Annotated in this window: 91 protein-coding genes and 4 tRNA genes (1 of these 95 running past the window's edge); 51 read left to right on the forward strand and 44 right to left on the reverse strand. The window is 60.2% G+C overall.

Annotated features, from left to right (window positions below; genetic code table 11):
* Window positions 1-122: 122 nt before the first annotated feature.
* A complete protein-coding gene (locus TX23_RS00005; protein ID WP_057700466.1) occupies window positions 123-854 on the reverse strand; it encodes a TetR/AcrR family transcriptional regulator in 732 nt (243 codons plus the stop codon).
* 354 nt (window positions 855-1,208) lie between these two features.
* Here TX23_RS00005 and TX23_RS00010 point away from each other — a divergent pair, with 354 nt between their 5' ends.
* From TX23_RS00010 to TX23_RS00025, 4 genes are read left to right on the forward strand one after another with little or no spacing between them, the layout of a single operon-like run.
* Window positions 1,209-1,916 (forward strand): ABC transporter ATP-binding protein, encoded by a 708-nt coding sequence (locus tag TX23_RS00010; RefSeq protein WP_057700467.1) that lies wholly within the window; start codon window positions 1,209-1,211, stop codon window positions 1,914-1,916.
* The gene (locus tag TX23_RS00015) at window positions 1,913-3,112 is read left to right on the forward strand and encodes an ABC transporter permease (protein WP_057700468.1); all 1,200 of its coding nucleotides are present in this window, start codon (window positions 1,913-1,915) and stop codon (window positions 3,110-3,112) included. Before TX23_RS00010 ends, TX23_RS00015 begins: the two co-directional genes overlap by 4 nt.
* A complete protein-coding gene (locus tag TX23_RS00020) occupies window positions 3,105-4,583 on the forward strand; it encodes a TolC family protein (RefSeq protein ID WP_057700469.1) in 1,479 nt (492 codons plus the stop codon). The genes TX23_RS00015 and TX23_RS00020 overlap by 8 nt, the downstream gene beginning before the upstream one ends.
* A complete protein-coding gene (locus tag TX23_RS00025; protein ID WP_057700470.1) occupies window positions 4,573-5,826 on the forward strand; it encodes an efflux RND transporter periplasmic adaptor subunit in 1,254 nt (417 codons plus the stop codon). The genes TX23_RS00020 and TX23_RS00025 overlap by 11 nt, the downstream gene beginning before the upstream one ends.
* A gap of 517 nt (window positions 5,827-6,343) precedes the next feature.
* Here TX23_RS00025 and TX23_RS00030 read toward each other — a convergent pair.
* Both TX23_RS00030 and TX23_RS00035 read right to left on the reverse strand, forming a co-directional pair.
* Entirely contained in the window at window positions 6,344-7,738 is a 1,395-nt protein-coding gene (locus TX23_RS00030) for an FAD/NAD(P)-binding protein (RefSeq protein WP_057700471.1), read from the reverse strand.
* A 22-nt stretch (window positions 7,739-7,760) separates the two neighbouring features.
* A complete protein-coding gene (locus TX23_RS00035) occupies window positions 7,761-8,324 on the reverse strand; it encodes a helix-turn-helix domain-containing protein (RefSeq protein ID WP_032880600.1) in 564 nt (187 codons plus the stop codon).
* Between the two features lie 92 nt (window positions 8,325-8,416).
* Between TX23_RS00035 and TX23_RS00040 the strand changes: the two genes are divergently transcribed.
* The 11 genes from TX23_RS00040 to TX23_RS00080 all read left to right on the forward strand — a co-directional run bounded on the left by TX23_RS00040 (window position 8,417) and on the right by TX23_RS00080 (window position 17,917).
* Window positions 8,417-9,346: a DMT family transporter gene (locus TX23_RS00040; RefSeq protein ID WP_057700472.1), complete on the forward strand. Its 930-nt coding sequence runs from the start codon at window positions 8,417-8,419 to the stop codon at window positions 9,344-9,346.
* A 204-nt stretch (window positions 9,347-9,550) separates the two neighbouring features.
* The gene (locus tag TX23_RS00045) at window positions 9,551-12,472 is read left to right on the forward strand and encodes a monovalent cation/H+ antiporter subunit A (protein ID WP_057700473.1); all 2,922 of its coding nucleotides are present in this window, start codon (window positions 9,551-9,553) and stop codon (window positions 12,470-12,472) included.
* Window positions 12,472-12,816: a Na+/H+ antiporter subunit C gene (locus TX23_RS00050; RefSeq protein ID WP_005789164.1), complete on the forward strand. Its 345-nt coding sequence runs from the start codon at window positions 12,472-12,474 to the stop codon at window positions 12,814-12,816. Before TX23_RS00045 ends, TX23_RS00050 begins: the two co-directional genes overlap by 1 nt.
* A complete protein-coding gene (locus TX23_RS00055; RefSeq protein ID WP_057700474.1) occupies window positions 12,813-14,495 on the forward strand; it encodes a monovalent cation/H+ antiporter subunit D in 1,683 nt (560 codons plus the stop codon). The genes TX23_RS00050 and TX23_RS00055 overlap by 4 nt, the downstream gene beginning before the upstream one ends.
* Window positions 14,492-14,980 carry a Na+/H+ antiporter subunit E gene (locus TX23_RS00060; protein WP_057700475.1) on the forward strand — a complete coding sequence of 163 codons (489 nt, stop codon included), beginning with the start codon at window positions 14,492-14,494 and terminating at the stop codon, window positions 14,978-14,980. The genes TX23_RS00055 and TX23_RS00060 overlap by 4 nt, the downstream gene beginning before the upstream one ends.
* Window positions 14,977-15,255, forward strand: coding sequence for a K+/H+ antiporter subunit F (locus TX23_RS00065; RefSeq protein ID WP_005789171.1), 279 nt, complete (start codon window positions 14,977-14,979; stop codon window positions 15,253-15,255). Before TX23_RS00060 ends, TX23_RS00065 begins: the two co-directional genes overlap by 4 nt.
* Window positions 15,252-15,590, forward strand: a complete 339-nt coding sequence (locus TX23_RS00070) for a Na+/H+ antiporter subunit G (RefSeq protein WP_057700476.1) — start codon at window positions 15,252-15,254, stop codon at window positions 15,588-15,590. The genes TX23_RS00065 and TX23_RS00070 overlap by 4 nt, the downstream gene beginning before the upstream one ends.
* A 307-nt stretch (window positions 15,591-15,897) precedes the next feature.
* Window positions 15,898-16,233, forward strand: coding sequence for a DUF6124 family protein (locus tag TX23_RS26665; RefSeq protein WP_082629530.1), 336 nt, complete (start codon window positions 15,898-15,900; stop codon window positions 16,231-16,233).
* A 189-nt stretch (window positions 16,234-16,422) separates the two neighbouring features.
* The gene (locus TX23_RS00075) at window positions 16,423-16,908 is read left to right on the forward strand and encodes an Hcp family type VI secretion system effector (protein WP_057700477.1); all 486 of its coding nucleotides are present in this window, start codon (window positions 16,423-16,425) and stop codon (window positions 16,906-16,908) included.
* Window positions 16,905-17,618 (forward strand): DUF4225 domain-containing protein, encoded by a 714-nt coding sequence (locus TX23_RS26670; RefSeq protein ID WP_082629531.1) that lies wholly within the window; start codon window positions 16,905-16,907, stop codon window positions 17,616-17,618. Before TX23_RS00075 ends, TX23_RS26670 begins: the two co-directional genes overlap by 4 nt.
* Window positions 17,615-17,917 (forward strand): hypothetical protein, encoded by a 303-nt coding sequence (locus tag TX23_RS00080; RefSeq protein ID WP_057700478.1) that lies wholly within the window; start codon window positions 17,615-17,617, stop codon window positions 17,915-17,917. Before TX23_RS26670 ends, TX23_RS00080 begins: the two co-directional genes overlap by 4 nt.
* A gap of 244 nt (window positions 17,918-18,161) precedes the next feature.
* Here the strand turns inward: TX23_RS00080 and cysS are convergent, their stop codons facing one another.
* Together cysS and TX23_RS00090 are read right to left on the reverse strand one after the other, a co-directional pair.
* A complete protein-coding gene (cysS, locus tag TX23_RS00085; protein ID WP_057700479.1) occupies window positions 18,162-19,544 on the reverse strand; it encodes a cysteine--tRNA ligase in 1,383 nt (460 codons plus the stop codon).
* Window positions 19,545-19,559: 15 nt separating this feature from the next.
* A complete protein-coding gene (locus tag TX23_RS00090) occupies window positions 19,560-21,260 on the reverse strand; it encodes a glutamine--tRNA ligase/YqeY domain fusion protein (protein WP_057700480.1) in 1,701 nt (566 codons plus the stop codon).
* Window positions 21,261-21,520: 260 nt separating this feature from the next.
* Here TX23_RS00090 and TX23_RS00095 point away from each other — a divergent pair, with 260 nt between their 5' ends.
* Window positions 21,521-22,027: a peptidylprolyl isomerase gene (locus TX23_RS00095; protein WP_014718940.1), complete on the forward strand. Its 507-nt coding sequence runs from the start codon at window positions 21,521-21,523 to the stop codon at window positions 22,025-22,027.
* The gene (gene lpxH, locus TX23_RS00100; protein WP_057700481.1) at window positions 22,024-22,773 is read left to right on the forward strand and encodes a UDP-2,3-diacylglucosamine diphosphatase; all 750 of its coding nucleotides are present in this window, start codon (window positions 22,024-22,026) and stop codon (window positions 22,771-22,773) included. Before TX23_RS00095 ends, lpxH begins: the two co-directional genes overlap by 4 nt.
* A 657-nt stretch (window positions 22,774-23,430) precedes the next feature.
* Here the strand turns inward: lpxH and TX23_RS00105 are convergent.
* The 4 genes from TX23_RS00105 to TX23_RS00120 are packed head-to-tail and all read right to left on the reverse strand — an operon-like array spanning window position 23,431 to window position 28,096.
* Window positions 23,431-24,960 (reverse strand): DHA2 family efflux MFS transporter permease subunit, encoded by a 1,530-nt coding sequence (locus TX23_RS00105; RefSeq protein ID WP_057700482.1) that lies wholly within the window; start codon window positions 24,958-24,960, stop codon window positions 23,431-23,433.
* The gene (locus tag TX23_RS00110; RefSeq protein WP_057700483.1) at window positions 24,960-26,159 is read right to left on the reverse strand and encodes an HlyD family secretion protein; all 1,200 of its coding nucleotides are present in this window, start codon (window positions 26,157-26,159) and stop codon (window positions 24,960-24,962) included. Before TX23_RS00110 ends, TX23_RS00105 begins: the two co-directional genes overlap by 1 nt.
* 15 nt (window positions 26,160-26,174) lie before the next feature.
* Window positions 26,175-27,626, reverse strand: coding sequence for an efflux transporter outer membrane subunit (locus TX23_RS00115; protein WP_057700484.1), 1,452 nt, complete (start codon window positions 27,624-27,626; stop codon window positions 26,175-26,177).
* A complete protein-coding gene (locus TX23_RS00120) occupies window positions 27,626-28,096 on the reverse strand; it encodes a MarR family winged helix-turn-helix transcriptional regulator (protein ID WP_057700485.1) in 471 nt (156 codons plus the stop codon). The genes TX23_RS00115 and TX23_RS00120 overlap by 1 nt, the downstream gene beginning before the upstream one ends.
* A gap of 373 nt (window positions 28,097-28,469) precedes the next feature.
* On the opposite strand from TX23_RS00120, the gene TX23_RS00125 reads away from it, so the two are divergent.
* The 7 genes from TX23_RS00125 (at window position 28,470) to TX23_RS00155 (ending at window position 40,441) form a co-directional block, all read left to right on the forward strand.
* Window positions 28,470-31,292 carry an ATP-binding protein gene (locus tag TX23_RS00125; RefSeq protein WP_057700486.1) on the forward strand — a complete coding sequence of 941 codons (2,823 nt, stop codon included), beginning with the start codon at window positions 28,470-28,472 and terminating at the stop codon, window positions 31,290-31,292.
* Window positions 31,279-32,466 carry an EAL domain-containing response regulator gene (locus TX23_RS00130; RefSeq protein ID WP_057700487.1) on the forward strand — a complete coding sequence of 396 codons (1,188 nt, stop codon included), beginning with the start codon at window positions 31,279-31,281 and terminating at the stop codon, window positions 32,464-32,466. The genes TX23_RS00125 and TX23_RS00130 overlap by 14 nt, the downstream gene beginning before the upstream one ends.
* A gap of 61 nt (window positions 32,467-32,527) precedes the next feature.
* The gene (locus TX23_RS00135; RefSeq protein WP_057700488.1) at window positions 32,528-35,683 is read left to right on the forward strand and encodes a hybrid sensor histidine kinase/response regulator; all 3,156 of its coding nucleotides are present in this window, start codon (window positions 32,528-32,530) and stop codon (window positions 35,681-35,683) included.
* Window positions 35,684-35,705: 22 nt separating this feature from the next.
* Complete coding sequence (locus tag TX23_RS00140; RefSeq protein ID WP_057700489.1) at window positions 35,706-36,353, forward strand: response regulator; 648 nt, start codon at window positions 35,706-35,708, stop codon at window positions 36,351-36,353.
* Window positions 36,354-36,463: 110 nt separating this feature from the next.
* The gene (locus tag TX23_RS00145; RefSeq protein WP_057700490.1) at window positions 36,464-37,051 is read left to right on the forward strand and encodes a fimbrial protein; all 588 of its coding nucleotides are present in this window, start codon (window positions 36,464-36,466) and stop codon (window positions 37,049-37,051) included.
* Window positions 37,052-37,125: 74 nt separating this feature from the next.
* Window positions 37,126-37,875: a fimbrial biogenesis chaperone gene (locus TX23_RS00150; RefSeq protein WP_057700491.1), complete on the forward strand. Its 750-nt coding sequence runs from the start codon at window positions 37,126-37,128 to the stop codon at window positions 37,873-37,875.
* Window positions 37,876-37,960: 85 nt separating this feature from the next.
* Window positions 37,961-40,441 (forward strand): fimbria/pilus outer membrane usher protein, encoded by a 2,481-nt coding sequence (locus TX23_RS00155; protein ID WP_057700492.1) that lies wholly within the window; start codon window positions 37,961-37,963, stop codon window positions 40,439-40,441.
* A 135-nt stretch (window positions 40,442-40,576) separates the two neighbouring features.
* On the opposite strand, the gene TX23_RS00160 is transcribed toward TX23_RS00155, so the two are convergent.
* The 3 genes from TX23_RS00160 to TX23_RS00170 all read right to left on the reverse strand — a co-directional run bounded on the left by TX23_RS00160 (window position 40,577) and on the right by TX23_RS00170 (window position 46,704).
* On the reverse strand, window positions 40,577-44,263 hold the full coding sequence (locus TX23_RS00160) for a translocation/assembly module TamB domain-containing protein (protein WP_057700493.1): 3,687 nt from the start codon (window positions 44,261-44,263) through the stop codon (window positions 40,577-40,579).
* The gene (locus tag TX23_RS00165; RefSeq protein ID WP_057700494.1) at window positions 44,263-45,990 is read right to left on the reverse strand and encodes an autotransporter assembly complex protein TamA; all 1,728 of its coding nucleotides are present in this window, start codon (window positions 45,988-45,990) and stop codon (window positions 44,263-44,265) included. The genes TX23_RS00160 and TX23_RS00165 overlap by 1 nt, the downstream gene beginning before the upstream one ends.
* A 63-nt stretch (window positions 45,991-46,053) precedes the next feature.
* The gene (locus tag TX23_RS00170; RefSeq protein WP_057700495.1) at window positions 46,054-46,704 is read right to left on the reverse strand and encodes a GNAT family N-acetyltransferase; all 651 of its coding nucleotides are present in this window, start codon (window positions 46,702-46,704) and stop codon (window positions 46,054-46,056) included.
* Window positions 46,705-46,872: 168 nt separating this feature from the next.
* Here TX23_RS00170 and xthA point away from each other — a divergent pair, with 168 nt between their 5' ends.
* Both xthA and TX23_RS00180 read left to right on the forward strand, forming a co-directional pair.
* Window positions 46,873-47,685: an exodeoxyribonuclease III gene (gene xthA / locus TX23_RS00175; RefSeq protein ID WP_057700496.1), complete on the forward strand. Its 813-nt coding sequence runs from the start codon at window positions 46,873-46,875 to the stop codon at window positions 47,683-47,685.
* A gap of 210 nt (window positions 47,686-47,895) precedes the next feature.
* The gene (locus TX23_RS00180) at window positions 47,896-49,227 is read left to right on the forward strand and encodes a substrate-binding domain-containing protein (protein ID WP_057700497.1); all 1,332 of its coding nucleotides are present in this window, start codon (window positions 47,896-47,898) and stop codon (window positions 49,225-49,227) included.
* 112 nt (window positions 49,228-49,339) lie between these two features.
* Here the strand turns inward: TX23_RS00180 and TX23_RS00185 are convergent, their stop codons facing one another.
* Window positions 49,340-50,569, reverse strand: coding sequence for an acyl-CoA dehydrogenase (locus TX23_RS00185; RefSeq protein WP_057700498.1), 1,230 nt, complete (start codon window positions 50,567-50,569; stop codon window positions 49,340-49,342).
* Window positions 50,570-50,719: 150 nt separating this feature from the next.
* Here TX23_RS00185 and TX23_RS00190 point away from each other — a divergent pair, with 150 nt between their 5' ends.
* From TX23_RS00190 to TX23_RS00200, 3 genes are all read left to right on the forward strand, one after another.
* The gene (locus tag TX23_RS00190) at window positions 50,720-51,649 is read left to right on the forward strand and encodes a LysR family transcriptional regulator (RefSeq protein WP_057700499.1); all 930 of its coding nucleotides are present in this window, start codon (window positions 50,720-50,722) and stop codon (window positions 51,647-51,649) included.
* A gap of 181 nt (window positions 51,650-51,830) precedes the next feature.
* Window positions 51,831-52,223 carry a MerR family transcriptional regulator gene (locus TX23_RS00195; protein ID WP_057700500.1) on the forward strand — a complete coding sequence of 131 codons (393 nt, stop codon included), beginning with the start codon at window positions 51,831-51,833 and terminating at the stop codon, window positions 52,221-52,223.
* A gap of 16 nt (window positions 52,224-52,239) precedes the next feature.
* Complete coding sequence (locus TX23_RS00200) at window positions 52,240-53,139, forward strand: hydroxymethylglutaryl-CoA lyase (RefSeq protein ID WP_057700501.1); 900 nt, start codon at window positions 52,240-52,242, stop codon at window positions 53,137-53,139.
* A 552-nt stretch (window positions 53,140-53,691) separates the two neighbouring features.
* Here the strand turns inward: TX23_RS00200 and TX23_RS00205 are convergent.
* Together TX23_RS00205 and TX23_RS00210 are read right to left on the reverse strand one after the other, a co-directional pair.
* The gene (locus TX23_RS00205; RefSeq protein WP_057700502.1) at window positions 53,692-58,839 is read right to left on the reverse strand and encodes an NEL-type E3 ubiquitin ligase domain-containing protein; all 5,148 of its coding nucleotides are present in this window, start codon (window positions 58,837-58,839) and stop codon (window positions 53,692-53,694) included.
* Window positions 58,840-58,938: 99 nt separating this feature from the next.
* Window positions 58,939-60,570 carry an AMP-binding protein gene (locus TX23_RS00210; RefSeq protein WP_057700503.1) on the reverse strand — a complete coding sequence of 544 codons (1,632 nt, stop codon included), beginning with the start codon at window positions 60,568-60,570 and terminating at the stop codon, window positions 58,939-58,941.
* A gap of 151 nt (window positions 60,571-60,721) precedes the next feature.
* Between TX23_RS00210 and TX23_RS00215 the strand changes: the two genes are divergently transcribed.
* From TX23_RS00215 to TX23_RS00230, 4 genes are all read left to right on the forward strand, one after another.
* Window positions 60,722-61,885 (forward strand): isovaleryl-CoA dehydrogenase, encoded by a 1,164-nt coding sequence (locus TX23_RS00215; protein ID WP_057700504.1) that lies wholly within the window; start codon window positions 60,722-60,724, stop codon window positions 61,883-61,885.
* Between the two features lie 11 nt (window positions 61,886-61,896).
* Window positions 61,897-63,504 (forward strand): carboxyl transferase domain-containing protein, encoded by a 1,608-nt coding sequence (locus TX23_RS00220; RefSeq protein WP_057700505.1) that lies wholly within the window; start codon window positions 61,897-61,899, stop codon window positions 63,502-63,504.
* Window positions 63,505-63,637: 133 nt separating this feature from the next.
* On the forward strand, window positions 63,638-64,444 hold the full coding sequence (locus TX23_RS00225) for a gamma-carboxygeranoyl-CoA hydratase (RefSeq protein WP_057700506.1): 807 nt from the start codon (window positions 63,638-63,640) through the stop codon (window positions 64,442-64,444).
* Window positions 64,441-66,366, forward strand: a complete 1,926-nt coding sequence (locus tag TX23_RS00230) for an acetyl/propionyl/methylcrotonyl-CoA carboxylase subunit alpha (RefSeq protein ID WP_057700507.1) — start codon at window positions 64,441-64,443, stop codon at window positions 66,364-66,366. Before TX23_RS00225 ends, TX23_RS00230 begins: the two co-directional genes overlap by 4 nt.
* On the opposite strand, the gene TX23_RS00235 is transcribed toward TX23_RS00230, so the two are convergent.
* Window positions 66,363-66,998: a LexA family protein gene (locus TX23_RS00235; RefSeq protein WP_057700508.1), complete on the reverse strand. Its 636-nt coding sequence runs from the start codon at window positions 66,996-66,998 to the stop codon at window positions 66,363-66,365. The two genes, TX23_RS00230 and TX23_RS00235, sit on opposite strands and share 4 nt — an antisense overlap.
* Window positions 66,999-67,128: 130 nt before the next feature.
* On the opposite strand from TX23_RS00235, the gene TX23_RS00240 reads away from it, so the two are divergent.
* Both TX23_RS00240 and TX23_RS00245 read left to right on the forward strand, forming a co-directional pair.
* Complete coding sequence (locus TX23_RS00240; protein ID WP_186561673.1) at window positions 67,129-67,479, forward strand: DUF6124 family protein; 351 nt, start codon at window positions 67,129-67,131, stop codon at window positions 67,477-67,479.
* Window positions 67,480-67,943: 464 nt separating this feature from the next.
* Window positions 67,944-69,095: a M14 family metallopeptidase gene (locus TX23_RS00245; RefSeq protein ID WP_057700510.1), complete on the forward strand. Its 1,152-nt coding sequence runs from the start codon at window positions 67,944-67,946 to the stop codon at window positions 69,093-69,095.
* Window positions 69,096-69,148: 53 nt separating this feature from the next.
* Here TX23_RS00245 and TX23_RS00250 read toward each other — a convergent pair whose 3' ends face one another.
* Window positions 69,149-69,688 carry a cytochrome b gene (locus tag TX23_RS00250; protein WP_057700511.1) on the reverse strand — a complete coding sequence of 180 codons (540 nt, stop codon included), beginning with the start codon at window positions 69,686-69,688 and terminating at the stop codon, window positions 69,149-69,151.
* Complete coding sequence (locus TX23_RS00255; RefSeq protein ID WP_057700512.1) at window positions 69,685-70,767, reverse strand: catalase family peroxidase; 1,083 nt, start codon at window positions 70,765-70,767, stop codon at window positions 69,685-69,687. The genes TX23_RS00250 and TX23_RS00255 overlap by 4 nt, the downstream gene beginning before the upstream one ends.
* Window positions 70,768-70,934: 167 nt before the next feature.
* Between TX23_RS00255 and TX23_RS00260 the strand changes: the two genes are divergently transcribed.
* Window positions 70,935-71,441 carry a sigma-70 family RNA polymerase sigma factor gene (locus TX23_RS00260; RefSeq protein WP_057700513.1) on the forward strand — a complete coding sequence of 169 codons (507 nt, stop codon included), beginning with the start codon at window positions 70,935-70,937 and terminating at the stop codon, window positions 71,439-71,441.
* Window positions 71,438-72,175: an anti-sigma factor family protein gene (locus tag TX23_RS00265; RefSeq protein WP_057700514.1), complete on the forward strand. Its 738-nt coding sequence runs from the start codon at window positions 71,438-71,440 to the stop codon at window positions 72,173-72,175. The genes TX23_RS00260 and TX23_RS00265 overlap by 4 nt, the downstream gene beginning before the upstream one ends.
* Here TX23_RS00265 and TX23_RS00270 read toward each other — a convergent pair.
* From TX23_RS00270 to TX23_RS00300, 7 genes are all read right to left on the reverse strand, one after another.
* Window positions 72,172-73,092, reverse strand: coding sequence for a Csu type fimbrial protein (locus TX23_RS00270; protein WP_057701120.1), 921 nt, complete (start codon window positions 73,090-73,092; stop codon window positions 72,172-72,174). The genes TX23_RS00265 and TX23_RS00270 overlap by 4 nt on opposite strands.
* Before the next feature lie 77 nt (window positions 73,093-73,169).
* Entirely contained in the window at window positions 73,170-75,518 is a 2,349-nt protein-coding gene (locus TX23_RS00275; RefSeq protein ID WP_057701121.1) for a fimbria/pilus outer membrane usher protein, read from the reverse strand.
* 72 nt (window positions 75,519-75,590) lie between these two features.
* On the reverse strand, window positions 75,591-76,379 hold the full coding sequence (locus tag TX23_RS00280) for a fimbrial biogenesis chaperone (RefSeq protein WP_057700515.1): 789 nt from the start codon (window positions 76,377-76,379) through the stop codon (window positions 75,591-75,593).
* A 26-nt stretch (window positions 76,380-76,405) separates the two neighbouring features.
* Window positions 76,406-76,894: a Csu type fimbrial protein gene (locus tag TX23_RS00285; RefSeq protein WP_057700516.1), complete on the reverse strand. Its 489-nt coding sequence runs from the start codon at window positions 76,892-76,894 to the stop codon at window positions 76,406-76,408.
* Window positions 76,895-76,896: 2 nt separating this feature from the next.
* The gene (locus TX23_RS00290; RefSeq protein ID WP_057701122.1) at window positions 76,897-77,439 is read right to left on the reverse strand and encodes a Csu type fimbrial protein; all 543 of its coding nucleotides are present in this window, start codon (window positions 77,437-77,439) and stop codon (window positions 76,897-76,899) included.
* Between the two features lie 18 nt (window positions 77,440-77,457).
* The gene (locus tag TX23_RS00295) at window positions 77,458-78,003 is read right to left on the reverse strand and encodes a Csu type fimbrial protein (protein WP_057700517.1); all 546 of its coding nucleotides are present in this window, start codon (window positions 78,001-78,003) and stop codon (window positions 77,458-77,460) included.
* Window positions 77,997-78,497: a Csu type fimbrial protein gene (locus TX23_RS00300; protein ID WP_057701123.1), complete on the reverse strand. Its 501-nt coding sequence runs from the start codon at window positions 78,495-78,497 to the stop codon at window positions 77,997-77,999. The genes TX23_RS00295 and TX23_RS00300 overlap by 7 nt, the downstream gene beginning before the upstream one ends.
* Window positions 78,498-78,678: 181 nt before the next feature.
* Here TX23_RS00300 and zapE point away from each other — a divergent pair, with 181 nt between their 5' ends.
* A complete protein-coding gene (gene zapE / locus TX23_RS00305) occupies window positions 78,679-79,773 on the forward strand; it encodes a cell division protein ZapE (RefSeq protein ID WP_057700518.1) in 1,095 nt (364 codons plus the stop codon).
* 37 nt (window positions 79,774-79,810) lie between these two features.
* The gene (locus tag TX23_RS00310) at window positions 79,811-81,100 is read left to right on the forward strand and encodes a protein kinase (RefSeq protein WP_057700519.1); all 1,290 of its coding nucleotides are present in this window, start codon (window positions 79,811-79,813) and stop codon (window positions 81,098-81,100) included.
* A gap of 133 nt (window positions 81,101-81,233) precedes the next feature.
* On the opposite strand, the gene TX23_RS00315 is transcribed toward TX23_RS00310, so the two are convergent.
* Together TX23_RS00315 and TX23_RS00320 are read right to left on the reverse strand one after the other, a co-directional pair.
* Window positions 81,234-81,941 carry a YebC/PmpR family DNA-binding transcriptional regulator gene (locus tag TX23_RS00315; RefSeq protein ID WP_057700520.1) on the reverse strand — a complete coding sequence of 236 codons (708 nt, stop codon included), beginning with the start codon at window positions 81,939-81,941 and terminating at the stop codon, window positions 81,234-81,236.
* Between the two features lie 109 nt (window positions 81,942-82,050).
* Window positions 82,051-83,376: an MFS transporter gene (locus TX23_RS00320; RefSeq protein WP_057700521.1), complete on the reverse strand. Its 1,326-nt coding sequence runs from the start codon at window positions 83,374-83,376 to the stop codon at window positions 82,051-82,053.
* Between the two features lie 258 nt (window positions 83,377-83,634).
* Here TX23_RS00320 and TX23_RS00325 point away from each other — a divergent pair, with 258 nt between their 5' ends.
* Window positions 83,635-84,525, forward strand: a complete 891-nt coding sequence (locus tag TX23_RS00325) for a LysR substrate-binding domain-containing protein (protein WP_057700522.1) — start codon at window positions 83,635-83,637, stop codon at window positions 84,523-84,525.
* Here TX23_RS00325 and TX23_RS00330 read toward each other — a convergent pair.
* Window positions 84,501-85,355, reverse strand: coding sequence for a LysR substrate-binding domain-containing protein (locus tag TX23_RS00330; RefSeq protein ID WP_057700523.1), 855 nt, complete (start codon window positions 85,353-85,355; stop codon window positions 84,501-84,503). The two genes, TX23_RS00325 and TX23_RS00330, sit on opposite strands and share 25 nt — an antisense overlap.
* A 111-nt stretch (window positions 85,356-85,466) precedes the next feature.
* Here TX23_RS00330 and TX23_RS00335 point away from each other — a divergent pair, with 111 nt between their 5' ends.
* From TX23_RS00335 to TX23_RS00345, 3 genes are all read left to right on the forward strand, one after another.
* On the forward strand, window positions 85,467-86,591 hold the full coding sequence (locus tag TX23_RS00335) for a 2-aminoethylphosphonate--pyruvate transaminase (protein WP_057700524.1): 1,125 nt from the start codon (window positions 85,467-85,469) through the stop codon (window positions 86,589-86,591).
* 96 nt (window positions 86,592-86,687) lie between these two features.
* Entirely contained in the window at window positions 86,688-87,515 is an 828-nt protein-coding gene (gene phnX, locus TX23_RS00340; protein WP_057700525.1) for a phosphonoacetaldehyde hydrolase, read from the forward strand.
* A 114-nt stretch (window positions 87,516-87,629) separates the two neighbouring features.
* Window positions 87,630-88,190, forward strand: a complete 561-nt coding sequence (locus tag TX23_RS00345; RefSeq protein ID WP_057700526.1) for a cytochrome b — start codon at window positions 87,630-87,632, stop codon at window positions 88,188-88,190.
* A 106-nt stretch (window positions 88,191-88,296) separates the two neighbouring features.
* On the opposite strand, the gene TX23_RS00350 is transcribed toward TX23_RS00345, so the two are convergent.
* Together TX23_RS00350 and TX23_RS00355 are read right to left on the reverse strand one after the other, a co-directional pair.
* The gene (locus tag TX23_RS00350; protein ID WP_057700527.1) at window positions 88,297-89,184 is read right to left on the reverse strand and encodes a 1-aminocyclopropane-1-carboxylate deaminase/D-cysteine desulfhydrase; all 888 of its coding nucleotides are present in this window, start codon (window positions 89,182-89,184) and stop codon (window positions 88,297-88,299) included.
* A 57-nt stretch (window positions 89,185-89,241) separates the two neighbouring features.
* Complete coding sequence (locus TX23_RS00355; RefSeq protein WP_057700528.1) at window positions 89,242-91,281, reverse strand: NADPH-dependent 2,4-dienoyl-CoA reductase; 2,040 nt, start codon at window positions 91,279-91,281, stop codon at window positions 89,242-89,244.
* Between the two features lie 211 nt (window positions 91,282-91,492).
* On the opposite strand from TX23_RS00355, the gene TX23_RS00360 reads away from it, so the two are divergent.
* Both TX23_RS00360 and TX23_RS00365 read left to right on the forward strand, forming a co-directional pair.
* Complete coding sequence (locus TX23_RS00360) at window positions 91,493-92,623, forward strand: carbon-nitrogen hydrolase family protein (RefSeq protein WP_057700529.1); 1,131 nt, start codon at window positions 91,493-91,495, stop codon at window positions 92,621-92,623.
* A 3-nt stretch (window positions 92,624-92,626) separates the two neighbouring features.
* Window positions 92,627-93,661 (forward strand): AraC family transcriptional regulator, encoded by a 1,035-nt coding sequence (locus TX23_RS00365; protein ID WP_057700530.1) that lies wholly within the window; start codon window positions 92,627-92,629, stop codon window positions 93,659-93,661.
* A 368-nt stretch (window positions 93,662-94,029) separates the two neighbouring features.
* On the opposite strand, the gene TX23_RS00370 is transcribed toward TX23_RS00365, so the two are convergent.
* Together TX23_RS00370 and TX23_RS00375 are read right to left on the reverse strand one after the other, a co-directional pair.
* On the reverse strand, window positions 94,030-94,821 hold the full coding sequence (locus TX23_RS00370) for a DUF2242 domain-containing protein (RefSeq protein WP_057700531.1): 792 nt from the start codon (window positions 94,819-94,821) through the stop codon (window positions 94,030-94,032).
* 83 nt (window positions 94,822-94,904) lie between these two features.
* Window positions 94,905-95,810: a LysR family transcriptional regulator gene (locus TX23_RS00375; protein ID WP_057700532.1), complete on the reverse strand. Its 906-nt coding sequence runs from the start codon at window positions 95,808-95,810 to the stop codon at window positions 94,905-94,907.
* 114 nt (window positions 95,811-95,924) lie between these two features.
* On the opposite strand from TX23_RS00375, the gene TX23_RS00380 reads away from it, so the two are divergent.
* Window positions 95,925-97,106, forward strand: a complete 1,182-nt coding sequence (locus TX23_RS00380; RefSeq protein WP_057700533.1) for an MFS transporter — start codon at window positions 95,925-95,927, stop codon at window positions 97,104-97,106.
* Between the two features lie 118 nt (window positions 97,107-97,224).
* Window positions 97,225-98,568 carry a Na+/H+ antiporter NhaA gene (nhaA, locus tag TX23_RS00385; protein WP_057700534.1) on the forward strand — a complete coding sequence of 448 codons (1,344 nt, stop codon included), beginning with the start codon at window positions 97,225-97,227 and terminating at the stop codon, window positions 98,566-98,568.
* Between the two features lie 90 nt (window positions 98,569-98,658).
* On the opposite strand, the gene TX23_RS00390 is transcribed toward nhaA, so the two are convergent.
* From TX23_RS00390 to TX23_RS00435, 10 genes are all read right to left on the reverse strand, one after another.
* The gene (locus tag TX23_RS00390) at window positions 98,659-100,533 is read right to left on the reverse strand and encodes a SurA N-terminal domain-containing protein (protein WP_057700535.1); all 1,875 of its coding nucleotides are present in this window, start codon (window positions 100,531-100,533) and stop codon (window positions 98,659-98,661) included.
* Window positions 100,534-100,764: 231 nt separating this feature from the next.
* Window positions 100,765-101,037, reverse strand: a complete 273-nt coding sequence (locus tag TX23_RS00395) for an HU family DNA-binding protein (protein WP_057700536.1) — start codon at window positions 101,035-101,037, stop codon at window positions 100,765-100,767.
* Between the two features lie 148 nt (window positions 101,038-101,185).
* The gene (gene lon / locus TX23_RS00400) at window positions 101,186-103,582 is read right to left on the reverse strand and encodes an endopeptidase La (protein WP_057700537.1); all 2,397 of its coding nucleotides are present in this window, start codon (window positions 103,580-103,582) and stop codon (window positions 101,186-101,188) included.
* Window positions 103,583-103,770: 188 nt separating this feature from the next.
* A complete protein-coding gene (clpX, locus tag TX23_RS00405) occupies window positions 103,771-105,054 on the reverse strand; it encodes an ATP-dependent Clp protease ATP-binding subunit ClpX (RefSeq protein WP_003238279.1) in 1,284 nt (427 codons plus the stop codon).
* Between the two features lie 112 nt (window positions 105,055-105,166).
* Complete coding sequence (gene clpP / locus TX23_RS00410) at window positions 105,167-105,802, reverse strand: ATP-dependent Clp endopeptidase proteolytic subunit ClpP (RefSeq protein ID WP_005789297.1); 636 nt, start codon at window positions 105,800-105,802, stop codon at window positions 105,167-105,169.
* 91 nt (window positions 105,803-105,893) lie between these two features.
* Window positions 105,894-107,204 carry a trigger factor gene (tig, locus tag TX23_RS00415; RefSeq protein ID WP_057700538.1) on the reverse strand — a complete coding sequence of 437 codons (1,311 nt, stop codon included), beginning with the start codon at window positions 107,202-107,204 and terminating at the stop codon, window positions 105,894-105,896.
* Between the two features lie 393 nt (window positions 107,205-107,597).
* Window positions 107,598-107,673 (reverse strand) — tRNA-His (locus TX23_RS00420).
* 77 nt (window positions 107,674-107,750) lie between these two features.
* Window positions 107,751-107,835 (reverse strand) — tRNA-Leu (locus TX23_RS00425).
* Window positions 107,836-107,891: 56 nt separating this feature from the next.
* Window positions 107,892-107,967 (reverse strand) — tRNA-His (locus TX23_RS00430).
* Between the two features lie 32 nt (window positions 107,968-107,999).
* Window positions 108,000-108,076, reverse strand: a tRNA-Arg gene (locus tag TX23_RS00435).
* A 275-nt stretch (window positions 108,077-108,351) separates the two neighbouring features.
* Here TX23_RS00435 and folD point away from each other — a divergent pair.
* A complete protein-coding gene (folD, locus tag TX23_RS00440; RefSeq protein ID WP_057700539.1) occupies window positions 108,352-109,206 on the forward strand; it encodes a bifunctional methylenetetrahydrofolate dehydrogenase/methenyltetrahydrofolate cyclohydrolase FolD in 855 nt (284 codons plus the stop codon).
* A gap of 208 nt (window positions 109,207-109,414) precedes the next feature.
* The gene (pbpG, locus tag TX23_RS00445; RefSeq protein WP_057700540.1) at window positions 109,415-110,335 is read left to right on the forward strand and encodes a D-alanyl-D-alanine endopeptidase; all 921 of its coding nucleotides are present in this window, start codon (window positions 109,415-109,417) and stop codon (window positions 110,333-110,335) included.
* Between the two features lie 62 nt (window positions 110,336-110,397).
* On the opposite strand, the gene TX23_RS00450 is transcribed toward pbpG, so the two are convergent.
* A complete protein-coding gene (locus TX23_RS00450) occupies window positions 110,398-111,060 on the reverse strand; it encodes a peptidase C39 family protein (protein ID WP_057700541.1) in 663 nt (220 codons plus the stop codon).
* A gap of 326 nt (window positions 111,061-111,386) precedes the next feature.
* Between TX23_RS00450 and TX23_RS28125 the strand changes: the two genes are divergently transcribed.
* The gene (locus TX23_RS28125; protein WP_167346914.1) at window positions 111,387-111,548 is read left to right on the forward strand and encodes a hypothetical protein; all 162 of its coding nucleotides are present in this window, start codon (window positions 111,387-111,389) and stop codon (window positions 111,546-111,548) included.
* Here the strand turns inward: TX23_RS28125 and TX23_RS00460 are convergent.
* Entirely contained in the window at window positions 111,545-111,955 is a 411-nt protein-coding gene (locus tag TX23_RS00460; RefSeq protein ID WP_057700543.1) for a PA0061/PA0062 family lipoprotein, read from the reverse strand. The genes TX23_RS28125 and TX23_RS00460 overlap by 4 nt on opposite strands.
* Before the next feature lie 203 nt (window positions 111,956-112,158).
* On the opposite strand from TX23_RS00460, the gene TX23_RS00465 reads away from it, so the two are divergent.
* Window positions 112,159-115,343: the 5' portion of an efflux RND transporter permease subunit gene (locus tag TX23_RS00465; RefSeq protein ID WP_057700544.1), read on the forward strand. It continues 37 nt past the right edge of the window; 3,185 of the gene's 3,222 nt are visible here — the first part of the coding sequence; it begins with the start codon at window positions 112,159-112,161; its stop codon lies off the right edge, out of view.

Here is a 115,343-nt window from a genome sequence, read left to right on the forward strand (position 1 = left end):
TCGGCTGACAAAGACTGATTGATCGTCGTATGCTTTTTCATGGGCTCGCCCTCGCTGTCGTTGGCTTCTATAAGAATGCCACCGTGGCGCATAGACGCCTCGGCTTGGGCGAGTCCATCTAATTACAGGGAGTGGTGTTCGCGTAGGGCGCGCTGGGTATCCAGCACCTTGGCCAGCGCCGTTTCGGCTTCCTGGCTTTGCTGCGGCACCCGAATCGCTGCCGACACCAGCGTGATCAACTTGGCCATCACCTCCGCATCCGTGGCCGGTCGGCCCAGGCTCATGGAGTTCATCAGCAGGCGCAGTTCGGTGCCGGCCATTACCCCGGAAATGGCCTTGAGGGCAAATTGCAGGCGCACCCCCAGTTCATTGCGCGGCAAATCCGGCAGGGCCAGGGCGAAGGCTTCGAAGAAACGCTGGAACACCGGCTGGTAATGCACCTTGAGGTATTCCTGGATGAACGGCGAGGTGTCGCTGTAGACCCGGCCAAGGAATCGAATGAACGAGCGCCCTTCCCCGCTGGCCGGGTCGCTGCGCTCCAGGCCCATGGCTGGGGCAAACAGCACGCCCAGCAGCGTGTCACAGTCCAGCGGGCCGTCGGACTCGGCTTCACAGCGTGCGAGCAATTCCAGGCGCTGCTCGTTGAGCGGCTCCAGGCGTTGCATCAGCAGGGTTTTCATCAGGGAGTCCTTGTCCCCGAAGTGGTAGTTGACGGCCGCCAGGTTGACCTGGGCACGTTCGGTGATCTGGCGTAGCAACACGGCGTCGTAGCCGTACTTGATGAAGAGGGCCTCTGTCGCATCCAGCAATCGAGTCTTGGTAACGTTTGGAGCGCTGAGTTTCTTCGCGACCATAAGGGTTCCACGGCGGAAATATTGTTTTAAAAAATAATTTGATTTTTTATACCGGGGCGGCCCGGCGAAAGCAAGTAGTGACACTCCGCCATTTCGTGCAAACCCTGTATAGCCGGGCTTTTGAGACGAGGCGAGAGTTATTTATCCGCCTTTGGCATGTGACGCAGAAATTGTTTCCAAGGGTAAAACCGCTCTACTTCCATGGCTGGCGAAGCGTCCGGAAGGCGGTTACTATTCAAACAATATTTTAAAAACAAGAAATAAAACCAGTCCGTGACGCGTACAGGCAGCTCCCGAACTTGTTACAAGAATTTTCCGGGGCATGGCGGTACCGTTGTGACTGCAGGCGTAGTCATGATGACAGACACCCCCACGCAACCCGGTTTGATCTCCCTGCAAGGCATCGGCAAGCGCTATCAGCTCGCCGGGCAAGAGCTGAGCATTCTTAATGACGTATGCCTGTCCATTGCCAGCGGTGACAGCTGCGGCATTCTCGGCGCCTCCGGTTCCGGCAAAAGCACCCTGCTCAATATCCTCGGCCTGCTGGACCTGCCCAACTGCGGCCAGTACCACTTTGCCGGTCACGATATTTTCAATGCTACCCCCGACGAACTGGCCGCGATCCGCAATCAGCAGATCGGTTTCGTGTTCCAGAGCTTCAACCTGCTGCCACGCCTCAGTGCCCTGGACAACGTCGCGCTGCCCCTGAGTTATCGCGGCGTATCGCGGCATGAGTCGGTGGAGCAGGCCCAACACATGCTCGATCAAGTCGGCCTGGCCGAGCGCGCCCATCATCGCCCCGCCGACCTCTCCGGCGGCCAGCGCCAGCGCGTCGCCATTGCCCGCGCCCTGGTGGGCAAACCCTCGGTGATCCTCGCCGACGAACCCACCGGCAACCTCGACAGCACTACCGCGCAGGAGATCATGGACCTGCTACTGGCCCTCAACCGCGAGCAACAGGTCACGCTGATTATCGTCACCCACGACGCCCATATTGCCGAGCGCCTCGAACGCAAGATCCTGGTGCGCAACGGCGTGGTGCACGAGGCCGGGCGCCTATGAGCCTGCGGGTCGAGCAGAGCCTCAGCCAACTTCTGCATGAAGCCTTGATCAGCCTGCGGACCCTGGGCAAACGTTCGATCCTGGCGCTGCTGGGCATTGTGATCGGCAGTTCGTCGGTGGTGGCGTTGATCAACATCGGCCACAACGCAGCGGTGGATGCGGCGATGATCTTCAAGGACATGGGCACCGATACCCTCATCGCCCAGTTCCCGCCCAAGGGCAGCAGCAATGTGCCGATGCGCGCCCAACTCGACCTCAACGCCGTGCGCCGGGCCGTACCGGGTATTGCCCATATCGGCGCGCTCAGCCTGTTCAGCGGGCCCATCGTGTTTCATGGGCGCACCACCAATGCCAACCTGGTTGGCAGTACGCCGGGGATACAGGCCGCCATGCGCCTGGCCATACGCGAAGGGCGCTTCCTGTCGTCCTTCGATGCCAACGAAACCTTCGGCGTGATCGGTGACCAACTCGCCCAGGCCCTCAGCGCACCGGGCGACCCACTGCAACTGGGCGACCGCGTGCGTATCAACGACTACCTGTTTCTGATCGTGGGCATTCTGCACGACCAACCCCGTGCCATGCTGATGCCGGTGCAGGCCAACGAGTCGTTGTTCATCCCCGCCGAAGGTATGCGCCGCATCTATGCCAGCCCGCAGATCAGCAATGTGATCATCCGCGCGGTACAAGGACAGGACATGGAACGTATCGCGAAGGACGCCGCCGCTGCGCTGCAAGCCCAACTCAGCGACCACGACGTCAATATCACGGTACCGCAGCAGATGATCGATGGCATGACGCGCCAAAGTCGCACCTTCGCCTACCTGCTGCTGGCCCTCGGCGCGATTTCCCTGGTGGGCGGCGGTGTCGGGGTGATGAACGTGATGCTGATGAACGTCTCGGAACGCCGCCGCGAGATCGGCATCCGCATGGCCCTGGGCGCACGCCAGCGGGATATCCGCAACCTGTTCCTGCTCGAAGCCGTGACCCTCACCGCCGTGGGTGCGCTATGCGGCGCAGTACTGGGCATGACCGCCGCGTGGCTGTATGCATGGCTGTCAGGCTGGGCGTTTGCCCTGGCGGCGGCCGCCCTGCCCCTGGGGGTGGGCAGTACCTTGCTGGTGGGCTTGTTCTTCGGCATTTACCCAGCGGTCTCGGCCTCGCGGTTACAGCCGGTGGAGGCCCTGCGGGATGAATAAGTGGCTAGGGCTGCTGGCCCTGATCAGCCTGCCCGGTATGGCTGCCGACGTGGTGATCAATCCGTCGGCGCCCAGCAGCACCCGCAGCGGCTATGAGCGCGGTGTCTCGCTCAATGCCCAGGCCACCACCATGACCCTGGGTGATGCAGTGTACCTGGGCTTGCGAAACAACCCGGCGATCCGCAGCGCCTACCTGCAACGGGTGGCGCAGAAGTTTGACTTGCGTGTTGCCGAAGACGTGTTCAACCCCAAGCTCACCCTCAACAGTCACTACCGTACCTCCCGCGGCTCACAGGACAACACCCGCAACGCCAACCTGGCGCCGACCAGCAGCCTGCTCGGCGAATACGGTACGCGCTTGAGCATGGCGTGGACCCAGCAGCTGAACAATGCCAACCGCGCCGGCCGCTACCGCAGCGACGGGCTCGACCTGGCAATCATCCAACCGCTTATGCGCGGCGCCGGCCGGGACGCCACCACCGCGCCGCTGCGCCTGTCACGCCTGGCCGAGCAGGCCAACCGCCTGAACCTCAAGGCCACCGTGGCGCAAACTATCAGCCAGATCATCGCCACCTACCGCGAACTGCTGCGGGCCCAGGAACAACTGGTGATCGTGCAGGAAGCGCTCAAACGCTCCAACACCTTGCTGGACGTGAACAAGGCACTGATCAGCGCCGGGCGCATGGCCGAGTTCGAGATCGTACAAACCGAAGCCGATATCGCCACCCAGCAACTGGGCGTGGAAGAAGCCCGCAACCAACTGGACACCAGCCGCCTGGCCCTGCTGCGCCTGCTGGCGCTGGACCTGTCGACACCGGTGCGCGCCACCGAAGCCCTGGAGGCCAACCCCATGCAGATCGACCAACGCCAAGCCTTCAACCTGGCGCAAAACCAGCAACCGGAATACCTCGCCGCCCTGCTCGGCAGCCAGCAGGCCGACCTCAACCTGGTGATCGCCAAGGATTCCGGACGCTGGCAAGTGGACTTGGTCGCCGGCGCCAACCAGGTACGCGCCGCCACCGACACCGACAACGGCCATAACAATAACCGTACCTGGGACAGCTACGCCGGGGTGCAGGTGCAGATCCCTATCGGCGACATCAGCACACGCCAGGCCGAGGTGCGTGCGCGGGTGAACGTCGAGGACCAGGAGATCCGCATTACCGACGCCCGCCAGGAGCTGGAGCGCAACGTCAACAACGTGGTACGTGACCTCGGCACCCGCTGGCGCCAATATGAAATTTCCAGGCGTGCCGTGGAGTTGTCGCGGCGCAAGATCGAGATCGAGCGGGAGAAACTCAGTGCCGGGCGCTCCACCAACTTCCAGGTGCTGAGCTTTGAAACCGACCTGCGCAACGCCGAAAACGCCCAGCTCAATGCGCTGATCGCTTATTTGAACGCCCAGACCCAGCTCGACCTGACCCTGGGCATGACGCTGGAAAGTTGGGAAATCGCCCTCAATGACTACTAAGAAAAAAACGCTGCTGATCGTTGTTTCGATCCTGCTGCTGGCGGTGGCGGCAATCAGCCTGATCAGCCAGCACAACGGCGCCGAGCAGGCCGGTACGGCCGAGCAGTGGCTGGCGGTTAAACCCGACCCGCTGGTGCACCAGATCGGCCTGGTGGGCAAGATCGAGCCCGACACCACCGTCACCCTGACCGCCCCGTTCGACGGTAACGTGCAGGCCAATCTGGTCGAGCAAGGCCAACGCGTCGAGGCCGGCCAGGTGCTGTTGCGCATGGACCCGGCGACGCTGGAAGTGCAACTGCGCGATGCCCTCTCCGCCCAACTCAAGGCCAGGCGCTCCGTGCAGGACATGCAGGACTGGAACAGCAGCCCCACCGTCAGCCGCGCTCGTCGCAGTTTGCGCACCGCCGAAATGACCGCCGGTAACACCCAACGCAAACTCACCGAGAGCGAAAACCTGTTCAAGCGCGGCATCATCCCCCGCAACGAGCTGGACGACCTCAAGCAGCAGACTCAACAGCAGCAACTAGACCTGGCGGCGGCGCGCAGTGAGTTGCAACAGGCACTGGACCAAGGCCAGGGCGAATACCGACAGATCGCCGAGATGGAGCTGACCAATGCCACGGTGAAGTACCAGGCCTTGCAAAAGCTGCTTGAAGGCAAGGAGGTCAAGGCGCCCTTCTCCGGCATCGTGGTGCCCGCGCCTGGCAGCACCAACACCGCCCAGGGCGGCGGCAACAGTAACGCGCCGGTGCAGGCCGGCAGCAAGGTCAGCCAGGGCCAGGTGCTGTTCGGCCTGGCCAATATCGAACGCTTGAAAATCGTCGCGAAAGTCTCCGAACTGGATATCAACCAGTTGCACCAGGGCCAGGCGGTGGAAGTGATGGGCGACGGGTTTGATGGCGAACGGTTGACGGGTTCGGTCAGCGTGGTCAGTGGTTTGGCCGTCGCCAGTGACAGCCAGGGCAGCGCGCAGTTTCCAGTGACCTTGTCGATCCCCAAGCTGACGCCGCAGCAGTTGCAACGGGTGCGCCTGGGCATGAGTGCACGGTTGACCATCGTGACCTACAACAATGCTCAGGCGATGGTCATCCCCAGCCAGGCGATTGCCGCGGATATGACGGTGGAATATCGAGAGGCGATGGATAAACCAGTAGAACGAGTGAAGGTCACCACCGGCCAATCGACACCTCAGGGCGTTGAGGTATTCGGGCTAAAACCAGGCTTCGTGAAAACCTCAAGCTAACCGCCGAACCAGTGTGGGAGGGGGCTTGCCCCCGATGGCCATGGGTATCTACACAACTTTTGTAGCCACTGCCGCCGGTAACCACGATGCGAAGCGAGCCGCTCTTGATCTTGATCTGCTTTTGATCTTAGGCGCCCCGTTAAACCACGCTGGCCGAACGCAGGCTTGAATCCGTGGGTAACCCGGCAGGACGCCGGGTTAGCCGTCCTGGGCCAAGGATGGCCCATGACGGCGGCCCACGGATTCAAGCCGGAGTGAGGGCACACCGAGCCCAAGCGAGGTGCCGAGTGGTGGGGCAAGAGCGTTTTGCTTACTTTTGCGCTTTTCAAAAGTGAGCCGCCGTAAGGGCGGAACCAATAGCAGCCGCGACCTAAATAACGGATATGTACTCGATCAAAGTCCAGCATCCTGGTCGGCCCTGAGGCCGCCATCGGGGGCAAGCCCCCTCCCACAGGTCCAGCGTCGTGCCAAAATTGTGTAGATACCTATGACCATCGGGGGCAAGCCCCTCCCACATTTAGAGCTGTGTGAGCTTGGTTGCCAGTGCCTTGGCCTGAAACGCCACATCCGTCACCGCGGTGCTCTCCCACCACAGGCCCCGCAACGGCGGCCCCATGGCAAACAAGCGCTGGCTGACCTTGCCCTGGGCATCCCGCACCGCGCCGGACGCATCCGCCGCAATCCCCAACGCCAACGGCCCGGGCTGGACCAGCCCGCGCTTGAGCAGTTGCTGCGGCAAAGGCCGGGCCACACGGCGCCAGTCGTATTCGATACCGCTGGAATTGATCAACGCCGCTCCCGAAACCTGGGTGACCACTTGCTCGCCACGATAGCGCACCGCAATGGCAATCCCCTCATCCGACGGCACCAGGCCCTTGAACGAGGCAGCGCGAATCCGCAACCGCCCTTCTCCCAACAAGCGCTCCACCAATTGCGCACTCAACGGTGGCGAGCGGTGGTGATGGCTTTCCCACCATGGTCGCACATGCCGCACGAACTGGCGTTTCTGAGCCTCACTGGCCTGGCTCCACAAGCGCGCTATGTGCACGCGCACCGTGTCCAGCGGTGCCTGCCAGTCAATGCCTTGCGCGAGCGCGAGCTGGCACTGGCGTCGCACCTCACGCAGCAATTGTCGGGGGCTGCTCAGGCTGTGGTCGGCGGCGAGGAAGTCGTCCCAACTCGGCGGCTGTCGACGCACATGGGGCAACAAACCGTGGCGCGAAAAAATTTCGATGGGCCCACAATGCCCGGCCTGCTCCAGGGAAACCACGGCGTCAACCATGGTCAGCCCGGAACCAATGATCAGCACCGTCGAGTGCGGGTCAAGCCGGGTCATCGCGGGTACATCCCAAGGGTCCAACGCGGCGGCATTCAATCCTGTGGACTCGGTCTGCGGAGTGCGCGCCGCCGGGAACATGCCGGTGGCCAGTACCGCGAAGGTACCCTGCAGTTGCTCGCCAGTATCGAGGGTCAACAACGCCGAGGTGGCATCGACTTGCAGGTCTACCCCTTCGGCGCGGATGTGCTCGACGCTTGAGGTAGACAGCGCCTTGGCTTGGGCCAGACGCTGCTGCGCGTACAGACCAAAAATCCCCCGTGGCGGGAACAGTTCGCTGATAGGTACATGCTGTTGGTACGACTCGGGCCATCCACCGGTGCTGATGTAGTCGGTGAGCCATTGGGTCAGGTCGTCGGCATTGTCCGGGTCAACGCTCATGCGTGCGGCATTGCCGTTCAACGTGTGGCCCAGCTCGACCGCGCTGTAGGCTTCGCCTCGTCCCAGCTCAGCACGGGGTTCGACTATCAGGATGCGCCGCGTGCCCGGCAGGCGCAGCAGTTGCGCGGCCAACATCGTTCCGCTCAGGCCACCACCGATGATCAGTACATCTGCAACGCGAATTGATTGACCCATACCGGTTCACCCTGACTGTTGTTCAAATCACCACATTTCGAACAAACCGCACCGCCGCGTTCCCATCATTGCGATAAGCATGGGGCTGGTGGCTGGCGAACATAAAGAACTCTCCAGCTTCGATGACATTTTCCTGATCACCTATCACGAGCGTCAGGCTGCCCTCGAACACAAACAGTTGTTCGCTCCACCCTTCCAAGTCAGGGTCCGGGCAATAACGGTCACCGGGCTCAAGCCGCCACTCCCATAATTCGACCTCACGCCGTGCCGTAGCCTTGGCCAGCAACACCGCCTTGCTGCCGACAATCTCGCCCGCCCAGGCCAGCTCATTGATACGGCTGTGGTCGCGCACATCCGGCGCCTGAATCAGATCACTGAACGCCACGTCCAACGCTTCGGCGACACGGTCGAGGGTCGACAGGCTGACGTTCTTCTCCCCTGCTTCTATCGCCACCAACATGCGCCGGCTGACACCGGATTTTTCCGAGAGCGCGGTCTGGCTCAGGTCGGCGGCATGGCGCAGGCGACGGACGTTCTGGCTGACGTGCTGCAGGACCGAGGCCCGTTGCGGATTTTCTTTGTGCACTATATTGCTCAATAGGTGGGTGTGCGCAGTATACTGCCCAGCGTGCGGCGCATTGTGCGGTCCGTGCCTTTCCCTTGCAAGACCGAGCCGCCATGACCGCCCCGACCTCCCCTTCGCGTTTCAACCGCTTCAGCAAAGCCGAGTGCATCCTGGTGGTGATCACCATGATCTGGGGCGGCACCTTCTTGCTGGTGCAACATGCCATGACCGTCAGCGGGCCGATGTTCTTTGTGGGCTTGCGGTTTGCCGCCGCCGCGATCGTGGTGGGCTTCTTTTCCCTGCGCACCTTGCGCGACCTGACACTGTTCGAGTTGAAGGCTGGTATGTTTATCGGCGTCGCGATCATGTTTGGCTACGGTTTGCAGACGATTGGCTTGCAGACCATCCTGAGCAGCCAGTCGGCGTTCATTACTGCGCTCTATGTGCCGTTTGTGCCCTTGTTGCAATGGCTGGTGCTGGGCCGACGCCCGGGGTTGATGCCCAGCATCGGCATCATGCTGGCATTTGCCGGATTGATGTTGTTGACCGGCCCGGCGGGTGCTTCATTGAATTTCAGCCCTGGAGAAATCGCCACGCTGATCGGTGCCGTGGCCATTGCCGCCGAGATCATTTTGATCAGCGCCTTCGCTGGGCAGGTGGATGTGCGCCGCGTGACCGTGGTGCAACTGGCGACGGCATCCTTGTTGTCGTTCCTGATGGTGGTGCCGATGGGTGAGGCGTTGCCGGGCTTCTCGTGGTTGCTGCTGTTCAGCGCGGTGGGCCTGGGCTTGACCAGCGCAGTGATCCAGGTCGCGATGAACTGGGCGCAGCAGAGTGTGTCGCCCACCCGGGCTACCTTGATCTATGCCGGTGAGCCGGTGTGGGCAGGCGTAGTTGGGCGGATTGCCGGGGAGCGGTTCCCGCCGGTTGCGATGGTTGGGGCGGTGTTGATTGTGGTGGCGGTGATTGTGAGTGAGATGAAGACGAAGGGGCAGAAGGCAGTTGAACTCGCAGATGCCTTGGAACAGGAGCGTCAGGGATAATCTGCAAATGCTGTGGCGCCTGCTCTATCGTCATCGCGGGCAAGCCCGGCTCCCACAGGGGTCGGCGTTTCAATTCAAGGGTTTTGAACCAATGCCAAACGAGAGGTTTCGGCCTACCTTGTAGGATCCTGCCACATCTTGGCGTTTGGTGATCGTCAAAGCGGCACGTATGATGCATCCCAAACTCCCGCAGATTAGAAGCCTATGTCCCTGATAGTTCTACTGCTTCTGCCATTCATTGGCAGCTGTCTGGCGGCCTTGCTGCCGCACAACGCACGTAATACCGAATCCCTGCTGGCCGGCCTTGTGGCATTGGTCGGCACCATTCAAGTCGCACTGCTCTACCCCCAGATCGCCCATGGCGGCGTGATACGCGAAGAATTCATGTGGTTGCCCAGCCTTGGGCTGAACTTCGTGCTGCGCATGGACGGGTTTGCCTGGCTGTTCTCAATGTTGGTGCTCGGCATCGGCACGCTGGTGTCGCTGTATGCGCGCTACTACATGTCACCGGACGACCCGGTGCCGCGTTTCTTTGCGTTTTTCCTGGCGTTCATGGGCGCCATGCTTGGCCTGGTGATCTCCGGCAACCTGATCCAGATCGTGTTTTTCTGGGAACTGACCAGCCTGTTCTCATTCCTGCTGATCGGCTATTGGCACCACCGCGCCGATGCGCGCCGGGGTGCGTACATGGCGCTGATGGTCACCGGCGCAGGTGGCTTGTGCCTGTTGGCGGGTGTAATGCTGCTGGGGCATATCGTCGGCAGCTATGACCTGGACCAGGTGCTGGCGGCGGGCGATCAGATTCGCGCGCACTCGCTGTACCCGGTCATGCTGGCCCTGGTGCTGATCGGCGCCTTGAGCAAAAGCGCGCAGTTCCCGTTCCATTTCTGGCTGCCCCACGCCATGGCGGCGCCGACGCCGGTTTCGGCCTACCTGCACTCGGCGACGATGGTGAAGGCCGGCGTGTTCCTGCTGGCCCGCCTGTGGCCGTCGCTGTCCGGCAGCGAAGAATGGTTCTGGATCGTCGGCGGTGCCGGCGCCCTCACTCTCCTCCTCGGCGCTTACTGCGCCATGTTCCAAAACGATCTCAAGGGCCTGCTGGCCTACTCCACCATCAGCCACCTCGGGCTGATCACCCTGCTGCTGGGTCTCAACAGCCCGCTGGCGGCGGTCGCCGCAGTGTTCCATATCCTTAACCACGCCACCTTCAAGGCCTCGCTGTTCATGGCGGCGGGCATCATCGACCACGAAAGCGGCACGCGGGATATCCGCAAGCTCAGTGGCCTGGTGCGCCTGATCCCGTTTACCGCGACCCTGGCCATGGTAGCCAGTGCCTCCATGGCTGGCGTGCCGCTGCTCAATGGCTTCCTGTCCAAAGAGATGTTCTTTGCCGAAACCGTGTTTATCTCGTCGACCCAATGGGTGGAAATCGCCCTGCCGGTGATTGCGACCATCGCCGGCACCTTCAGCGTGGCCTATGCCCTGCGCTTTACGGTGGATGTGTTCTTCGGCCCACCGGCTACCGACTTGCCGCACACGCCTCACGAGCCCCCGCGCTGGATGCGAGCGCCGGTCGAGCTGCTGGTGTTCACCTGCCTGCTGGTGGGGATTTTCCCGGCCCAGGTGGTTGGATCGATCCTTGCCGCGGCCGCGTTGCCCGTGGTCGGCGGCGTACTGCCCGAATACAGCCTGGCGATCTGGCACGGTTGGAACGCGCCGATGATCATGAGCCTGGTGGCAATGACCGGCGGCGTGGTGCTGTATTTGATGCTGGGCAAGCAACTCAAGCGTGGCCGCTTCGAATACCCGCCGCTGATCGGCTATTTCAACGGCAAGCGCGGCTTCGAACGCTGCCTGGTGGTGATGATGCGCGGTGTGCGCAAAATCGAAAAACGCATCAGCACCAAGCGCCTGCAAACCCAATTGTTCCTGCTGGTGATCGTCGCGGTGATCGGGGCCATGATCCCCATGTTCAACAGCGGCCTCACATGGGGCGACCGGCCGAAGATCCCGGGCTCCATCGTGTTCGTCACCCTGTGGTTGCTGGCGATCGCCTGCGCGCTGGGCGCCGCCTGGCAAGCCAAATATCACCGGCTGGCAGCACTGACCATGGTCAGCGTGTGCGGCCTGATGACGTGCGTCACCTTTGTGTGGTTCTCGGCACCGGACCTGGCTCTGACCCAATTGGTGGTGGAAGTGGTGACCACGGTGCTGATCCTGCTCGGCCTGCGCTGGCTGCCACGGCGTATCGAGGAGGTGTGGCCCTTGCCCAACACCTTGCGCAAGGCGCGAATTCGCCGGGTGCGTGACTTGCTGCTGTCCACCGTAGTGGGCGGCGGCATGGCGCTGTTGTCCTATGCGATGCTGACCCGCCAGACACCCAACGATATCTCCTCGTTCTACCTGAGCCGCGCCCTGCCCGAAGGTGGCGGCAGCAATGTGGTGAACGTGATGCTCGTGGACTTCCGGGGCTTCGACACTCTGGGCGAAATCACCGTACTGGGCGCCGTGGCTCTGACCGTATATGCGTTGCTGCGACGCTTCCGCCCGTCGAAGGAAAGCATGCAGTTGCCGGCGCAACAGCGCCAATTGGCACCGGACGTGGCCACCGACCTGGTCAACCCGCGTCAGGCCAGTGACACCGCTCTGGGCTTTATGATGGTGCCCGCGGTGCTGGTGCGCCTGCTGCTGCCGATTGCGCTGGTGGTGTCGTTCTACCTGTTCCTGCGCGGGCACAACCAACCGGGCGGCGGGTTTGTCGCCGGGCTGGTGATGTCGGTGGCGTTTATCCTGCAATACATGGTGGCCGGCACCCAATGGGTCGAGGCACAGATGAGCCTGCGGCCGATGCGCTGGATGGGCTTCGGCCTGCTGTCGGCGACCCTGACCGGCCTTGGCGCGCTGTTTGCCGGGTACCCGTTCCTGACCACCCATACCTGGCATATCGACGTGCCGCTGCTGGGCGATATCCATATCGCCAGTGCGCTGTTCTTCGACATTGGCGTATACGCCATGGTCGTGGGCTCCACGCTGCTGATGCTGACCGCGCTGGGTCACCAGTCCGTGCGAGCGCATAAACCGAGCAACCAGCCCAAAGTCGTTGCCGCAACCGAAGGAGCCGCCTGATGGAAGAAGTCATTGCAATCGCCATTGGGGTCCTGGCGGCCTCCGGCGTCTGGCTGGTGTTGCGGCCACGGACATTCCAGGTGGTGATGGGCCTGTGCCTGTTATCGTACGGGGTCAATCTGTTCATTTTCAGCATGGGCAGCCTGTTTATCGGCAAGGAGCCGATCATCAAGGACGGCGTGCCGCAAGACCTGCTCAACTACACCGACCCCCTGCCCCAGGCCCTGGTGCTTACGGCCATCGTGATCAGCTTCGCCATGACCGCATTGTTTCTGGTAGTGCTGCTGGCATCCCGGGGCCTGACCGGCACCGACCATGTGGATGGCCGGGAGCCTAAGGAATGAACTGGGTCAATCAACTGATCGTTGCGCCGATTCTGCTGCCGTTGTTTACGGCGGCGCTGATGCTGATGCTCGGCGAGAAACGCCGGCCGCTGAAGGCCAAAATCAACCTGGTCTCCAGCATGATCGGCCTGGGCGTGGCCATCCTGTTGCTGTACTGGACACAACAAGGCGGGCCCGGCTCCATCGGTGTGTACCTGCCGGGTAACTGGCAAGTGCCGTTCGGCATCGTGCTGGTGGTGGATCAGCTCTCGGCGCTGATGCTGGTGCTCACCGGGATTATCGGCGTGAGCGCATTGCTGTTCGCCATGGCCCGCTGGGACCGTGCCGGCACCAGCTTCCATGCACTGTTCCAGATCCAGCTGATGGGTTTGTATGGCGCATTCCTCACCGCCGACTTGTTCAACCTGTTCGTGTTCTTCGAGGTGCTGCTGGCCGCCTCTTACGGTTTGATGCTGCACGGTTCCGGCCGTGCGCGAGTGTCGTCGGGGCTGCATTACATTGCGATCAACCTGCTGGCGTCGTCGCTGTTCCTGATTGGTGCGGCGATGATCTACGGCGTCACCGGCACGCTGAATTTCGCTGACCTGGCGCTGAAAATCCCGCTGGTGCCGGAGGCCGATCGCGGCCTGCTGCACGCTGGCGCAGCAATCCTGGCCACGGCGTTTCTGGCCAAGGCCGGCATGTGGCCGCTGAACTTTTGGCTGGCCCCTGCCTACTCCTCGGCCAGCGCGCCGGTGGCAGCGATGTTTGCGATCATGACCAAGGTGGGCGTGTACACCGTGCTGCGCCTGTGGACCCTGCTGTTTTCCGGCCAGGCCGGCGCTTCGGCGCTGTTTGGCGGCGACTGGCTGGTGTATGGCGGCATGGCAACCATCGTCTGCGCGGCGTTGGCAATGATAGCGGCGCAACGCCTGGAACGCATGGCGAGCCTGAGTATTCTGGTTTCGGCGGGGATTCTGTTGTCGGCGGTGGGCTTTGCCCAGCCGAGCCTGACCGCTGGGGCGCTCTTCTATCTGGTCAGCTCCACCCTGGCACTGAGTGCACTGTTCCTGCTGGCTGAATTGATCGAACGCTCGCGCTCGGCCAATGACCTGCCGCTGGATGAAGAGATCGATGCGCTGCCCAAGGCCATGGAATCTCTGCATCCGCGCCCCGGCGTCAACCTCGACGACGAACAAAAAGCCGTGGTCGGCCAGGTGATCCCCTGGACCATGGCGTTTCTCGGCCTGAGCTTTGTGGCCTGTGCGTTGCTGATCATCGGTATGCCGCCCCTGTCCGGGTTTATCGGCAAGCTCAGTTTGCTGAGTGCACTGATCAACCCGTTGGGCCTTGGCAACGCGGTGGACACCCCCATCCGTCCGGCGGCCTGGGGTCTGGTGGCTCTGCTGATTCTGTCGGGCCTGGCCTCGTTGATCGCCTTTGCCCGGCTCGGCATCCAGCGCTTCTGGACCCCGGAAGAACGCCCATCACCGCTGCTGCGACGCTACGAATGCGTGCCGATCTTCGTGCTGCTGGGCTTGAGCATCGCCTTGACGTTCAAAGCCGAACCCCTGATGCGCTACACCCTGGCCACCGCCAAAAGCCTGAACAACCCGGAAAGCTATGTGATGGCGGTGATGGCCACACGGCCCGTGCCGAGCCCTGAAGCCAAGGCCGCCGCGCTGGAGGTGCAACCATGAAGCGTCTGTTTCCTGCCCCCTGGTTGTCGCTGGCGCTGTGGGTGTTGTGGCTGCTGCTCAACCTGTCGATCAGCCCCGGCAACCTGCTGCTGGGCGCGCTGCTGGGCTTTCTTGCGCCTTTGCTGATGGCGCCTTTGCGCCCGCAGCCGATCAGCCTGCGCCGCCCTGGCGTGATCCTGCGCCTGTTCCTGTTGGTGGGCCGCGATGTGATCGTTTCCAACCTGCAAGTGGCCTGGGGCGTACTGACCTGCGGCTCACGCCCGCCGCGCTCGCGCTTTATCAAGATCCCCCTGGACCTGCACAGCCCTAACGGCCTCGCCGCGCTGTCGATGATCACCACCGTGATCCCCGGCACCATCTGGTCGGAACTGGCGCTGGACCGCAGTATCTTGCTGCTGCACGTGTTCGACCTCGACGATGAAGCGCTGTTTATCCAGCACTTCAAAGCCACCTACGAGCGGCCCCTGATGGAGATCTTCGAATGAGCGCCCTGCTCTCCAATGCGATCCTGTTCAGCCTGTTCCTGTTTTCGCTGGCGATGGTGCTGACCCTGATCCGCCTGTTCAAAGGCCCCTCCGCCCAGGACCGAGTTCTGGCGCTGGACTACCTGTACATCCTGGCGATGTTGATGATGCTGGTGCTGGGCATTCGCTATGCCAGTGATACTTATTTTGAAGCGGCGCTGCTGATTGCACTGTTCGGCTTCGTCGGCTCGTTTGCCCTGGCCAAATTCCTGCTGCGCGGGGAGGTGATTGAATGATGCCGTTATGGGTTGAAGTAATAGTGGCGGCGTTGTTGGTACTCAGCAGCCTGTTTGCCTTGATTGGCGCGATAGGCTTGCTGCGGATGAAAGAGTTTTTCCAACGCATGCACCCGCCGGCACTCGCCTCGACGTTGGGCGCATGGTGCGTGGCACTGGCGTCGATTATCTATTTTTCGGTGCTCAAGTCCGGGCCGGTATTGCACGGGTGGCTGATCCCGATTCTGCTGTCGATCACCGTACCGGTGACCACCCTGCTGCTGGCGCGCACGGCGTTGTTCCGCAAGCGCATGGCCGGTGACGATGTACCCGCCGAAGTCAGCAGCCGCCGCTGACTCATCAAACGAACGCATTAAAAATTTGGTCTGGCGCTAAGCAAAAGATCGGATACGCGCCGCCCATTGCGCAAACTCAGCATCATCTCGGCGACCGGGTTTCGCAGCCCGGTTAAACTCTAGACGCACAGCGTCCACCTCAAGATAGCGGGCGTTTTTTTATGCCTGATGTTATGGCGGCTGTGCGCGGGATACCTTCGGGTATGCCGGGTGCCTAGAGTCCCGGTCTGCGAACCTGCGTACAGCCGCCACCCCAATATCGTTTCACAGCGATGGGTAGTGACTCCAATACTCTGGGAGCTTCGCCATGATTAAAGACAGTCAGAATCCGCCGCTGGATTCATCTTCGCTTCACGCTTGTGCTGATCAAGCGATTAACCATCATTTGAATCCATCTTCAACGCCTGCGTCATCGGATGACGGCCAAGGTCTTTTTGCTGTACGTAAAGGATTGGATGCCGAGACATTACTAGTCAATGCTTCAGAGGTCCTCGCATCCGTTCAAGCACTGGCAAGTCATTTAGCTTTTGAGATTGATGGAACCGCGCGCAGCGTGGCTCTAAGGATCTGCCGAATGGTGGAAGCTATTCAGCTTCTGGTGAGTGAAGCGCTTAATGCACATTGCGGAAAAGCTGGAAGGTAGCAGGCAATTACCATCGCTCTATTCATACGTACCAACACTGCAAAACGCCCCGACATACCGGGGCGTTTTTTATCCCATACAGAAACGAATAATCCTACATCCCGCTCGCACGATAAAAGGCGAAACATCCGATATTTCCTATTTACATTTTTTTATATGTTTATGGCGAATACATCAGGATCTACGTCCATGGCTAACCACGGTTACATGTCCATTAACGGAAAATCTCAAGGCCTGATCTCGGCTGGTTGCTCAACTCAAGACTCCATCGGCAACAAGTGCCAGGAGGGGCACCGAGACGAAATCATGGTGATGTCCTTCAACCACAATATGCTCAACACCGGCAACATCAGAGCCTCCACGCACGGCCCGGTGGTTATCACAAAAAGCATTGATAAATCCTCGCCCTTGCTGGCGGTAGCGTTATTCAACCGAGAAGAACTGAACTGCGTGATCAACTTTTATCGCATTTCACAGTTCGGCCAGCACCAAAAATACTACACCGTCGATATCAGGGGCTGCATCATTGCCAGCCTGACCGTCGATGTACCCCACTCCGTCCTGCTGAACGATGTAGACGCACAGGAACATCTGTCGATTCGGTATCGGGAAATCATCTGGACACATCATCTAGCGGGCACCAGCGGCTATGGCTCATGGGAAACCGGACGATGAAATCAAAGAAAGAAAATCAAACGTCGAACTTTTATGACTTATGGGTCGTCAGCCAAGCCGCTGCAAAACTGACCAATCATGCATGTGCAATAAGTGCCCGGCATCTACAGGATGGCGTTAATCGTTCGATATTCAACCGAGAGGTTGCCTACTACGCTCGTAGTATTGTCAGAGATGTAGAGCAAGGAAAAAAGACAGTTGCAGAGGGGCTGGTTGAGATTAAAAAAGAACAGCGTAGTTTGCTGGATCAATCAATAGCGATTGGGAGAAATGGAGTCGGAGCCGTTGCGGGCGCGCTGCAAATAGCCACGGGTGCCGGAATTTGCTATGCGTCAATGGGCACCCTGTGCCTCGTCGCAGGAGTGCCATTAATGGCACATGGCGCTAATAATTTATATGAAGGTGGACACAACCTGGTAACAGGGAGATCTGATACCGTCGGTCCGGTTCGTACAGCATATCAATCAGTTGCATCCGCCGTCGGTCACGGAGAGCGGGAAGCAAACATGGCCTACGGCGCCGTTGATATTAGCCTATCCATCTACAGCACTGTAAGGCATATATACAAACCCGATGCTTGGCGTTTATTTAGGTATTTGGATTCAGACCGGATACGAGCCTATAAAACCATGACACCAACTTCGCTGGCAGCGGAGGCCGCAATAGATGCAATCACATTAAAGCAACTACATGAAGAGTCTAAAAAATGATTATTATGGCTTTTCTAATACTCTCGCCACTGGGATTGTTATTCGCATACGGCCTTAGAGTTATCTTCTCCGGCAAGGGACTTGGATATACCAAAATCTATATCAGCTTAGCAGTCAATATTTTCTTTATGATGACACATATGGAAATCGCTCAATTTGACAAATACTTATGCTTCGGCACTCATCCAGAAGTCATTGAAAACTATCCAATCATTGGCTGGATCGCACTAGCATTCTTCATACTGCATGCACTCGCACTCCCAGTTAAACGCGACTTGAACTGGTGGTGGAAACGCTAAGTGACAGCGTTATTTTTTTGTAAAAAAAGCCCCGAACCAGTCGTAATGCCGTTCAGTTAAGCGTATGTCGCCCTCTGTAGGAGCGAGCTTGCTCGCGAAAAACGTTAACGATAACGCAGCGTTCCTGATTTAACGCGGCGCTCTCAGGTTTTTCGCGAGCAAGCTCGCTCCTACAAAAAGCCTTAACTGAACGGCATTACGAACCAGTCGGGGCGTTTTTTTATTCAGCGTGCAGCTTTAACGGTCAGTCAGCCAACCGCCACGTCGTCCCACCCTTGCCGTCTTCCAACACCACACCCATCGCGGTGAGTTGGTCGCGGATACGGTCGGATTCAGCCCAGTCCTTGTCCGCACGCGCAGCCAGACGCGCCTGGATCAGTGCATCTACCTCAGCGGCATCCACCCGCCCTTCAGCGCCGGCTTGCAGGAAGTCATCGGCCTCCATCTGCAACACGCCCAGCACGCTTGCCAGTTCTTTCAGGCGCGCCGCCAGACCCGCTGCCGCGTCGAGATCAGTCTCACGCAAGCGGTTGATCTCCCGCACCATCTCAAACAGCACCGCGCAGGCTTCGGGGGTGCCGAAGTCGTCGTTCATGACTTCGGTAAACCGCGCCACGAACGACTCGCCGCCGGCCGGAGCCACGCAAGGCAAGCCTTTCAACGCGTGATAGAAACGCTCCAGGGCGCCCTTGGCGTCCTTGAGGTTGTCTTCGGAGTAGTTGATGGCGCTGCGGTAGTGGCTGGACACCAGCAGGTAGCGCACCACTTCCGGGTGGTACTTTTCCAGCACGTCGCGGATGGTGAAGAAGTTGTTCAAGGACTTGGACATCTTCTCGCCATTGATGCGGATCATGCCGCAGTGCATCCAGGCGTTGGCGTAGGTCTTGCCGGTGGCGGCTTCGCTCTGGGCGATTTCGTTTTCGTGGTGCGGGAACTCAAGGTCGCTGCCGCCGCCATGAATGTCGAAGGTCTCGCCCAGGCAGCAGGTGGACATCACCGAGCATTCGATGTGCCAGCCCGGACGTCCAGGGCCCCAAGGCGACTCCCAGCTTGGCTCGCCGGGCTTGGTGCCTTTCCACAGTACGAAGTCGAGCGGGTCTTGCTTGGCTTCGTCGACTTCGATACGCGCGCCGATGCGCAGGTCTTCGATCTTCTTGCGCGACAGCTTGCCGTAGCCCATGAACTTGGCGACGCGGTAGTACACGTCGCCATTGCCTGGGGCGTAGGCATAGCCCTTGTCGATCAAGGTCTGAATCATCGCGTGCATGCCCGGGATGTGGTCCGTGGCACGCGGCTCCATGTCCGGCTTGAGAATGTTGAGGCGTGCCTCGTCCTCGTGCATGGCGGCGATCATGCGCTCGGTCAGCGCGTCGAACGACTCGCCGTTTTCGTTGGCACGGTTGATGATCTTGTCGTCGATGTCGGTGATGTTGCGCACGTACGTCAAGTCATAGCCGCTGAAACGCAACCAGCGGGTCACCAGGTCGAAGGCAACCATGCTGCGGCCGTGGCCGATGTGGCAGTAGTCGTACACGGTCATGCCGCACACGTACATGCGCACCTTGTTGCCATCCAGCGGCTTGAAGACTTCTTTGGTCTTGCTGAGTGTGTTGTAGATCGTTAACACGACAACTCCCTTAAATCACTGGCCCCACGAATCACGCAAGGTCACGGTACGGTTGAATACCGGAGCGCCTGGTTTCGAGTCCTTGATATCTGCGCAGAAGTAACCTTCGCGCTCGAACTGGAAACGGTCTTCCGGCTGTGCGTCGCCAAGCGATGGCTCGGCACGACAACCTGTGAGAACTTGCAGGGAATCAGGGTTGATGTTGTCGAGGAAACTCGCGCTGTCTTCAGCCTTTTCAGGGTTTGGCGAGCGGAACAGACGATCGTACAGGCGCACTTCGCACTCGATGCTGGCAGCGGCCGGCACCCAGTGGACCACACCCTTGACCTTGCGGCCTTCAGGGTTCTTGCCCAGGGTGTCCGGATCGTACGAGCAACGCAGTTCAACGATGTTGCCATCGGCGTCCTTGATCGCTTCGTCCGCACGGATCACGTAGCTGCCGCGCAGGCGCACTTCGCCGTTCGGCTCCAGGCGCTTGTAGCCTTTTGGCGGCTCTTCCATGAAGTCGTCACGGTCGATGTAGATCTCGCGGGCGAACGGCAACTTGCGCACGCCCAGCTCTTCTTTCTGCGGGTGACGCGGCAGTTCGAGGTTCTCGACCTGGCCTTCCGGGTAGTTGGTGATCACGACTTTCAACGGGCGCAGCACGCACATGGCACGCGGGGCGTTGGCGTCGAGGTCCTGACGGATGCTGAATTCCAGCATACCGAAATCGACCACACCGTCGGAACGGTTGGTACCGACCATGTCGCAGAAGTTGCGGATCGACGCCGGGGTGTAGCCACGGCGACGGAAGCCCGACAGCGTGGACATGCGCGGGTCATCCCAGCCATGTACGTGCTTTTCATCCACCAGTTGCTTGAGCTTGCGCTTGCTGGTGATGGTGTAGTTCAGGTTCAGGCGGCTGAATTCGTACTGACGCGGGTGCGCCGGGACCGGCAGGCTGTCCAGGAACCATTCGTACAGTGGGCGATGGCTCTCGAACTCCAGGGTGCAGATGGAGTGGGTGATGCCTTCGATGGCGTCCGACTGACCGTGGGTGAAGTCGTAGTTGGGGTAGATGCACCACTTGTCACCGGTCTGGTGGTGGTGGGCATGGCGGATGCGGTACATGATCGGGTCGCGCAGGTTCATGTTCGGCGAGGCCATGTCGATCTTGGCGCGCAGCACGCGGGCGCCGTCCGGGAATTCGCCGGCGCGCATACGGTTGAACCAGTCCAGGTTCTCTTCTACCGAACGGTCGCGGAACGGGCTGTTCTTGCCCGGCTCAGTCAGCGTGCCACGGTACTCCTTGGCCTGCTCCGGGGTCAGGTCGTCCACATAGGCCTTGCCGGCCTTGATCAGCTCGACGGCCCAGTCGAACAACTGGTCGAAATACTTGGAGGCATAGCGCACTTCACCGGACCATTCAAAACCCAGCCACTTGATGTCGCTTTCGATGGCGTCGATGTATTCCTGGTCTTCCTTGGCCGGGTTGGTGTCGTCGAAACGCAGGTGCGTGACGCCACCGAACTCCTGGGCCAGGCCGAAGTTCACACAGATCGACTTGGCGTGGCCGATGTGCAGGTAGCCGTTGGGCTCTGGCGGGAAGCGGGTGACGATCTGCGTATGCTTGCCCGAATCCAGGTCCGCCTGGATGATCGGGCGCAGGAAATTGACCGGGACAGCAGGTCCGGCCTTGGCATTCGAGGTAGGTTCGACAGTGGGCTTGCTCATAGGATCCTTGAACAGACAGGTTCGTGGCCAGGTGGGGCCAGATAAAACAAAGGGCTCATAATAGCCGAAGCAGTCAAGACACTGACAGCACACGCTTGAAAACTGCGGCTTTAATTGCTGCTTTAATGACAAGCGCGATAAAAAACCACCTCGAAATTCCCGCAAGGCACGCTAAACTGCGCGCCTTGGCCGTCGTTTAGCCAGACAGGTAAGGTGCCCAGGCGCCCACACCCACGAATTCCCTGAAAAGAGTAGTGAACATGACTCAAGTCAAACTGACCACCAACCACGGTGACATCGTCATCGAGCTGAACGCCGAGAAAGCGCCGATCACCGTCGCCAACTTCATCGAATACGTGAAAGCCGGCCACTACGAAAACACCGTTTTCCACCGTGTCATCGGCAACTTCATGATCCAGGGCGGCGGTTTCGAGCCTGGCATGAAAGAGAAGAAAGACAAGCGTCCAAGCATCCAGAACGAAGCGGACAACGGCCTTTCCAACGACAAGTACACCGTCGCCATGGCCCGTACCATGGAGCCGCATTCGGCCTCCGCGCAGTTCTTCATCAACGTTGCCGACAACGCCTTCCTGAACCACAGCGGCAAGAACGTGCAGGGTTGGGGCTACGCCGTGTTCGGTAAAGTCACCCAAGGCACCGACGTTGTCGACAAGATCAAAGGCGTATCCACCACCTCCAAGGCCGGTCACCAGGACGTTCCAGCCGAAGACGTGATCGTCGAGAAAGCCGAGATCATCGAAGCGTGATATTGCTGATTTCAGACTTGCATCTGGAAGAGGAGCGCCCGGACATCACCCGGGCGTTTCTGGATCTGCTCCACGGCCGCGCCCGTGGTGCCCAGGCGTTGTACATTCTGGGGGACTTCTTCGAAGCCTGGATTGGCGACGATGGCATGACCCCCTTCCAGCGTTCCATCTGCGAGGCTCTGCGTGAGCTGAGCGACAGCGGCACCCCGATTTTCATCATGCATGGCAACCGCGATTTCCTGATCGGCAAGGCGTTCTGTAAAGCGGCAGGCGCTACCTTGCTCAAGGACCCGAGTGTCGTGCAGTTTTATGGCGAACCCGTGCTGTTGATGCACGGCGACAGCCTGTGCACCCGCGACCTTGGCTATATGAAGCTGCGGCGCATCCTGCGTAACCCCATTGTGCTGTTTATCCTGCGCCACCTGCCCTTGGGCACCCGCCACAAACTGGCGCGCAAGCTGCGCAGTGAGAGCAGCGCGCAGGTGCGTATGAAGGCCAATGACATTGTCGATGTCACGCCTGAAGAAGTGCCACGGGTGATGCAGCAGTTCGGCGTGCGCACCCTGGTCCACGGCCATACGCACCGCCCGGCGATCCATAAGTTGCAGATCGGCGACCAGGCGGCCAAGCGCATTGTGCTGGGTGACTGGGACAAGCAAGGGTGGGCGCTGCAGGTGGATGAGCAGGGCTTTCAACTGGCGGCGTTTGACTTCGTCAACCCGCAGTTGGCGCTGCCTGGCGCCTAACCTGCGACACAACACCGATCAACCTGTGGGAGCTGGCTTGCCTGTGATAGCCATAGGTGTCTACACAACTTCGGTACGGCGCTGACCCTGTGGCGAGGGAGCTTGCTCCCGTGACGGACTGACAACCGACGCTGATCTAGCTGACGCACGCGATCCAATTGTGGGAGCTGGCTTGCCTGCGATAGCGGCCTGACAGCCAACACAGCTGGACTGTGTACATATCCATTCCTGCGGTAACGGCTACTTAAGGTTCCGCCCTGACGGCGGGTCACTTTCGAAAAGCGCGAAAGTAACCAAAGCGCTCTTGCCCCACCACTCGGCACCTCGCTTAGGCTCGGTGTGCCCGAACGCAGGCTTGAATCCGTGGGCCGCCGCCACGCGCCATCCATGGCGCGGGGCGGCTAACCCGGCGTCCTGCCGGGTTACCCACGAATTCAAGCCTGCGTTCGGCCAGCGTGGTTTAACGGGGCGCCTGAGATCAAGATCAAAAGCAGATCAAGATCAAGAGCGGCTCGCTTCGCATCGTGGTTACCGTCCACCGTTACAGCGTTATGTAGATACCTATGCTGCGATAGCATCACCTCGGTGCATCTGATACACCGAGGTGTCTGCATCGCAGGCAAGCCAGCTCCCACTGGGACCGCGCTGACCTTACAATCAGTGCCCCGAAGCCGCAGGCCCGGCCTTCGCCGTGAACGGTGGCTTGGCCAGCCACACCAGCAACATCAAGCCCATGAACATCCACCCCAGCAACGTGAAGTAATCCACGGTGGACATCATGTACGCCTGGCTGGTGAGGATCTGGTCCAGTTGCGTGTAGGCCTTCTGCCCTGCCCCGCCCAGCGCCTGCAACGCATCACGGGTAGCCGAGTCGTAGGTGGTCATGTTCTCGCTCATGTAGGCATGGTGCTGGTCCGCCCGGCGAATCCAGATCCAGGTGGTCAGCGAAGCCGCAAAGCTGCCGCCCAAGGTGCGCAGGAAGGTCGCAAGCCCAGCGCCGTCGGCAATCTGGTGCGGCGGCAGGTCGGACATCAGAATGCTCAAGGTCGGCATGAAGAACAGCGCCACGCCAATGCCCATGAACAGCTGCACCAGGGCGATGTGGGTGAAGTCCACCTCGTTGGTGAAACCAGCGCGCATGAAGCAGCTCAAGCCGATCGCCAGAAAGGCCAGGCCCGCCAGCAGCCGCAGGTCGAACTTGTGTGCGTACTTGCCCACAAACGGCGACATCAACACCGGCAGGATCCCGATTGGTGCCACGGCGAGTCCGGCCCAGGTGGCGGTGTAGCCCATCTGGGTCTGCAACCATTGCGGCAGGATCAGGTTGATGCCGAAGAAGCCCGCGTAACCGAGGATCAGCACGATGGTGCCGATGCGAAAGTTGCGATGGGCGAACAGCCGCAGGTTCACCACCGGGTGCTTGTCGGTCATTTCCCAGATCACAAATACCGCCAGCGCCACTGCCGAGATCACCGCACCAATGATGATGAAGTTGGATTCGAACCAGTCCAGGTCATTGCCTTTGTCGAGGATAATCTGCAAGGCGCCGACCCCGACGATCAGGCTCAACAACCCGACGTAATCCATCGGCTGATAACTGGTGACCACCGGACGCTTCTTCAACTGCGAACGCACCACCATCACCGCGAAGATACCGATGGGCACGTTGATGAAAAAGATCCACGGCCAGCTGTAGCTGTCAGTGATCCAGCCACCAAGGATGGGGCCTGCAATCGGCGCCACCACCGTAACCATCGCCAATAACGCCAGGGCCATGCCGCGCCTGGCGGGAGGATAGACCGCAATCAACAGCGTCTGGGTCATCGGGTACAACGGCCCGGCAACCAGGCCTTGCAGCACCCGAAAGCCGATCAGCTCGGGCATCGACGTGGAGATACCGCACAGGAAAGAGGCCAGCACAAACAGAATAGTCGCCCACAGGAACAGCTTCACCTCACCAAAGCGCCGGCTTAACCAACCGGTGAGCGGCAAGGCGATGGCGTTGCTCACCGCAAACGAGGTGATCACCCAGGTGCCCTGCTCCGAACTCACCCCCAGGTTGCCGGAAATAGTCGGCAAGGCCACGTTGGCAATGGTGGTGTCGAGCACCTGCATAAAGGTCGCCAGCGACAGCCCGATAGTGGCCATCAACAGGCTGGGCGGCGTGAACGAGGCGTTATTGCTCATCAGCGTTGCGCAGCCTTGGGAGCGGCGACGCTGTTGTCATGGATCAACTGGTTGATCATGGCATCGGCCTCGGCCAATTGGCGGTCATACACGTTGGTGGTGAACGAGGCTTTTTGCGGCGCCTGTTGCGCCAGCACCGGGCCGCTCTGGTCGTGCAGGTCTACGTTGACCACGGTGCTCAAGCCCACGCGCAGCGGATGCTTGGCCAGCTCTTCGGCGTTGATGTGGATGCGCACCGGCACCCGCTGCACGATCTTGATCCAGTTGCCGGTGGCGTTCTGCGCGGGCAGCAAGGCGAACGCGCTGCCGGTGCCGGCGCCGAGGCTGTCGACGGTGCCGCTGTATTTCACGTCGCTGCCGTAGATGTCCGACTCGATATCCACCGGCTGGCCGATGCGCATATCCCGCAGTTGGGTTTCCTTGAAGTTGGCGTCGATCCACAGCTGGTCCAGCGGGATCACCGCCATCAGCGCGGTGCCCGGCTGGACGCGCTGGCCCAGTTGCACGGTGCGCTTGGCCACATAGCCGGTGACCGGTGCGATCAAGGTGCTGCGCGCGTTAGTCAGGTAGGCCTGGCGCAGTTGCGCGGCGGCGGCTTGCACATCGGGATGGGACGAAATCACCGTGTCATCCACCAAGGCATTGGTGGTTTTGAGTTGTTGCTCAAGGTTGGTCAAGGCGTTCTTGGCGGCGGTCAGGCTGTCGCGGGCGTGGGACAGTTCTTCCTGGGAAATCGCGCCGCCCTGGGCCAGGGTCTTACGGCGGTTGTAGTTGTCCTGGGCGGTTTGCACATCGGCTTTCTGCGCATTGACCTGGGCTTTCATACCATCGACGTTGCTGTACAGGCCGCGGACCTGGCGCACGGTGCGGGCCAGGTTGGCCTGGGCACTTTGCAGGCCGACGGCGGCGTCGTTGGGGTCGAAGTTGATCAGCACTTGGCCTTCATGCACCAGGTCGCCATCGTCGGCGCCGATACTGACTACGGTACCAGTGACGAGCGGGGTGATTTCCACCACGTTGCCGTTCACATAGGCGTCGTCGGTGCTCTCGTTAAAGCGCCCGTAGAACTCATACCAGGCCCACACGCCCACCACGCCAAGGATGACGATCAGCGCCAGGCCGATGAGCATGACTTTGCGTTTGCGTGGGTTGGTGTCTTGGGGTTGTTCGGTTGCGTTGTTGCTGTCGGCAGTGGCCATGACAAATACCTCAAATTATTCCGTGCGTGTTGCAGGGGTGGTCGCGGCCACGTTGTCGGCGTGGTACCCGCCACCCAGGGCCTGCATCAATTGAATCGACAGATCGATCTGCGCTGCATTCAAGGTCGCCAGCTGACGCTGGGCCTGTAGCAACTGCTGCTCGATGCTGAGCACATCCAGGTAGTTACCGATGCCTGAGCTGTAGCGTTGCACCCCGGTGTCGTAGGACTGCTGCGCGATGTCGGCCGCGTGTTGCTGGGCCTGGATCTGCCGCCCGGTGTCACGCAGTTGGGACAGGCTGTTGCCGATATCGCCCAAGGCTTGCAACAGGGTTTTGTTGTACTGGGCCACGGCCAGGTCGTAGTCGGCATCGCGGGCATCAAGGTCGGCGCGCAGGCGGCCACCGTCGAAGATCGGCAACGAGATCGTCGGCGCAATGTTGAAGAAGCGGCTGGACGAACCGAACATCGCGTCCCCCAGCAACGACTCGGCGCCAGCGCTCGCGCTCAGGTTGAGGTTGGGGTAGAAGCGGGTCTTGCTGGCGTCGATGTTCTTGCTCGCGGCCTCTACGCGCCAGCGTGCGGCGACCAGGTCCGGGCGACGGCCGAGCAGCTCGGCAGGCAGCACCGCCGGAACGGCCACGGCGCTGGGTTTGAGCACCGCTGGGCGCGCCAACTCGTCACCGCGGTCCGGGCCTTTGCCGAGCAACACAGCCAATGCGATCTTGGCGCTTTGCAGCTGTTTTTCCGCGTCAATCAGTTGCGACTGGGAGCTGGCTTCCAGGCTCTCGGTCTGCTGGTACTGGTACTCGCTGTCGATACCGGAACTCAGGCGGCGCTTGCTCAGGTCGAGCATCTGGCGGGTACGCTTGAGGTCATCGACGGCCAGGTCACGCACGATATGGGCCTGGCCCAGGTCGCTGTAGGCCTTGGCCACGTTCGCGGCCAGTGTCAGGCGCGCGGCCTGCTGGTCGACTTCGGCAGCGCGAGCCTCGCCCAACGCGGCTTCCCAGGCGGCGCGCTGGCCACCCCAGAGGTCGAAGTTGTAGTTGAAGCTGGCGCCGATGTTACGCACGGTCGAATAGGCATCGCCCTGCCCGCGTGGGTCCTGATCCTTGGCCAGGCGCGAACGGCTCACGCCGGCGCTGGCATCCAACGTCGGCATACGGGCGGCGTTGGCGGCATAGGCGGCGGCTTCGGCCTGGTGGGCACGGGCATCGGCGACTTGCATGTCGGGGCTGTTCTGCAGGGCTTCCTGGATCAGGCCGTCAAGCTGTGGGTCGCCGAGGCTTTTCCACCAGTCAGCGGCCGGCCAGGCGGCGCTCGACAGCGTCACGCCGCTGAGGGATTTGCCGGTGTGCAGGGTGTTGGCGTCGAGGCGCTGGCCCTGGGTATCGAGGCCGCTGTAATTGGCGCAACCGGCCAACGTCATCGCCGCCAGCACCAGGCTGAGTGCGCGTGTGTTCATTATTTACCTACCCGCTGGATCGTGATGGGGTCACCCGCAGCGATCAGCATTTTTTTCAGGATGCGTTCCAGGGTTTCCAGTTCACCCGGCTCAAGCACACCGGCCAACTGGTTGAGCGCCTTGGCGCCGATGTGCGGGAGCATGTCCGCCAGGCGCTGGCCTTCGGCGGTCAGCACCAACTGCACTTGGCGGCGATCCAGCTCGGAACGCTTGCGGCTGAGCAGGTCTTTTTGCTCCAGCCGGTCGAGCATGCGCGTCATCGAGCCGCTGTCCAGGGACAGGTTGCGGCACAGCTCCGCCGGGGTATCGACGCCGAACTGGGCCATGATGATCAACACCTTGAACTGCGCGGCGGTGATGCCGTGGGGTTCCATATGGGTGTCGATGATCCGGTCCTTGAGGATCGCGGCGCGGCCCAGCAACAGGCCGAGGTGGCAGTTGTGGAAGTTGTCAGGGGTGAAGTGAGGCATCGAAAGTCACCTTATTACTGCCTAGGCAGTGAATGTGTGACGAGATGTTACTGCTTAGGCAGCGAATGTCAAATGGAATAATTAGGTTGCTTGGTAGTTGAGGGTAAGCGACGGGTTTTAAGGTTTGCCTGATGGGATGTGGTGCCTGCGCTGTTTAATGTTTTGCGCTTCCCAGCCAATGTGGCCGTGTTCATGAAGCCATTAAGACTGCAGCTTGCGCTGTTCGTATTTATTACCACGATGACGCTCGGCGACCCTATCTTCCACTAGGTCGCTCAGGGCCAATACCGAAGTCACGTTTATTGTGAACTACCTGTAAAAAACTAAGGATCGTCTGATTCTCCCCGCGCGTTGTCCCACCTAAAGTGCCGACATGCGATTGAAGACCTACCTCCATCAGATCAGCCCGATCCTGTCTACCCCGAACGCCGCCCGCCGCTTGTTGCGCATTTTTGCGCTGGTGCTGCTGGTGGGCATCATCGGTGGGGCTTACAGCTTTCTGCTGTTCACCTTCAACACCGAGATCTCCCAGCGACGCAGCTACATGAGCAGCGCGATTGCCGAAGCCCACACCTTTTTCACCACCCGCGAAGCGCTGCTGGAAAGCCTCAGCCTGTCGGCTACACGGCGCTACAAAAGCGCCGATGGCGCCGTGTCTGCGGAGGAAGTGTATTTGCTGTTGGGCACACGCCCCGGCAAGCAGTGGAGTATCTGGCTGACCCAGCGCATGCGCGACTATTTGAAGGCCAGGCAACTCAACCTGATTTACGTGGCCAGCGATGTAGAAGCCAAAGTGGTACGCCTTTACAACGCCACGCCAACGATTCGCGCGTTCCCAACGGGTATGCTCGAACAGTTGAAGCGGCTTCAGCGCGACACTCGTCCGGCCTTGCAGGAGCTGTGGCTGACCCAGAACACCGAAGGCCATTCGCAGCTGTACATTTTCGTTCGTCTGGATGAGCGCGATATGAATTCGGGTTGGCTAGGCTTGGAAATTGACGACCGGGAAGTCGCCAACACCCTGAACGATCATAGCGCGGGGGAGTTCACCATGTTCAATTCCCAGGGCATGCCCTTGTTCAGCAATAGCACCAAGCCGCAGTTCAGCCACAACCTGCCAGGCCTGCAGCAGCAGGATTTCTTTGGTTTTGTCGGCGCGGGATGGCTGCCCGACCAACTGGTGTTGCGCAAACAATTGAAGTCGTCGGACTGGCAACTGGCTTACTCCATCGACCTGCGCGCGGTTCTCCTATCCCTGTGGCCGCAATTGGCCGGGACGCTGGTGTTCTGCGTGTTCGGTATCAGTCTGGTGTGGTTGCTGATACACCGCATTGAACACCGTTTCATTACCCCCGCGGTGCAGCGTATCCAAGCCTTGGTGGAAAGCGAGCTGTTCAGCCGTGACGTGATCCAGACCGCGCCCGTGGCCCTGTGTGTATTACGTCGCACCGACGGCCAGGTGGTACTGGAAAACACCTTGTCCCAGCAATGGCTCGGCCAGAGTGGCGAACGCGAACAGCTGTGCCCAGGCTGGATCCACCAAGCCTTCGATGCCCACGAACCGACTTTTACCGATTACTTTGAAACCGCCGATGGCCGCCACCTTTACCTGAGCTGCGCGCCCACTCGCTACAAAGGTGAGGACGTATTGTTATGTGCCTTCAGCGACATCAGTACCCGCACCCAGATCGAAGCAGCGCTGGAACAGGCGCGCCGGCTGGCCGACAGCGCCAATGAAGCCAAGACCTTGTTTCTGGCCACCATGAGCCATGAAATCCGCACGCCGCTCTATGGCGTACTGGGCACTCTGGAACTGCTGGGCCGCACCCGTCTGGATGCACAGCAGAAAAACTATCTAAAGGCGATAGAGGGCTCGTCGTCCACTTTGTTGCAATTGATCTGTGACGTGCTGGACGTATCCAAGATTGAGGCCGGGCAACTGGCCCTGGAGCTGGGTGAGTTCTCGACCTTCGCCCTGGTGCAGGAAGTGGTCCACGGCTATGCAGCGGCGGCCCAGAGCAAAGGGTTGCTGCTCTACGCCTGCATCGACCCGCAGATGCCGGACCGGATGATTGGCGACATCAGCCGGATCCGCCAGGTGCTCAACAACCTGTTGAGCAATGCCATCAAGTTCACCGACTCCGGGCGGGTCGTGGTACGAGCCACGCTGTTAAGCCGTGATGGCGAGCGCGCCAGCGTGCAATGGCAAGTCTCGGATACCGGCAAAGGCATCGCACGCGAAGAGCAGCCGTGCATTTTCGAGCCCTTTTACCAGACTCAGGGCAACCCCAACGTAGTGGCGGGAACCGGCCTTGGCCTGCCGATTTGCCTGCGCTTGACCCAATTGATGAATGGCAGCCTGCGTATGGTGAGTGAGCCGGGCCTGGGTAGCAGTTTTACCCTCGCCCTACCGCTGGTCGAGTGCGTCAAAGACGCGCTGCCCCCGACCATGACAAGCTTGCTCCCGGAAGTCGTTCTGGTGCTTTCACCGGTTCGCGAGTTGGCCGAAGTCATCAGCGGTTGGCTACGACGCTGGGGCGCCCACCCCTTGATCGGTCACCCATCCTCTCTGGACCTACCCTCGGCCTGTGTACTGATTGAGCTGCATCCAGGCCCGCTTGAACAGCGCCTGATCCCCGATTGGGCCGGGCCGCTGGTGCTTGCCACCAGCGACGGGTGCAATGTACCGCAGATCATGCTCGGAGGCTGGAAGGTCAACCTCAATGACCTGCATGCCATCCATCAAGCGGTAAGCCAGGCCCAAGGTGTATGGGTTTCACTGCCACAAGCGGTGAATGAGCTACATGATCTGCGCAAGTTGAAGCTGCACATACTGGTGGCCGAAGACAACGCTATCAACCAGTTGATCCTGCGTGATCAATTGGAGGAGCTGGGCTGCACCGTGGAACTGACGTCGGATGGCGAAGAGGCGTTGTCTCGCTGGCACGAGGGGACGTTCGATATCGTCCTCAGCGACGTCAATATGCCTAAGCTCAACGGCTATGTCCTGGCCCGGGAGCTGCGGCGCCTGGGCTGCACCGTACCGATCATCGGCGCCACCGCCAATGCCATGCGTGGCGAAGCCGCCTTGTGCGTGGCGGCAGGCATGAACCATTGCCTCGTCAAACCCTTTACCCTGCGAGCCTTGTTCAATGAACTGGCTCCCTATGAACGAGCCCCCCATGAATCGCTGTAGCATTTTGATCGTCGAAGACCACCCCTTTCAACATCAGTACCTGCAGCATCTGTTCGGCGAACTGGGAGACTTCGACCTGGAGTCGGCGCGCGATGGCGAGGAAGCGCTGAGCTGTTTGCGCAGGCGCAATTTCGACCTGGTGCTCACCGACCTGCTGATGCCCGGCATGGACGGTGTGCAGTTTATCCAAGGCCTTGCCACGCTGCGTGCCAAACCGGCCCTGGCGATCATGAGTGCCGCGTCCAGGCGCATGCTGATGAGCGCGAGCCTGGTGGCGAGCAACCTGCAGGTGAATGTCATCGGGTTGATCTCCAAACCAGTGAACCTTGCGGCCCTGCGCAGTTTGACTGAGCAACTGCTGGATCTACGTCAGGTGGTGTTGCCCGAGACTGCCCCAGATATTGAACGCCAGGCCCTGCTTGAAGCGCTGGACAACGGCCAATTACAGGCCTGGTTTCAACCCAAGAAAGCCCTGGTCAACGCACGCATCGTCGCCGCCGAAGCCTTGATACGCTGGATCCACCCGGACCATGGTGTATTGCTGCCGGGCTCGTTCCTGCCCGCGCTCAGAGCCTACCGCCTGGAGGAGCACTTGTTATGGCGTGTACTGGAACAGGCCATCGCTGCCCAGGCACGCTGGCGACTACAGGGTTATGACATCCCGGTGTCAATCAATTTGCCCACCCATTTGCTCAACAGCTACGACCTGGCCGATCGCATCCTCGCCTTCGTCTTGCAACATCAAGGCATTCCCGGACGAATTTGCTTTGAGTTGATGGAGTGTTCGGTGCCCAAGGACATCAGCAACTTCTACGCTGGCGCATGCCGTTTGCGCATCAAGGGTTTCGGCCTGTCCCAGGACGACTTTGGCAAAGGCTACAGCTCGTACATGAACCTGGTCTTGACGCCTTTCACCGAACTCAAGATCGACCGGGCGCTGGTGCAAGGCTGCAATGACAACGAAGAGCTGGCGCAGGCGTTGACGAGTATTGTGGCCCTGGGGCGGCAACTGGGTTTGACCGTGGTAGCAGAAGGCGTGGAAACCGCGCAAGAACTTGCACTGTTGCGTAAGATCAACTGCACTCAGGTCCAGGGCTTCCTGATTTCCCATGCGGTGTCCTCAGACCAGTTCCAGCAACTGCTGAACCAGGACGGCCCGGCAAGCACCTATTGAGTCTTTGTTCAGAGGCCATTGTGTCCGACCATACCCCCCTTCCCGCCCGCCGGTTCGCTTAATGAACCATCCCAATGCTTTCCTGGAGAAACTGACCAGCAGTTCTCTGCGCCTGCACAAGGGCTTGATAGCGCTCGGCGCCTTGGTGATGGTGTTGCTGGTGATCAGTTACCTGGGCGTGCAGCGCATGGTCGGCGAACAAAGTGATACCACCCGCTTTCATTTTGCCCGACTGATGGAAAACATTGGCGAGCAGCAGGCGTTTCTTGCCAGTCTTTCACAGCAAAGTACCCAGGGCGATTTCCTGTCTGCGTCAATCTCTGTACCACCCGCCCTCAAGGCGTTGTCCGAGCAAGGGCCGGATATCTATGAGGGACGCGAATTCAGCTTTTCTCTGCCTTATAGCGTAAAACTCAACCCCAAACGCCTGGCTGCCAGCCAACAGGCGAAGATTTTTGATCTGGCAGCTCACCTGGCCGCCTACTACGGCGCCTTCTGGTCTGCCTCGCACTACCAGTCACCCCAGGTTTTACTGTTCAACGGGCCGGACAACTTCAATATTTCGGTGCCTGCCGCCGGCCATCTGCGTGGTGATGGGCAGGTGCAGGGCGGTTCTTTTGCCGACGTGGTACGCCAGGTAGAAGCGCGGCTGCATGCCGACCCTCAGCAACTGCCAGACGGCCAGGTGCACTGGAAAGCCTACAGCGACACCACGCAAACGGCGAGCTCCCCGACATTGCTCGCTTATATCCACATCGAACTGGCTCCGGCACGCCGGCATATCCAGGGCGCAAGCCCGCACGTGCTGGTAGCGTCGCTGCTCAATCCTTCGCAGATCAATAACATTGAGCGCTTGATGCAATGGTCGATCTACGACCACTTCACACTGATCGCTCCATCCGGCGAGGTGCTGGCTGGCGTCCTGAAACCTGAACAACGGTTGCAGGAGGGCCTGAACCTCACCCGTGACGGCCTGGTATTCAAATTGACCAGCCCTGGTGAACAGCACTGGACGGCGATCTACGTCATAGGGCTCAAGAGTTTCCTGGACTCGGCCTTTTGGCCACTGCTGTGCCTGCTCGCACTGATAATCGCAGGGCTTGGGGGTGGACGCGCCTTCAACCGCTGGTACAAAAAGCAGGTGGTGCTGCCCGCCCAACTGGCCCACGCCAGCGTCGCCGAAAGCGAGGCATTCAGCCGTGCAGTGATTGATACCGCGCCTACTGGCCTCTGTGTAATACGCCGTAGCGACCATCAGGTGTTACTGGAGAACCGACGCGCGCTGGAGTGGAAAGGTACCAACCGGCTGGTCAGCACCCTGCGCCAGCACTACGACCTCTGCGAAGCAGGCCAGGCCGAACTGGATATTGATGGCCGCCATCTGCATATCACGTTTATCAACACCCGCTATCAAGGCCAGGACGCCTGGCTCTGCGCCTTCCATGACGTCACCCGGCACATCGAAGACGCCGCGGCCCTGGAAGAGGCCCGCCACACCGCCGACTCGGCAAACCGGGCAAAGTCCCGCTTCCTCGCCACCATGAGCCATGAAATCCGTACGCCGCTGTACGGTGTGCTGGGCACCCTCGAACTGCTTGGCCTGACCAGCCTCGCCCCGCGTCAACAGGATTACCTGCAAACCGTTCAACGCTCATCCGCCACCTTGTTCCAGCTGATCAGCGATGTGCTGGACGTGTCCAAGATCGAAGCCGGGCAGATGACGCTGGAACTCCAGGACTTCTGTCCGCTGGAAATGAGCGAAGATGTCGTGCGCACCTACAGTGCGTTTGCCCGAGCCAAGGGTTTGCACCTGTATGCCAGCATCGATGTAACACTGCCGGATCGGCTGCGCGGTGACCCGCTGCGGATTCGCCAGATCCTCAACAACCTGGTGAGCAACGCGATCAAGTTCACCGATAACGGCCGTGTACTGCTGCGAGTGCGGGTGTTGGAAAACGCTGATGTGCAGTGGCAGGTCAGCGATTCGGGCGTGGGGATTTCCTCGGCGCAGCAACAGCAACTGTTCGATCCGTTCTATCAGGTCAACGATGCGACCAGCCAGGCCGGTGCAGGCCTGGGCCTGGCGATCTGCAAATGGCTGTGCGAGTTAATGCATGGCCACCTGAGCGTGGTTAGCGAGCCCGGCCTGGGCAGCAGTTTCAGTCTGCAACTGGCGCTGGAGACCGTAGCAGGCAACCTCGCCGATTGCCCGGTGTTCACGTCTGATGCACCGGCTGTGTATGTGCGTGCGCCCGTCCACGAGCAGGCGCAGCATCTTATCGACTGGCTCAACCGCCTGGGCCTCGACTGCCGGGCCTTCCGGGCTGGGCCAACTGCCGCGCTGCTGGTGGACCTGTCGCCCGCGGGCCAAAGCCTGCCCTGGCCCAACCAGCGAATCATTGCCACACCGGGCGGGCCCAACCCTGCGCAGTTATCCAAGGCCGACTGGCTCGTCGACGTCGATGACGTACGCGCGATTGCCTGGGCGGTTTACCTGGCGCATCACGGTAGCCGCGCTGAAGGCCCGCCCGAAGTGCCGGAAAAAAACCGTCGTTTGAACCTCAAGGTGCTGGTCGCCGAAGACAATGCGATCAATTTGGCAATCATCAAGGAACAACTGCAAGCCCTGGGCTGCTCGGTGGTGGCCGCCACCAACGGCAAAGAAGCGCTGGTGCAATGGCAACCGGGCCGTTTCGACTTGGTACTCACCGACGTGAATATGCCGCTGATGAACGGCTATCAATTGGCTCAAGCCCTGCGCCAGCAGGATAAAACCCTGCCGATCATCGGGATCACCGCCAACGCCCTGCGCGAAGAAGGCGAACGCTGCGCTGCTGTGGGCATGAATGCGTGGCTGGTCAAGCCGCTGAACCTGGCGACCTTGCGCGCGCAACTGGAGAAACATTGCAGGATCGCCCTGCCGGCAGTGGCCGAACCGTCCATGTTGTCGCCCGAAATGCGCGAGCTGTTTGTCACCACTGTGCGCCAGAATGTTCATGCCACACTGGCAGCGCTGGAACGTGCCAATGTCAATGAGGTGGCGCAGCAGTTGCACAGCATCGCCGGAGCCTTGGGCTCAGTGCAGCTCAAAGCGATGGCCATCGCGTTTGTCGAACTCGAATGTCGCCTGACCGGCATGGCCGTCACGCCCGCCCTCGCCCTGGAAGTGCGTCAGCACCTCGCTCGATTGAATGCCCTGCTCGACTCCCTTGAATAAATTCACTTTGGAAAATCATCCCATGGATACCCTCAATGTTGTCATTGCCGATGATCACCCCATCGTACTGGTGGGGGTGCGCGAGCTGATCGAGCGTGATACACGCTTTAAGGTGGTGGGCGCTGCCGTATGTTCGAATGAGCTGGTCGCGTTGTTGGTATCCAAACCGGTGGACCTGGTGGTCACCGACTTCAACATGCCCGGCGATTCGCCCTATGGCGATGGCCTCAAGTTGGTTGAATACCTGACACGGCGCTTTCCCAAGGTGGGGATAGTGGTGCTGACGATGATCTCCAACCCTTTGATACTGACGCGCCTGCAAGAACTCGGGGTGCTGGCCGTGATCCAGAAGCACCAATTACACGATGAAATCCAGGCCGCGCTCAAGGCTATCGCCCGGGGCAAGCCCATTCACCACAACGGGCCACAACCGACATCGGTGATGGACGATGGCGCTGACCTGGACCAACGATTCACCCGGTTGTCACCCAAGGAGCACGAGATTTTACGTTTGTTTGTCTCGGGGCAAAGTGTTAACGAGATTGCGCGCGGGCTGAACAGAAGTGCCAAGACCATCAGCACGCAAAAAGTCTCTGCAATGCGAAAACTGGAAGTAAGCAGTGATCAGGATTTACTGACTTATTGCATAGAGCGCAACGTGTTCAACTAACAAACTTACCCGCAACTACTTGAACCCTACTGTTTCTAAGGATCGTCTGATTCTCCACTAAGTGCTGACGCTTTATTGTGTTGCTTCAACCCCAATTATGGATAAGCAACATGAAAACGTTATCCCGAGCACTTCTGGCCCTGTCGATTTTCGCCGCAGCAGGCAATGCCCTGGCAGCTGACCCTGTTCCGACCAAGGCCGGCAGCGGCACCATCAACTTCACCGGCACCATCAACAACGATGCCTGTTCCGTTGACGGCGCGGGCACCAACAAAACCATTTCGGTGAACATGGGTGAAGTGTCGATCAAGGACATGGGCACCGCCACCGCGCCAAAAGGCAGCGGCACGCTGAGCGCCGAGAACTTCGAGATGAAGATCAACTGCAACGCCGGTACCAAGGTGGCCATGCTCTTCGAACCAACCTCCGGCAAAGGCAGCGGCCTGGTGACTGGCACTGGCGTGTTGAAAGTCATCGACGGCCTGGGCGCCGCCAAGAATATCGGTATTGCCTTGCTGGACAGCAATGGCGCGCTGATCGACCTGAAATCCCCAGCCACCGCGAAGGTCGAAAGCAACCTGCAGGACAGCAACGCGTCGCTGAAATTCTCGGCCGCCTATGTCACCACTGCCGATCCAAAACTGGCCGTGGCCGGTCGTGGCGACGCGACCCTGCCGTTCACCCTGCAATACGAATAACCCGCACGAGCATCACGGGTCCGTGCAGGGCCTGATCGGCCCTGCACATTCATTCATTTTGCGCGGTAGTCATCATGTTTTATCGTCAATCATTGTCCTTCTACGTCGGCCTGTTGGGCCTGCTGATGGTCAACCAGGCCGCAGCCGGTATTTCGTTGAGCAGCACGCGCCTGGTGTTCGATGGCAAGCATAAGGAAGCCGGTATCACGGTGCGTAACAGCGGTGAAGATGTGCTGATCCAGTCCTGGGTCGACACAAACAGCAGCGATGCCACCTCTGTCCCTTTTGCCGTCACCCCACCCTTGGTGCGGGTCAGCAACGATGAGCAGCAACTGTTGCGGGTGATCTACGAGGGCACGGGCATGCCGACCGACCGCGAGTCGGTGGTGTGGCTCAACGTGCAGGAAATCCCCAAGGCGTCGAAAACCCAGAACACCTTGCAACTCGCCGTACGCCAGCGCATCAAGGTGTTCTTCCGCCCTGCCGGGCTCAAAGCCGAAGCCTACCTGGCGCCAGCCGCATTGAAATGGCGCCTGGCCGAGCGTGCCGGCAAAAGCCTGCTGGTGGTGAACAACCCTGGCCTGTATCACGTGTCCATTGCCGAAATCACGTTGAAATCGGGTGCACTCAGCGAGCAGCCATTTGACTCTTTGATGATTGCGCCCGGCGAACACAAAGAGTTCACCCTGAAACACTTCACGCCCGGGCAGTCACCCAACTTGTTGTTTCGCAGCATTAACGACTACGGCGCACAAGACCGTTATAGCGCGCAACTTTCCCACTCGGCCGCTGTGCAAGCCAGTGCAATAAAAGACGCTTCTTAATACGTCCGTTTATTCAGCGGTCGCACTTTCACTGTATTTATCTTCGCTCCGTTAGTTCGTATCGGAGGTGATATAGGGTTCCTGCATGTGTGTATTCAAGTACGATGGATTGGCGCCGCTGTCGGTTGCCCTGATCTTCAGCAGCGCCTGCCTGGCTGACGGCGACGAACAATTCAATACCTCGTTCCTGCAGGGCACAGCCTCTGCCGTTGATGTGCAAGCACTGCTCGCCAGTAGCAGTGTGCTGCCCGGCAACTATCGGGTTGATCTTTACAGCAACGACACCCTGGTGGGTCGTCGCGATATCGACTTTCGCCATAACTCCGCCACCGATAAAACCGAGGCTTGCCTGACCCTTGAGATGGTGCAGCAACTGGGCGTCGATATCGCCAAATTGCAAGCGGCGGAAAAACTTGTCGATGATGACCCCAACGCCTGCATCAACCTGCCCGCCTTGATTGACCACTCCAGTGTGCGCTACGACGTGCCTCGCCTGCGCTTGCTGGTGAGCGTACCGCAAAGTGCCATGGAACGTGGCCGCCGTGGGTATGTAGACCCGGCCTTGTGGGATGATGGTGTGCCCGCCGCGTTCATCAACTACCAGCTGAGCAGCAGCCGCAACAGCAACCAGGGTGAAACCACGCTCTCCAACAACATTGGCCTGCGCAATGGCATAAACCTGGGCGGCTGGCGGCTGCGCAACGAATCAAACTTCAGCAGCAGCACTGGCCGCCCCAATACGTTCAAGAGCAACCGCAGCTACTTGCAACATGACGTCACGGCGTTGAAGGGCCAGTTCAGCGCCGGGGATATTTTCTCTGACGCCGACCTGTTCGACAGCGTGCGCTATCGCGGTTTGAAGCTGGCCTCGGACGACGGCATGCGCGCCGACAGCGAGCGTGGTTATGCGCCGATCATTCGCGGTATCGCCCAGTCCAGCGCGACCGTGGAGATTCGCCAGAATAACTACATCCTCTACACAGCCAACGTCCCGCCGGGTCCATTCGAGATCAGCGACATTTACCCCAGCGGCTCCAACGGCGACCTGGAAGTGACGATTATCGAAGCTGATGGCCGACGCCGGGTCACGGTGCAGGCGTTTTCCAGCTTGCCAATCATGGTGCGCCAGGGCCAACTCAAATACAGCGTGTCGGCCGGGCAGTACAACAGCAACAGCGATGACCAGAAGTCACCGCAGTTCGTCAGCAGCACCCTGGCCTACGGCATCAGCAGCAACCTGTCCGGGATCATCGGCGCCCAGGCGACGGAAAATTTCCAGGCCATGTCCGTCGGCGCTGGCCGTAATACCTCCATCGGTGCGGTGTCCCTGGACGTGACCCATTCGGTCAGTCGCACCTTTGGCCAGGCGGTCACGGGCAACAGCGTGCGGGCCTTGTATGCCAAGACGTTTACCGGCACCGACACCAGCTTCACCCTCGCCGCTTATCGCTATTCCACCGAGGGTTACCGCACCCTCAGCGATCACGTCGAGGAACTGAGCCATGAAGGCGAGAAGCGCACCGGCAACTCGAAAACCCGTACCGACCTGACCATCAACCAGAGCCTTGGCCTCAACCAGCAATATGGCAGCATCTACGTGAACGCCAGTGACCAGCGTTATTGGGGCCGCGGGGGTTCGCAAAGCCTGTCGGCGGGCTACAGCAACTATTGGGGCGAGGTGAGTTACAACCTGGGCGCAACCTACACCAAGGATGTCGGCAACTATGGGCCAGCGAACAACGACACGCTGGTCAACCTGTCGCTGTCCTTCCCTCTGGGCTCAAAACCCCGCGCGCCGCGAGCCTTTGTCTCCGCAAGCACGCAGAAAGCCAGCGACACCACGCAAGTGGGAATCAACGGCTACCTGTCCGAAGACAGCGACACCTATTACTCGGTGCAAGGCGGTAACAGCAGCACAGGCGGCAGCACCGGCTCGGCCAACCTCAGCACTCGCACCTCGGTGATGGACATCAGTGCCGGTTACAGCCAGGGCCGTGGGTATAACTCGCAGAACCTCAACCTGGCCGGTTCCGTGGTAGGCCACGCGGGCGGCATCAACCTTGGGCAAACCGTGGGTGAGACCTTTGCGTTGGCGCAGGTCGAAGGGGTAAAAGGCGCGAAGATCGGCAGTTACTCCGGCGCCAAGACCGGCAGCAATGGCTTTGCCGTAGTGCCCAACGCGCAACCCTATCGCGTCAACTGGATCAGCCTGGACACCCGTGACCTGGGCACCGATATCGAGATCGATAACGCCACCCAGCAAGTGGTGCCGCGACGCGGTGCAGTGGTGTTGGCGCGCTATGCCAGCAAGACCGGGCGACGTGTACAGTTCGCATTGTTCGATGCCCAGCATCGGCCGATCCCGTTTGGCGCAGCGCTTGAAGACAGTGCTGGCAAGCAAATCGCAATTGCCGACCCCAGCGGCAAGGCGCTGGCGTTGGTTGAAGCCGACACTGGCACCCTGGTCATCACTTGGCAAGACCAGCGGTGTGAGGTGCCTTACGCATTGCCGCAGCGCAACAAGGCGTTGAACTATGAGCGGGTGGAGCTGAGCTGTCGTCCCTAGTTCGCCGGTCTGTTTTGTAGGAGCGAGCTTGCTCGCGAAAAACTCAAGGGCGCCGCGTTCATTCAGAAAGCACGCGTTATCGTTGACGTCTTTCGCGAGCAAGCTCGCTCCTACAGAAAGTGTTCCGTATACCCCTCAGAAATCGCGCTTGTAGAAGATATCCAGAGAGCTGGCCACACCCGTGGCCACTTCCAGGTACACCTTCTTGCTCAGCAGGTAGCGCAAGGCAATGGTGTTAGCCGGCTCGAACACCCCTACCCCATAACGCAGACTGAGTTTCTCGTTGATCTTGCCGCTGGCCACCACTGCGGTGCTGTTACCCGTACCCTGGGTGTCCAGATCAAAATCCTGAATCCCCAGCTTATTGGCAATATCCGAAGTCACGCCAGCGCTGCCCATCAGGCCCAGGCCCAGGGCGGCTTCGGCGAGCATGTTGTTGTCTTCGCCGGTGTTGGTACGCGAACGGCCCAGCACCAGGTAAGACAGCGCATCTTCCTGGGCCATGGCCGGCTCGGAGAAGATTTGTGTAGTGGGCTGTTCGGCGCTGCCACTCAGGCGGATACCTGCGGTGACCGTGCGGCTGGATTCGGTGACGATGCGCACCGCTTCGATATCCAGGAACGGCTGGTCCAAGGGCCCCGCGAACAACAGCCGCGCGCGGCGTACGTTGAGGCGCTGGCCGTAGGCGCGGTAGCGGCCGTCGTTGAGCCACAGCTCGCCACGGGTGTCCATGTTGTCGCCGATATGCACATGGCCCTGAACCTTGGCGGTGAGGCCGAAGCCGGCGAAGTTGAGCTGGTCTTCACCCACTTCCACGTCGATGTCCATCGCCATGGCCATCGGCGGTTTGCCCTCTTCGGTCTGGCTGCCGATGATCACCGTGTCGTCGGAAACCTTGACGGTCGACGGCGGCAACTCACGCACGGTGATGTCGCCACGGGGGATATGGACCTTGCCGGCGATCGCCAGCTTGTCGTCCTTGAGGCTGATTTTAAGGTCGGGCGCCACCTCCAGCTTGGCGTAGGGTTCCACCGTCACCGGCAGTTGCGAGCCTTTGAGGCTGAGGTCGACCACCAGGGCACGCCCCCAGTCGATCTGCCCCGTGAGGCTGCCCTGCCCCGCCTTGCCGCTGTGCCAGCCACCGTTGAGTTGCACGCTTTCACCGGCGATTTGCGCCCGCAGGTTCAAGCCCTCAAGGCTGATGGGCAACTCCGGCCCGGAGACTTCACCGTCCACCAGGTTCAGGTTGCCGTTGACCTGCGGCGCGAGCAACCCGCCGGAGATGCGGCCGCTGCCGTTGAGCTTGCCGGTGAGTTTTTCAACCATTGGCACAAAGGGCCGCGCCACGGCGAGGTCAAGGCCAGTAAGGCTGAAGTTGCCGGTGATTGGCTTGTTGTTTGGCAGCGGGTTGATCTGCGCCTGCAACAGCAACTCGCCGAGCTTGCCGCCATGAAAGTTGAGCTGAGTGTCGATGCGCTTGGGGTTGAGGGTGGTTTCCAGCTTCAGGGTGTTGTAGGGGAAATCCAGCCATTGGCCCTTGTCGCGCACGCGCAACGTGCCACCGCTGGCATCTACCGCTACCACACCCTTGGGGCCGCTTTCGGGCAGGTCAAGCTGCACGTCAGCATTGAGCTTGCCCTGCCAGGCGAAGTCTTTGGGCAAAAATGCCGCAAGGCTGTCGATGGGAAATTGCTTGAGGTGGTAACGCAGCTTCGGTTCGGGCATCAGGCGCTGGTCTTCGCCACACAGGCTGGCAGGGCCGGAAACCCAGCAGTGCGCACCGAAGGTCAGCTTGCCATCGGCCAGCCGCTCGATTTTTGCCGGGGCTTGCAGCCGCCAGTCCTGGCCGCCTGCTTGCACGTTGCCGCTGGCCAGGCGTCCGCGCCAGTTGTCTTTGTCGAGGTTGCCAGCCAATGCCAGGGCCAGCTTGACCAAGGGGCCGGCCAGGTCCAACTGGACCTTTTGGTTCTTGATATCGCCCTGGGCGCTGGCGGTCAGGTTGCCGACCTGGGTTTCGCCGGCGTAGATGCCGCTGGCCTTGAGGTCGAGCCTGGCGCGTTGGGCGGTATCGAGGCTGGCGTCGAGGTTGAGCGATTGCAGGCGGTTGTCGGCAAATGCCAGTTGTTGGCCCTTGAGGTCGAGCTTGCCTTGCGGCGCTTTCAAGGTACCGGCTACATCGACACGCCCATTGATTTGCCCGCGCAGTTGCGGCCAGAGCTGGGCCAGGCGCGTCAGCTTGATGTCGATCTGCCCGGCCAGGCGTTGTTGCAGGCTGCCGCTGCCGTTGATGCGGTTGTCACCCAGGCGAATATCCAGGTTGGCGAGGGTCCATTGTTCGCCTGCACCTTCGGCCTTGGCCGCCAACACAGCGGTTTGCCCGCGCAGGCGGCCCTTGAGGTCGAGGTCAGCGTTGAGCTTGAGTTGTTCGTTCTTGAACTCGCCTTTGCTGCGAAGCGGTCCGGCCAGGGTGCCGGGTAACTCGGCCACCCAGTACGCCGGGTTCAGTGCCGACAGGTCCAGGGCGGTATCCCAGGCAATACCATCGGCAAACTGCAGGTTCAGGTGGCCTTCGGCCTTACCCTGGCCGGCGGTCAGTTTCAACTCGGGCAGGAAAACTTGCTTGAGGTCGCCACTGAAGGGGGTGACCACATTGAACTTACCCGCCGGGCCGTCGAGGTCGGCCTTGAGATTGCCCAGGTAATTGCCGTCTTTATAGGAGATTTCACCATTGAAGGTACGCAATGCCACTTGTGGCTCGTCGATCAGGGGATAGAGGCGATGCCAGGGGAAGTCCAGCCAGTCGATTTTGGCGTCAGCACTGAAGCCTTGTTGCCAATCCAGGTTGGCACTGAGCTTGAGGCTTTGCTGGTCACCGGCATTCAGGTCCAGCCCGGCGATCTGCGCGCCCTTGGCGTCAACCTTGCCTTGCAGCAGTAAATCCACCGGGCCTTTTTCCGCCGGTAGCACGGCCTTGCCGAGTAACTGGTAGCCACTTTTCAGGTCGCCCTTGGCACTCAGGTCCAACTGGTTGAGTTGCAAGGTATCGGGCAGGTCGGCGCTGGGTTTGAACGCCTCGGAGGTGATGCGCACCTGCGCCGGCAGGTTTTCTACCAGGGGTTGCAGCTCGCCGCTGAGCTTGGCCGGTAGGTAACCGCTGCTGTCGGCGTCGACTTTGAGGGTTTTGAGCAGGTCGCCGTCGATCTTGAGCGCAACGCTCCAGGGAGCACCGCCAGGGGCGTAGGGCAGGCTCAGGTTGCCGGTGGCGTTCAGCGGCCAGTCGCCGGTGGGTTGCAGCAGGCCGGCGAGGTCCAGCACCAGGTCGTCGCGCTGTAAATGTACCGAGTCGATCTGCATACCGGCGCCAGTCCAGTGCGCCGCCAGTTGCAGGCCCTTGAGTTCTTCGCTGCCGTTGAACAGCAGGCGACCGATGCGCACATCGCCCAACTGGATCGCAACCGGCAGCTTGAGTTCAGGCAGTTGGATCGGCCCGCTGCTGCTTTCGTCGGTACTGGGCGCAAATTCCAGGCTGACCTGTTCTACATCCAATCGGTTGATGCAAAGGGTCATGCGAAGCAGGCAGCCGGGCGACCAGTCAAACTTTGGCGCATTCAACTCGACGCGGCTGCCATCTTGCTGCCACAGCAGATGGTCGGCGCTCCACTGCCCGCCCAGGCGGCCATGAAAATTCTCCACGCTCAAGCCCGGCACCTGGCCCAGCGCCCAGCGGCTGCCCGCCTGAGTGCCGAGCACCGTCCACAGCGTCAACAGCAACAGCGCGAGGATGGCGACCAGCGCCAGCCCCGCTATTTTCAAACCACGCATCACAGCTCAGGTCCCATGGAAAAGTGCAAGCGAACGCCGCCCGGATCTTCGAGGGCATGGGCCAAGTCAAGGCGGATCGGCCCCACCGGCGATACCCAGCGCACGCCGACGCCCACGCCGGTTTTCAGGCTCGGCAGGTCGAGGTTGTTGAACGAGTTGCCCTGGTCGATAAAGGTCGCGATACGCCATTTGTCGGTGATGGAGTATTGATACTCGGCACTCAAGGCCACCATGTAGCGACCACCGATGCGATCGCCGCGATCGTTCTCTGGTGACAGGGTCTGGTACTCGTAACCGCGCACGCTCTGGTCACCACCGGCAAAGAAGCGCAACGACGGCGGCACGGATTTGTAGCCGTTGGTGGCACTGCCGCCAAATTGTGCGCGCCCCAGAAAGCGGTGGTTGTCCCACAAGGTGGTCAGGCCTTTGACGGTGGCCGTGCCGTAAAGCAGGTTGGTGTCAGACCCCAGCCCCTCTTTGGCGACCTTGGTGTCGAACATCAGGCGATACCCATGGTGCGGATCGATTCGGTTGTCGCTGCGCAGGTAGGAATAACTGACCCCCGGCATCAACAGGTTACTCATCCCCGAGTCATTGCCCAGGCGGTATTCTTCACGCTGGTACTTGAGAGAAATCACGCGCGTCCAGCCGCTGGGCAACTTGCTGTGCCATTCAGGGCCGACGGTGAGCAGCTTGCTCAAGGTGTCGGTGTTGGCGATCTCTTCATTCTGATAGCCGCCGGCGAAGCGCAATTTGTCGGTGAGCGGCGGGTCGAGGGGGATGTCGTACCACAGGCCGACGTTCTGCCGCGGTGCCGACAACTCGGCTTCCCAGCCATAACTGTGGCCCTGGGGGTTGACCCAGTGCCGCGTCCAGTTGGCTTTGCCCCGTGGGCCGACGTCAGTGGAGTAGCCCAGGCCAAGGCCCATGGTGCGCGGCTTGCGGGTTTCCAGTTGTACGGCGACCGGGATCACATCATCGGTCGCGGCCGTGGGGCTGGCGTCTACGCGCACGCCTTCGAAGAAGCCGCTGGCTTGCAGGTTCTGGTTGAGTTCGGCGACCAGTTCGGAGTCATACGGCGTGCCGCTGTCAAAGGGCACCATGCGTTGCAACAGCTCTTCATCAAACGGCGTGTCGCCGCTGAAGCTGACCTTGCCCATGCTGTAGCGCGGGCCGCTGTCGTAAATAAGCTCGATGTCGGCCACGCCCGCTTGAGGGTCAACCGCGAGCTTCTGGCTGGTAAAGCGCCCGCTGAAAAACCCGTAGCGCGAGGCCTGGTTCTGGATCAGGCGCTTGGCGTCTTCGTAATGGCCGTGGTTAAGCACCGCGCCGGATTTGAGGTCGTCGCTGGCGGGCACGCGAAAGGCCTTGAGGCTCGCGGCCTGGCCATCGACCCGAATGGTCACGTCGCGCAAGTGCACTGGTTCGCCGGGATCGATGGTGAGGGTCAGACGCGGATTCTTGCCGCCCTTCACCTCGCTGGCGATCTGTGGCTGATAGAAGCCCAAAGCCTGCGCGGCTTTGCGCGCCTGCTCCTCGGCGCCACGGCTGAACCGCAGCAAGGCTTCTTCGTCACGATCGCCGACCCCGCCGATATAGCCTTCGATATTGGCTTTCAGCGCGTCGTTTGAGGGTTTGATCCGCACGTCCAGTTCGCTTTGCGCCAATGCGCCGCAGCTTGTGAACAGCAGAATCAAGCCGCTGGTAAATCTTCCTGGAAACTTCATAGGCGCGGATGCTACACGAGCGAGGTAGGGACTTAGAACCGGGAATTGTCTGAATAATTCTGGCTAAGCCGTTGCAGGATGTAACGCCTGGGGATTGGGATGGAAAAACACATGCTCCAGTACCGGCCCTACAGCGACCTCACCGATCTCTTCATAGCCTTGGCGCTTGTAGAAATCCAGGTAACGGGAGTTGCCGGTGTCGAGCACCACGCCTGAGGAATGCGGGTCGTCAGCGCACCAATTGTGGACGGCTTCGAGCAGTTGCTCACCATGATGCTGGCCCTGGAACTGCGGGTGAATGCCCAGCAGCGGCAACACATGCACGGCCTCGCTGGGCAAGCACGCCAGTACGGCCTGATGATATTCCAGGTAACGTCGCGTGCCGCGCACCCCGGTGCTCAGCCACATGCGGATCTGCCAGGCCCAGCTCTCGGTGATGCCCAGGCGACGTTGCGGCGGTGCAATCAGGGCGATGCCGATCAGCCGGTCGTTGACGAACAGGCCGATGGCGGGAAGTTTCTGGAAGAAGTGCTGCTTGACCAATTCGCGCACGGTGGCGCGCACCCGCTGCTCGTAACCCGGCCGCTCGGCTTCAAAGATGTAGGCGAAGGTCGGTTCGTGGCGATACGCCTGATAAAGCAGGGATCGCGCTTCACGGGAATAACCGCTATTGAGCAGGCGGATTTCGGCAGTGGCCGTCGAAGTGTCTGGCATAACAGTCAATCTCCCTGGGCGCCACTCAAACATGGCGTTCTTATGGGTACGAACCTGCACAGCTCCAGTCGTTCCCCGACATTAGCAGCGCATTGCCCCTACCGCCACACTGGCCCCCATCCGACTTGTCGGCTAGCATCGCCCTTTTGCCAGACTGGACTGCCGACCATGAAAATCGTCTCCTTCAATATCAACGGGCTGCGTGCTCGCCCTCATCAGTTGGCGGCGCTGATTGAAAAGCATCAACCCGACGTGATCGGCCTGCAGGAAACCAAGGTCCACGATGATCAGTTCCCGCTGGCCGAAGTGCAGGCCCTGGGTTATCACGTGTACTACCACGGACAGAAAGGCCATTACGGCGTGGCCCTGCTCTCGCGCCAGCCGGCCTTGAGCCTGCACAAAGGTTTCGCCAGCGATGAAGAAGACGCCCAGCGCCGTTTTATCTGGGGCACCTTTGCCGACGAACATGGCCAGCCGGTCACCATCATGAACGGCTATTTCCCCCAGGGCGAAAGCCGCGACCACCCCACCAAGTTCCCGGCCAAGCAGCGCTTCTACGAAGACTTGCAGCACCTGCTGGAAAGCCAGTTCAGCAATGACCAGGCGCTGGTGGTGATGGGCGATGTGAACATTTCCCCGCAAGACTGCGACATCGGCATCGGCGCCGACAACGCCAAACGCTGGCTGAAAACCGGCAAGTGCAGCTTCCTGCCGGAAGAGCGCGAGTGGATGGAGCGCCTGAAAAACTGGGGCCTGGTAGACAGTTTCCGCCACCTCAACCCGGATGTGACCGACCGTTTCAGCTGGTTCGACTACCGCAGCCGTGGTTTTGAGGATGAGCCCAAGCGTGGGTTGCGCATTGACGTGATCATGGCGTCGACCGGGCTGGTGCCACGGATCAAGGATGCCGGGGTGGATTACGATTTGCGCGGGCTGGAGAAGCCTTCGGATCATGCGCCGATCTGGCTGGAATTGAGCTGAGCTCAAAAATAAATTGTAGGAGCGAGCTTGCTCGCGAAGAACTTGAAAGCGCCGCGTTAAAACAGATTCGCTGCGTTATCGTTGACGGTTTTCGCGAGCAAGCTCGCTCCTACAGGGCATCAGGGTTTGCCGGCGCCTGTGTCGGTCATATTGCTGCAATCCAACTGACTTAATCTCCCGGCACTCCCTTTGGCTTGAGAAGGTGCCGGCATGATGCTGCGCGTTCTGTTCCTGTGTTTTGCCCTCGCGCTCCCCGCGGTGGCAGCTTCCCTTCCCATTCCCGACCAAGGCCCGGCCCTGCGCATCCAGGGCTCCAACACCATCGGCGCAGCTCTCGGCCCGGCGTTGGTCAAGGGTTTGATGGAGTATCAAGGCTTACGGGATGTGCGCAGCGAACCGGGTGCCGGGGCAAATGAACAGCGTGTGGTCGGCACGATACGTCAAGGCAAGACGGTGACCATCGAAATCGCGGCCCACGGTTCCAGCACCGGCTTTATCGCGCTGAAAAACGCCCGCGCCGACCTGGCCGCGGCGTCGCGCCCCATCAAGGACGGCGAACTGGTGGACCTTGAACCTCTGGGCGACCTGAAAGGCCCCGATGCCGAACAGGTCATCGCCATTGATGGCCTGGCGATCATTGTTAACCCGCGCAACTCACTCCATAGCCTGACCACCGAGCAGTTGGCTCAGATCTTCAACGGTGAAGTCAGCACCTGGGAGGCGTTGGGCGGGAGTGGCGGGGCCATTCATTTATATGCCCGTGATGATCAGTCCGGCACCTACGACACCTTCAAAGAACTGGTGCTCGACCGACGCAAGCAACCGCTCGCGCCCGCCGCCAAGCGTTTCGAATCCAGCGAACAGTTGTCCGATGCCGTCAGCCAGGACCTTCAGGGTATCGGCTTTATCGGCCTGCCCTATGTGCGTCAGGCCAAGGCGGTGGCGATTGTGGACGGTGACTCGCAACCGATGTTGCCGCTGACCAGCCTGATCGCCACCGAAGATTACCCGCTGTCGCGTCGGCTGTTCTTCTACTTGCCACCCTCCTCCCCCAACCCGTGGGCCAAGGCGCTGGTGGACTTTACCCAAGGCAGCAAGGGCCAGGCGATAGTGGCGGCCAATGGCTTTATCGCCCAGCAAGTGCAGGCGATCGGCGTGACACCGCGCCCGTCGATGCCGGACGATTACCAGGCCATCGCCCGCGACGCTCAGCGCCTGACGGTAAATTTTCGTTTCGAAGAGGGTAGCGCCAGCCTCGACAACAAGGCGCGCCAGGATTTGCAGCGGGTAGTGGCTTATATCAAAAACCAGGGCAAAGTGAACAAGCAGGTCACGCTGGTGGGGTTTGGCGATACCAAGAATGATCCGCAGCGTGCGGCATTGTTGTCGAAATTGCGGGCGATGGCGGTGCGCCGCGAGCTGGTCAAAAGCGGCGTGGTGCTCAAGGATATTCGCGGGTTTGGCGCGCAGATGCCGGTGGCGGCCAATACTGCGGATGAGGGGCGAATCAAGAATCGGCGGGTGGAGGTATGGGTGTATTGAAATTTTGGGGGTTGGTGTGCCTGGACTGGCCTCATCGGGGGCAAGCCCCCTCCCACCTTTGACTGTATTCGCAAATCAAAATGTGGGAGGGGGCTTGCCCCAGATTGGGGTGTTACTGCCCGCCGCGCATCAATTCCCGCGGCACATATTTGCCAATCTCAAACTTGCCAATCGCTGCGCGATGCACTTCGTCCGGGCCGTCGGCCAGGCGCAGGGTGCGTTGCATGGCGTACATATAGGCCAGCGGAAAATCATTGGAAACCCCGGCGCCGCCGTGAATCTGGATGGCGCGGTCGATCACCTTCAAGGCCACATTCGGCGCCACCACCTTGATCTGGGCGATTTCGCTTTTCGCTACTTTATTGCCCACCGTGTCCATCATGTACGCCGCTTTCAGAGTCAGCAGACGCGCCATGTCGATTTCCATGCGCGAGTCGGCGATCTTGTCGATATTGCCGCCCAGACGAGCCAGCGGCTTGCCGAATGCGGTGCGGCTTACCGAGCGCTTGCACATCAATTCCAACGCGCGCTCGGCCATGCCGACAGAGCGCATGCAGTGGTGGATACGGCCCGGGCCGAGGCGTCCCTGGGCGATTTCGAAGCCACGACCTTCACCCAGCAAGACATTTTCATACGGCACACGCACGTTTTCGAACAACACTTCAGCATGGCCATGAGGCGCATCGTCGTAGCCGAACACCGGCAACGGGCGCACGATTTTCACGCCGGGGGTGTCTACCGGCACCAGGATCATTGAGTGCTGCTGGTGGCGTGGTGCATCCGGATTGCTCAGGCCCATGAAGATCAGGATTTTGCAGCGCGGGTCACAGGCGCCGGAGGTCCACCATTTCTTGCCGTTGATCACCCACTCATCGCCCTGGCGTTCAGCGCGGGCGGCCATGTTGGTGGCGTCCGAGGAGGCGACATCGGGCTCGGTCATGGCGAAGGCCGAGCGAATTTCGCCACGCAACAGCGGTTCAAGCCAGCGTTGTTTCTGCTCTTCGTTGGCGTAGCGCACCAGCACTTCCATATTGCCGGTGTCGGGTGCGGAGCAGTTGAACGGCTCCGGGCCCAATAACGAGCGGCCCATGATTTCCGCCAGCGGCGCGTATTCGAGGTTGGTCAGGCCAGCGCCGAGTTCGGATTCGGGCAGGAACAGGTTCCACAAGCCCTCGGCCTTAGCCTTGGCCTTGAGCTCTTCCATGATTGCGGTGGGCTGCCAGCGATCACCTTCGCTGACCTGGCGTTCGAACACCGGCTCGGCCGGGTAGACGTAGGCGTCCATAAACGCAGTGACGCGTTCACGCAGTTCCTGAACCTTGGGCGAATAGGCGAAATCCATGAGCAGCTCCCTTCTCTGAGAGGTTGTTTAGGTCATGCATTCGATGCTAGAACAGCGCTGATAATTTACCTAGCCTATTCTCGGCGTGTATTAACATTCATCACCGATATATGATCGGCGTATGGACACTCACAATAAGAGCGCAACGAAATGAATTTGAGCAAGGTCGATCTCAACCTCTTCATCGTCTTTGATGCGATCTACACCGAAGCCAACCTGACCCGCGCCGGGCAGATCGTCGGCATCACCCAGCCGGCTGTGTCCAACGCCCTGGCGCGCCTGCGCGAAACCTTCAACGACCCGCTGTTCGTGCGTACCGCCCAAGGCATGGTGCCCACACCGATGGCGCAGAACATCATCGGCCCGGTGCGCAATGCGCTGTCGTTGCTGCGGGTGTCGGTGCAGGAGAGTCGGATTTTCAATCCCCAGCAGGCGGCCAAGACCTACCGCATCAGCATGACCGACCTCACTGAAGCGGTGATCCTGCCGTTATTGTTCCAGCGCCTGCGTCGCCTGGCGCCGACGGTGGTGATCGAGAGTTTCCTGTCCAAGCGCCGTGAGACCACCAAGGAACTGGCCGCCGGGCGCCTGGATTTTGCTGTGGATGCGCCGCTCAACACCGACCCGCAGGTGCGCCATGTCAAGCTGATGGAAGACCGCTACGTGTGCGCCATGCGCAAGGGTCACCCCATGGCCGGCAAAGACAAATTCAGCCTGGACGATTACCTGTCGCTGACCCACATTCATATTTCCAGCCGTCGCAATGGCTTGGGCCATGTGGACCTGGCGCTGGGCAAGATGGGCATCCAGCGCAAGATCGCCCTGCGCTCGCAGCACTACCTGATGGCTTCGCAAGTGTTGCAGCAGACCGACATGGTCATGACCGTGCCCGAGCGCTTCGCCCGCCGCCATGAACTGCACTGGTTCAACCTGCCGCTCAACGACGTGCCGCCGGTGGAAACCCACCTGTACTGGCACGAAAGCACCGACCAGGACCCGGCAAACCGCTGGATGCGTGAGCAAATGATCGAGTTGTGCCAGCAAGTCACCGCCCACGAAAAGAAGCTCGACAAATTGTAGGAGCGGGGGGGATGCCTAGTTCTTGCTCGCGAAAATCGTCAACGATAACGTGGGCTGCCTGGTTCAACCCGGAGCTCTCGGGTTTTTCGCGAGCAAGCTCGCGCCTACAGTACTGATGACGGCCTTGACGTTCACGTCAACCTGCAATTAGCTTAGCGCCAAGCCTTTCTTGAGCACCGCCATGAGCACCACCTACAGCATCTCCGACCTCGCCCGCGAGCTCGATATCACTACACGCGCCATTCGCTTCTATGAAGAACAAGGCCTGCTGGCTCCGGAACGCCGGGGCCAGGAGCGCATCTACTCGGCGCGGGACAAGGTCAGCCTCAAGCTGATCCTGCGGGGCAAGCGCATCGGCTTTTCCCTGGCCGAATGCCGCGAACTGATCGAACTCTACGACCCCAGCGGCGGCAACCAGATCCAGCTCAACAGCATGTTGGCCAAAATCGCCGAACGCCGCGAACAGCTGGAACAGCAGCTGCTGGATATCGAACAAATGAAGCTGGAACTGGACACCGCCGAAGAGCGCTGCACCCAGGCCCTGGCGCAGACCATCAGCCAAGCCGGCCATTAACCAGAAGGTAACTGCCATGTCCCTCCCCTCTTACGTGCGCCTGGTGGAAGTCGGCCCACGCGACGGTTTGCAGAACGAAGCCCAGCCCATCAGCGTGGCGGACAAAGTCCAGTTGGTAGATGCATTGAGCGAAGCCGGGTTGAGCTATATCGAAGTCGGCAGTTTTGTCTCGCCCAAATGGGTACCGCAGATGGCCGGTTCGGCTGAGGTATTCGCGCAGATCCAGCGCAAGCCTGGCGTGACCTACGGTGCGCTGGCGCCGAACCTGCGCGGCTTTGAGGATGCGCTGGCGGCCGGCGTCAAGGAAGTTGCGGTGTTTGCTGCGGCGTCTGAGGCGTTTTCCCAGCGCAATATCAACTGCTCTATCAGCGAAAGCCTGGAGCGATTCGCGCCGATCATGGCGGCGGCCAAGCAGCACGGCGTCAGCGTGCGCGGGTATGTGTCGTGCGTGCTGGGCTGCCCCTATGAAGGCGATGTTGCCCCGGAGCAAGTCGCCGCGGTCGCCCGTGAGCTGTACGCGATGGGCTGCTATGAAGTCTCACTGGGCGACACCATCGGCACAGGCACCGCGGGCGCAACCCGGCGCCTGTTCGAAGTGGTCGGCGCGCAAGTGCCGAGGGACAAGCTGGCCGGGCATTTCCATGACACCTACGGCCAGGCCATCGCCAATATCTATGCCAGCCTGCTCGAAGGCATCCATGTGTTCGACAGCTCTATCGCGGGCCTCGGCGGCTGCCCTTACGCCAAAGGCGCCAGCGGTAACGTTGCCACCGAAGACGTGCTGTACCTGCTCAACGGTTTGGGGATCGAAACCGGGATCGACCTGGAACGCCTGATTGGCGCGGGCCAGCAGATCAGCCATGTTCTTGGGCGACCGACAGGGTCTCGTGTTGCGAAGGTGCGTAACGCCGGTTGAGTAGCACAGCTGTGACAATGTGTTACCGCACACATACACAACGGGTAACGCGGGAACAGAATTCGTCGTGCTTAGGCAACACCCTTTCCAGGAAAAAACATAAGCTCTTGATTTTAAACGGTTTTTAAAAGTTGGCACGGCTTCTGCTATCTCTATGGCATAACAAGAATAAAAAGCGCCAAACCTAATAAAAACAAGACGAAACGACTCTGACATAACAAAAACAACACGGCAGAGACGCAGCTAACAGATTTTTTTGGAGAAGATGTGCTTCGCAGGGTACGGCGTGCCGCAACCCGCAACCGGATAGAGAAAAATAAAACTACCTCAGGTAGCTACCACTGGTTGGATCGTTTACGAAGAAGCAGGTCAGCGTTCAAAAAAATATGTTTGCTCTTGACCCCGGATGGGGGTCGCTAAAAACAGCAGTACGGGCCACGGCTACCAAAAACAACAACAGGCCGCCCCTCAATAATAAAAAAGAGCACGCAACGACAAATTAAAGGGGACCTTCGGGTCCCCTTTGTGCATCCAGAGGTTGATAGCTCAGAGCTACACTCCCGGCTCCGCCGCGTGGTTATCGAGTACCTTTCGCGTCAGCATCCTTAACCCGTTATTTTGCTGCTCCCTGCGCGCAACGCCGAGCGCGCGCATCTGCGCGTCGTAAAAGCCGCTTTGCATCGAACCATCGGCCAAAATCTCATCCTTAGTCATACCCAGCAAGGTTCCCAGCCGCTCAACCACCGCATCTCGATTGGCTTGCCAAGCGTCTCGTGTCGCTTGATCCGCGTCAGCGTCCGGCTCCGCTTGCAATTGCGATAACGTCTCCAGCGCTTCACTTTTTTCCTCGATATTTGCCATGTCGGGGCCTGTCAAGGAATTGAATTCACGGGCGTAGTGTTTACGCAGATACCTTTCCCAGTATTCTTGCCCAACCAAAAAATCGACTTCGTCGCTACCTATCGCTTCGGCTCTAAGCACCTCTACGTAAGCGTCCTCGATCGCTGTTTGACTCACGTCGGCGATTGCAGGGAAGAGCATTCTGCGCGTCTTGACCGGCAGCCCAAGCCTGTCCGCCAGGCGGATCCTGTATGCCAGGATCACTTCGCTTTGCTCTTTGAACTCAACGCCTCGGGCAGTCACATCTCGCTGCGCAATGTCGTCCACCAACTTCAGACGAAACAATTTTTTCGACGCCACCAACAGTTGATTTTCGAGAGCTGGACCCTCTGCCAGTTGCGTAGTTTCCAGCACGAACAGCTCTCGCTCCAGATTCATGAATTCCAGCGTACTTCCATCACCACAGGTAAACCTTTCATCGGCAATATCGAACATCAGTTCACGAAAACTCTCGTGTTCACTGACAGCCGTAAGCATCTCCCAAATACGCTCACGCAATTGCGGCCGGGTTACCACGCTTTGGTATTCAGCAGAGCGGGTAACGTCAGTGATGATGGTAAAAAACGCGCTTGAGTTCGGATCCGCGCCCAGCGAATCCCAAAGTGGTTCGCAGCGTGTTCGCTCGGTGTGTTCCAGATCGCGTAGCCATAACTCGCGCCCTTCAGCACGGGTGACATGTGCCCATAACGGTTGAACATACGGTGCGCGGTTACCAAGACGTGCAACGGTTTCTTCAGATAACGGATTATCGTGCAGGTTGATTCTTTCAATATTATCGAACGCATAATCAGGCAGCGTACTGATCTGATTTGAATGCAGATCAATCGCGGCGAGCTGCGTCAGATGCTCGGCTCCAGAGGGAAATGTGTGCGTCTCGGTATTGCTCAAGTCGAGTCGATTGAGGCTTCGTAGCCCGCTTATATCAGCGGTCCAGCCCAACCGGAGGTTGTCTGCCAGATTAAGAATTTTCAACCCGCCCATGCGTTCCAGGCGCGCGCTCGCCTGTGCGGTCAGCGCCAGGTCGTTTGCGCTCAAATCCAGTTTGGTCAGTCCAGCCCCTTCATTGGCAAACTCCGGCAGTTGGGTCAGATAGTTCCCACTAGCCTTTAACCAACGCAACCGGCCAAAAGCCCGCAGGAACACCATCGAGTCATCGGTCAGCCACATACGGCTCAAATTCAAGCTGCCCACGTGATCCATATTGGCGGTGATCGCTGGCAGTTGCTGAATGTTTTCATCGGATATATCAAGGGTATGACCAATGGGGCTCCCATCTGCTGCGTGCGCTTGCGCAGAGATACGCCGCCAGGCAGATTTGATTCTGGACGCGACTCTGCGCCTGCTGTCGGAGAGATTCGCTCCGCCCTCCTGGACCCAATGAGTCAAGGTGGTATGGAGTCCTTCGAATTCCTTCTCCAGCTCAATCAATCGCGCCAGGAAATCAGCATGGCTTCGCCCTTCCATGCCCAACAATGCTCGCACCTCTTCAGTTTCCAGGGTGGGGTACAGCCGCCCCACCTTGAGGTCACATATGAACGGGAGTTCGGCAGCCCCCGTTACAGGGCTCAGTGGATAGCCATAACGCCCGTCGGCAAGGCGCATGGGCGATTTGTAGCCTGGCTTGATGGGCTGCACATTCAGCGCCTGCCTGGCCGACGCTTCGTTCAATGGCTGTCGCACAAGTTCTCTCTTCAGGTTATCTGTCGCGGCCCTGAGCCGCGCCCAGTCGCCAAACTCGCCGCCCGTAGCGAACCAAAGCGCGCTGTAGAACGCATCTTTGTCTGAGCGCGCGTACAGCGTTTCGTCCAATGCGTTGCGAACCTCCCAACGCGTCATGCTGAGACGAATTATCCGAAACCGTTTGAGGGCATCGCGTTCTCCAACCTGATCCAGCAACGTTCCTGTTGAGCTGTCGGCGCGCAGCTCGATGCCTATCCCCTGCAGTTTTCCGGGGATGGCTGCCAGCTTGTGCAAGGCAAGCCGCACGCTATCCATCGTGAGCCGGGTGCCAAAGTGAAGCGCGGCATGAGCGCGCAGCAGACGCGCACGCGGCAGATAGCTTCGGGCCTCCTCTGCCAGGCGCAATGGCACACGCGAGCTTTGCTCCATGTAGGTCATTTCTGCGCTGGTGGCATGTTGCAGCAGCTCTTCAATAACCAGTTTGGGCAAGCCTGGAAAGGAGCGCTGGACCAATTGCACGTTGGGATCACTGGACAGGTTACCGGCTGCAAGGTCGCGCTCGATGAGGTCATCGCGTTGTTCCCGCGCCAGCTTCAACAAGCGACGCTGATAATGGGCCAACCGCTTGGCATAGGAAGGCACGTCGAGTGCCCTTTCACTGACTGGCCGTTGCAGATGATCGGGCAATTCAACCTCGACATCACCGGTCACGATCGTATCGAGCGTGACCGTGTCACGTGGAATGCCCTCTTTCAACAACATGCGCGCTTCAGCAAGGTCCAACTGCGCCAGTAAGGGCTGCAGGATGCGCCCCGAGAGAACCTCCTCTTCGCTCAGTACCACGGTTTCCTGCACGGCGATATCGGGGGTGGAACGCCAAATGGTTTCTCCGGCAGCATTTCTGATTTCCAGCACCTTGGTACTGGGCCATGCGCCATCGCGCTGGAGCAGGTCGAGCTGCTGGTAACCACTCACACGCCCAAACTCTTCAGGATGAGTGCTGCTCAGGTTGTCGAGCAAGGTCTGGTAACTGAGGTGGATGTCAAAGTGCCTCAGGCCTTCGCGGAACAGCGGCGCAGGTAACTGCTGATCAATGTAAAGTCGGCGTAGCTCGTCATCCGTGACCCCACTCATGATTCTGAGCTGTTCCAGTTCGGTATCGCTCAGTGCATCGACCGTGTGCCCTATGCGGCGCAGCAAGGTTCTGCGATCCCACCCCAGGGGTTGTTCGAACTCGTGGACCCAGGCACCACCGCCGTTATGACGAATTCGCGGTGAATACTGCGATGCCCCATCCGGATGCACAAGCCTGGTCCCGCCGTCGCCCTCCATGATCCGGTAGTGTGCGGCATCCACCGGCAGATAGGCTTGACCTTGATGAACGTACAAGCCTCTGGCATCTGGCTTGATGTCAGCGGGTAATGTCACCGAGTGCTTGAATGTTCCCAAGTCAGAATCGTGCAAGCGCACCCTTGCGTCCGCAAATTCGATACGAACCAGGCGTTTGACGAACGCCGAGTCCTTAGCCAGCATCAGTGCCTTGGGCACCGCCAGCCCAGCCGCCCCCAGCAACACCGCCGAGAAATGCCCCCAGGCCTCCTGGGTCTGCCCCTCGGACCACGCCTCTGCGCCCTCGACGAACTCATTGAACATTTGCACTGCCGCGACGGCCAACATGACATCGCCAAGAACAGGGACCACAAACGCAGCCACGTTAAGAATATCCAGCGCCTTGTTGCCCCACCACGCCAACCGAGCGCTGTGCTCACGCGCGTCAATGTCATGCGTCGACACCGCTGCGGTACTGCTATTGCTGATGATCGAGCGGATTCTGTGTAGCGCGCTGTCATACCACACATCTTTCCACGCCATTGCATAACCGTAGTCCGCTGGACTACTGAGCCTGCGTTTTGAACCGAGGTCAAAATCGTCGAATGGCGTGAATACCCCCTCGGGATCCAGCATTGCCTTAAGCCGTGTGAAAAAAACATCCTGTTGGGAAAGCAGCACGAACTGACTGAAAAATGCACGGTACTTGGCGCTGCACAAACGTGTTGTCAGGTGGTCGGCGAACAGATCGAGATTGGGGTATTCCTTAAGTACGAACTCCGGGTCGCCGGGTATATAAACCAAGCAGCGAGCAGGCAGGATTAAAGTACTCCTGAAGTAGGTTTTAACCACTACAGGGCCGATGATCAGAATCTGTTCCAGGGCGCATGCGCACAGCGAAAACCTTGAGTACTTGACCTCCAATCCATCCAAGGTGAGTTCACTCTGGTTGATCAGGAGATTCTTGATCAACGCATGGCTATCCGTCTGAATGTCCTGCTTCATCACGGCGATTTGCGCAGCCAGCGCCAGCTGATTTCGATGGGCTGTGATCATCGAGCTGTAGAGTTTGCCGGACGACGCACCTGGGGTTGTCGAACGGATCTGAGCATTGAGCGTGTTACGGACATGGTCGTAGTACTTTGCACCTAGATCCAACTCCCGGCACATCCGCGCAAACTCGTGCGCCTCGATTCGAACCCGAACGGTCTTTACGTCGCCAGGAATCGGTCGTGCTTGCGGCAAGCGCCGATGAAAGTTGTACTCGGTAATCAGGTGACAGTCCTTGCAGGCCGGGACCTTGGCCTCATCCTCGGTGAAGTTGCCCAACGCGGCTTCGAGCAGGCTGACTCCCTTGTAGAAATAGAACACTGGATCCAACACCACGGCACTGCTGCGTGCAACTGCAGTGGGCATGCGTTCACACTGCAACTCTTCCATTTTGCGCGCGTAAAAAACACGCAAAACATCCAGCCGAAGGTTGAATGTTTTTTCAATGGCCGCCACCAGCAGAGGCGCTGCAAAATCAACCGGGCTTTTCAACTCAACCAACAACTGATCCAGCTGATTCAATGATCGCCGGCTGCGCGCGTGGATATTCTTGAGGTTCGCCCTGGACTCCTCTGATGCATATCGATACCAATCAGGAATCTTCAGCGGCTGAAGAGCCAGTTGTCTTTTGTGCTCTGCCAGCGACTGCGTATACCAGTCAGGTGTGTTGTCTTGGAGGGTATAGAAGTGAACGCTTTGTTCGTCCGCGTCAGGCGCCGCAGAGGGAGGACTGGCTGTCATGTGGAATATCCCGAGGATAGCGAAGTAAGTTCGCTACCCTAAGGGGCCCGTCGCACAGGCAGGTCATACAGGGCTACCACCCTTTGGGGGCTTACGGTTTCAGTTTCGTTTGAGTTCCTCCAAGGTCATCTCGCGCATACGAAACTTCTGAATCTTGCCGGTGACCGTCATCGGAAACTCGTCCACAAATTTAAAGTACCTGGGCGTCTTGAAGTGGGCGATGCGGTCCTTGCACCAGCTCAACAGTTCCAGCTCGTTGGCCACATGGCCGGGATGGAATTTGATCCAGGCGACGATTTCTTCACCGTAACGCTCATCCGGAATACCGATGATCTGCACGTCGGCCACGGCCGGATGGGTGAAGAAAAACTCCTCCAGTTCACGCGGGTATACGTTTTCGCCGCCGCGAATAATCATGTCCTTGTTCCGCCCGGCAATGCAGACGTAGCCGTGTTCATCCATGGTCGCCAGGTCGCCGGTGTGCATCCAGCCGGCCGCATCGATTGCCTCGCGGGTGCTGTCGGGGTTGTTCCAGTAACCGAGCATCACGCTGTAGCCACGCGTACACAGCTCACCGATCACGCCACGAGCCACGGTGTTGCCGGCATCGTCGACAATCTTGGTCTCCAGTTGCGGTTGGATGCGGCCCACCGTGGTGACGCGCCGTTCTATATCGTCATCCGCTCCGGTTTGCAGCGACACAGGGCTGGTTTCGGTCATGCCGTAGGCAATCTGCACTTCGCTCATATGCAGTTCGTTGATGACCCGACGCATGACTTCGATAGGGCATGTCGCCCCGGCCATGATGCCGGTGCGCAGGCTGGCCAAGTCGAACTCGGCCCGTCGCGGGTGATCGAGCATGGCGATAAACATGGTCGGCACGCCATACAGGCCGGTGGCGCGTTCTTCGGCGGCGGCGGTCAATGTCAGCAGCGGGTCGAAACCGTCATTGGGATAGATCATGGTGGTGCCGTGGGTGATGCAACCGAGGTTGCCCATCACCATGCCGAAGCAGTGATACAACGGCACCGGGATGACCAGGCGGTCCTGCGCGGTCAGGCCCAGGCTTTCGCCGACCATGTAACCGTTATTAAGGATGTTGTGGTGACTGAGGGTAGCCCCCTTGGGAAAGCCCGTGGTGCCGGAGGTGTACTGGATATTTACCGGTTGATCGAAATGCAGGCTGGCCTGGCGGCTGTGCAGTTGCTCGGGCGGCACGCCTGCGCCAAGGTCTGCTAACTGCGACCAGGGCAAAAACTCCGGCGGCGGGCTGGGATCAAGGCTGATCAGGCCGCGCAACTCAGGCTTGAGTGCCTGGAGCATGGCGTGGTAATCGGAGGTCTTGAACGAACCGGCGCACACCAGCCATTGGCAGTCGGATTGCTTGAGCACGTAATCCAGTTCACTGCTGCGATAGGCCGGGTTGATGTTGACCAGAATGACGCCAAGCTTGGCGCTCGCGATCTGGCAGATCAGCCACTCGTCGCAATTGGGTGCCCATATGCCCAGGCGGTCGCCGACCTGCATGCCCAATGCGAGGAACGCACGGGCGTGCAGATCAACCGTCTCGGCCAGTTGCCGCCAGGTGTAGCGCCGCTGCTGATGGCGAACCACCAAGGCTTCGCCATCAGGATACTGCGCGACGGTTTGATCGAACGCCTGGCCAATGGTCATGGCCAGCAAGGTCTTGTCCTGGGAGCCACGGCTGTAGCTCTGATTCGGTTGATCCATAACGACCCCTTGTTGTCTTTTTTGTAGGTTGACGTAAACGTAAACTACGATTGACAGCATCGCAACGCAAGCTTACGTTAACGTAAAGGTGAGCGCCCTCCTCTTGCGGCCCACCCACACAACAACAAAGTCCACATTAAGGTGCCTGTCCATGAGTTACCCGTCCCTGAACTTCGCCCTCGGCGAAACCATCGACATGCTACGCGACCAGGTGCAGTCCTTCGTGGCCAAGGAAGTCGCTCCGCGTGCAGCGCAGATCGACATCGATAATCTGTTTCCCGCCGACCTGTGGCGCAAGTTCGGGGACATGGGTCTGCTGGGCATCACCGTGCCGGAAGAATACGGCGGTGCCGGCCTGGGCTACCTGGCCCACGTGGTGAGCATGGAAGAAATCAGCCGCGGCTCGGCCTCGGTGGCGCTCTCATACGGTGCTCACTCCAACCTGTGCGTCAACCAGATCAACCGCAACGGCAACCACGAACAGAAACTCAAGTACCTGCCCAAGTTGATCAGCGGCGAGCACATTGGCGCCCTCGCCATGAGCGAGCCGAATGCCGGCTCCGACGTGGTCTCAATGAAACTGCGTGCCGACAAACGCGGCGACCACTACGTCCTCAATGGCAGCAAGACCTGGATCACTAACGGCCCCGACGCCAATACTTATGTGATCTACGCCAAGACCGACCTGGAAAAGGGCCCCCACGGCATTACCGCCTTTATCGTCGAGCGCGACTGGAAAGGCTTCAGTCGCAGCAACAAGTTCGACAAGCTGGGCATGCGCGGCTCCAATACCTGCGAGCTGTTTTTCGATGACGTCGAAGTACCCGAAGAAAACATCCTCGGCGTGCTCAATGGCGGCGTGAAAGTGTTGATGAGCGGCCTGGATTACGAACGCGTGGTGCTCTCCGGCGGCCCTACCGGGATCATGCAGGCGTGCATGGACTTGATCGTGCCCTACATCCACGACCGCAAGCAGTTCGGCCAGAGCATCGGCGAATTCCAGCTGATCCAGGGCAAGGTTGCCGACATGTACACCCAGCTCAACGCCAGCCGCGCCTACCTCTACGCCGTGGCCCAAGCTTGCGAGCGCGGCGAGACGACGCGCAAGGATGCCGCCGGCGTGATCCTGTACAGCGCCGAGCGCGCCACGCAAATGGCTCTGGATGCGATCCAGATTCTGGGCGGCAACGGCTATATCAACGAATTCCCCGCCGGGCGCCTGTTGCGTGACGCCAAGCTGTATGAAATCGGCGCCGGTACCAGCGAGATTCGGCGGATGTTGATCGGTCGCGAACTGTTCAACGAAACCCGCTGAAGGAGCGCGTCATGGCCACCCTGCATACCCAGCTCAACCCACGCTCGGCGGAATTTGCCGCCAATAGCGCGGCGATGCTTGCACAGGTCGACGCCCTGCATACCCTGCTCGCCCATGTGCAACAGGGTGGCGGCGCCAAGGCCCAGGAACGCCACACCTCGCGCGGCAAGCTGTTGCCCCGCGAGCGCATCAACCGTCTGCTCGACCCGGGCTCGCCGTTTCTGGAGCTGAGCCAGCTGGCGGCTCATCAGGTGTACGGCGAAGATGTCCCGGCGGCTGGAGTGATCGCCGGCATCGGCCGCGTGGAAGGTGTGGAGTGCATGATCGTCGCCAACGATGCCACGGTCAAAGGCGGCTCCTACTACCCGCTGACGGTGAAAAAGCATCTGCGTGCCCAGACCATCGCCGAGCAGAACCGTCTGCCGTGTATCTACCTGGTGGATTCCGGCGGCGCCAACCTGCCGCGCCAGGACGAGGTGTTCCCCGACCGCGAGCACTTTGGGCGGATCTTCTTCAACCAGGCCAACATGAGCGCCCAGGGCATCCCGCAGATTGCTGTGGTGATGGGCTCATGTACCGCCGGCGGCGCCTATGTGCCAGCGATGGCCGACGAAGCGATCATGGTGCGTCAGCAAGCCACTATTTTTCTGGCCGGCCCGCCGCTGGTAAAGGCGGCCACTGGTGAAGTGGTCAGCGCCGAAGACCTCGGCGGCGCTGATGTGCACTGCAAGATCTCCGGCGTGGCCGACCACTATGCCGACAGCGATGAACACGCCCTGGCCCTGGCCCGGCGCAGCGTGGCCAACCTCAATTGGCGCAAACAGGGTCAATTGCTGCAGCGCCCGCCCGTGGCACCGCTGTACAGCAGCGAAGAGCTTTACGGGGTGATTCCGGCGGATGCCAAGCAGCCGTTCGATGTACGCGAAGTCATCGCGCGGCTGGTGGACGGTTCGGTGTTCGACGAGTTCAAGGCGTTGTTCGGGACGACCTTGGTATGCGGCTTTGCGCACCTGCATGGCTACCCGATCGCGATTCTGGCCAACAACGGCATCCTGTTTGCCGAGGCCGCACAGAAAGGCGCGCACTTTATCGAGCTGGCCTGTCAGCGTGGGATTCCCCTGCTGTTTCTGCAAAACATCACCGGTTTCATGGTCGGCCAGAAATACGAAGCCGGGGGTATCGCCAAGCATGGCGCCAAGCTGGTGACGGCAGTGGCGTGCGCCAGGGTGCCGAAATTCACCGTGATCATCGGTGGCAGCTTTGGCGCCGGTAACTACGGGATGTGCGGCCGCGCCTATGACCCGCGCTTCTTGTGGATGTGGCCCAACGCACGCATTGGCGTGATGGGCGCCGAACAGGCGGCCGGGGTGCTGGTGCAAGTCAAACGCGAGCAGGCTGAACGCGCCGGCAACGGTTTCAGTGCCGAGGAGGAAGCCGCCATCAAGCAGCCGATCCTCGACCAGTATGAAACCCAGGGCCACCCCTACTACTCCAGCGCGCGCTTGTGGGATGACGGCGTTATCGACCCCCTGCAGACCCGCGATGTGCTGGCCCTGGCCTTGTCCGCCGCGCTGAACGCCCCCATCGAGCCGAGCCGCTTCGGCGTGTTCCGCATGTAACCTGTAGGAGCGAGCTTGCTCGCGAAGAACGTCAGAGCAACGCGAACATCCAGAATACCCGCGTTATCGTTGACGACCTTCGCGATCAAGCTCGCTCCTACAGGAGGCCTCTCATTATCATGGAGCTCCTTGCATGAACGATTTCAACACCCTCGAACTGATCACCGACAGCCGTGGCTTTGCCACGCTGTGGCTCAGTCGTGAAGCCAAGAACAACGCGTTCAATGCCGAAATGATCCGCGAACTGATCATTGCCCTGGACCAGGTGCAAGGCGACCCATCTCTGCGCTTTCTGGTGGTGCGCGGGCGCGGCAAGCACTTCAGCGCCGGCGCCGACCTGGCCTGGATGCAACAGTCTGCCGAGTTGGACTATCACACCAACCTGGACGACGCCCGCGAGCTGGCGGAGCTGATGTACAACCTGTCCAAGCTGAAAATTCCCACGCTGGCCGTGGTGCAAGGCGCGGCCTATGGGGGCGCGCTGGGCCTGATCAGTTGCTGCGACATGGCCATCGGCGCCGATGATGCGCAGTTTTGCCTGTCGGAAGTGCGCATCGGTCTGGCGCCGGCAGTGATCAGCCCGTTCGTGGTGCAGGCCATTGGCGAGCGCGCAGCCCGTCGCTATGCCCTGACGGCCGAACGGTTTGGTGGCCAAAGGGCACGGGAGATCGGCTTGCTGGCGGAGAGCTATCCGGTCGAAACCCTGGATCAACACGTGGATCAATGGGTTGCCAACCTGCTGCAAAACAGCCCGGCGGCGATGCGCGCCAGTAAGGATTTGCTGCGTGAAGTCGGTCACGGCGCACTCACCCCTGCACTGCGACGGTATTGCGAAAATGCCATCGCACGCATTCGGGTAAGCGCCGAGGGCCAGGAAGGATTGCGGGCCTTCCTGCAAAAACGTGCGCCAAGCTGGCAAGCCCAGGAGCCGCGCTCATGAGCACACTGACTACCCTCCTGGTGGCCAACCGTGGCGAGATCGCCTGCCGAGTCATGCGCACCGCCAAGGCCATGGGGCTGACGACCGTGGCCGTGCACAGCGCCATCGACCGTGATGCGCGCCATAGCCGCGAGGCGGATATTTGTGTCGACCTGGGAGGCAGCAAAGCCACCGACAGTTACCTGCAAATCGACAAACTGATTGCCGCCGCCCACGCCAGTGGCGCCCAGGCGATTCACCCCGGCTACGGCTTCCTCTCGGAAAACGCCGGCTTTGCCCGGGCCATCGAGGCGGCAGGCTTGATCTTCCTCGGCCCTCCCGCTGCGGCCATCGACGCCATGGGCAGCAAATCGGCGGCCAAGGCCTTGATGGAAACCGCAGATGTGCCCCTGGTGCCGGGCTATCACGGTCAGGCCCAGGACCTGGAAACCTTCCGCGCCGCCTGTGAGCGTATTGGCTACCCGGTATTGCTCAAGGCGACGGCCGGTGGCGGCGGCAAGGGCATGAAGGTGGTCGAGGATGTCAGCCAATTGGCCGACGCCCTGGCCTCCGCCCAGCGCGAGGCACTGTCGTCCTTCGGCAATGGGCAGATGCTGGTGGAGAAGTACTTGCTCAAGCCGCGTCATGTCGAGATTCAGGTATTTGCCGACCAGCACGGTCATTGTCTTTACCTCAATGAGCGCGACTGTTCGATCCAGCGGCGCCATCAAAAGGTCGTCGAAGAAGCGCCCGCGCCAGGGCTCAGTGTTGAGCAGCGCAAGGCCATGGGCGAAGCGGCCGTACGTGCGGCCAAGGCCATCGGCTATGTGGGTGCCGGTACGGTAGAGTTTCTGCTGGATGCCCGTGGCGAGTTTTTCTTTATGGAGATGAACACGCGACTGCAGGTGGAACATCCGGTCACCGAAGCGATTACCGGTCTGGACCTGGTGGCCTGGCAGATTCGGGTCGCCCAGGGCGAGGCGCTGCCGATCACGCAGGAACAGGTCCCCTTGATCGGTCATGCGATTGAAGTGCGGCTGTATGCCGAAGATCCGACCAATGATTTCCTGCCGGCCACCGGGCACCTGGCGCTGTACCGCGAGTCCAGCCCAGGCCCGGGCCGTCGGGTGGACAGCGGTGTCGAGCAAGGGGACAGCGTGTCGCCCTTCTACGACCCGATGCTCGGCAAACTGATTGCCTGGGGCGAAGACCGCGAACAGGCCCGCCTGCGTCTTTTAAGTATGCTCGATGAGTTTGCCGTGGGTGGGCTCAAGACCAACCTGGGTTTTCTGCGGCGCATCATCGGCCATCCCGCGTTTGCAGCGGCTGAGTTGGATACCGGGTTTATCCCGCGTTATCAGGATGAACTGTTACCGCCACCCGGTGCGTTGAGCGAGGCATTCTGGCAGGCCGCGGGCGCGGCGTTTATGCAGAGCCTGCCGGTGGGTGATGGGCCTTGGGCCAATAACCAGGGCTTTCGAGCGGGGCTGCCCGCCGAAGTGTCGCTGCATCTGAGCTGCAACGGGCAGGATCGGCTGGTGACATTGGCCGGGCACGCGTCGCAACTGTGCGGCGAACAACTGTTGATCGAACATCAGGGTGTACGCCGTGCCCATCTGGCAGTCCGCAACGAAGGCAGCCTGTACCTGCGCTGGGAGGGCGAGATGCATGACGTCAGGCTGTTCGACCCGATTGCCGCGGTCGAGGCCGGCCAATCTCATCAGGGCGGGCTCAGCGCACCGATGAACGGCAGCATCGTGCGCGTGCTGGTGGAGGTTGGCCAAACCGTTGAGGCTGGCACACAGCTGGTGGTACTTGAAGCCATGAAGATGGAACACAGCATTCGTGCGCCCCATGCCGGTGTGGTCAAGGCGCTGTTCTGCCAGGAAGGTGAAATGGTTGCCGAAGGCAGCGCGCTGGTGGAGCTTGAAAGCATCGACTAGAACTTCGCGCTGGCTTGCACCACGACGCCAAGGAGGCGGCAGTCGTCGGTGAGCAGCGCCTTGGGGTACGTGGGATTGAGCGGCACCAGGTAGCGCTGGCCGCTCTCTTCCTGCAATTGACGAAAAGTGGCCTGGGAACTGCCGGCCCATTGGGCCACCACCAGTTTGCCGGGTACAGGATCGATGGCCGGATCCACCAGGATCATCATCCCGGCACCGATGCTCATTCCCGTTGGCGCGGTCATGGCGTCGCCCGTCACAGGCAGCCAGAACGCCTCGCCACGAGCGTGGTAATCGGTTAATTCGTAGCGGCCAGGCCCATAGGCTGCACGTTCTTCGCGCAGCTCGCACGCCTGCTGCCAATCGCTGACCGGGTAGCGGAAATACGGGTTGTAGTGCTGTTCCAACACAGGCTCTTGCGCCGCCCGCTCACGAATGTCCAGCGCCACCTCCAGGTAGCCCAGCCCCAGCTCGGCCAGTACCCGGTTCATGTCCGCCAGGCTTGGCACTCGACGCTTGTTGAGCCAATGGCCGACACCGCCCTGGGACATGCCCAGGCGCTCCGCCAATTGCTCCTGCGTGACCTTGCGGTCTTTCATGTTGGCTTTGACCAACGCTATCCAGTTATCCATGGCGCCTGACAATACGGTGCGTATTTTTCGGGGCAATAAACAGTTTGTAGTAATCCATAAAACGACATAAATACGATACGTACTATCATCAAGCCTAAGGATTTCGACACCCACCGGAGTACTGCCGCTTATGACCAATAGCCCGCATTCATTGCCCGAAACACCGGAACACGTTGAGTTACAACACATGTGCCACAGCGGCGCAGCCCAGCGCGCGCTGGACTATTACTTGAAAGAAGAGATGTCGACGCCGGACGTGGAAGGTGCCCTGTTCGCGATCAAGCCGGGCGTCAGCCAGGAGGAGGCCCTGGTTCATGCTTCGGACCTGCTGCGCAGTGCTGCGGCAACCGCCTACGAGTCAGCGTGCCGCCATCAGGGCAATCAGCGCGACCTGGCGTTTTCCGTGGTGTATTTGATCGATATGGCGAAGGCGATGGTGGAGCGCTCGTTGCAAACGCCAGAGGCCCAGGCAAACGCGTAACAGACACGAAAGAAAAATATTTCTATCCCACGGATAAAAACATTTGACTTGCAAATGATAATGATTATTATTGGACCCAGCTGATCGCGAGATCAGTCGATAGACCAAGGGACCTTAGGTCGGACTCTTGGAATATCTCCTCATCAGGCTAATCACGGTTTTTGACCCGGCTCTTTGGCCGGGTCTTTTTTTTGCCAGTTTCCCTGGCATGGCTTCAGGCTAATGAAGACTGTGTGTTGCTCGATGGCGCGCATGGTAGCAAAAGAGCATCGCCGAAAGAAAGCCACGCAACTGCTCTAGGCCGGATCTTTGCGAAATAGCGCTTGAGAATCAATCTCATAGACCCTAAGCTGCTGCGGCGTCACGGATGACGCCCCCTCCCCGTGCAACAATTTTGCATCCAGGTTTTACCTGACCTCTGTGTAATATAGCCGCCACATCACTCATATTCAGGCAACCAGACTATGACCGTGGCTTTGACCTCCATCAAGATCAGCACCGATTTCGACAGCGGCAATATCCAGGTCCTGGATGCCAGCGATGCCTATCAGTTGTTGCTGGCAATCAAACCCGATACCCGTAGCAAACATTTTCAATGGTTCCACTTCAAGGCCGAAGGCATGCACGTGGGGCACACCCACACCTTTCGATTGAGCAACGCGGGTGGCTCATCCTATAAACACGCCTGGAGCGGCTACAACGCCGTGGCGTCCTATGACCATATCAACTGGTTCCGCGTGCCAACGCGCTTTGATGGCGAGATTCTGCATATCACGCTCCAGACCCGCGAAAAGCACGCATGGTTCGCCTACTTCGAACCCTACAGCCGTGAACGCCACGACTGGCTGATCGAACAAGCCCTGAAGTACGCCGGCGTCAAGCTGCTGGACACCGGCAAGAGTGTCGAAGGGCGCGATATACAACTGTTGCGCCGTGGCAAAGGGGCTGAAGGCCGCCTCAAGGTGTGGATCATTGCCCAACAGCACCCGGGCGAACACATGGCCGAATGGTTTATGGAAGGCGTGATTGAGCGCCTGCAAAAGGACGGTGACGCCGAGTTGAAAAAACTCCTGAAAGTAGCCGACCTGTACCTGGTGCCCAACATGAACCCCGACGGCGCTTTCCATGGTCACCTGCGTACCAACGCCATGGGCCAGGACCTCAACCGCGCCTGGCAAAACGCCGATCAGGAAACCAGCCCGGAAGTGCTGTTCGTGCAGCAGCAAATGGAAAAGTACGGCGTGGACCTGTTCCTCGATATCCATGGCGACGAAGAAATCCCCTACATCTTCACCGCCGGCTGCGAAGGCAATCCAGGCTACACCCCACGCATCGAAGCCCTGGAAAAACGCTTTCGCAACCACCTGAGCCATCTGACCCGGGACTTCCAAACCACCCACGGCTACACCCGCGACCTGCCGGGCGAAGCCAACATGACCCTGGCCTGCAACGCGGTCGGTGAGAAGTACGACTGCCTGTCCCTGACCCTGGAAATGCCCTTCAAGGACAACGACGATGCGCCCAACCCGCGTACCGGCTGGTCGGGCGATCGATCGAAACAGCTCGGCAAGGACGTATTGAGCAGCGTCGCCGATATCGTCGGGCTGTTGCGCTAACCCCTTGTGGCGAGCTTTTGGTAGCGAGCAAGCGCGCTCGCCACAGACGTCCATCAATCCCTGGTGCCGGTCATGCTCTGCAATACCCCATCGCGGCGGATCAAGCCGTGAAACAACGCCGCCGCCAAGTGCACCAGCACCGTCAGGAACAACAGGTAGGCAAGGTAGCCGTGAGCCTTGCGCAACAGCGCAAATAACGGCGCATTCGCTCCTACCAGCGCAGGCAGTTGCACGGAGCTGCTGAGCATCACCGGGTCACCGGCGGCCGAAATCATCGCCCAGCCGAGCAGCGGTAACACCAGCATTAACGCATACAGCAGCACATGGGAAGCCTTGGCCGCCAGCACTTGCCACATCGGCAAGTCGGCAGGCAAAGGCGGTTGCCGGGTGGAAAAACGCACAGCCAAGCGCACAATCACCAGCGCCAGAATCGCAATACCCAGCGGTTTGTGCAGGTGGATCAACCACTCATGGCGCTCCGACACCGACGCCGCCAGTCCCGCACCGATAAACAGCATGGCAATGATCATCAGCGCCATCAGCCAGTGCAGCAGACGCGCCAGCGGCGCGAAAAAACGCGGTTGAGCATTCATGGCTTCGACTCCTGAGGGGCGCTGTGCAACGGGCTGACTTCTCCCGCGCGGCGCAGGTATGAGCTGGCGTACGCGGCGGAACGTGCGGCCAACAGCGGATCGTTGGAGGCCTCGATACCACTGGGCAAAATCAGCGGGTCAAAGTTGATATCACGGCAATCACCGTCTGCCTGCGGCTGGCTGCTTTGCAACACCAGGGTGCCGGCGTTGAGCACCGTGTGCGGGCCACTCCAGGTTTTGCTCGCGTCATCCAGGGGGTCACCGGGGTTGGCCAGGGTCATGCTCAACTGCCAACGCAAAGGCCCGGCGGCCAGGCGTTGCACCAAATCCTGTTGCAGAAAGTCACTGCCCGACGGCGCGGTATCACCCGCTGCGTCCTGGGCCTGCGGCACCACGCTCCACCGCACAGCCTGGCGCTTGCCACCTTCGCCCACCAGGTAAAAGGCGTTGATGCCGTTGTAGGTTTGCGTCGCATAACTGGCCGATGGCTTGGCGGTCTTGACCCAGGCCAGGAATGGCGCCGTCTCCGGGTGTGCGGCAAAAAACGCCGGCATGTTTGCAGGGTTCGGCTTGCCGGTGGCGGGGTCTGGCGCGCCCGCCTTGAGCAACTGGTAGAACGCCTCGGGCGTGCCCACCGGAAACACCGGCATACTGTTCATTCCCGTACGCCACTGCTGGCCGTTGGCCTGGCTGAATTGCACGGCAAAACTGCGAATCGGCACACTGCTGTCCGGTGCATAGGGGTTACCGCTGGGCAAGGCAAACCGTCCGATTACCGGGGTCTTGGCCTCGCTGAACACCTGGGCGCTGGAGTAAGCGCGCGCCTCTGCGCTGGGCTCGAAGTAACCCGCCACACACACGCCTTTGGCATGATTGCGGCGAAAACCCGGGTGTACGCCGTTATTGGTTTCCAAGGCATTGACCAAGGTTTTGGGACGCAAGCGCTGTGGGTCGAGGGTGCCATTGACGTAGGCAAATGCCCCGGCAACCGCGGCAACCACGATGCCGATGCCCGCCAGTCGTGCGATCAGGCTGGCAGTGCTCAAAGGAGGACGGGGTGGTGGAGAGTGATCTACCATGCAGGAACTCCAGGGCCATGGGCCTCAGGGTGAAACATAAGGTCGGAGCATTAAGACGAACGCCGATTTGCTCTATTCCCTGACCCTGGATTTATTTTGCAGGCCGGGGAATAACCTCCAACGCCGGACGTCTCTTTAATCCCAGCGTAGTGAACAGCCAGACGCCCATGCATGAACTCGACGAACAGTTACGCGAACTCATCCCCAGGTTGCGACGTTTTGCCGTGTCGCTGACGCGCAACAGCAGCAGCGCCGACGACCTGGTGCAGGCCACTCTGGAGCGGGCGATCATCGCCTGGGCCGATAAGCGTATCGAAGGCGACCTGCGCGCCTGGCTGTTCGCGATCCTCTATCGGCAGTTCCTCGACGCACACCGTCGCAGCCGACGCTACGCACGTATGCTCGAATTCTTCACCGGTCGCGATGATGCGCAACCTTCGGTGGAACGCACAGTGATGGCCCAATCCACCCTGCAAGCCTTCGACCAGCTCACCACCGAACAGCGCGCCCTGCTGCTGTGGGTGTCTGTGGAGGGTTTGAGCTACAAGGAAGTCGCCGAGATACTTGCGGTACCTATCGGCACCGTGATGTCGCGCCTGTCCCGCGCGCGTCAAGCGTTGCGTCAGCTCAGCGATGGCGAAATTGCCGGCCCTGCCCTGCGGAGACTCAAATGATCAGCCTGCCCCCCAGCGAACGCGACTTGCATGCTTACGTCGATCACCAACTGCCGGACAGTGACCGCCGCGCGCTTGAAACCTGGCTGGCCAACCACCCCGAAGCGGCCGCCCAGGTCCACGCCTGGCAACAGGACGCGCAGTTATTGCGGGCATCCTTAAGCGGCGCCCTGCAGCAGCCGAGTAACCCGGCACTGGACCCGGCGTTGATCCGTCAGCGCATCAAGCGTCAGTCGCGCCGCCACTTCGCCACGGCGGCGGTGTTGCTGATCGCCGTGAGCCTTGGCGGGTTTGGCGGCTGGCACGCCCGCGAAGCCACCCAGCCACAGCCGTTGCCGATGACCGATGCCATGCAGGCTTATCGCCTGTTTGCTCAGGACGGCATCATGCCCGCCGACTACAACGACGAGGGCAGCGGCAATATGCAGGCCTGGCTCGACCGCTACTTCAATCAAGCCCATCGCCTGCCCGACCTCAGCCAGGCAGGCTTCAAGCCGGTCAGCGGGCGCCTGCTCACCACCGATCAGGGTGCAGCGGCCATGGTGCTGTACCAGGACCCCCAGGGCCGACGCATCAGCTTTTATATCCGCCCGCCGGGCCCGAACAATGGGTTCCTGCCCCGTGGCAGCCGCAGCGCCGATGGCTTGCAGGCCGAGTACTGGTCGGGCGGCGGCTACAACTACGCAATGGTCAGCCCGGCAGACCAACCCACCCCGGCGCTGATGAAGTTTTAAAAGCCTACGTCCAGCACCACGTTGTCCAGATAGGTGCCGCTGGGTGGCGTGGGCTGGTCAGTGTAGATGCGCGCGTTGTAGTTAAATACCTGGCTGCCGATGCCCAACCCATTGCCGGGGTTGACCTCCGCCGTGGAACTGGCCCGCCGCGCCGCGCCGACGCTGCCCCAGCGCGTGGTGCCGGCGCTTTTGAAGAGGTCATAGGCCAGGTAGTTGCTGCCCGAAACCATGCGCCGGCGCCCGCCGACGCTGACCGGGTTCTGGCCATCGCTCAAGCCCACCGTGTAGGCACTGCCTTTGGTGCAGGCAATATTGATGGTCTGGCCGGTCACTGCGGTAAACCCACTGACCACCGGCGCGCTGCCAAAGCTGATATTCGGCGCGGTGATCTGGCAGTCATTGGTCACTGTCATACTGACGGTCAGGCTCGCCGTGCCGCTGCCCGTATCACGCCCCAGGCAAATGCCGCCAAGGCCGATCCCCGAGCAATAATTCCACACCCAGGCAATGTTCAGTGTCTCGGTGTACAGCCCCGCTGCGATATTGCTGCCGGTAATGCTGCTCAGGTACAACGGCACGGTTTTCGCTCCGGGCCCGGCGATCAGGCCAATGCTCTGGGCAATGCCGCCAGCACCGCCGAAATCGAATTGGGCGCCTCGGGTGATGGGATAGCTGGTGCTGTTGTTGCCATAAATCGTGTAGCCAATCACATCACCGGTCGGCCCGACCATGCCAGCTGTGGACGAGGTGATCGTGGCGTAGAAGTGGTCGGTAGACACCAGCAGTGAAATCAACGCCTGGGTGCAACTCAACCCGGAGTTGGTGGTGGAACTGGTCTGCGCCGCGCTGCGCACCGTCATCGAACTGATCGAACCGAAACTGGCCGGCACCGTGGAAACCACCGAACACACGGCCATAGCCTGCCCGGATAACAACAGCCCTGCCCCATACAGCCATGCCTTGCCCCTCACCCGCAGCCTCCTTGCTCAAACGCTCACTGGCATACCAACGGCCCGATCAGGGGCACGTCCTGTTGTTGCTCATCGATGTCGAATGTCGCCTGGCAGGTACGCCCCTCACCGAGGGTGACCTGCAGGGTATTGTGGGCGCTGAGATTTTCCAGATAGACCAGCCCATCCCACCCCACCACCGCCTGAGTGTTGCTTTGCTCGTGCAGCACCAGGCTGCCCAGCGCCAACTCCTGATGCTGGCGGTCCACCAGCGTGACACTCGCGGCGAGCACCCGGTGCAGCGCAAACTCCAACAGATAGCCGCTGCCTCGGCGTACCGAAACGCGCTGTTCCACATTGGGGCTCTGTACATTCGCCGGCAGGTTCAGCGGGTCGATCTCATATTTGCCGCGGTAATACGCACTGCTCCACGGCACCAACAAATGACCGTTGCGGTCGGTCTGGCCCACCAGCTGGTTTTCGTAGCGCACTGGAATCCCGGCGAACCCCTGGGTACTCACCACCACAAACGCGTCATTGATACGGTTGGCAGCAAAGGTTTCGCCGCCCATCCACACCAGCGAGCCGCTGGCATCCGCCCAGCGCGTTTCGGCATCGCTGCTGCCGTACACGCCGGCCTGCAACTGCACTGACTGCAAGCGCCAGGTCAGGTCGGCCTGCCGATAGCTCGGCGCATCACCCTGGGCATAGCCGAGGTTGTAGCCTACGCCGCCTTCGCTGGGCACCGCGCGGCTGTAGTTGATGCGCTGGCGACTGGCGCCATCTTTGCTGCGCTCGGTGCTTAAGGCCAGGCTGCCGTTGAGGTCGAACGGGATCACCAGTTGCGCCTGCATGGCCCAGTTGCTGTCGCCGATTTCGCGGTTGGCCGACAGGTAGAAGCTGGTGTTGCGCCACAGCGGTTTGCTCCAGCTGAGGTTGAGCAGGCGCGTGCGCGAATCGTCTGCCGCCTGCACGTCGAAATAACCCAGGCCCAGGCTGCCGAAACGTTGAAGGTTGAGGCTCAGCGTCACTTGCTCGCTGCGCTTGCTGAGGCTGGCGTATGGGGTGTCGACCAGGGTCAGGTCGGCGTAGTCATCGCGCCGTTCGACACGTTGGTACATCAGGCTGTAGAGGGTGCTGTTGTACTGGTAGCCGAGGCTCAGTTGCTGGCCGCTGCGGCTGTCGAACTGGCTTTGGCTGAGGGCGGTATTGAGCACGCCGAAGTTGCCCAGGCGCAGGTTGCCGCCAAGCCCGCCGAGGGTCAGGTCGCTGGAGGCTTCGGCGTGGCTTTCCAGGGTCAGGTTGTCGGAGTAGCCATAGCGAAAGGTGCCGCTGGCCACGCCCGGCCCATAACCGAAATCGCGCAGGGTGTAGTCACGACGCAAGGTACCGGCAGCCACCGAAAAATCCGTCAAGCCTTGTTGCAGCAAGGTGCTGGTTACGTAGAACGGCACCGTGGTCGATACCTGGCGCCCGAGGGCGTCGGTGGTCACCACGACAGCCTCCCCGGCACCATTGATAAAGGGCACGTTGGTCAGGGTATAAGGACCGGGTTGCAGCTGCGCGGTGTCGGATTTATAGCCATTGATAAACAGGTCCACCGACGAGGGCACTGCCGCCTCACCGGCGAACTGCGGCAAAGGGTAAGTGACCAAATCCGGGCGCACGGCAAAGTCTCGGGACAGTTGCACCCCGCCCAGGCGCACCGAGCTGCTCCAGGGCAACGAGCCGCTGATCACATCGCCAGCCTCGTAGGTGAGCAAGCGCTCATCATCAGAAAATCGCCAAGTGGTGTCGTAACGCCGATAACCGTTACCGAGGGCATTGTCATTGATGCCATCGGCCAGGGTCTGGCGCACCTGTCCGGTGTTGGACAAGGTGCCCCAGGTGTCGAACAGCCGCACTTCGTTCCAGGCGGCGAGGTAGCTGCCGCCGTCATCGGTGTCATTGAAATACACGTCATAGTTGAGCAAGGCGCCGAAGCTGCTCATGGCCTGGGTGCGCGGATAGGTGTTGCGGTTGCCGATAAACTGCGCTTGCAACCAGGACGGCGGCACATCCAGCAACAGCCGCTGGCCATTGCTGTCGTAGTCACTGTGCAGCCCGGGAACCTGGTCCAGGGCCACGCTGCCGACAGGCTCGCCGGGCAGTTTCATGCCCACTTCCTGCAACGCGCTGGCCGGCACGAACAACTGGCCGGCGCGCTGGTCGACCGCAATGACGCGGCCTGTGTCCATCTGGTTGACCACCAGTTCCAGAAACAGCTGTGCATCGGCAACTGCCTCCATGCTGCCGGGCGGCGGCGGCAAGTCGCCTGCCATCGCGGCGCCCCACAGCCCGCTTGCCACTGCCACCGACGGCCATAAAACCCGAGCCCAGCCACGACTCACCATGGCGTTGTGTCCTTCAATGGACATCTCCATCCTGTTAAAACCCGGGCGTGTACCCGTTGCGCGACATAACCGTTATCGCTTGGGCGCCAGGCTCTCCAATTGCGGCGCGCCGTTGACCCTGACCTGCAACGGCTGGTCGGCCGATACGGCATCCGGCACCGGCCAGCGCATACTCGCGCCCGGCAGCACATAGCCGAGCAAACCTTCTACCAATGGCCGAGTCTGCCCGCCTTGTTTGAACGAGGCATCGGTGAGCCGCGCATGCACGGCGCCCTGGTTACGCACCTCGATGTAACTGCGCCCACCTACGTTGACCTTTTGCCAGCTCAAGTCCGGCTTGCCTGCACCCTTGGGGTCGCGTTGGCGGGTCGCGTCGTCCTTGCTCCACAACCCGGCGCCGTAGGCGAACAGCGGTACCGAATAACGCATCTGAAAGCGAATCGCCGCTGCCGTGTTCTTGCCTTCCGGCGGCGCCGGCACCTGCAGCGCCGAGGGGATTTCATCGATGATGATGCGATAGGCCAGTTCCTGCCCCGGCGGCACTTCGCGGGTGCGGGTCAGGCGTACCAGTTGCTTTTGGCCGGGCTCGATTTTGGCCACCGGCGGGCTGCCGATCACGTCGCGCTGGTTCTGGTACTGCTCGTCGAAGCCGTTTTGGCTCCAGGCAAATACGCGGATTTGCAGGTTGGCCGTCTCCGTACCGCGGTTCTCCAGCCACAGCGCGCTAGCCTGTTGATCGGCCTCCAGCACCGGGTCGATGGGCCAGATCAGCACCGAGCTGGCCGCCTGCACCAGCCCTGCATTGCACAAAAGTCCCAAGGCAATACCCGCGGCCCACCACCGCCGGGAAGTTGAACGCATAAATCCACTCCTCAATACCGTTAGCCCTACCACGACAGCTGCACCTGCAGCGTGTCGCTGTACGTCCCCCCAGGCTGATTGCCCGGTAATACCACCCGCCCGTAAATCGGCAGGCTGATGGTGTTGGCATCGCTGTAAGTCACGCTGACGCTCTGGTTGACCCCCAGGCTCTGGCTGAACGCCGCATCGCGAAACAATTGATAGGCCACCCGCGCGCTGCCGCTGTTGAGCTGCAAATTGCGCCCGGCACTGTTGTAAAGGCCGCCATCGACACTCATGCTCAGCGCCACCCCCGGTGTACATTGCAAGGTCACACCGCCGGTCAGGGCCGCTGTGACCGTACTGGTGGCCAGTGCCGAATAGCTGCCATAGCTCAACGCGCCGTAGTTGGACCCGCCGCCCACGATCAGGCAGCCAGGGGTAATGGTCGCGCTGACCTGGAAGCTCTGGCTCGTCGCGGCAGGCAACGGCAGCGGCAGCGCCAATCCACAGGCCAACCCTAGCCTGAGCCACAGGGTCAGAACGTCAGCTCCACGGCCACGGTATCGGTGTAGGTACCTGCCGGCAGGCCCGCCTTGCCCACTGCCCGACCGTAAAGATTGACGGTTTGCGCCACGCCGGTACTGGTGGCGAGCGTCACCACGCCATCGATCGCCAACAGCGCGGAACGCCCGCTGTCGGTGTAGAAATCGTAAGGCACGAAGTTACCCCCGCCATCGGCCAGCGCGCGAGTGCCACCGGGGGAAGCACCATCGTGGGCACCGGCACGCACCTTGATCGTTGGCGCGGTGCCAGCCGAACACAGGATCGACAACGCCCCGCCGGTACCGGTACCGCCGAGCAACTGAGCGTCGGCGTTGGTAAACAGGCTGTTGGTGGTGCCGAAGTTCAAGCTACCGAAATTCAGCCCGGTGGCCGCCCCGGAGCCGTTGACCTGGCAACTGGCGATCAGGGTCAGGCTCGAACTGATCTGCCCGGTGACCGTGGTCGCCGCGTTCAGGCTGGAGGCCATTGCCAGGCCCAGGGCACACACGCCCATTCGCGCTACGAGTACATGCATGATATCCATCCTCATGGTTTACCAATCCAGAGTCACCGTCAGGGTGTCTGTGTAGATGCCGGCCGGTAGGGCCCTGGTATTCGCCACCACGGAGCCGAATACCGGAATGGGTACCTGTGCGCCTTGGGTCACGACGAAATTGCGTTGCTGACCGATGCGGTAGGCACTTTGGCCCAGCGCATCGGCCGATAGCCGGTAGGGAATGGTCTGGCGCCCGTTGCTCAAGCGGCGCGTGGTACCGTCGCCATGGGCGCCACCGTCGATGGTCACGGTAAAACTGCTGACCAACGACGGGTTGCAGGACACCGACAGCGGCGCCTTGTCGCCATCGGAAATGGTCGCGCCCAGGGTGTCGTTCCAGGTCGGGCCCTGGCTGCCGAAATCCAACAGTGCAGTGCCGCCTTCGGGCGTCACCGGCGCGCGCTCCACGCCTTTGCTGACTTCGCAACTGGCGGTAATCACCAACCGCGCGTGGATCTGCCCGCTGGCCACGGCCGCCTGCGCGTCCTCGGCCAACAACAGCAGACCGCCCAGGGCCGCAACGGCCAGATAGCGGCTTACCATGTGACCGTGACCTTGAGCAGGTCGGAATAACGCCCCACCGCCGGGACGTCTTTGAGCGGTTCGATACGGCCATACAACGGCAAGTCAACGGAGCCGGTGTCCGGTACGCGGCCACTGACCGGCACGTCCACCGGCAAGGGGATCAACCGTGCAGCATCGGCATAAATGCGATAAGGAATGGGTTTGCTTGAGGGCGTCGCAGTGACGAGGTAACGCACCTCGCCCACGCCACCGTGCAGGCCGCCGTCAACGCGCATTTGGTAAGGCGTATCGGGGTTGCACTCCAGGCGCGGCTGGCGCTGGCTGATCAGGGCCGCACTCAGGGGGCCGGCCGGGTCATCCAGACGCGGGCCGCTGCCGAAATCCAATACGCCAAGTTGCTCGATGCCCGCAGTGCGAGTGGTGCCCACTAACTGGCAACCCCGCTGCACGTCGATGCGCACCTCCACCTGGAGTTGCGCAGCAGAAGCCGTGTTGTAGAGCATCGCGCCCATGACAGCCAATACCGCCGATCCCTTCACTGCCCCAATTCCTTATACAGGGGTGACAACTGTGTATGAGGTTAGCCAGTTAACGTGAAAGTGCCAGTTTGCACGGTGTGGCGCCCTTCCCTATTGGTCAAATGGCATCGAGCGTCCTACAGTGAGCGACCACCGCAATACAGAGTGATTATTCTTGGCCGTGCTTGCCCTGCTCCAGCGCCTGCTGGGTAAAAAAACCGACGCCTGGGGCGCCTCGCCCATTCCCGCCTATTTTCAAAAAAAGGCCGAGCAACAGGGCTATACCCTCAGTGATGGCCAGATCCGGGCGATTACCGCCCTGAATCGCGAGGCCCAGCACCTGCTTAACGGCCAGGCCACGCGCAGCCTGTACCTGCACGGCCCGGTAGGGCGAGGCAAAAGCTGGCTGCTGGACGGTTTTTTCCAGGCGCTGCCCATGGCCGAGAAACAACGCGTGCATTTCCACGGCTTCTTTGCCCGGCTGCACCAGGGCATGTTTGTGAACCGTGAGCATGAGGATGCCTTGGGCGTTACTCTGGATCGGTTGCTCGCAGGTTGCCGGGTGCTGTGTTTTGACGAGTTCCATGTGCACGATATCGGCGATGCAATGCTCATCAGCCGCTTGTTCAAAGCCCTGTTCCAACGCGGCGTGCTGGTGCTGGTAACGTCCAACTACCCGCCCGCAGGGTTATTGCCCAACCCGCTGTACCACGAACGCTTCAAACCGGTGATCGACCTGATCGCCGCCCGCATGGATGTGCTGGAAGTCAGCGCGTCCCAGGATTTTCGCAGCCTGCCCCAGGCCCATGCGCAACAACGTTTCACTCGTGGCCAGTATGTGTGGCCGGGTACATCGGCCCAGCGCGAAAGCCTTGGTGTACCCGCAACCAATGGTCCGGCGCAAACCCTGACGGTTGGCAACCGGCAGTTGCTGTGCCGAAGCCATCAGGCACCGACCATCCTGTTCACCTTCAACGATCTGTGCGAACAGCTCACCGCCGTGATGGATTACCTGTTGCTGTGCCAGGACTTCGACCACTGGATCATCGACGGCCTGCCGCAGTTGGCCGAATGCCCCATCGCCGTGCAACAGCGCTTTATCAACCTGGTGGACGTGCTCTACGACCAGGACAAACACCTGACCCTCATCGGTCACCAGCCGCTGGATAAATCCCTGGAAGGCCAGGCCATCGACCTCGCCCGCACCGCCAGCCGACTGCACCAATTGCAAACGCTCTGCCCGCAAACCGCACCCGAGCCGCTATCATGAGCGCCTTTTACGCCCCCTTCCGAGTGCCGCGCTGTTCATGAATACCCTCGCCCAACTCAAGGCCGGCCATTTGGCCGGTGCCAAGCGCCTGGACCTGGCCTGCGGGCTGACCGAATTCCCCCGGGAAATCTTCGACCTGGCCGACTCCCTGGAAACCCTCAACCTCACCGGCAACGCCCTGAGCAGCCTGCCCGACGACCTGCACCGTCTGACGCACCTGCGGGTGTTGTTCTGTTCGGACAATGCCTTTACCGAGCTGCCAGCGTGCCTGGGCCAGTGCGCGAAGCTGAGCATGATCGGTTTCAAGGCCAACCAGATCAGCCGCGTGCCCGCCGCCGCCCTGCCGCCCCAGTTGCGCTGGCTGATCCTCACCGATAACTGCATCAGCCAATTGCCCGATGAGCTGGGCCAGCGCCCGCTGCTGCAAAAGTTGATGTTGGCCGGTAACCAGTTGACCGACCTGCCGCCAAGCCTGGCCCAGTGCCAAAACCTGGAGTTGATCCGTATCGCCTCCAATCGCCTCACTCATCTGCCGCAGTGGCTGCTGACCCTGCCGAGCCTGACCTGGCTGGCCTACGCCGGTAACCCGGTGGAAATGGCCGTGCAGGTGAGCAGTGATGAGGCGACGCCGAACATCGCCTGGCAGGAACTGGACATGGGCGAAGTCCTTGGCGAAGGCGCTTCGGGGATTATTCGCAAGGCACTGTGGAAACCCCAGGCGTTGCCGGTCGCGGTCAAGCTGTACAAGGGCACCATCACCAGCGACGGTTCACCGCTGCATGAAATGCAAGCCTGCATCGCTGCCGGTCTGCATCCCAACCTGATCAAGGTTGAAGGACGCGTCGTCGGCCATCCCGATAACCAGGCCGCCCTGGTGATGGACCTGATCGACCCGAGTTACCGCAACCTCGCGGCCCTGCCGAGCCTGGCGTCGTGCACGCGGGATGTCTACGCACCCACCACCCGTTTCAGCCTGGACGTGGCACTGCGCATGGCGCGGGGCATTGCTTCGGTGGCGGCGCACCTGCATCGGCACGGCATTACCCATGGTGACCTGTATGGTCACAATATTTTGTGGAACGCAGCAGGTGATTGCTTGCTGGGAGACTTTGGCGCGGCGTCCTTCCATGCCACGACGGACACGCTTGAAACCCGTGCGTTGCAGCGTATTGAAGTGCGCGCGTTCGGGGTGCTGCTGGGGGAGTTGTTGGAGCGGGTTGAGGCCAGTGACGAAAGCTTGCAGGCACTGCAACAACGCTGCTGCCAGCCGGATGTGCTGACGCGACCGAGCTTCGAAGAGATCAAAGCCTTGCTGCACGCTATCTAACTGTAGGAGCGAGCTCGCTCGCGAAAAACTCACCGGCGCTGCGCTTATTCAGGATGCACGCGTTATCGTTGACGTTTTTCGCGAGCAAGCTCGCTCCTACAAGGCCATTTGACCGCGTGTACTCAGATAGAAATCAGCCCGCCAGGCCGACGAACATATCCTGCACATCATCATGGTTGTCCAGGCCTTCCAGGAACGCCTCGACTTCAGCCATCTGCTCATCGGACAAACCACTGACCGGGTTCTTCGACAGGTAGCCCAGCTTGGCCGACAGCACGGTGAACCCTTGCTCCGGCAAGGCTTTCTGCACAGCATCCAGGTCGGTGGTTTCGGTGATGAACAGGGTGGTGCCCTCTTCTTCGCCGTCTTCAAAATCCTGGGCGCCGGCTTCGATGGCGGCCATTTCCGGATCAGCGTCCGGGGTGTCCGGCGAGGCTTCGATCAGACCGACGTGGTTAAAATCCCAGGCCACCGAACCGGAAGCGCCCAATTGGCCCTTGCGGAACGCCACGCGGATTTCCGCCACGGTGCGGTTGATGTTGTCGGTGACGCATTCGACGATCAGGGGCACCTGATGCGGGGCAAACCCTTCGTAGGTCACGCGGTGATATTGCACGGTTTCACCGAGCAGACCGGCGCCCTTCTTGATCGCACGATCCAGGGTTTCCTTGGGCATCGAGGCCTTCTTGGCCTGCTCGACCACCAGGCGCAGGTGCGCGTTGGTCGCGGTATCGGCGCCATTGCGGGCGGCGATGGTGATTTCTTTCACCAGCTTGCCGAAAATCTTGCCCTTGGCGTTGGCTGCCGCTTCTTTATGTTTGACTTTCCACTGTGCGCCCATGACTCACTCTCTTATTCCCGTCGCGCCGAAACGTCTACTGGCCGGCGCTTTGGGGGCAGAGTTTATAGCGCAAGAACACGCTAATCCACCAAAAAACCGGCCAGACACCTCAGGTGCGCAGGGGTTTGATGCTGGCACTGCGATCCGGTATGAAGTCCCCCACCTGGGCCAGAACAGCGGGCCTGGCGTTCCAGTAGGGCATCAACACCAGTGAAGAAAACAGCGCCGCGCCGGCAAACACAATAAACACCGTGACGGTATCGAAGTAGCCCGGCAGCAGGCCGCCAAGGATCGCGCCCACCGACCCGCAACCATTCACAAACCCGGCCGCCGTGGCACCGGCCCTGGCAGTGCCGAAATCAATGGCAGCGGTGCTGCTGATCATCGAGTCCGGGCCGTACAGGGTCAGGCCCATGACAAACAGCAAGGCCATCACCAGCACCACACTGCCGGTGTGCAGCGCGCCCATGAACAACGCCAGGGCCACGGTCAACGCCAAAAGGCTCAGCACACAGGCCGGCATCCGCCGGGCGCCGAACAGTTTGTCGGAAGCCAGACCGATCAGTACCGGCCCGAGCAAACCGGCCAACTCAAACGCGGTGGGCACGATGGCCGCGCCGACCTTGCCCACCGACGGCATCTGTTCGTAGACGATCACCGGCCCCCACAACAAAATCGCGTAGCGCGCCGGCTTGAGCAGGAAGTACGCAAGCCCCAGCGTCAACACCGTGCGGTTGCGCAGAATGGCGCGCAACGGTTCGAGCACACTGACGCGCTTTTCAGCAGCAGCCTCTTCGGCACTCAAGACCGGCTCGGGCTCCACCGCCGGCAAGCCCACATCCTGCGGGGTATTGCGCTGGAACATAAAGAACAGCACGGCCACCACCGCTACCACCGCAGCGCTGGAAATAAACGCCGCGTGCCAGCTACCGATCAGCGTATAGGCCCACCATCCGGCAAACGGTGAAGCCACGAGGCCGCCAAAGGCATAACACGAACTCCACAGCCCCAACACCCGACCCCGCTGCTGAGCCGGGAAGAAACTACCGAGGTTTTTGCACAACCCCGACCAGCCGGTGGACTGCGCCAATCCCTGGATCAACATGCAAGTGATAAAGATCGGCAAGGTGGCAAACGTGCCCATTACCAGCGCGGCGGCGGCAGAAATCAGCAAGCCGCCAAGCACCACTACCCGTGGCCCGAAGCGGTCGGCGAGCATACCCCAAGTGAACTGGCCCACGGCGTACGCCGCGAGATACAGGCCATCCAGGTTGGCCATCATCATTTTATCGAGGGGGAAGCTGGGGTCGTCGCCGATTCCCAGTTTCGCCACCGAGAAGGCTTTGCGGGTGAAATAGAACGCGGCGTACGCCAGCCAGGTGATGGCGAAAATCTGCACGCGCCAACGCTTGATGCTACCCATAGGGATATTCATGGTGGTTCTGACCTCAGATGTGAGTGTGCCGGCAGAATCGAAAGAAAACGCCTGTTTTTTTTATGGTTGAGCACTGCAATACCGGGCCTGGGAGGGCACGGTATTGGTCAGATGAACGCGGTTTGCCTGCGCCCATGGTCACCGAGGTTGTAGGACTCAACCTACGGCGACTGAGGTGCATCAAAGCAATGGCTGACTAATAGGTAAAATCGATTTATCGTATTTCAAATATAAGTTCAGCTTGTAAGAGGACGCGCCATGTCGGTTTCCCATGCCCAGCTCAAAGCCTTCCATGCAGTGGCCGTGCACGGCAGTTTTACCGGCGCCGCCGAGCGCCTGTTCCTGACCCAGCCTGCCATTTCCGACCAGGTGCGCAAACTCGAAGAGCGCTTCGGCGTGTTGCTGTTTCACCGCAACAAACGTTCGGTCCGCCTGACCGACCTGGGTGAACGCCTGCTGGGCATTACTCAGCGCCTGTTTGTGATCGAGGCGCAGGCCGAAGAATTACTGCAGGACTCCCGCGCCCTGCTGACTGGCACCCTGACCCTGGCGGTGGATGCCCCTGTGCACGTGTTGCCGCAGATTGCACGGTTCTGCCGGTTGTACCCGGGGATCAGCGTGAAGATCGAAACCGGCAACACCGATGAATCGTTGTTGCGCCTGTACAACTACCAGGCCGATCTGGCGCTGTTGGGCCGCGATGTCGACGATGCACGCCTGCTGTCGCTGCCATTGCCTGACGACCAACTGTTGGCGTTTGTCGCCCGCAATCATCCCTGGGCCGGGCGCGAGTCCATCTGCCTGGCCGACCTTGATGACACGCCGTTGGTACTGCGGGAAATCGGCTCGGTGACCCGTCAGACCCTGGAGCAGGAAATGCGCCAGGCCGGCCTGCGCATTCGCCCGGCGATCCAGGTGGAAGGCCGCGAAGCCGCACGTGAAGCGGTGGTGGTGGGCATTGGCGTGGGCGTGGTATCGGCGGCAGAGTTGGGCGCCGACGCACGGGTGTACGCCATGCCGATCCGCGATTGCACCCAGCGCATGAAAGAAACCCTGGTGTGCCTGAAAGAACAGAGCTCACGCCGCGTGGTGGCAAGCTTTTTGGAGATCGTGCGTGACAGCCTTCACGCCAACTCGAAAAAGGCCTGAATCAAGCGCAGCGAACGACGCCGCTCCATGCAGCCAAGCGTGTGCCGGTTCAGCAGGCCATCGCCGAGGATCGGCACAGCGTGCACCCGCGGGTCCGGGCTGACCTCCATCGACGACACCACCCCTACCCCCAATTCGGCCGCGACCGCCTCGGTTACGGCTTCACGGCTGTCCAGTTCCAGCAGCACCTTGGGCTGTACGTTCGCCGCCAGGCACGCGTCATCGAATGTGCGCCGGGTAATGGAGCTGGGCTCACGCAGCACCATGATCACCTCATGCAGCTGCGCCAGTTCAATCCCGTCAGGCTGCTTTGTCCACGGATGCGCTGCCGGCACCAGAGCGCAAATCCGTGACTCGTCCAGAGGTTGCAGGTGCAGGCCATTGCGCGGCTCCACCTCGGTGAGCACGGCCACATCGGCATGTTCGGACAGCAGCGCCGCCAGGGTTTCCTGGGCATTGCCCAGGCGCAGGTTCACGGTAATGCCCGGGTAGCGCGAGCGCAGGCTGGCGATCATCGGCATCACCAGGTGCGGGCCATCCGCGGCCACTTCCAGGCGCCCGGTGAGCAACTGGCGGTTGGCCTCCAGTATGGTCTGCGCTTCATCGACCAGGCCGAAGATGGCCCGGGTGATGGCCGCCAGGCGTGCGCCCTCTTCGGTCAACTCCACGCGCCGGGCGGTACGGCGCAACAGCGCAATCTGATAATGCTCTTCAAGCGCCTTGATATGCCCGGTCACCGCCGGCTGGCTGATGAACAGCCGCGCCGCAGCACGGGTAAAACTGCCCTCGCGGGCCACGGCATCGAATGCACGCAGTTGGAACAGGTTCATAGCTATCGGCCTCACTGATAGCTCGCATAACAACAAACAATTTGATTGATAACAAGCCAAACTGCAATTTAGGCGCCGTAGCTTCAACCCCGACCCTTGCGAGGATTTGAGATGACCACTGCCGCGCCGATCCTGTTGACCCCTGGCCCCCTGACCACTTCGCCCCGCACCCGTCAGGCGATGATGGTGGATTGGGGGTCATGGGATGATCGCTTCAACCAGCTCACCGCCAGCGCCTGCGCGCAACTGCTGGCCATCCTCAATGCTGCCGACAGCCACCATTGCGTGCCATTGCAAGGCAGCGGCACCTTCGCCGTCGAAGCCGCCATCGGCACGCTGGTCCCGCGCAATGGCAAGGTGTTGGTGTTGATCAACGGCGCCTACGGCAAGCGCCTGGCGAAAATCTGCGAGGTGCTTGGCCGCGAATTCAGCACCTTTGAAACCGCCGAAGACGAGCCCACCACCGCTGCCGATGTAGATCGCCTGCTGCAGGCCGACAGCGCCATCACCCATGTGGCGCTGATCCATTGCGAAACCAGTACCGGGATTCTCAACCCACTGCCGCAGATTGCCCAGGTCGTCCAGAATCACGGCAAGCGCCTGATCATCGATGCCATGAGTTCTTTCGGCGCGCTGGCGATTGATGCTCGCGAAGTGCCGTTCGAGGCGCTGATCGCCGCCTCGGGCAAATGCCTGGAAGGCGTACCGGGCATGGGCTTTGTCTTTGCCGAAAAAGCTGCGCTGGCCGCGTCCCAGGACAACTGCCACTCACTGGCGATGGACCTGTTCGACCAGCACACCTATATGGCCAAGACCGGACAATGGCGTTTCACCCCACCGACCCACGTCGTCGCGGCCCTGCATGAAGCGTTGCTGCAATACGCCGAAGAAGGCGGCCTGCCCGCCCGTCATCAACGCTACGCCGACAACTGTCAGGCACTGCTGGACGGCATGGCTGCGCTGGGCCTGCGCAGTTTCCTGCCGGCGGCGATCCAGGCGCCGATCATCGTCACCTTCCACGCACCAAAAGACCCACGCTACCAGTTCAAGGACTTCTACGAACGGGTCAAGGCCAAGGGTTTCATCCTTTACCCCGGCAAGCTGACCCAGGTGGAAACCTTTCGCGTGGGCTGCATCGGCCATGTCGATGCGGCCGGTATGCAGGCGGCGGTCAAGGCTATCGCCGACGTGCTGCAAGAAATGTGTAGGAGCGAGCTTGCTCGCGAAGACCGTTAACGATGACACGGGCATTCTGATTCAACGCGATGCCCGGGAGTTTTTCGCGAGCAAGCTCGCTCCTACATGAATTTCATTACCCACAGGACCTGAACCATGAACTATCAAAACCCCAACACCCTCCAGGCCGTTATCCTCGACTGGGCCGGCACCGTGGTCGACTTCGGCTCCTTCGCCCCCACGCAGATCTTTGTCGAGGCGTTTGCCGAGTTCGACGTGCAAGTCTCTATCGAAGAAGCCCGTGGCCCTATGGGCATGGGCAAGTGGGACCATATCCGCACCCTGTGCGATCAGCCGCTCGTTGCCGAGCGCTACCGCAAGGCCTTCGGCCGCACACCGACCGATGATGACGTGACCGCCATCTACCAGCGTTTCATGCCGCTGCAAATCGAGAAGATCGCCGAACACTCAGCCCTGATCCCCGGCGCCCTCGACACCCTGGCCGGTGTACGCGCGCAAGGCATCAAGATCGGCTCCTGCTCCGGCTATCCCAAGCAGGTGATGGACAAGGTCGTCGCCCTGGCCGCCACCAACGGCTATGTCGCCGACCACGTGGTCGCTACCGACGAAGTCCCCAACGGCCGCCCTTGGCCGGCCCAGGCTCTGGCCAATGTGATTGCCCTGGGCATTGATGATGTAGCGGCGTGCGTGAAGGTCGACGACACCGTGCCGGGTATTCTTGAGGGCCGTCGTGCCGGGATGTGGACCGTCGCGCTGACCTGTTCGGGCAACGCCCTGGGCCTGACCTATGAGCAATTCCGTGCCCTGGACAGCGCCACACTGGCCAGCGAGCGCCGGCGCATCGAAACGATGTTCGAAGGCTCGCGCCCGCACTACCTGATCGACACCATCACCGACCTGCCGAAGGTCATCGCCGACATCAATGCCCGCCTGGCACGCGGGGAAATGCCGCAAAGCTACTGACCAGGATCAAGGCAACGGCATTGGCAACGAGCGAAACGCTTAAAACGGGCATACAGTTAACGTACTCCGTCGCTAAAGAGCGGAGGTATGCCCTGATGAGTGAGGAACACAGCAATGCCGTGGAAAAATTCCGATACGCGCTACAGCACCATGTCGATTGCGTTGCACTGGTTGATGGTGGTGCTGCTGGCGGTGGTCTACGCCTGCATTGAGTTACGCGGGCAATTCCCCAAAGGCAGCGGTGCGCGCACGCTGATTGTGGAAATGCACTTTATGCTCGGCCTTACCGTGTTTGTGCTGGTATGGCTTCGCCTGTTCGCACGCAGCCTGGGGGTGGCGCCGAAGATCGTGCCGACACCGCCGCAATGGCAGAGCCTGCTGGCGAAGCTGATGCATTGGGCGCTGTATGCGTTGATGATCGGGCTGCCGATTGCCGGTTGGTTGATCGTCAGCGCCAAAGGGCATTCGGTGATGTTCTATGGGATCGAATTGCCGCCGCTGATTGCAGAAAACAAGGCGCTGGCCGAGGAGATTGAAGGCTGGCATGTGCTGTTCGCCCAGGTCGGTTATTGGTTGATCGGCCTGCATGCACTGGCGGGGATCTTTCATCATTATGTGGTGCGCGATAACACTGCTTTGCGCATGATGCCGCGCAGGCACAAGCCCGCCAACTGATAGCCGATACCTGTAGGAGCGAGCTTGCTCGCGAAAAACCCAAGGGCGCCACGTGCATTCAGGCTACCCGCGTCATAGTTGACGTTGTTCGCGAGCAAGCCCGCTCCTACAGGAAGCCTCGGCGGCCTTGCAGGCCGCCGGTGTGGATGAAGATCAGGCGGGTGCCGGGGGTGAAGCGTCCGGCCTCGATCTGTTGCTTCAATGCCAGCAATGCCTTGCCGGTATAGAGCGGCTCCAGCGGCAACCCGCAGGCCTGTTCGGTGTGCTGGATAAAATCGAGCAGCAGCGGATCGACCCTGGCAAAGCCACCTCGGCTGGCGTCCAGCAATTCATAGCCACCCTGTACCATCGCACTCACATTCTGCGCCACGCCATGATCATCCGGCACCGCCATGGCGCCGTACACCGGATGCGCGCTCGCCTCCGCCAGCACCAACCCGGCCAGGGTAGTACCGGTGCCCGCCGCCAGCCACCATGCGTCGTAATCCGTCCAACCGAGGTGACTCAACTGCGCTCGCGCCTGCGCCACCAACACCCCACAGCCCTGCGCACCGGCCAGCCCACCACCGCCTTCGGGAATCGGATAAAGGTCGGGATACTGCTCGCGCCAGGGCAGCCAGAAACCCGGCTCATGCCGCGCCCGATAACCGCCGTAGCCCAGCCAATGCAGCTGCATCCCGAAGGCCTTGAGGTCAAGCACGGTGGGCGTGTCTTGGGGATGGCCGCGCAGCAGGCCGACCGTGGGAAAATCAAAGCGTTTGCCCGCCGCTGCCAGTGCGTGCAGATGGTTGGAGTAAGCCCCGCCGAGGCTGATCACGCCCTTGGCGCCGGCCGCTTGGGCCTCAGCCAGGTGTTCGGTCAGCTTGAACCATTTGTTGCCGCTGATCAGCGGGTCGATACGGTCCAGGCGCAGCACAGCCAACTCGATCCCGTTCAGCCAATCGAGCTGCAAAGGTTCAAGGGGCGCATGAGGCAGCCAATCGAAAGGGCCCATCGGCAGGTATCTGAATGAGAAAGGGGCGGCAAGTCTAACACCGCCCCTGGTATCGCCTTACAACTCGGCAGCCAGGCGCGAGCCCTGGTTGATGGCGCGCTTGGCGTCCAGCTCGGCCGCCACATCGGCGCCGCCAATCAGGTGCACGTTCTGGCCGGCAGCGACCAGGCCATCATGCAGTTCGCGCAGCGGGTCCTGGCCGGCGCAGATGACGATATTATCCACCGCCAGCACCTGCGGTTCGCCCTCGGCGCCGATGCGGATATGCAAGCCTTCATCGTCGATCTTCAAATACTCGACGCTGTTGAGCATTTGCACCTGCTTGTTCTTCAAGCCGGTACGGTGGATCCAGCCGGTAGTCTTGCCCAGGCCGTCGCCCACTTTGGAGGCCTTGCGTTGCAGCAGGAACACTTCACGGGCCGGCGCATGGCGCTCGGGTTTGATTCCGGCCACGCCGCCACGCGCTTCCAACCGGGTATCGATGCCCCATTCTTTCCAGAACGCTTCGCGATCCAGGCTGGTGGACACGCCTTGGTGGACGAGAAATTCCGATACGTCAAAACCAATACCGCCCGCGCCGATCACCGCTACACGCTTGCCGACCGGTTTGCGCTCCAGGATCACGTCCAGGTAACTCAACACCTTGGCGTTCTCGACGCCCGGGATCGCCGGGGTACGCGGTGCAATACCGGTGGCCAGGATCACCTCGTCATAAGCGCCGGCCACCAGTTGCTCAACGCCCACACGGGTGTTGAGGCACAGCTCTACATGAGTGGTCTGCAATTTGCGCTTGAAGTAACGCAGGGTTTCGAAAAACTCTTCCTTGCCCGGCACACGCTTGGCGATATTGAACTGGCCGCCGATCTCGCTGGCGGAATCGAACAAGGTCACCTGATGCCCGCGCTCGGCCGCCACGGTGGCCGCCGCCAGGCCAGCAGGGCCGGCACCGACCACCGCGATTTTCTTGATCTGCTTGACGGGCAGGTAATTGAGCTCGGTTTCATAACAGGCACGCGGGTTGACCAGGCAGGTGGTCAGCTTGCCGCCAAAGGTGTGGTCCAGGCACGCCTGATTGCAGCCGATGCAGGTGTTGATTTCATCGGCACGCCCGGCTGCCGCCTTGTTGACGAACTCCGGGTCGGCCAGAAACGGGCGCGCCATCGAGACCATGTCGGCGTCGCCTTCGGCCAGGATCTGTTCGGCGATTTCCGGGGTGTTGATGCGGTTGGTGGTGATCAGCGGAATCTGCACCGCACCGCGCAATTTGGCGGTGACTTTGCTGAAGGCGCCACGGGGCACCTTGGTGGCGATGGTCGGGATCCGCGCTTCGTGCCAGCCGATACCGGTGTTGATAATCGTCGCGCCAGCCTGTTCGATGGCCTTGGCCAACTGCACGATTTCTTCCCAGACACTGCCACCTTCCACCAAATCAAGCATCGACAGGCGGAAGATAATGATGAAGTTCGGGCCGACGGCTTCGCGCACCCGGCGTACGATCTCCACCGCCAGGCGCATGCGGTTCTCAAAGCTGCCGCCCCAACGGTCGGTGCGATGGTTGGTCTGGGCGGCGAGGAACTGGTTAATGAAGTAGCCTTCCGAACCCATGATTTCCACACCGTCGTATTCGGCGGCCTGGGCCAGCAACGAACAGGTAACGAAATCCTGAATCTGCTTCTCGATGCCCTCCTCATCCAACTCCTTGGGCTTGAACGGGTTGATCGGCGCCTGGATCGCACTCGGTGCCACCTGCTTGGGGCTGTAGGCATAACGCCCGGCGTGGAGGATCTGCATGCAGATTTTGCCGCCCGCCTCGTGCACCGCCTGAGTGACGATCTTGTGCTTGCGCGCCTCTTCTTCAGTGGTCAGTTTGGCTGCCCCGGCGTATACACCGCCTTCATCATTCGGGCCAATGCCACCGGTGACCATCAGGCCCACGCCGCCACGGGCGCGCTCGGCAAAGTAAGCCGCCATGCGCTCGAAACCGCCGGGCTTTTCTTCCAGGCCGGTGTGCATCGAGCCCATCAGGGTACGGTTGCGCAAGGTGGTAAAACCCAGGTCCAACGGGGCCAGCAGGTGCGGGTAGGCAGCAGCGGTCATGGTACAGCTCCACAACGGATCATCACGGGACGTGGCGCACTCGAACGGCGTGCCATCGGTTTATGTCCCACAGACTAAGAGGCGGTGGACCACGGCTCAATGACTGAAACTGACAAGTTATTGATCCAAATGCACAGCGCCCCTTGGCAAGCCGCGCCATGGGCCCTACCCTAGTCGCGAACCCTGCACCCGGTCTGTTGTCTGTTGCCCCATGCGTAAACTTCTAGCGTTCACCGTCACCATGGCCCTGGTTGCCTCCCTCGCTGCGTATCTGGTCTGGACCCAGGAGCGCCCCGTGGCGCATTACCTGTCGGACCTGCGCATCACCCTCGCCGTCAATGAGGGCGAACCGGCCGATCGTGGCAACCTGCTCGGCATTCAACCGGAGCTGTTCCCTGCCGACTACCAAAGCCTGGAACGTCTGCATTTGAAGCTGTCGAGCTACCTGCAAAAGGCGCGCGACCAGGGCCTGATCAACGCCAGGACCATCGTGGTGTTGCCCGAACATATCGGCACCTGGCTGATGCTCAAGGGCGAAAAAAACGAGCTGTACCAGGCCACGCATTTGAAGGATGCGATGAACTGGCTGTCGGTCAGCAACCCATTGCAATTTGCTAAAGCCTGGATCAGCGCCACCGGCGACAACCGCATGGATGACGCCTACCTGCGCATGAAGGCCCCTGCCATGGCACGCGACTATCAAGTGGTGTTTGGCGGCCTGGCAAAAGAGTTTGGCGTAACCCTGGTGGCCGGCTCCATCGCCCTGCCCAACCCGAGCGTGATCCAGGGCCAGTTGGAGGTCGGTCACGGCGCGCTGTACAACGCCAGCGTGGTGTTTGCCGCCGACGGCTTGCCACTGGGCCAACCGCAGCGCCAGCTCTACCCGATCTATGATGAGCGTGGCTTTATCGAGCCGGGCGATGAGAATGTCGTCAGCGTGGTGGATACGCCTGCCGGGCGCCTGGGTACCCTGGTCGGCAGCGACAGCTGGTACCCGGACAACTACCGCAAGCTTAACGAGCACGGCGCGCAACTGATCGCAGTACCGGCCTTCGTCACCGGCCGCGACACCTGGGACCGTCCATGGCGTGGCTTCAAGAGCGTGTCGACGCCTTCTGAAGTCAGCCTCAAGCCTGAAGAAACCAGCGAAGGCGCCGCCTGGCGCCGCCTCACCCTGATCAGCCAGCAGCCCGTAAGCCAGGCCACGGCGGGCATGAGCGTATTTTTGCGTGGGCAGTTCTGGGACCTGGGCAGCGCCGGCCAGAGTTTTCTGAGCAGCAATGGGCAAGTATTCGCTGACGGCGATGCCCGTGGCGCGCGCCTGCTGAATATCTGGCTGTAGCCCTTGAAGCCGGTGCGCCTGGGGGATCTGTCGGTGGGCTTCGTGCACACCCTGGCCGACGCCATCCACAGCCACGGCCTGGACCCGCAACCGCTGCTGCTGCAATACGGCCTGGACCCGGCGCGCCTGGCTGAAGCCGGCGCCCGCCTGTCGATCCCGCGCTATATGCGCCTGGGCCACGCGGCTATTCAACTGACCGGCGACCCGAGCCTGGGCCTGCGCATGGGCCAACTCAGTCGCTTGAGCCAGGTCGGTCTGGCCGGTGTCACCGCCGCCCAGGCCCCCAATGTGCGCGAAGCGGCGCGCACGCTCACACGTTTTGAAGCACTGTACGGCTCCAACTATCGCGGGCAATCAAGCTTTCATGAAGATGCCGAAGGCGCGTGGCTGCGGTTCTACTCCATCAGTCCCTACAACGCCTATAACCGCTTTGTGGTCGACTCGATCATTGCCGGCTGGTTACAGCAACTGTCCAGCGTGGCGCAACAGCCGGTGCAGGCACAACGCATAGACATCGAATTCGACGCGCCGGATTACCAAGAACACTACAACGTGCTGGGAAGTGGCGTGGTGCACTTCGGCGCCGACGCCAATCAACTGCGTCTGAACCAACCGACTTTGGCGCTGCGCAACCCACAACACTGTCCAAGCACCTGGTATTTGTTGCTACAGCTGTGTGAAAGGGAATTGGAGCAGCTGACTCGCACCCGCAGCCTGCGCGAACGCATTACGCGGTTGCTCGGGCCGATGCTCAATGGCGGCCGTGAACCCGACCTGGAAGAAGTGGCGGCACGTTTGAAACTGCCAACCTGGACACTGCGGCGCAAACTGGCCGAGGAAGGCACGCAGTTTCGCGCGATTCTCAACGACACGCGCCGCGATCTGGCCCTGACTTATATACGCGATACGGAGCTGGCGTTCGGCGAAATCGCCTACCTGCTCGGTTTTGCTTCGGCCCAGGCCTTCCAGCGTGCCTTCAGGCGCTGGAACAACCAGACCCCAGGGGAATTTCGCCGCAGTCAGCGGCATTCCGCCTGAAGTCAGCTTTACAGCTCGGTGGCATCGTCGGCCGGATCCAGTGGATCCAGTTCGAACGCCTGGTACTCCAGCAGCTCTTCCTGGTAATCGTCCATGGTGGACTCCTTCTTCAAATGTAAGCGGTTGCAGATCAATGACCTGCGAACCCAGCTTAAAGTGCCGTCATGACGAAAAAAAGTCGATGTGATGACAGTCCTGCGCTTGAGGATTAAACGTCACTACGAAGGGAGGATTTAGTCAGGGGGAGCTTTTGAGCGCTAGAGCAGACAACCCACAACCTGTGGCGAGGGAGCAAGCTCTCTCGCCACAGTTACAATGTTCTGCCATCAGGCCTTGCCCCGATAGCGGCCTGTGGATGTCTATAAACCTTATTGGGCAGGTGCCGGCAACGGTGGAATCGCTTCCGTCGGCGCAGGCAAGGTCGGATCAGTCGTAGCGGGCGCCGCTGGAGCAGGCTCGGTCATCGGCGCAATCGGCGCAGCCTCAGGCGGCGGTGCAAGGGGCTGCGCAGCCGCCGGCACGACAGGTGCTTCCTTCGGCGCCTCGACCTGATCGGCTACCGGAGCAGCCTTGGGTTCAGGCACCCCCAGGTCAGCCTTGGGCTGCTCGGGTATATGCTCGGCCTGTTTGACCTCCTGCGGCAGGAACACATCTACCAGCGCAAAGTATCGCTCGTAGAACTTCGGCGCCGAGACGGTCTCGCTCGCGACTTTCACCATCGAGTCGTCGGTGGAGCCGATCGGCATCGACACCGAACCCAACACGCCCACGCCGAGGCTGGCGGAGTTGTTGACCTTCTTCAGCGCATAGCGGTCCTGCAAGGCGTTGGCAAACATCGTCGAGTGATTGCTGCCCTTGCCATCAGCGGCGCACACCACATTGAAACTGATCTGCAGATGGGTCTCGCCGGTCTGCTGGAAGCTCTTGTTGCCCGCCACCAGCTTTGGATCGCTGCTGGTAATGATGTAACCCTGGCTCAGCAGGGCCCGGCGCGCCGCTTCACACGCCGCTACATCGCTGACCGGGTAATCACGGGAAAACGTACCGGAATCGTCGAAATTCTCATGTTCATAGATAGCGGTCTTGGGTGACGAGCAGCCCGCGGCCCCCGCCAGCACCAGCGCCAACCCGAGGCTACGCAAGTGAAATGATGTCGACATTGAAAATCCTGTGGAAAACGGTCCGGACGGTATTGTGCAACAGAACACGACCTTGAAGCGCGCATTCCCGTCGGTAAAACATCTCAGGCTTGTGAGGCCGCGTCAGTAGGAAAAAGCCCGGCACACATATGGTCGATAAATACCCGTAGTTTGGCCGAGGCATGGCGACTGGCCGGCCACAGCAACCAGAAACTGCCGCGGTGTTCGAGATGCTCGTCCAGTACCCGCTGCAACTGCCCTTGCGCGACCGCCTGGTTGACCATGTAGTCCGGCAGGCACGCAATACCGAGACCGTCCTGAGCTACATGTTTGAGCGACTCAATGGTGCTGCTGACCAGCGGCGCGCGCAAGCTCGGCTCCGCCGCACCCGGAACCTGTCGCAGCGGCCAGGGTTCCAGTTTGCCGGAAGCACAGAATTTATGCCGCAGGCAGGCGTGACGACTCAAGTCCTGGGGCTGACGTGGCGTACCGTATTGGTCGAAATAGCCGGGCGTACCGACGAGCACCAATTGGTAATGCCCCAGATGACGTGCCATCAAGCGCGAGTCTTGCGGCTTGCCGGTGCGGATCACCGCGTCGAAGCCTTCATCGATGACGTCCACCATACGGTCGGAAAAATCCACGTCCAACTCGATATCCGGATAGGCACGCATAAAGCTACTGATCACCGGCATCAACAAACCTCGCACCTGGGGCACGCTGATACGCAGCTTGCCCCGTGGGGTAGCACTGGCCTCGCTCAATTCCAGCTCGGCTGCTTCCACTTCCGCCAGGATACGCCGCGAGCGTTCCAGCAACAGCGCGCCCTCACTGGTCAGGGTGATACTGCGGGTACTGCGATGAAACAGCCTGACGCCCAGGCGTTCTTCCATGCGTGCGATGCTTTTGCCTACGGCTGAGGATGACACGCCCAATACCCGCCCCGCCGCGGTAAAGCTGCGAGTTTGCGCGACTTGTACGAATACCGAGAGCCCGCTCAGACTGTCCACTCTGCTGCCTTGGTCGATTACGGACAAAAATGTCCGATAAGTTCGGTACCTTAGCCTGTTTTTCCGCGCGCCGCTGCCCCCTACCCTGCTTCCTTGCCCTTTAAGGAGACTCCCATGAACGACAACGCTTCATTGGCCGCAACGGCGCCCCTGCGTGACCCTTTGCCATTGGCAGGGTTGCTGGCCCTGGCCTCGGCCGGCTTTATCACCATCCTCACCGAGGCCATGCCCGCCGGGCTGCTGCCACAAATGAGCGAAGGGCTGGGAGTGTCGCAGGCGCTGGTCGGGCAGTTGGTAACGCTCTACGCCTTGGGCTCATTGCTCGCGGCCATCCCGCTGACATTGCTGACCCGTGGTTGGCGTCGCAGGCCCCTGCTGTTGATTGCCATTGGCGGCTTTGCCTTGGTCAACACTGTCACCGCGTTTTCCAGCCACTACGGCGTGACCCTGGTCGCGCGCTTCTTCGCGGGCGTATTCGCCGGGCTGCTGTGGGCGCTGCTGGCAGGCTACGCCAGCCGCATGGTTGCCCCTCATCTGCAGGGTCGAGCGATCGCCGTGGCCATGCTCGGCGCACCGCTGGCCTTATCCCTCGGCGTACCCGCCGGCACTTTGCTTGGCACGCTGGTCGGTTGGCGCACCAGCTTCGCCATCATGACCGGCCTGACCCTGTTATTGCTGATATGGGCGCGCTGGCAACTGCCGGATTTTGCCGGTGAACCGCCAAGCAAACGTCTGGGTTTGAATCGCGTGCTGGCCCTGCCGGGAATCCGCCCAGTGCTGTGGGTGACCTTCACCTACGTGTTGGCCCATAACATTCTCTACACCTACATCGCTCCTTTGCTGGTGCCCGCCGGCATTGGCAGCGAGATCGACCAGGTGTTACTGGTGTTCGGCTTGATGGCCCTGGTGAGCATCTGGTTGGTGGGGATGTGGATTGATCAACACCTGCGGTTGCTGACCCTCATCAGTTGCGCGATGTTCGCCGCCGCGGCCCTGCTGCTTGGTTTGTGCATCAGCTCTACGATCTGCATCTACATCAGCGTGGCGGCCTGGGGCCTGGCTTTCGGTGGCCTGCCGGCCCTGCTGCAAACTGCACTCGCCAAGTCAGCCGGCAACTCGGCCGATGCCGCACAATCGATGCTGGTCACGGTATGGAACCTGGGCATCGCCGGGGGTGGGCTGGCCGGCGGCTTGATGCTCCAGCACTGGGGCGTAGAGGCATTTGCCTGGGCCGTACTGGCGCTGATAGCGCTGGCACTGGGTGCAATGACGGGCAAGACCTTGTCCGGCCGATGACAAGTTTGTTTACAACTTATTCCTCAACTTCCTATCATCGCCCCTGGGTGCGTTGCTGCATAAGGCACGGCGCAGGTTAAAAGCCAAGCATTGGTCGGGCCGCCAATGGAGAGTTGTCGTGCCTGATAAACACCCTGCCATCCCACGCCCTCAGCGCCTGACCGAGGGCGCGCTGTCTGCCCTTGAGCGCTTTTCCCATATCGAAGCCGTGAGCGGTATCGTCCTGCTGCTGGCGGCGATCACGGCGCTGATCTGGGCCAACAGCCCCGCCGCTGCGACCTACGAGCACTTCTGGAATACGCCTATCACCCTGGGGCTGGGCGATTACAGCGTCTCGCGCTCCCTGCACTTTCTGGTCAATGACGGGCTGATGACCATCTTCTTCCTGGTGGTCGGTGCCGAGATCCGCCAGGAAATCAAAGACGGCGCCCTCGCCAACCTGAAACTGGCCACGCTGCCCTTGGGCGCTGCGCTGGGCGGTGTGCTGATGCCGGCGCTCATCTACACCTTGCTCAACCACGGCACCGTCGCCGCCAGCGGCTGGGCCGTACCCACCGCGACCGACATCGCCTTCGCCGTCGGTGTACTGGCGCTGCTGGGCAAGTCGATTCCCAGTGGTGTGCGTATCCTGTTGCTGGCCCTGGCGATCATTGATGACATCGTGGCGATCCTGATCATCGCGATCTTCTTCACTGCCAGTCTTGATTACATGGGTTTGGTGATTGCCGCAGGCGGGCTGGCGCTGGTACTGGTGTTCCAACGCATGGGCATCAGCAAGGCCGCGATCTATTTGCTGCCGGGCGCGATTGTATGGTTCGGGCTGCTCAAGACCGGCGTGCACCCGACCCTCGCCGGGGTGATTCTGGGCTTGATGACGCCGGTCAGTTCCAAACCCACCACGGAACGCCCCCTGGAAACCATCGAACGCACGTTCAACGAGCTGATGGAGCGCTTCTCGCAATCGGATGAAGGTGCGCAGCAAGTCGCCAAGCCCCTCAAACAACTGCGCGAAGCGCAACGAGAGATGTTGCCGCCGGTGCAACGTGTGCAGTCGGCATTGCATCCGTGGGTGGCCTTCGGCGTGATGCCGCTGTTCGCCCTGGCCAATGCCGGCGTGAGCCTGGACGGCTTCAACCTGGATGATCCGATGGCTCATGGCGTGTTCATGGGGGTCATCTTCGCGCTGGTGCTTGGCAAACCCCTGGGCGTGATGCTGGCCAGCCTGATGCTGGTCAAGCTCAACATCTGCAAGCTGCCGGACGGTGTGACCTGGACAGGCGTCGGCCTGGTTGGTCTGTTGGCCGGGATCGGGTTCACCATGTCGATCTTTATCTCATCGCTGGCCTTCTCCGACCCGGCCTTACTGTCGGCTGCCAAGCTCAGCGTATTGGCCGCTTCGACCCTGGCGGCGGTGATCGGTCTGAGTTGGGGCAAGCTCAAGTTTTCAGGCAAACGTACTTAACCTGTGGCGACATCCTGACTTGCCGCTTTATCGAGGGCAAAAAAAGACCCCGGCCTTTTCAGGACGGGGTCTTTTTTATTCAAGCCGGCATCAGTACTTCTTGATGTCTGCCTGGGTTTCCAGCTGCTTGCGGAACGCCGCGAAGTCCTGCTGGCCAATACGGGAAGCGAGGAAGCGGCGGTATTGCGCCTTTTCTTCGTCCGTCGGGGCTGCCGCTTCGTTGACGCCGTTCAAGCGCACAATCACCAGGCTGCCATCGCGCAGCGTCACGGTGGTGAAGGTTGGCTTGTCCTTGGCCGCAGGCTTGGGCATGCGGAACAGGGCTTGCAGCACGGCTGGGTCGATGGATTCCTGACTGCGGGTTGCCGCTTCAGTCACCTTCCAGGCCTGGCCGTCAATCGGCTGATCCAGCGCGGTTTTGCCATCACGCAGGCTGGCGATCAACTCGTCGGCATGGGCTTTGGCGGCAGCGCTCGCACGCTCCTTGGTCATCTGGGTGCGAATCGCCGCAGCGACGCTCTCAAGCGGCAGTTGGGCCGGTTTGAGGTGCTCTTTGGCACGCAACACGATGATGGTTTCCGGATCCAGCTCGATGGCGCTGCTGTTGGCACCTTCATCCAGCACTTCAGGGCTGAATGCCGCAGTGACCACGGCACGGTTGGCCGCAACACCTTCGCCACCTTCACGGCCAAACGGCGCCGAGGTGTGAACGGTCAGCTTCAGGTCAGACGCCGGCTGGGCCAGGTCGGACGCTTCGAATGCCGCATCTTCCAATTGCTTGGTCGCTTCGACAAACCGCTGCTCAACCTGCTGGGCCTTGAGCTCGCGGGTCAGCTTGTCTTTCAGGCTGGCAAACGATGGCACCTCAGGTGCTTCAACGCCCAGCAACTTGATCAAGTGCCAACCGAAGGCACTGCGCACCGGCGCCGATACCTGGTCCTGCTTCAAACCGTACAGGGCGGTTTCGAAGTCTGGATCGTAAACGCCAGGGCCGGCAAAGCCCAGGTCGCCGCCATTGTTGGCCGAACCAGGGTCCTGGGAAAACTCCTTGGCCAGGGCTTCGAACTTCTCGCCTTTGGCCAGGCGTGCCTGGATTTCTTCGATCTTGGCCTTGGCTTGCGCCTCGGTGACCTTATCGTTGACTTCGATCAGGATGTGCGCGGCACGACGCTGTTCAGCGAGGTTGGCGGTTTCCTTTTCATAGGCAGCCTGCAGTTCATCGTCCTTGACGGTGACCTGATCGAAGAAGGACGACTTCTTCAACTCCAGGTAGTCGATAACCACCTGGTCCGGGGTCATGAACTCTTTGGCGTGCTGATCGTAGTAAGCCTTGACCTCATCATCGGTGAGCTTCACCGCTGCAGGGTCCGCCTTGATGTTCACGGTGGCGAAATCGCGAGTCTGTTTTTCCAGACGGGCGAACGCCAGCACCTCGGCATCGGTGACAAAACCGCTGCCGGCGATACCTGCACGAACCTGGCCGATCAGCATTTCCTGGGTCAGCATCTGACGGAATTGCATACGGCTGTAGCCCAACTGACGGATCACCTGGTCAAAGCGTTCAGCATTGAACTTGCCATCCACCTGGAATTCCGGCGTCTGCAGGATCACCTGGTCCAAGGCCGCTTCCGAGAAGCCGAACTTGGCATCAGCAGCGCCTTGCAGCAGCAGCTTGCGGTCGATCAAGCCCTTGAGGGCCGCGTCGCGCAGCAGTTTTTCATCCAGCAGGGAAGCATCGAAATCCTTGCCCAGCTGTTGCATCAGCTGGCGACGTTGCATATCGACGGCCTGGCTCAGTTCAGTCTGGGTGATTTGTTCACCGTTGACCTTGGCCACGTCCTGCGCGTTATTACCCGAAGCCTGGAAAATGGCTTCGATACCGGTGAACGCCATCAATGCGACGATGATCCCGATAATGGTCTTGGCAATCCAGCCTTGTGAATTGTCCCTGATATTTTGCAGCATGCGTCCCCCAGAAACGGTTGAACTTCAAAAATAGGCAACCGTGGAGCGTGGGTAGAATCCGGATAGAAGAAAGGCGCATCCGAGGATGCGCCTTCTCGTAACTGGCGGAGCGGACGGGGGCTTGAATTCTCACCCCCGGCGTGGCGACCCGATGGATACGTGGGTCAGCTACCGCTCCGCGGCCAGGTCGGACGTGCGTCCGGCCCGGGTAAGCAAAGGCTTGATCGAAGCTTAGTTAACGGCTTCTTTCAGGGCTTTACCGGCTTTGAAACCTGGTTTCTTGGCAGCAGCGATTTGCAGTGCTTTGCCAGTCTGTGGGTTACGACCAGTGCGAGCTGGGCGGTCAGTCACAGAGAAAGTACCGAAGCCTACCAGTACCACGGAGTCGCCAGCCTTCAGAGCGCCAGTGACGGATTCGATTACTGCGTCCAGCGCACGGCCAGCAGCAGCTTTCGGGATATCAGCGGATACGGCGATAGCATCAATCAGTTCCGACTTGTTCACTCTAAGTCCCCTTATATATCTATTGAGTATGATTCTAAGTTTTTTGGTGAAAGCAAAAACCAGTGCTGGGTGGCCTACAGACACTTAAGAGCCGCTTTATAACAAGGGCTCTAAAAAGCTGTCAAGGAAGCCCCCAGGCTTTAACACATTAATGCGTGCTAATTCTTTCCTTGGAATCTGACTCGCGTTTTTCGTCCTTCGCGACTATCTCCGGAGCTACATCCGGCAAGGGTTCCAGCGCGTATTGCAGCGCAATTTGCAGGACCTCGTCAATCCATTTAACCGGTTTAATCTGAAGATCCTGCTTGATGTTGTCAGGAATTTCCTTCAAGTCGCGAACATTCTCTTCAGGAATGATCACCGTCTTGATTCCACCTCGGTGTGCCGCAAGCAGTTTCTCTTTCAGACCACCGATGGCCAGTACCTGACCACGCAGGGTAATTTCCCCGGTCATTGCGACATCGGCGCGCACCGGAATGCCAGTCAATGCCGACACCAGCGCCGTGCACATGCCTACGCCCGCGCTAGGGCCGTCCTTCGGAGTCGCCCCTTCCGGCATATGGATATGGGTGTCGTGCTTCTCGTGAAAGTCCAGAGGAATGCCCAGGCTTCGCGCGCGGCTACGCACCACAGTCTGCGCGGCGGTAATGGATTCGACCATTACGTCGCCCAGGGAGCCGGTTTTGATCAACTGGCCTTTGCCCGGAATCACCGCAGCTTCGATGGTGAGCAATTCGCCACCCACCTGGGTCCACGCCAGGCCAGTCACCTGCCCGACCTGATCCTGCTGCTCGGCCAGGCCGTAGCGGAATTTTTTCACACCCAGGAAGTGCTCCAGGGAGTCAGCCACCACTTTCACCGAGAAACGCTTCTCCAGGGCGTGTTCCTTGACCGCCTTGCGGCAAATCTTCGCGATCTGGCGCTCCAGGCCCCGTACGCCGGCCTCGCGGGTGTAATAACGCACGATGTCGCGGATCGCCTCGACCTCAAATTCGATCTCACCCTTCTTAAGGCCATTGGCCGAAATCTGCTTGGGCGCGAGGTATTTGACGGCGATATTGATCTTCTCGTCTTCGGTGTAACCCGGCAGACGAATCACCTCCATCCGGTCCAGCAAGGCTGGCGGAATGTTCATGGAGTTGGAGGTGCACAGGAACATTACGTCAGACAAGTCGTAGTCGACTTCCAGGTAATGGTCGTTGAAGTTGTGATTCTGCTCGGGGTCGAGTACTTCAAGCAGCGCCGAGGCAGGATCGCCACGCATATCGCTGCCCATTTTGTCGATTTCATCGAGCAGGAACAGCGGGTTGCGCACGCCCACTTTTGTCATCTTTTGAATCAATCTTCCTGGCATCGAACCGATGTAAGTACGGCGATGACCACGGATTTCCGCCTCGTCACGCACCCCGCCCAGGGCCATGCGCACAAACTTGCGGTTAGTGGCACTGGCAATCGACTCGGCCAGGGAGGTTTTACCCACACCCGGTGGGCCGACCAGGCACAACACCGGACCACGGATCTTTTTCACGCGCTTTTGCACGGCGAGGTATTCGAGGATGCGCTCTTTGACTTCTTCAAGACCGTAGTGGTCGGCATCGAGGATTTCTTCGGCGCGGGCCAGATCCAGGCGTACCTTGGTCTGGGCCTTCCACGGCACCTGCACCAGCCAATCGATGTAGGAGCGCACCACGGTGGCTTCGGCCGACATAGGCGACATCTGCTTGAGCTTGTTCAGCTCGGCAGTGGCCTTGGTCAAGGCGTCCTTTGGCAGGCCAGCGGCATCAATGCGCTTTTTCAGCTCTTCGATTTCGTTATGGCCTTCCTCGCCGTCGCCGAGTTCTTTCTGAATGGCCTTCATCTGCTCATTCAGGTAGTACTCGCGCTGGCTGCGCTCCATTTGCTTCTTCACCCGGCCACGGATGCGTTTCTCTACCTGCAACAGGTCGATTTCGCCATCCAGCAACGCCAACACATGCTCGACACGGGCCGACAGGTCGATGATTTCGAGGATGTCCTGCTTCTGCTCGATTTTCAGCGCCATGTGCGCGGCCATGGTATCGACCAGGCGGCTTGGCTCATCAATGCTGTTGAGGGAAGACAGGACTTCAGCCGGGACTTTCTTGCCCAACTGCACATACTGCTCGAACTGCGAGAGCAGGCTGCGCACAAACACTTCGGATTCGCGCTCGGCAGCTTCGACTTCTTCGATCAGTGCCACTTCGGCGCGCAGGTGGCCGTCCACCTCCATGAAACGCTCAACCGCACCACGTTGCTCGCCTTCCACCAGCACCTTGACGGTGCCATCCGGCAGCTTGAGCAGTTGCAGCACAGTGGCAATGGTGCCGACGCGATACAGGGCATCTTCACCCGGATCATCATCAGCAGGATTCTTCTGGGCCAACAGCAGGATCTGCTTGTCGCCCGTCATCGCGGCCTCGAGGGCTTCGATAGACTTCTCGCGCCCCACGAACAGCGGGATAACCATGTGCGGATAGACGACGACATCACGCAACGGCAGGAGAGGCAATTCGATGGTTGTCTTCATGATTTCGCCTCTATGACAGTTGATAAGTAAGCATGAAACCAAGATGGGGGTTACATGCAAAAAAAACAAGCTCAATGCCAGTAGTTAAACGCATGAATACACGCGAATTTAACCACCGCACCAAGAAAACGCCCCAAAAAACAAGGGGCCCCTAAAGGCCCCTTGCTTGTACCGCAGCTGCTGAACGCTTACGCGTCTGGCGCAGCCTTGGCCGTCGGCTCACTGTTTTCGTAGATATACAGTGGCTTGGACTTGCCTTCGATGACGCTTTCGTCGATCACCACTTTGCTCACCTCAGACTGCGAGGGGATTTCGTACATGGTGTCGAGCAATACGCCTTCCAGGATCGAACGCAGGCCACGTGCACCGGTTTTGCGCTCCAGTGCCCGCTTGGCCACCGATTTGAGCGCGTCGGTACGGAACTCGAGGTCCACGCCTTCCATCTCGAACAACTTGGCGTATTGCTTGGTCAGGGCGTTCTTCGGCTCGGTGAGGATCTGAATCAAAGCCGCCTCATCCAACTCGTCCAACGTCGCCAGGACCGGCAGACGGCCAACGAATTCCGGGATCAGACCGAACTTGACCAAATCGTCAGGCTCGACTTCACGCAGGGACTCGCCCACCTTCTTGCCTTCTTCCTTGCTGCGCACTTCCGCACTGAAACCAATGCCGCCACGGGTGGAGCGCTGCTGGATAACCTTCTCCAGGCCGGAGAACGCGCCGCCACAAATGAACAGGATGTTGCGCGTATCAACCTGAAGGAATTCCTGCTGCGGGTGCTTGCGGCCGCCTTGTGGCGGTACGGAAGCAACCGTGCCTTCGATCAGTTTCAACAGGGCCTGCTGCACGCCTTCACCGGAAACATCCCGGGTGATCGACGGGTTGTCGGACTTGCGCGAAATCTTGTCGATTTCGTCGATGTAGACAATACCCATCTGGGCCTTCTCTACGTCGTAGTCACATTTTTGCAGCAGCTTCTGAATGATGTTCTCGACATCTTCGCCTACATAGCCAGCCTCGGTGAGGGTGGTGGCGTCGGCGATGGTGAACGGAACGTTCAGCAGGCGAGCGAGGGTTTCCGCAAGCAAGGTTTTACCCGAGCCTGTAGGACCGATCAGCAGGATGTTGCTCTTGCCGAGCTCGACCTCGTCGCCTTTCTTGTCACGCTGGTTCAGGCGCTTGTAGTGGTTGTACACCGCTACGGCCAGAACCTTCTTTGCACGCTCCTGACCAATAACGTATTGATCAAGGATGCCGCTGATTTCTTTAGGCGATGGGAGTTTATGCGCACTGCTCTCGGCCTGGGCTTCCTGCACCTCCTCGCGGATGATGTCATTGCACAGGTCGACGCATTCGTCGCAGATAAACACCGAGGGGCCGGCAATCAATTTGCGTACTTCATGCTGGCTTTTGCCACAGAAGGAGCAATAGAGCAGCTTGCCGTTGTCCTCGCCGTTGCGGGTGTCAGTCATTCGTTCGATCCAAATCCGATAGGCTTGCAACACAAGATGAAGGCTTATGCGGGCTTTTTCAAGCCCGCCAGTGGTCGGACATGCCGACCAGCCCTATTTTGAGCGGCTTATATTAAGCGGGGCGCTTTTCGATCACTGCGTCGATCAACCCGTATTCACGGGCAGCTTCTGCGCTCATGAAATTATCACGGTTGGTATCGCGCTCGATTTCTTCCAGTGTGTGCCCGCTGTGCTTGGCCATCAGCGTGTTCAGACGCTCACGAATAAAGAGGATTTCCTTGGCATGGATTTCGATGTCCGATGCCTGGCCCTGGAAACCGCCCAATGGCTGGTGAATCATCACGCGTGAGTTAGGCAGGCAGAAACGCTTGCCTTCGGCGCCCGCTGTCAGCAGGAACGCGCCCATGCTGCAAGCCTGGCCGATACAGGTAGTCGACACATTTGGCTTGATGAACTGCATGGTGTCGTAGATCGACATCCCTGCGGTCACCGAACCACCTGGCGAGTTGATGTAAAGATGGATGTCCTTGTCCGGGTTTTCCGCTTCAAGGAACAGCAATTGCGCACAGATCAGGTTAGCCATGTAGTCCTCTACCGGGCCAACCAGAAAGATCACTCGCTCCTTGAGCAGGCGCGAGTAGATGTCGTAGGCGCGTTCGCCACGAGCGGACTGCTCGACAACCATCGGGACCAGGCCGCCAGCGGCCTGGATATCAGAGTTCTGCTGAATATAGGAATTACGGAACATGCTCTGCAGTTACTCCCAAATAGTCATGTCTTGAAAACGCATAAGCCAGCGCGAGGCTGGCTTATGGTTGAATTTCCAACGAGTTGGACAATCAGTCGGCTTGTGCTGCTTCCGCCGGTTTGACTGCTTCTTCGTAAGAGACCGCTTTATCGGTCACCTTAGCCTTCTGCAGAACAGTATCCACAACTTGTTCTTCAAGCACAACCGAACGTACTTCGTTCAGTTGCTGGTCATTCTTGTAGTACCAAGCCACGACCTGCTCAGGCTCCTGGTAGGCCGAAGCCATTTCCTGGATCATTTCGCGAACACGGTCTTCGTCAGGCTTGAGGTCGAACTGCTTGACCACTTCAGCCACGATCAGACCCAGCACAACGCGGCGCTTGGCTTGCTCTTCGAACAGCTCGGCCGGCAGTTGGTCAGGCTTGATGTTGCCACCAAACTGCTGAACAGCTTGTACGCGCAGGCGATCCACTTCGTTGGACAGCAGAGCCTTTGGCACTTCGATCGGGTTGGCGGCCAGCAGACCGTCCATGACCTGGTTCTTGACCTTGGACTTGATGGCCTGGCGCAGCTCACGCTCCATGTTCTTGCGAACTTCGGTGCGGAAACCTTCGATGCCGGTTTCCTTGATACCGAATTGAGCGAAGAACTCTTCGTTCAGCTCTGGCAGCTTAGGCTCGGAAACGCTGTTGACGGTCACGGTGAACTCGGCGGCTTTGCCGGCCAGGTCCAGGTTCTGGTAGTCCGCCGGGAATTCCAGGTTCAGAACGCGCTCTTCGCCGGCCTTGGCGCCAACCAGACCGTCTTCAAAGCCCGGGATCATGCGGTTGGAACCCAGCACCAGCTGGGTGCCCTTGGCGGAGCCGCCAGCGAACACTTCGCCGTCAACCTTGCCAACGAAATCGATGTTCAGTTGGTCTTCGTTCTGGGCAGCACGCTCGGTCACTTCAAAGCGAGTGTTCTGCTTGCGCAGGATTTCCAGCATGTTGTCCAGGTCCGAATCAGCCACTTCGGCGCTCAGACGCTCGATTTCGATACCTTCGAAACCAGCCACTTCGAATTCCGGGAACACTTCGAATACAGCAACGTATTCCAGGTCCTTGCCAGCTTCCAGAGACTTGGGTTCGATCGAAGGCGAGCCAGCCGGGTTCAGCTTTTGCTCGACAACCGCTTCGTAGAAAGAAGCCTGGATCACGTCACCTACAGCTTCCTGGCGCGCATCGGCACCAAAACGACGCTTGATTTCGCTCATCGGCACTTTGCCTGGACGGAAACCAGCGATCTTGGCCTTCTGGGCAGTCTGCTGCAGACGCTTGTTGACCGCAGTCTCGATACGCTCTGCCGGCACGGTGATGCTCATGCGGCGCTCGAGAGCAGTAGTATTTTCAACAGAAACTTGCATGGATATTCCTCGTTGCACAGACGTTAGCCGGCCATTTCCGACCCCAATCAAGGGCATGCATTCTAGTGGGTCAAACTCAAGAAGTCACCCTACTGAAAATACAGCGGAAAACAGCCGACAATTTATCGGTACGAAGGCACGGATGCACCTCGCCCCGGTGACAAATACAGCCAACTGCGCCAAGGCTCTGCACCGCCGCTTCTATATAGAAGAAGCCAGTCATTGCCCTGACGCCCGACCCTGCGGACAAGACTTGCGAACAGCACGGCATCATCGAGACACACAAATACGATGAAACACCCCGCCTTTCGACCCTGCACCTGCACTGCCGGATATACGAACCGCTAAAACCAAAAAAGGCGCCAGACTGTTAAATCTGGCGCCTTTCGAATATGGGGTGGACGAAGGGGATCGAACCCTCGACAACGGGAGTCACAATCCCGTGCTCTACCAACTGAGCTACGCCCACCATATTGCGTTAACAAAGAAACCAAACTACTTCTTTGTTGAGCCCTGCCCCGCCTGACGGCACAGCAAAGCTTTAATTGGTGCGGATGAAGAGACTCGAACTCTTACGCCTCGCGGCGCTGGAACCTAAATCCAGTGTGTCTACCAATTCCACCACATCCGCGCTTGAAGCTCTTAAAGCAAAGGCGCCAGACGATTAATCTGGCGCCTTTCAAAATATGGGGTGGACGAAGGGGATCGAACCCTCGACAACGGGAGTCACAATCCCGTGCTCTACCAACTGAGCTACGCCCACCATATAGCGCTACTTGTGCCAAAGCTGCCTAATGGCGCACCCGGCAGGACTCGAACCTGCGACCATCCGCTTAGAAGGCGGATGCTCTATCCAGCTGAGCTACGGGCGCCTTATTAATCTGTACTCTTGGAGGATTACAAACTAAGTGCTTCCAGCCTTGCAGTACAACTATTCTGCTCGACCTTCTTAACCAGTGCTAGGCTGTGCCCGACAAGTGCGACGAATAGTATAGATGCCCCGGAAACCCGTCAAATCTTTTTTGAAAAAAACTGATTTTATTTAAGGGGTTAGGGCAATTTGCAGACCAAGCGCCTTTGCCCTCGCGCCTTGGCATGCGAGAATGCGCGCACTTTTCTTCCCCCTCTCGATGGTTAATCACGCGTAATGACTGCACAACTTATCGACGGCAAATCAATCGCCGCCAGCCTGCGCCAGCAGATCGCCAAACGAGTCACCGAGCGCAGCCAGCAAGGCCTGCGCACGCCTGGCCTCGCGGTGATCCTGGTCGGCAGCGATCCTGCCTCTCAGGTTTATGTCTCGCACAAGCGTAAAGACTGTGAAGAGGTCGGCTTTATTTCCAAGGCCTACGACTTGCCTTCGGACACCACTCAACAGGCCCTGACCGACCTGATTGACAGCCTCAACGATGATCCGCAGATGGACGGCATCCTGCTGCAACTGCCACTGCCTGAGCACCTGGACGCCTCCAAACTGCTGGAGCGCATCCGCCCGGACAAAGACGTCGACGGTTTCCACCCTTATAACGTCGGCCGCCTGGCCCAACGTATCCCGCTGCTGCGCCCATGCACGCCCAAGGGCATCATGACCCTGCTGGAAAGCACCGGGATCGATTTATATGGCCTGGACGCAGTCGTGGTGGGCGCCTCCAATATCGTCGGTCGCCCGATGGCCATGGAGTTGTTGCTGGCAGGCTGCACCGTGACCGTCACCCACCGCTTCACCAAGGACCTGGCCGGCCACGTGGGCCGCGCCGACCTGGTGGTGGTCGCTGCCGGCAAACCGGGCCTGGTCAAAGGTGAGTGGATCAAGGAAGGCGCCATCGTTATCGACGTGGGCATCAACCGCCAGGACGACGGCAAGCTGGTCGGCGATGTCGTCTACGATACCGCCCTGCCCCGCGCCGGCTGGATCACCCCAGTGCCCGGCGGTGTCGGCCCGATGACCCGCGCCTGCCTGTTGGAAAATACCTTGTACGCAGCAGAAACCCTGCACGGTTAATAACCAGGCGTAATGAAAAAGCCCTGCCTTAGCGCGGGGCTTTTTATTACCTGAGAAAAAACTGTTTTTTCTTAGTTTTTAAGCACTTTCATTCGGTTCTCGAAGAACATTCGACAGTTTCTGATCCATACTCCTAAAATGTAACGTCATTTGTCATATCACCCGTTCCCGAACGGTATTTCCTTACTTTTTTAGCGAGTTCATCCGCGTGAAAATTCGTCTCTCTATTGTCGGCCTGTTTTTCGCTTTGACAGGCACCTTCGCCCACGCCGCCGAATCCACCCTGGCCCCGCGTGATGCCTCCAAGCTGCAAATCGCTTCCGGCAGCGCCATGCTGGTGGACTTGCAAACCAATAAAGTCATTTATTCCAGCAATCCTGACGTGGTGGTTCCCATCGCCTCCGTGAGCAAACTGATGACCGGCCTGATCGTCCTCGAAGCCAAGCAGAACATGGACGAGTACATCGACATCAACATCACCGACACGCCCGAGATGAAAGGCGTGTTCTCCCGAGTGAAGATCGGCAGCCAGATGCCGCGCAAGGAAATGCTGCTGATTGCGCTGATGTCCTCGGAAAACCGCGCCGCCGCGAGCCTGGCCCACCACTATCCGGGTGGCTACGCGGCGTTCATTGCGGCGATGAACGCCAAGGCCAAGTCTTTGGGTATGACCAGCACCCACTACGTGGAGCCCACCGGCCTGTCGATCCATAACGTCTCGACCGCCCGCGACCTGAGCAAGCTGCTGGCGTATGCGCGTAAATTCCCGATGCTGAGCCAGTTGAGCACCACCAAGGAAAAGACTGTGGCGTTCCGCAAGCCCAACTACACCCTGGGTTTCTCCAACACCGACCACCTGATCAACCGCGCCAATTGGGATATCAAGCTGACCAAGACCGGTTTCACCAACCAGGCCGGGCACTGCCTGGTGCTGGTCACGAGCATGGGCAACCGTCCGGTTTCGCTGGTAATTCTGGATGCCTTTGGCAAGTTCACCCATTTTGCCGATGCCAGCCGTATTCGCAGCTGGGTCGAAACCGGCAAGGGCGGGCCAGTGCCGGATGTGGCGTTGCGCTACAAGGCTGACAAGAATCTGAAAAACCGCAATGCGGTAGAAGTGCGCCGCTAACCTTCACCAACATCACTGAACACCGCGAACTAATGTGGGAGGGGCAAGCCTCTCCCTCATTTTTATTTGCGTTCTGCCAGAACCTTGAGCGCTTGGGCCGCCGCCCCTTCTTGCCCGGCCTGGGCCGTTGCATTCGCCGAATCGCGCCAGCGCTGCGCATCCACATTCGCCGGCAACTGACTCGGGCGCTGAGTCACAATCGCCCAGTGCCCCGCGCTCTTCCATGCCGACTCGAAGTCGCTGAAGCTCATGATCAGCCGGCGCTCCATGCCTGAGCGCAGCAACACCGTGCTTTTCTGCTGGTTAAAGCCCACGACGACGACATAACGCGCCCCGGACCAAAAGCTGGAGTTGATCCGTGCCATCACCGGGTAACCCGCCGCCACCTGCGCCAGCACTGCGGTCAGCTTGGCGTCCAGCGGGTACACCATCAGCCCGTATTCACGCGCCAGCACTTGCATGTTGAGTTCCAGATTCGCCTCAGCACCTGGCAGGCGCAGCGGTTTGTCCAGCAACCCCGGTGTCATGACAATGCCTTGTTGCGACAGCATGCTGGCAAGTGCCGCAGGACCGCTCTGATAAGCCTCGCTGCGAAAGGTCGGCACGCCGTTGAGCTCAACACGCTCCGGCAGGCCCGATAGCTTTGAGGGTTGGCTGGAGCAAGCTGCCAGCCCCAAGGCGACAGCCAGCAGCAAGGAAGTTTTAACGTTCGACCGTAAGCGCAATTTGGACTCTCTTGATCAACTGCCGGTAAAGGCCTCGATCATAGCCCAATCGCGCTTTCTCTATGCTGTAGGAGCGAGCTTGCTCGCGAAAAACGTCAACGATCACGCGAGCTTCCTGGATAAACGCGGTGCCTGTCAGTTTTTCGCGAGCAAGCTCGCTCCTACAGAGGGCCTTAGATCTATAGCCGACAAGGACAGTAAAGCCGTGACGATAGAACAAACGAGTTGGACAGACTCGACCATTGGTCAATAGCAGGCAACCGCCGCGTAGCTAGACTGTCCATTGAGAAGACTGTGTGTGCCCAAGTGGGCGAAAGGAGGCCAGAATGAGCCTTGCGACGACGATTTTTCTGTTGATCTGTGGTTGGCTGGCGGTGGCTGCGGCCATGTTGTGGGGGGTGATGCGTGTGACGCGCCGGCATCATCACCCCCACGTCAAACCTGCCGAGCCCGCCGAGCCTGCCAAGGCGACGGCCCATCACGCCTAGCCAGGCATGCAATTGAAGTCTTGAGTGGCGGCGATTTCCTTGCCGTGACCGTCCTTAAGGGATGCGCGCACCGTGGTGCCCAGGCTCGACTCTTCCAGCGTGTAATGCTCACCCGCCTTGAAGTGCTTGTATTCCACCCGGCCCTGGCAGTGTTGCTGGTTGTCGTCGCCCGGTTCGTCTTCAAACAAGGTCACGTCCAGCCGATGGTCACCGGGGCTGACTTCAAAGTAGCGCCCATCATCGACACGTTTACCGTCAACACGCTCGGCCATCAGGTCATTCGGCGCTTCTTCTTTCAGACCGATCCAGGCTTGGCTCGGGTCGGCTTTGGGCAACGGGCCGGCACAGGCCGACAGCAACACAACAACGCTCAGCATGGGCAGCAACAACAGGGTTTTGGGTGACATCGCAGGGCTCCAAAGGGCATCAAAAAAGACGTATCCGATGGCTGACAAGCTTGAAGAGCCGGCGTTTGTAGAACAAATGAATACAAATGAAACGATCTTCAGCCATTACCTAAATCTTCCTTCACCTGGCTGAAAGGTGCGTGTTAGGTGGGTCGGGCAAGACTGCCGGGGTTTGCAATCCTGCTCTTCTCGGAGACTCACGCATGCTCGGGCTGGTAAAGACCGCACTGCAAAAGCCGTACACCTTTATCGTGTTGGCCATATTCATCTGCATCATCGGGCCCATGGCGGCCCTGCGTACGCCCACTGATGTGTTCCCCGATATCGGCATCCCCGTGGTCGCGGTGGTGTGGCAGTACAACGGGCTGTCGCCGGACGCCATGGCCGGGCGGGTGATCTACACCTACGAACGCTCCTTGAGCACCACCGTCAATGACATCGAACATATCGAATCGCAATCGTTGCCCGGCATGGGCATCGTCAAGATCTTCTTCCAGCCCGGCGTCGATATCCGCACCGCCAACGCCCAGGTTACGGCGGTGTCGCAAACCGTGCTCAAGCAGATGCCACCGGGGATCACGCCGCCACTGATCCTTAACTACAGCGCATCCACGGTGCCGATCCTGCAAATGGCATTCTCCAGCCCGAGCCTTTCGGAAGCCAGGATCCGCGATCTGGTGCAGAACAATATCCGCCTGCCCCTGAGCGCCCTGCCCGGCCTGGCCATGCCCACGCCGATGGGCGGCAAGCAGCGTCAGATCACTCTCGACCTCGATCCCCAGGCACTGGCGGCCAAGGGCTTGTCGGCCCAGGACGTCGGTAATGCCCTGGCCTTGCAGAACCAGATCATCCCGGTGGGTACCGCCAAGCTGGGCACCAACGAATATACGATCCTGCTCAACAACAGCCCCAAGGCCATCGATGAACTCAATGATCTACCGATCAAGACGGTAGACGGCGCGATCATCACCATCGGCCAGGTCGCTCACGTGCGCGACGGTTCGCCGCCACAGACCAATATCGTGCGCGTCGACGGCCATCGCGCAGTGCTGATGCCGGCGTTGAAGAACGGCAGCATCTCGACCCTGTCGATCATCGACGGCATTCGCCAGATGCTCCCACGCATCAACGAAACCCTGCCGCCCTCGCTGAAAACCTCGCTGCTGGGCGATGCCTCGGTATTCGTCAAGCAATCGGTGGGCAGCGTGGCGCAGGAAGGCATCATTGCGGCGCTGCTCACCAGTGCGATGATCCTGCTGTTTCTCGGCAGCTGGCGCTCAACGCTGATCATCGCCGCGTCGATTCCGCTGGCGGTGCTCTCGGCCATCGCGCTGCTGGCGGTCAGCGGGCAAACCCTCAACGTGATGACCCTCGGCGGGCTGGCGTTGGCGGTGGGGATTCTGGTGGACGACGCCACGGTGACCATTGAAAACATCAACTGGCACCTGGAACAAGGCAAGGCGGTAAAAACTGCGATCCTCGACGGAGCCGCGCAAATCGTCGGCCCGGCGTTCGTCTCGCTGCTGTGCATCTGCATCGTGTTTGTGCCGATGTTTTTGCTGCAAGGCATCGCCGGTTATCTGTTCCGGCCAATGGCGCTGGCGGTGATTTTTGCCATGGCCAGTTCGTTCATTCTCTCGCGCACCCTGGTGCCGACGCTGGCGATGTTCCTGCTCAAGCCGCATACGCCGGAGCAAGGCGTGGGGCACCATCCCGAGGACGAATTCATCAACCACCATGAAGGTGAGCAACACGCGAAACCGCGCAATGGCTTGCTGCAATCGGTGCTGAATTTCCAGCAGGGTTTTGAGCGCCACTTCTCCAATATCCGTGACACCTACCATGGTTTGCTGACGCTGGCACTGAGCGCACGCAAGCGCTTTATTGTCGGCTTCCTCGCCTGCGTGCTCGCCTCATTCCTGTTGCTGCCAAGCCTGGGCCAGGACTTTTTCCCGGCCACCGATGCCGGTGCCCTGGCGCTGCACGTGCGCTTGCCGCTGGGCACGCGAATCGAGGAAAGCGCCGCTGCGTTCGATCGCATCGAAGCACGCATTCGCGAGGTCATTCCCGCAGACGAACTGGACACCATCGTCGACAACATCGGCATCCCCCTCAGCGGTATCGACATGGCCTACAGCAGCAGCGGCACCATCGGCCCCCAGGATGGCGATATTCAGGTCACCCTGAAAGAGCACCACGCCCCCACCGCCGACTACGTAAAAAAACTGCGCGAGACGCTGCCGCAAAGTTTCCCCGGCAGCCATTTCGCGTTCCTGCCGGCAGACATCAGCAGCCAGATTCTGAACTTCGGCGCACCGGCCCCGCTGGATGTGAAAATCTCCGGGCGCAATGATGCAGAAAACCGCGCTTACGCCGTAGAACTCGAACGACGCTTGCAACACGTACCGGGCATTGCCGACCTGCGTATCCAGCAGTCCACCGGTTACCCCTCGTTGCAGGTCAATGTCGATCGCCTGCGCGCCAACGGCTTGGGCATTACCGAAAAAGACGTGACCAATAGCATGGTCGCTTCCCTGGCGGGCAGCTCCCAGGTGGCGCCGACCTTCTGGCTCAACCCGGCCAATGGTGTGTCCTACTCCATCGTCGCCGCCACCCCGCAATACCGTCTCGACAGCCTGCCGTCACTGGAAGCCCTGCCGGTGACCGGTGCCGACGGCCAATCGCAAATCCTCGGTGGGGTGGCGACCATCTCCCGCGTACAGAGCCCGGCAGTGGTCACCCACTACAACATCGAGCCGACCCTGGACCTGTACGCCAACGTGCAAGGTCGCGACCTGGGCGGCGTGGCCCGTGATGTGCAAAAAGTGCTGGATGACACAGCGTCCATGCGCCCCAAAGGCGCGACCATCAGCCTGCACGGGCAGATCGATGCGCTGCACGAGGCATTCAGTGGCTTGAGCTTTGGCCTGCTTGGCGCGGTGGTGCTGATCTACCTGCTGATCGTGATCAACTTCCAGTCCTGGGCCGATCCCTTTGTGATCATCACGGCGTTACCGGCCGCACTGGCGGGGATCGTGTGGATGCTGTTCCTCAGCGGCACCTCGTTATCGGTTCCCGCCCTCACCGGCGCCATCCTGTGCATGGGCGTGGCCACCGCCAACTCGATCCTGGTGGTGAGCTTCTGCCGTGAACGCCTGGCCGAACATGGCGACGCGTTGAAAGCCGCGATGGAAGCCGGTTACACGCGCTTTCGCCCCGTATGCATGACCGCCCTGGCCATGATCATCGGCATGTTGCCGCTGGCGCTGTCCGAGGAGCAAAACGCGCCGCTGGGTCGCGCCGTTATCGGCGGCTTGATCTTCGCCACCATCGCCACCCTGTTGTTTGTACCCGTGGTCTTCAGCCTGGTCCACGGCCGTCACCCTAC

The sequence above is a fragment of the Pseudomonas paralactis genome (assembly GCF_001439735.1).
Classification (GTDB): domain Bacteria; phylum Pseudomonadota; class Gammaproteobacteria; order Pseudomonadales; family Pseudomonadaceae; genus Aquipseudomonas; species Aquipseudomonas paralactis.

Coding starts and splice junctions, on each gene's coding strand:
- TX23_RS00295 (WP_057700517.1), bottom strand. CDS start 78,003: ATGGTAAGCCGCTATCTGGCCGTTGCGGCCCTGGGCGGTCTGCTGTTG.
- TX23_RS00120 (WP_057700485.1), bottom strand. CDS start 28,096: ATGCCTCACTTCACCCCTGACAACTTCCACAACTGCCACCTCGGCCTG.
- TX23_RS00280 (WP_057700515.1), bottom strand. CDS start 76,379: ATGCGTTCAACTTCCCGGCGGTGGTGGGCCGCGGGTATTGCCTTGGGA.
- TX23_RS00165 (WP_057700494.1), bottom strand. CDS start 45,990: ATGAAGTTTCCAGGAAGATTTACCAGCGGCTTGATTCTGCTGTTCACA.
- TX23_RS00080 (WP_057700478.1), top strand. CDS start 17,615: ATGATTATTATGGCTTTTCTAATACTCTCGCCACTGGGATTGTTATTC.
- TX23_RS00245 (WP_057700510.1), top strand. CDS start 67,944: ATGACCGTGGCTTTGACCTCCATCAAGATCAGCACCGATTTCGACAGC.
- TX23_RS00075 (WP_057700477.1), top strand. CDS start 16,423: ATGGCTAACCACGGTTACATGTCCATTAACGGAAAATCTCAAGGCCTG.
- clpX (WP_003238279.1), bottom strand. CDS start 105,054: ATGACTGACACCCGCAACGGCGAGGACAACGGCAAGCTGCTCTATTGC.
- TX23_RS00105 (WP_057700482.1), bottom strand. CDS start 24,960: ATGAGCAATAACGCCTCGTTCACGCCGCCCAGCCTGTTGATGGCCACT.
- xthA (WP_057700496.1), top strand. CDS start 46,873: ATGAAAATCGTCTCCTTCAATATCAACGGGCTGCGTGCTCGCCCTCAT.
- TX23_RS00230 (WP_057700507.1), top strand. CDS start 64,441: ATGAGCACACTGACTACCCTCCTGGTGGCCAACCGTGGCGAGATCGCC.
- TX23_RS00265 (WP_057700514.1), top strand. CDS start 71,438: ATGATCAGCCTGCCCCCCAGCGAACGCGACTTGCATGCTTACGTCGAT.
- TX23_RS00335 (WP_057700524.1), top strand. CDS start 85,467: ATGACCACTGCCGCGCCGATCCTGTTGACCCCTGGCCCCCTGACCACT.
- TX23_RS26670 (WP_082629531.1), top strand. CDS start 16,905: ATGAAATCAAAGAAAGAAAATCAAACGTCGAACTTTTATGACTTATGG.
- lon (WP_057700537.1), bottom strand. CDS start 103,582: ATGAAGACAACCATCGAATTGCCTCTCCTGCCGTTGCGTGATGTCGTC.
- TX23_RS00170 (WP_057700495.1), bottom strand. CDS start 46,704: ATGCCAGACACTTCGACGGCCACTGCCGAAATCCGCCTGCTCAATAGC.
- TX23_RS00255 (WP_057700512.1), bottom strand. CDS start 70,767: ATGGTAGATCACTCTCCACCACCCCGTCCTCCTTTGAGCACTGCCAGC.
- TX23_RS00015 (WP_057700468.1), top strand. CDS start 1,913: ATGAGCCTGCGGGTCGAGCAGAGCCTCAGCCAACTTCTGCATGAAGCC.
- TX23_RS00315 (WP_057700520.1), bottom strand. CDS start 81,941: ATGGGCGCACAGTGGAAAGTCAAACATAAAGAAGCGGCAGCCAACGCC.
- TX23_RS00185 (WP_057700498.1), bottom strand. CDS start 50,569: ATGGATTTCGCCTATTCGCCCAAGGTTCAGGAACTGCGTGAACGCGTC.
- TX23_RS00040 (WP_057700472.1), top strand. CDS start 8,417: ATGACCGCCCCGACCTCCCCTTCGCGTTTCAACCGCTTCAGCAAAGCC.
- TX23_RS00140 (WP_057700489.1), top strand. CDS start 35,706: ATGGATACCCTCAATGTTGTCATTGCCGATGATCACCCCATCGTACTG.
- TX23_RS00020 (WP_057700469.1), top strand. CDS start 3,105: ATGAATAAGTGGCTAGGGCTGCTGGCCCTGATCAGCCTGCCCGGTATG.
- TX23_RS00390 (WP_057700535.1), bottom strand. CDS start 100,533: ATGCTGCAAAATATCAGGGACAATTCACAAGGCTGGATTGCCAAGACC.
- TX23_RS00180 (WP_057700497.1), top strand. CDS start 47,896: ATGATGCTGCGCGTTCTGTTCCTGTGTTTTGCCCTCGCGCTCCCCGCG.
- TX23_RS00045 (WP_057700473.1), top strand. CDS start 9,551: ATGTCCCTGATAGTTCTACTGCTTCTGCCATTCATTGGCAGCTGTCTG.
- TX23_RS00125 (WP_057700486.1), top strand. CDS start 28,470: ATGCGATTGAAGACCTACCTCCATCAGATCAGCCCGATCCTGTCTACC.
- TX23_RS00135 (WP_057700488.1), top strand. CDS start 32,528: ATGAACCATCCCAATGCTTTCCTGGAGAAACTGACCAGCAGTTCTCTG.
- TX23_RS00060 (WP_057700475.1), top strand. CDS start 14,492: ATGAAGCGTCTGTTTCCTGCCCCCTGGTTGTCGCTGGCGCTGTGGGTG.
- TX23_RS00290 (WP_057701122.1), bottom strand. CDS start 77,439: ATGCATGTACTCGTAGCGCGAATGGGCGTGTGTGCCCTGGGCCTGGCA.
- TX23_RS00090 (WP_057700480.1), bottom strand. CDS start 21,260: ATGAGCAAGCCCACTGTCGAACCTACCTCGAATGCCAAGGCCGGACCT.
- TX23_RS00250 (WP_057700511.1), bottom strand. CDS start 69,688: ATGAATGCTCAACCGCGTTTTTTCGCGCCGCTGGCGCGTCTGCTGCAC.
- TX23_RS00240 (WP_186561673.1), top strand. CDS start 67,129: ATGACCAATAGCCCGCATTCATTGCCCGAAACACCGGAACACGTTGAG.
- TX23_RS00300 (WP_057701123.1), bottom strand. CDS start 78,497: ATGGGCGCGATGCTCTACAACACGGCTTCTGCTGCGCAACTCCAGGTG.
- TX23_RS00225 (WP_057700506.1), top strand. CDS start 63,638: ATGAACGATTTCAACACCCTCGAACTGATCACCGACAGCCGTGGCTTT.
- TX23_RS00330 (WP_057700523.1), bottom strand. CDS start 85,355: ATGAACCTGTTCCAACTGCGTGCATTCGATGCCGTGGCCCGCGAGGGC.
- TX23_RS00345 (WP_057700526.1), top strand. CDS start 87,630: ATGCCGTGGAAAAATTCCGATACGCGCTACAGCACCATGTCGATTGCG.
- TX23_RS00190 (WP_057700499.1), top strand. CDS start 50,720: ATGAATTTGAGCAAGGTCGATCTCAACCTCTTCATCGTCTTTGATGCG.
- TX23_RS00360 (WP_057700529.1), top strand. CDS start 91,493: ATGCGTAAACTTCTAGCGTTCACCGTCACCATGGCCCTGGTTGCCTCC.
- TX23_RS00145 (WP_057700490.1), top strand. CDS start 36,464: ATGAAAACGTTATCCCGAGCACTTCTGGCCCTGTCGATTTTCGCCGCA.
- TX23_RS00210 (WP_057700503.1), bottom strand. CDS start 60,570: ATGGATCAACCGAATCAGAGCTACAGCCGTGGCTCCCAGGACAAGACC.
- TX23_RS00200 (WP_057700501.1), top strand. CDS start 52,240: ATGTCCCTCCCCTCTTACGTGCGCCTGGTGGAAGTCGGCCCACGCGAC.
- TX23_RS00270 (WP_057701120.1), bottom strand. CDS start 73,092: ATGGCCGTGTGTTCGGTGGTTTCCACGGTGCCGGCCAGTTTCGGTTCG.
- tig (WP_057700538.1), bottom strand. CDS start 107,204: ATGCAAGTTTCTGTTGAAAATACTACTGCTCTCGAGCGCCGCATGAGC.
- TX23_RS00005 (WP_057700466.1), bottom strand. CDS start 854: ATGGTCGCGAAGAAACTCAGCGCTCCAAACGTTACCAAGACTCGATTG.
- TX23_RS00130 (WP_057700487.1), top strand. CDS start 31,279: ATGAATCGCTGTAGCATTTTGATCGTCGAAGACCACCCCTTTCAACAT.
- TX23_RS00160 (WP_057700493.1), bottom strand. CDS start 44,263: ATGCGTGGTTTGAAAATAGCGGGGCTGGCGCTGGTCGCCATCCTCGCG.
- TX23_RS00025 (WP_057700470.1), top strand. CDS start 4,573: ATGACTACTAAGAAAAAAACGCTGCTGATCGTTGTTTCGATCCTGCTG.
- TX23_RS00355 (WP_057700528.1), bottom strand. CDS start 91,281: ATGACCGCTGCTGCCTACCCGCACCTGCTGGCCCCGTTGGACCTGGGT.
- phnX (WP_057700525.1), top strand. CDS start 86,688: ATGAACTATCAAAACCCCAACACCCTCCAGGCCGTTATCCTCGACTGG.
- TX23_RS26665 (WP_082629530.1), top strand. CDS start 15,898: ATGATTAAAGACAGTCAGAATCCGCCGCTGGATTCATCTTCGCTTCAC.
- TX23_RS00150 (WP_057700491.1), top strand. CDS start 37,126: ATGTTTTATCGTCAATCATTGTCCTTCTACGTCGGCCTGTTGGGCCTG.
- TX23_RS00055 (WP_057700474.1), top strand. CDS start 12,813: ATGAACTGGGTCAATCAACTGATCGTTGCGCCGATTCTGCTGCCGTTG.
- clpP (WP_005789297.1), bottom strand. CDS start 105,802: ATGTTCCGTAATTCCTATATTCAGCAGAACTCTGATATCCAGGCCGCT.
- TX23_RS00195 (WP_057700500.1), top strand. CDS start 51,831: ATGAGCACCACCTACAGCATCTCCGACCTCGCCCGCGAGCTCGATATC.
- TX23_RS00205 (WP_057700502.1), bottom strand. CDS start 58,839: ATGACAGCCAGTCCTCCCTCTGCGGCGCCTGACGCGGACGAACAAAGC.
- TX23_RS00310 (WP_057700519.1), top strand. CDS start 79,811: ATGAATACCCTCGCCCAACTCAAGGCCGGCCATTTGGCCGGTGCCAAG.
- TX23_RS00460 (WP_057700543.1), bottom strand. CDS start 111,955: ATGTCACCCAAAACCCTGTTGTTGCTGCCCATGCTGAGCGTTGTTGTG.
- TX23_RS00235 (WP_057700508.1), bottom strand. CDS start 66,998: ATGGATAACTGGATAGCGTTGGTCAAAGCCAACATGAAAGACCGCAAG.
- TX23_RS00030 (WP_057700471.1), bottom strand. CDS start 7,738: ATGGGTCAATCAATTCGCGTTGCAGATGTACTGATCATCGGTGGTGGC.
- TX23_RS00155 (WP_057700492.1), top strand. CDS start 37,961: ATGTGTGTATTCAAGTACGATGGATTGGCGCCGCTGTCGGTTGCCCTG.
- TX23_RS00380 (WP_057700533.1), top strand. CDS start 95,925: ATGAACGACAACGCTTCATTGGCCGCAACGGCGCCCCTGCGTGACCCT.
- TX23_RS00115 (WP_057700484.1), bottom strand. CDS start 27,626: ATGAACACACGCGCACTCAGCCTGGTGCTGGCGGCGATGACGTTGGCC.
- folD (WP_057700539.1), top strand. CDS start 108,352: ATGACTGCACAACTTATCGACGGCAAATCAATCGCCGCCAGCCTGCGC.
- TX23_RS00220 (WP_057700505.1), top strand. CDS start 61,897: ATGGCCACCCTGCATACCCAGCTCAACCCACGCTCGGCGGAATTTGCC.
- TX23_RS00065 (WP_005789171.1), top strand. CDS start 14,977: ATGAGCGCCCTGCTCTCCAATGCGATCCTGTTCAGCCTGTTCCTGTTT.
- TX23_RS00260 (WP_057700513.1), top strand. CDS start 70,935: ATGCATGAACTCGACGAACAGTTACGCGAACTCATCCCCAGGTTGCGA.
- TX23_RS00070 (WP_057700476.1), top strand. CDS start 15,252: ATGATGCCGTTATGGGTTGAAGTAATAGTGGCGGCGTTGTTGGTACTC.
- TX23_RS00275 (WP_057701121.1), bottom strand. CDS start 75,518: ATGGTGAGTCGTGGCTGGGCTCGGGTTTTATGGCCGTCGGTGGCAGTG.
- TX23_RS00320 (WP_057700521.1), bottom strand. CDS start 83,376: ATGAATATCCCTATGGGTAGCATCAAGCGTTGGCGCGTGCAGATTTTC.
- TX23_RS00095 (WP_014718940.1), top strand. CDS start 21,521: ATGACTCAAGTCAAACTGACCACCAACCACGGTGACATCGTCATCGAG.
- TX23_RS28125 (WP_167346914.1), top strand. CDS start 111,387: ATGAGCCTTGCGACGACGATTTTTCTGTTGATCTGTGGTTGGCTGGCG.
- TX23_RS00215 (WP_057700504.1), top strand. CDS start 60,722: ATGAGTTACCCGTCCCTGAACTTCGCCCTCGGCGAAACCATCGACATG.
- TX23_RS00325 (WP_057700522.1), top strand. CDS start 83,635: ATGTCGGTTTCCCATGCCCAGCTCAAAGCCTTCCATGCAGTGGCCGTG.
- TX23_RS00050 (WP_005789164.1), top strand. CDS start 12,472: ATGGAAGAAGTCATTGCAATCGCCATTGGGGTCCTGGCGGCCTCCGGC.
- TX23_RS00370 (WP_057700531.1), bottom strand. CDS start 94,821: ATGTCGACATCATTTCACTTGCGTAGCCTCGGGTTGGCGCTGGTGCTG.
- TX23_RS00010 (WP_057700467.1), top strand. CDS start 1,209: ATGATGACAGACACCCCCACGCAACCCGGTTTGATCTCCCTGCAAGGC.
- TX23_RS00110 (WP_057700483.1), bottom strand. CDS start 26,159: ATGGCCACTGCCGACAGCAACAACGCAACCGAACAACCCCAAGACACC.
- TX23_RS00350 (WP_057700527.1), bottom strand. CDS start 89,184: ATGGGCCCTTTCGATTGGCTGCCTCATGCGCCCCTTGAACCTTTGCAG.